Origin of the sequence: Cytobacillus solani, assembly GCF_006704205.1 — a bacterium.
Lineage (GTDB): Bacteria > Bacillota > Bacilli > Bacillales > Cytobacillaceae > Cytobacillus > Cytobacillus solani.
Map to the genome: position 1 here is coordinate 2,710,562 of NZ_CP041305.1, position 115,343 is coordinate 2,825,904.

Sequence of the window (115,343 nt, forward strand, 5' to 3'; positions counted from 1 at the left end):
TGGGCCATCCTAAATATGAAGTAACAAGCGGAAGTGTTACTTTAGATGGGGAAGATGTATTGGAAATGGAAGTTGACGAGCGTGCACGTGCTGGTCTATTTCTTGCTATGCAATACCCAAGTGAAATTACTGGTGTAACAAATGCGGATTTCTTGCGTTCAGCAATTAATAGCCGCCTTGAAGAAGGAAATGAAATTTCATTAATGAAATTTATCCGTAAGATGGATAGCAAAATGGATTTCCTTGAGATGGATCAAGATATGGCTCAACGCTATTTGAATGAAGGATTCTCAGGCGGGGAGAAGAAGCGTAATGAGATTCTTCAGCTTATGATGATCGAACCAAAGATTGCTATTCTAGATGAAATTGATTCAGGTCTTGATATTGACGCATTAAAGGTTGTTTCAAAAGGAATTAACGAAATGCGTGGAGAAGAGTTTGGCTGCTTAATTATCACTCACTATCAACGTTTATTAAACTACATTACTCCTGACCATGTACACGTAATGATGCAAGGACGCATTGTGAAGTCTGGCGGTCCTGAACTAGCACAGCGCCTAGAGTCAGAAGGATATGACTGGATTAAGAAAGAGCTCGGTATTGAAGACGAAACAGTTGGCCAAGAAGCGTAATTTGTTAGGAGGATCATTATGTCAACAGAAACAAAGTTACCGTTTGATAAGGAATATTTAAGTTCCTTTTCAAAAGAAATGGGCGAGCCGGCTTGGCTAACAGAGCTTCGTTTAAGCGCAATAGCAAATGCTGAGAATTTGCCAATGCCAAAGCCTGATAAAACTAAGATTGATAAATGGAACTTTACACAGTTCAATAAGCATATTGTTAGCAGCGAGGATTTCTCTTCATTAAATGAGCTTTCTGAAGAAGTGAAGACATTAATTGACTTAGAAGCTGCTGATCAAAACTTATATATACAACGCAATAACAGACCATCTTACTTATCCGTATCAAAAGATATTCAGTCCAAGGGAGTTATTTTTACTGATATCTTTACAGCGGCAAGAGAGCATGGAGATCTGCTTCAAAAATATTTCATGCAAGATGGTGTGAAGGTGGATGAGCATCGTTTAACTGCTCTTCACGCTGCATTAGTAAACGGTGGAATTTTCTTATATGTTCCCAAAAACGTTGAAGTAGCAGAACCCATTCAGGCTGTATTTATTCATGACAACGAAGAAGCTGCTCTTTTTAATCATGTGATTGTTGTCGCTGAAGACAATAGTTCGGTTACTTATGTTGAAAACTATGTTTCTACAATGGACACTGCAAATGGCGTATTCAATATTGTGACTGAAGTACTTGCGAAAGCAAATGCAAAAGTACAATATGGAGCGGTTGATACCCTTGCGAAGGGACTTACTGGCTATGTGAATCGCCGCGGGATAGCTGATAGAGATGCTCGCATTGAATGGGCGCTTGGCTTAATGAATGACAGCAATACCATTTATGAAAACGTAACAAACTTAATTGGTGATGGATCTTATGGGGATACAAAAACAGTTGTTGTAGGCCGTGGGGAACAAACACAAAACTTCACAACAAGCATCGTACACTTTGGTAAGAATACGGAAGGGTATATTCTTAAGCACGGTGTTATGAAGGACGCTGCTACATCTATCTTTAATGGAATTGGTAAAATCGAGCACGGCGCTTCTAAGTCAAATGCTGAACAAGAATCACGTGTTCTTATGCTTAGTGAAAAAGCACGCGGAGATGCGAATCCAATTCTATTAATTGATGAGGACGATGTAACTGCAGGCCATGCTGCCTCTGTTGGACGTGTCGACCCGCTGCAGTTGTACTACTTAATGAGCCGAGGCATTCCAAAGACAGAAGCTGAGCGACTTGTTATTCATGGATTCCTTGCTCCAGTTGTAAACGCACTTCCTATTGAAGGAGTAAAAAAACAGCTTACGTCCGTTATTGAAAGGAAAGTAAAATAATGGATATTCATGATATTCGTCAACTGTTTCCAATCCTTCATCAGGAAGTCAATGGGAAGCCGCTCGTATACCTAGACAGTGCAGCAACATCCCAAAAGCCAATTCAGGTTATTGAGGCAATAGATACGTATTATCGTGAAATAAATTCGAATGTTCACCGTGGAGTCCACACACTCGGTACAAGGGCTACGGATGGATATGAGGGTGCAAGAGAAAAGGTACGCAAATTTATTAACGCTAAGTCTACAGAAGAAATTATTTTTACTAGAGGGACAACAACGGCTTTGAATACTGTTGCGGCTAGCTACGCAAGGGCAAACCTCCATGAAGGAGATGAAATCGTCATTTCTTATATGGAGCATCACAGCAATATTATCCCTTGGCAGCAAGTAGCTAAGCAAACAGGCGCCGTTTTAAAATACTTGCCTCTACAGGAGGATGGAACAATTTCTCTTGATGATGTAAGAGAAACCGTGAATTCTGACACGAAAATTGTTTCTATTATGCAAGTATCAAATGTGCTGGGTGTTGTAAATCCTATTAAGGATATCGCAAAAATTGCCCATGAAAATGGAGCGATTATGGTCGTTGATGGTGCGCAAAGCACACCGCATTTAAAAGTAGATGTCCAAGATTTAGATTGTGATTTCTTTGCTTTTTCGGGCCATAAGATGTGCGGGCCGACTGGCATTGGCGTATTATATGGTAGGAAACAGCTTCTTGAAAATATGGAGCCGATCGAATTTGGCGGAGAAATGATTGATTTTGTAGGTTTATACGAATCTACTTGGAAGGAGCTTCCTTGGAAGTTTGAGGGGGGCACACCGATCATTGCAGGTGCTATTGGCTTAGGTGCTGCGATCGATTTCTTAGAAGAAGTTGGCTTAGATCAAATTGAAGCTCATGAACATAGACTGGCTGCATACGCGATAGAAAAAATGTCTGCTGTTGAGGGATTAACAATTTTTGGACCGAAGGAAGCAGCTAAACGTGCGGGATTAGTCACGTTTAATCTTGATGATGTCCATCCTCATGATGTAGCAACTGTATTGGATGCTGAAGGAATCGCTGTTCGTGCGGGTCATCATTGTGCACAGCCGCTAATGAAATGGTTGAAGCAATCAGCCACCGCACGGGCAAGCTTCTATCTGTACAATACAGAAGAAGAGATTGATAAGCTTGTAAGTGGGCTTCTCAAAACAAAGGAGTATTTCAGCGATGTCTTCTAACAATTTAGATACTCTCTATCGGCAAGTAATTATGGACCATTATAAAAATCCCCGCAATAAAGGGGTGCTTGAAGATGACAGCTTAACGATTAATATGAATAACCCAACATGTGGGGACCGCATTCAATTAACGTTAAAGCTTGAAGGTGACAAGGTTGTGGATGCGAAATTTGAAGGAGAAGGCTGTTCGATTTCGATGTCCTCCGCCTCCATGATGACTCAAGCGATTAAAGGAAGAAATATTGAAGATGCCTTAAAGCTTTCGGAGGTTTTTTCACTGATCATGCAGGGAAAAGACTATGAAGACGATATTGATCTTGGAGATATTGAAGCATTGCAGGGCGTTGCAAAATTCCCGGCTAGAATTAAATGTGCAACGTTAGCATGGAAGGCTATGGAAAAGGGATTAAAGGAAGAATAAAGCTTTAATTAAATGCTTTAAGCAGATCCTAGCCGATAAATTATAGTTGATTGGACCTTTAAGGACCAATCGCAAATGAATGGAGGAATACGACGATGGCAAAAAAGATGCCGGAAATTGGCGATTATAAATATGGTTTTGCCGATAAGGACGTTTCCATTTTCCGATCAAAACGCGGTTTAACGAAAGAGATTGTTGAAGAGATTTCAAAAATGAAGCAAGAGCCACAATGGATGCTTGACTTCCGTTTAAAATCATTGGAGCATTTCTACAACATGCCTATGCCGCAATGGGGCGGAGATTTAGCGTCATTAAACTTTGATGAAATCACATATTATGTAAAACCATCTGAAAAGACAGAGAAATCATGGGATGAAGTACCTGAGGAAATTAAACAAACGTTTGATAAGCTTGGGATTCCAGAAGCTGAGCAAAAGTATTTAGCTGGGGTATCCGCTCAATACGAATCAGAGGTTGTTTATCATAATATGCAGGAAGACCTTGAAGCACAAGGAATCGTATTTAAGGATACAGATTCCGCTTTACGTGAGAACGAAGAGCTTTTCCGTGAGCATTGGGCAAAAGTAATTCCGCCGACAGATAATAAATTTGCTGCACTAAACTCCGCGGTTTGGTCAGGCGGTTCATTCATCTATGTTCCAAAAGGAATTAAAGTAGAAACACCATTACAAGCATACTTCCGTATCAACTCTGAGAATATGGGCCAATTTGAGCGTACATTAATCATTGTTGATGAAGGTGCACATGTACACTATGTCGAAGGATGTACGGCTCCTGTTTACACAACAAACTCCCTTCACAGTGCAGTTGTTGAAATCATCATTAAAAAGGATGCATATTGCCGCTATACAACGATCCAAAACTGGGCAAACAACGTATACAACCTTGTTACAAAGCGTGCAGTTTGTGAAGCCAACGCAACAATGGAATGGATTGACGGAAATATTGGATCAAAATTAACAATGAAGTATCCAGCCGTTATTTTAAAAGGAGAAGGCGCTCGTGGAATGACACTTTCGATTGCGATTGCAGGTAAAGGTCAGCACCAGGATGCTGGAGCAAAAATGATTCATCTAGCACCAAATACGTCTTCTACCATTGTATCAAAATCTATTTCTAAGCACGGCGGAAAGGTAACATACCGCGGAATCGTCCAATTTGGCCGTAAAGCGGATGGTGCTCGTGCAAATATTGAGTGTGATACGTTAATCATGGATAATCAATCAACATCAGATACGATTCCATATAACGAAATCATGAACGACAACATCTCATTAGAGCATGAAGCTAAGGTTTCCAAAGTATCAGAAGAGCAATTATTCTATCTAATGAGCCGCGGAATCTCTGAACAAGAAGCAACTGAAATGATCGTAATGGGCTTCATCGAACCATTTACGAAGGAACTTCCGATGGAATATGCGGTGGAAATGAACCGTTTAATCAAGTTCGAGATGGAAGGTTCAATCGGTTAATAGATAGTTAAAAATTAAACCACTCACTATTTTGGTGAGTGGTTTAATTTTATAAAACAGTGTACAGAGATAGCAATTGGCTATATCCCATAGCCACCTTCTATGGGATACTTTTGTACTTATGACCACAGCTATTGTCCCATATCCCTTTTCTATATAAAATGTAGGAGTGTTTTCTCTTATGTTTGCACCTATAAAGGATCCTTTTACCATTGGATGAGAGTAGTTTTTACATTTAACTTACAGAAAACAATTGGAGGTGTGCTGATTGATTCTAATTGGAGTAACTGGATGGGGTGACCACGATACCCTATATACAAATCCGATTTCACCAGGTGAAAAGTTAAGGTCGTATGCGAGCCACTTTCCAACAGTCGAAGTGGATGCTTCCTTTTATGCTGTCCAGCCAAAACGGAATGCGGAAAAGTGGATGAAAGACACTCCTGACTCCTTTCAATTTATTGTGAAAGCGTATCAAGGAATGACTGGGCATGAAAGAGGAGAAATTCCATTCCAGGATAAAGGTGAAATGTTTGCTGCTTTTAAGGATTCCTTAGAGCCTTATAGGAATAAACTTACTATGGTGCTTTTTCAATTTCCGCCATGGTTTGATTGCAAAAAGCAAAATGTAGATTATTTACGTTGGTGTAAAGCACAAATGGGCGATATACCATGTGCATTAGAATTCCGGAACCAATCATGGTTCCATCCTGCATTTAAGGATAAAACCATCCACTTTATGAAAGAGGAAGGATGGATTCATAGTATTTGTGATGAGCCACAGGCAGGCACAGGCTCTATTCCGATTGTGCTGGAACCGACGCACGAAGAAAAGGTTTTAGTGAGGTTTCACGGTCGTAATATTCATGGCTGGCAAAAGAAAAATGCTGATAATTGGCGAGAGGTTAGATATTTGTATCGATACAACGAGAGTGAACTTGCTGAATGGGCAGAATGGTTAAAGGTACTAGAAAAAAAGTGCAAAACGGTATATGCAGTTTTTAACAATAATTCAGGCGGCGACGCTGCTGACAATGCGAAACAGCTCATACAAATGTTAAATATTGAGTATAATGACCTTGCCCCTAGACAATTGGAGTTATTTTAAAATTCATTACACGCATTTCCATCCACTAGCATATTTTGATAGAGAGGGAAAGGAGTGTTTGATTTATGATTGACTTGAAACCTGTTGATATAAAGGGGCATACATTCCTATGCGTCTCCGTGGAATTGCCGAAAACAAATTTACTTGTAGTAACAAATGATAAAGGATATATTATGTGTGGGGCACTTGATGTCTCATTACTTAATGAGAAATTAAAGGATCGGAAAGTAATTGCTGGCAGGGCAGTGGGAGTAAAAACCATCGAACAGCTGCTTGAAGCACCATTGGAATCCGTCACGTATGAAGCGGAGTCGTTGGGCATTCATCGAGGAATGATAGGGAAAGAGGCTTTACTAAAAATGGTATAAAGGCATGCCAATGGAGCTGTTCACAAGATTTTGTGAAATAGACTTCAATTGGCTGCCTTTTTTGTTTTCTAATTTCAATATTTTTCGACATAATTAGAGTCTTACCTGTCACTTTTTAGCGAAAAAGGTTATTATAGTTAAAGGTGATAATGAATGAGAACGACATTGGAAAAACTTCGGAAATGTTATAGGAGTAATTTATGCGATTAGTGACAACCTCATCCGTAGAAGCTGGTACAATACTTGCGAAGACCATTTATAATGAAACAGGACAAATCTTGCTTAGTGAAGGTGTTGAGCTGAAGGAGAGTATGATTCAGCGCTTAAATTCATTAGGAATTAGTTATATTTTTATAAAGGATAGTCAAACGGATGATATTGAATACAAAGGAACACTATCCGATCCTATCCGAAGAAAAGCAATTCAAACAATAAATTCGACTTTTTTGGAGATCCAAAAGGATTCAAGTATATCCAGTTCATTTGTAGTTGAAAAGGCATCAAGACGTCTATCCGAATTGATTCGGTTTCTTATGACTGAGTTAGGAAGCAATAAAGAACTATTGAACTTACTTTCAGATGCTTATACATACGATAACTATATCTTCACCCATTCGTTAAATGTCACGTTATACTCATTAGCGCTTGGATTGGAGCTGAAACTTACGCCAAAGGAATTAGAAACATTAGGTTTAGGTGCTATTTTCCATGATATTGGAAAACTGCAGGTGCCGATAGATGTTTTGTTAAAACCAGGAAGATTAACGGAAGAAGAGTATGTTGCAATTAAAGAGCATGCGGAAGCTGGTTTTCAAATTTTAAGGAAGGTACAAACCATACCTCTCTTAGTTGCGCATTGTGCTTATCAGCATCACGAGCGTATTGATGGTTCGGGCTATCCTAGAGGAATTACTGGAAAAGACATTCACTTTTTTGGAAAAATCATTGCTGTTGCTGATGTATTTGATGCAGTAACATCGAATCGTGTCTATCGGAAAGCGATGCTGCCGCATGAAGGCTTAGAAATTCTATATGCAGGTTCTGGAACCTTATTTGAACAGAAAATTGTAGAAGCCTTTCGATTAGCTGTTGCCATCTATCCGGTCGGGATAACGGTAGAGTTAAATGATGGACGAAAAGGAATTGTTACAGGGCAAAATATAGGTTTAGGGGATCGTCCGATTATAAGAATTATGGAGCATAAAGGGGAACAAGTTCCACCATATGAATTAGATTTAAAAATTGAACTAAATGTGGTCATAGCGGAATGTGACACAGCCTTTTAATGCGTACAAAAGTTTAGAAAGATTTCATTAATAAAGAGTATTTTTTATTACGAAAATAGAATGGATACCTTCATTTTTATTATAGAACTTGTCACTAATCTATTATTCTGGTATAGTAATAAACAATTGAATAAACCTTATCATATCCGATGGGGTAGAGGTGCAGAATTTAAGAGTAAGCTGTGTGAGGATGACAACAAGGATCACAGCCTAAAGGGAATTTTGCCGAAGTAAATGAATTTGTGTCAACAATCATTTGCTGGGGTTACTTTGAATAAGGGTAATACTGTCATTATGAAGGACAAGCAGGAAATCTGCTTTACTAAGCCTTCATATTGGGGAGCTACAGGTCGTGATGGAGAATCTTATTACTTATAAGAGTAATGATAGATCACCTCTATCGTTACTCTTTTTTATTTTTTCTATCATTTATTGCATTAATTGGTACGATTCTAACATCAGATAATATAACGGAGTATTCAGCGTTCTCTGCATTTATGCAAATAATCCCGATGAATCTATATGTCTGGGCTACATTAGCAATGGTGTTCATTGTCGCATTCAAAGGGTTAGAAATTGGACCAATGAAAGTGCACGAACGGCATGCTGTAAAGGAAGGGGTGGTAGCAGACCCTACAAAGCCAGCTGCCGGGGAATTGAAAGATGATCTGCCGACAAGCACGAAAGGATCTGTTGGCGACTTGCTATGGTCAATCATTGCTCTTATTGTTGGAACAGTTGGAGCTATGCTTTGGACAGGAATTGCAGGGACCGAAGGAAGCGTGACAGTCTTAACAATTTTTGAAAATACAGATGTGACAAAATCACTCATTCTTGGTGGACTATTTGGATTAATTGTTACATTAGGATTTTTTATCCGCCAAGTCTTTGTTTTAAAGGGAGTGGGTGGACAAGTATTAGGATGGGGAGTTTGGGCAGGAACGAAATCGATGCTTCCGGCTGTGTACATTCTTCTATTTGCATGGGTGATTGCTGATTTAATCGGGCGTCTAGAAACTGGTAAATATTTAGCAGGTATTGCTGAGCGTACGAATTTAAATCCTTCATTTCTTCCCTTAATCCTCCTTGATTTTATAATAATAGCTGGCAGACGTTCGAAAGCCGAGTGGCAGAATATGCAAGTAGAATAAAAGAAAAGGGCTTTCTCTTGATGAGAGGGCCTTTTTATTGTTAAAAAAATAATGATAAGATATATTTTGAATAATTATAATTTTGCTAAAATATTGCTTTGACAGATTAATCTAAAAATATTATACTGTTTTTAGATTATATCAATTAGTCAGATAATACTAGGATTCATCATTATTTTTTTATTAGAAGGAAGAACTGACTATTTGCAGGGGGTAGATGTGAAAGGCAAACTGGTAAATGGACAGACAAAAAAACCTCAATACGATCTAAATGTTCAGAACAATCAGAAATAAAAGGGGGAGTAGAGATGTTTTTTAGAAAGAAAATTACTTCAGTACTTATGGCTTCGGCCTTGGTAGCCGGAGTATTAGCTGGCTGCGGCGGGGAAAAGGCTGGTACAGAGGGTTCAAAAGACTCTGGCGGAGGCGGAGATACAATTAAAATCGGTGCAAACCTGGAGCTATCAGGAGCTGTTGCTTCTTATGGGCAGGGGATTGCCGAAGGAATTGATCTTGCTGTTGAAGAGATTAATAATAGCGGCGGTGTAGACGGCAAGAAAATAGAAATCATTAAAGTAGATAATAAATCAGATGCTGCTGAAGCGACAAACGCTGCTATTAAATTGACAAACCAAGATAAAGTAACAGCTATCATTGGCGCAGCTACTAGTGGAAATTCAGTGGCACAAGCACAAATTGCCAACGATAATAAAACCATTCTACTATCTCCATCTGGAACTAGCCCGAACGTAACAGTTGGAACGAATGGAAAAGTAAATGAATTTGTATTCCGGACTTCTTTTATTGATCCATTCCAAGGAACTGTTGCAGCTAATTTTGCAGCCGGAGATTTAAATATTAAAAATGCAGCAATCTATGCGGATAATGCAAGTGATTATGCAAAAGGTCTAGCTGCATCTTTTAAGGAAACGTTCGAGGCTGCTGGCGGAAAAGTAGTTTCTGAAGAATCTTATGTAGCAAAAGATACAGATTTCCGTTCAACATTAACTCGTATCAAGTCAGCTAACCCTGAATTTATTTTTATCCCTGGCTATTATGAAGAAGTAGGCTTGATTATTAAGCAAGCACGTGAAATGGGCATTACGGTTCCTTTTATGGGCGCTGATGGCTGGGATTCTCCAATTCTTGTTGATTTAGCTGGTGCCGAAGCGTTAAATAACACATTCCTTACAAACCATTATTCAGCACAAGATCCAGATGAAACAATTCAAAAGTTTGTAACAAGCTTCTCAAAAAAATATTCTGGAAAGTCTCCTGATGCATTTAATGCTCTTGGCTATGATTCTGTTTATTTCTTAGTAGATGCAATGAAACGTGCGGGCGATACATCTGATGCAACAAAAATTAAGGATGCTCTTGCAGAAACAAAAGATTTATCTCTTGTAACTGGTGTCGTAACTGTTGACGAATTTCACAACCCAATTAAATCAGCTACTGTTTTAGAACATAAAGATGGGAAGCAAGTCTTCAAGTCTAAAGTGAATCCGTAAGATAGGGCTGGAGAAATGGGGGGATAATGTATCCTCCCATTTCCAATTTAAAGAGAGGAATTCCTGAAGTAAGACAGTTGTCCAGCTTCAGCGCCTAGCGCCTATTGGGCTTCCCTTCCCCTCCTACGATAAGTCAACATCGAATCGCTATCGCTCTTCGTGTTTCCTTTATCTCGTCGGGGACGGTCCAGCCCATACGGCGCTAAGCAAGGCGCTTACGCTTTTCTATTAAGGAGTGAATGAATATGGAATGGATACAGCAATTAATAAATGGTATTTCACTCGGGAGTATCTATGCGCTAATCGCATTAGGGTATACGATGGTATACGGAATAATTAAATTGATTAACTTTGCTCATGGCGAGGTTTTTATGATTGGAGCATTTGTAGGGTTTTATGCAATTGCTGGATGGGGTTTAGGCTTTTTTCCAGCATTACTATTAGCGATGGCCGTCTGTGCCATATTCGGTGTGCTAATAGAGCGTATTGCATACAGAAGACTTCGGAATGCGACTCGAATAGCTGCTTTAATTACAGCAATTGGATTATCTCTCCTCATTCAATATGTCGTGATCTATTTTCGGGGGGCACAGCCAGAAGCTTATCCAGATGCGTTGTCTAACAAAACGTTTGACTTATTTGGGGTGCAAATTAGCAGCCAATCGATTTTGATTCTTTCAGTTTCAATTGTCTTAATGATTTTATTGCAATTTATTGTCCACCGGACAAAAATTGGAAAGGCCATGCGTGCGGTTTCTCATGATATGGACGCTGCTCGTTTGATGGGGATTAATGTTAACACAACCATTTCAGCTACCTTTGCTATAGGCTCTGCTTTAGCGGGAGCAGCGGGTGTATTTTTTGGTGTATATTATACGAAAATTGAACCATTAATGGGGATTATTCCAGGCTTGAAAGCATTCGTTGCAGCTGTGCTAGGGGGAATAGGAATTATTCCAGGGGCAATGGTTGGAGGTCTAGTGCTTGGGGTGGTAGAAACGATTGTTAGTGCATTAGGCTATTCACTTTGGAGAGATGCTGCAGCATTTATCATTCTTATATTAATTCTTTTATTTAGACCGTCAGGCATCTTCGGTAAAAATGCAAGAGAGAAAGTGTAGGTGAGGAAGTCTATGAAAAAGGTAAAAGGATTTTGGCTCTTTCTAATTTTATCAATTGTGCTTTATGTAACGGTTCAACTACTCATCAACGCCGGTATCTTAAATCAATTCTATTCCAATACACTCATCTTTATTGGCATTAATATCATCTTAGCAGTCAGCCTTCATCTAGTCATTGGAATTACGGGGCAATTTTCTATCGGACATGCTGGATTTTTAGCAGTAGGGGCATATATTTCCGCCATATTCACAATGAAATTACAGCTTCCGTTCCCGATTGCGATTTTGGTGGGAGGGATTATTGCTGCATTAGCTGGTCTTATTGTCGGGATTCCCAGCCTGCGTTTAAAAGGCGATTACTTAGCTATTGCCACCCTAGGTTTTGCGGAAATTATTCGGATTGTTTTCTTGAATATTGACTATGTCGGTGGAGCGGCAGGTATGCAGGTTTCTCATTTAACCAATTGGACATATACGTTCATTTGTCTATTTATTACGATTGTAGTCATTATGAACTTTACAAATTCTAGACATGGACGTGCATGTATATCTGTTAGAGAAAATGAAATTGCAGCAGATGCAATGGGCATTAATACTGTATATTATAAAGTTATTGCCTTTGCCTTAGGCTCCTTTTTTGCCGGAATTGCTGGGGGACTGTATGCGCATAACTTCTATATTATCCAGCCAACAAACTTTGGCTTCTTAAAGTCATTTGATATCTTAATTTATGTTGTACTAGGTGGCCTCGGCAGCCTTTCAGGAGCAGTAATTTCTGCTATCCTGCTTACGCTTGTTTCAACCTTTTTACAGGACTATCCTGAAACACGAATGATCATCTACAGCCTGGTGCTCGTTATCGTTATGCTTTATCGCCCACAAGGTTTGATGGGAACACGGGAGATTACAGATATTTTTGGAAAATGGAAAAGCGTAAAGAGTGTGAAAGGAGGCAGTTAGTATGGGGAGTATGCCTTTGCTACAAGTGAGAAATACCGGCATTCAGTTTGGAGGACTGAAGGCTGTTTCGAATGTGAATATGGAAATCCATCGGGGAGAGCTTATTGGGTTAATTGGACCAAATGGAGCGGGAAAAACAACATGCTTTAATTTACTGACAGGTGTATATGTACCAACTGAAGGGTCGATTGAATTTGATGGACAAAAACTGAATGGATTAGCTCCTTATCAGGTTACAAGGAAAGGAATTAGCCGTACATTTCAAAATATCCGCCTTTTCAATGAGCTATCTGTGCTTGATAATGTGAAAGTGGCTTATCATTCCTTAGCTAAGCACTCAATAATAAGTTCGATCTTACGCCTTCCTTCACACTTTTCTGGTGAAAAAGAGATGGAGGAAAAGTCGATTGAATTTCTGAAAATTTTTAACTTAGATAAATATAAAGATGAAGCAGCGAAAAATTTACCTTATGGCCAGCAGCGAAGACTGGAAATTGCGAGAGCTTTAGCAGCGGGACCACGCCTCTTATTGCTTGATGAGCCAGCTGCGGGTATGAATCCGCAAGAAACACATGAATTAATGGAATTAATTGCATTTGTTCGTAAAAAATTTGATTTAACGATTCTTTTAATTGAACATGATATGAATCTAGTTATGGGAATTTGTGAAAGAATTTATGTGTTAGACCATGGACAGCTTATAGCACAGGGAACCCCTGAAGACATTCGCAACCATCCGAAAGTTATCGAAGCGTACCTTGGAGAGGAGGTTACGAACTCCCATGCTTAAAGTGGATCAATTAGATGTTTTTTATGGCAATATTCATGCGCTGAAGGGTGTTTCTTTAGACGTACAAGAGGGGGAAATTGTGACATTAATAGGGGCGAATGGAGCAGGAAAAAGTACACTTTTGAAAACCTTGTCTGGTCTGCTTAAACCTAAGAATGGAACGATTCAATATTTAAGTAATACGATAGCAGGGAAACCTGCTCAGGAAATTGTAAAAGCTGGGATCTCTCATGTTCCTGAAGGAAGACGAGTATTTTCTAATATGACTGTTGAGGAAAATCTAGAACTAGGGGCCTTTTTAAGAAAGGACTCGAAGGAAATTCAAAAAGATATTCAAAAGGTATACACAACATTTCCTCGTTTACTTGAACGCCGTAAGCAATTATCCGGCACACTTTCTGGCGGAGAACAGCAAATGCTAGCGATGGGAAGAGCAATCATGGCAAAGCCAAAGCTCTTATTATTAGATGAACCTTCAATGGGGCTAGCGCCTCTCATGGTAAAAACTATTTTTGAAATTATTGAGGATATTAATCGTGGCGGAACAACCATCCTCCTAGTTGAACAAAATGCTCATATGGCTTTATCTGTTGCAAATCGTGCATATGTCATTGAAACGGGACGAGTAACTGTTTCTGGCACTGCTGCTGAACTCCAAGCAAGTGAAGAAATAAAAAATGCCTACCTTGGCGGACATTAAAAAGGGAGAAGCCCTTATCGGGGCTTCTCCTATTTTGCGATTATTTCTTCCGTGCTTTTAACCGTTCTTGCCTTTCCCATAAACGTAAATGTGGAAAAGGATCATAGGACCATTCTGTATAGCCATTATCTTTATACATGCCATAATGAAGATGGGGAGGAAATTTCCCTGATGTTCCAGGAGGACCATATCCCGAATTGCCGACTCCGCCAATTAACATGCCAGGTTCTACGATTTGTCCAAGCTTTAAATCTTTGGCAAATCCACTTAAATGAGCGAAATAATGATAGTTGTTATTAATATCACGAATTCCGATTCTCCAGCCTCCAAACCGGTTCCAGCCTTTCATTTCTATAATGCCATAAGCAGTTGCCCGTACTGGAACCCCATAATCAGCAAAAATATCTGTTCCTTCATGGGACCTTCTGCCGCCCCAGCCTCTTGCAGCGCCCCACGTATTTTTGTAGCTATAATTGCTTCTAAGCGGGACTGGAAACGCATGGTCATCAAGATCTAGCCGTCCGTATTGTTTATAGATTTTAGCCTTGCCAATAATCAGGCTAACTGTTTTGTCTCGCTTGTAATAATCCCATAAACCGATTTTTAAATTGTCATGATCTGTCCCATATGATAAAAGGTACTTGGCAAAAGCAAAAAGTACATCTGAATCATTAGAAAGGACAGCTTTTCCATCCCCATCTCCATCCATGCCTAACCCATTAAAGAATTGGATGGAGAGCGGATTGTCATCATTAGGATTAGGATTTAACGGTCCAGCCCACATTTCGGGTTTGAAATAAATGCCTGTAATTCCTTCAGCCTTTGGTATATCCCTTCTAGCTTGTCTTACATTCCGTTCGTATTGGTCAATTGCAGCAAGATAGTACCAAGGAATATTTGTTACGGATTCCATCCTTTTGTATAATTCCATCCGCAATTCATAGTCATTATTTTGATTTGTTTGCGCGTGCCCGGTTAAATTAGGCAAGAATAGAATGGATAAAGCAAAAATACTAATGAGAAAAAGTCGCACAATATTCCTCCCTTCTTTTTACTGCCTTCCAGAAATAGAAGTATTACATTTTTTGTATTTGGGAACTGTCTAGCTCCAGCGCCTATTGGACTTTCTTCCCCCTCCTATGATAAGTCAAGCATGAATGCGCTACCGCTCTTCGTGTTTCCTTTATCTCGTTGGGTGTGGTCCAGTCCATACGGTCCTAAGCAAGGCGCTTGCACTTTTCTTATAATGTTCTTACTTAGTTTGTGAGATTTCAAAAATTTCATCTATATCAATTATTGGTAATCCTCTTGACTTCGACTTGTCCTTGTCTTTTTCATATGATAAAGTGACATCAGGGAATTCATAGAAAGCTGAAGGTTCCTGGTTTTATTTTGATGCAATTTTTTTCATATAATGGGGTGGGAATATGAGCAAACAAGAAGAATATTTACGTAAGCCAGAATGGCTGAAAATAAAATTAAACACGAATGAAAATTATACGGGCTTAAAGAAAATGATGCGTGAAAAAGGACTGCATACTGTATGTGAGGAAGCCAAATGTCCAAATATCCATGAATGTTGGGCAGTTAGAAGAACAGCTACATTTATGATTCTTGGCGATACTTGTACAAGAGCATGCCGTTTTTGTGCTGTCAAAACGGGGTTGCCAACAGAGCTTGATTTACAGGAGCCAGAAAGAGTGGCAGACTCTGTTGCATTAATGAATTTAAAACATGCAGTTGTTACGGCTGTTGCTAGAGATGATTTAAAGGATGGCGGAGCTGCTGTCTTTGCTGAAACAGTAAGGGCAATCCGTAGAAAAAGTCCATTTACGACAATTGAAGTTCTTCCTTCAGATATGGGTGGGGTACTCGAAAATTTACAAATACTGATGGACGCACGCCCAGATATCCTAAACCATAATATTGAAACAGTTGAAAGATTGACACCAAGAGTTAGAGCACGTGCAAAATATGACCGCTCATTAGAATTTTTACGCCGTGCAAAAGAGCTGCAGCCTGATATCCCAACTAAGTCGAGCTTAATGATTGGACTTGGAGAAACGAAGGAAGAAATTATCGAAACAATGGATGCACTCCGAGCAAATCATGTTGACATTATGACAATTGGTCAGTATTTGCAGCCTTCGAAGAAGCATTTGAAGGTGCAAAAGTATTATCATCCGGATGAATTTAACGAGTTTAAGGAAATTGCATTGAGCAAAGGCTTCAGCCATTGTGAAGCAGGTCCACTCGTTCGCTCTTCCTACCATGCAGATGAACAAGTCAATGCGGCAGCCCAACGAAAACAGGCATTAGGGGAACAGGAAGTAAAAGAAGCATAAGAATATAAAAGAGTTCAGCTAATTGTCGGCTGAACTCTTTTTAAACTGGAATGACCTGATGCAAGAAGCCACAGAATGCTGAGTCCCTCTAGTTTGTACGGCGATGACCAATGCGCTTGTGCATTTCATAAGGGGGGCTAGGAGCCGCAGCTAGATTGCGGAGCCCTTCCAGTTTGTACGGCGATAATCAAGGCGCTTGTGCATTTCTATTTTCCTTGAGGTGATTTTTTCATATCTTTAATTAGCCTATCGATCCCATGATGGGCAGTTCGACTATCTGAGTCCAATGTTGAGTAGCTTTCAACAAATTGCCTTAAAGCTGTATTATCACTAACATAGATTTTATACCAGCTTGGAACTACAGACATCGCCATTTTTTTCACTTGATCTGCAGTAGCGTTTCGATCTTTTGTATCAGTGGCATAGACAATTAAAACTTCCTGGTCGGTAACAAGTGTAGAAACATCATCGACATTAGGAACCTCTGTGCAAAATTTCCCAATGGTATCTGCTGTTTTTTCACGGTCAATCATTTCATAATGATCATATGATACATTCTCTCCAAGCACGGGGCTCCGTTGATGCCTTACATAGCCAAAATCTTCACTTTTATTGGTTGACCCATTATTTCTGTTATAAATATCAGCGCGCTGATCATTCACATTGATTGTATTGCCGCTTTTTTCATAGAGCCTATCCTGTGCCATTTGATTACTATTGTTTTGACATGCAGTTAAAGCAGCAAGGGCACAAATGCTTGAAATGACTAGTGTCTTTTTTATGTGAAACACCTCCTCATTTATAGAATAGCCAAGCAATTATTTTTTTCTCTTAGTAATTGATGGGGAATCAGTTATAATTTAATTAATGATGAGCGCTTACGCTTTTCAAGTGAGGTGAAAATTTTGATTTGTATTAACAATGTTTGTTATGAAGTAATAGAAGATAATCGAGATGGATTTAATGAAGAGGCATTTCGTGGAAGATACAGCGAGATTTTGACGAGATACGATTATATCGTAGGTGATTGGGGATATGGTCAGCTGAGGCTGAGAGGCTTTTTTGATGATCAAAATCAGAAAGCAACCTTTGATACGAAAATTAGTACATTGACGGAATATTTATATGAATTCTGTAATTTTGGCTGTGCTTATTTCGTTGCGAAGAAAGTAGAAAAGTAAAAAGATGTATAGAGCAGAGACAATTGGAAATATCCTTTGTCTCTGCCTTACTTTAAATGAAAGAATATCTTTTGAGTCAGAGATGTCTAGCGCAAGCGTCCTATCGCCTATCAAACTTCAGGTCCCCTCGGCAACGATTGCGTCAGCATCGGTTCGCTTACGCTCACCGTATTTCCTTTATCGAAAGAACCGGCCCTTCTGCATTTGTACGGCGATGATCAAGGCGCTTGCGCTTTTTTTATTTCTGGTAATCTGAATAAGGTGGCTGAATACTCTTGTTAGGATCGTCATGTGGCGGGTGTGCCCCCTCCATTTGTCGGGGCATGTCTTCATGCAAAGTTTTGTTTTCGAAAGTAAATGCACTATACTTCCGTTGTTCTGGAAGCCAAGGAGTACTTTTATTTTCAACCGCTTCATATTTATTGATCGGGGAGCCGTAGGGTCCTTCTGGGTATTCTTCAGCGGTTAGGAAATTTCTCTGGGATTCTACATTTGAAAAGTCCGTATAGATTCTTTGCTTTTTATCATCCATAGAAAATCACCTCAGAAACGTATTCAATAAAATAAAGGAGAACCTTATGTAAAGGTTCTCCTTTATTATTTGTGCTACCCATTGGATTCATTCAAAAGTCTATACTAACTCCATTAGGAAGGAGCGCAATTCCTCTGCATCTTCCTCATTGAGGTTAAATGCATACTCCAAATATCCTTCTTCCTTTAAGTCATCATCACCGATGATTGCAAATCGATTTCCTTGAATATCAAGAACGATTTGTTTTCCATAATAACGATCTGATTGAATGATGGCCAAGTCAAAGCGTTGGTTTTCTCCCATAAAGCTAACAAATCTTGTTTTCGTATTTACGATATCATCATATAAAAAAAAGCGCTCAGACATAGATAAGTTCTCCTTTTTGCCTATATTCTATTACTAATAGTAACCCACCTTCCTTTTAGAATAAAGGGTATTTCCCATTTGCTAATTTTATTTCCATAAATCTTTCTAGTTACGGAAAAATAAACTACTTTTATGATAAAATAAAAACATGTAGAATACAGCACCGAAAGAGGAATGAAGCGAATGGTCCATCGATGCAATGAAAAGACAGCAACCTTTGGCAAATGGATGAAAATTTTCCTTCCATTACATAAGATGCGTGATTATCCCCCACAGTTTATTATTCGAGATCCTATTACAAGCGGGGTAAAAAGAGCTTTTAGAAGTGGCTATGAAGTGGCAATTGTTGTTTTCAATATTAATAATCTAAGGGATCTTCCAAATCACCTTGGACAACAGGGATATTTGAAATTTATTTCTTGTTTAAAGAAAACCTTTTGGGAGGTTATTAAACAAGAAATCGAGGAAGAGGATATCATTGCTCTTCATGATTATTCTAGCGATGGACTAACATTATTTTTATCGATTGATCATAACCGCTACAGTGTAACTGAAATTGACAAAAGAATGAAAAAGATTTTGCGGGAATCTGAAAAGAATATGTATGTGGAAATGCCTGCTGCTAAACCGACGATTGATACAGGTTACATGTTTATAGAAAAGAAGCATTATTCTATTCAGGAAGCGATTTTAAAGGCTCAACAGCAGGCTTTGGCAATGGCCGAGAAGCGAGTACGTTCAGAATTCAATGATATGCTGTATTCAGTTAATAAAATTATTGCTCAAAAGGATATTCGAATGCTTGCACAGCCTATCATTAATGTGGCTACAGGGGAAGTGAAGGCATGGGAAATGCTAACAAGAGGACCAAAGGGGACAGGATTAGAAAGTCCACTCCAGCTTTTTTCTGTGGCAAAACAAACTGGATTGCTGTATGACCTTGAAATGATTGTTTTTGAGAAGATTTTAGAGCAAATTAATGCAACTGGATGCACTCAGGATATTTTTATTAACTTCACACCGATTTCTCTAGGCAATGAACGGTTTATTAGAGATATTAAAAAGATGCTGGCAAAAAATAAAAATATACCTCCTAGGCAGCTTACATTAGAAATTACGGAACGGGACTCGATCGATGGGATGGAGAACTTTCTCTACAATATTAAGGTATTAAGAACATTAGGGTTCCGGATTGCTGTAGATGATACGGGTGCAGGATATGCAAGTCTTCATTCCATTAGTGAAATTATGCCGGATATTATCAAAATAGATCGTTCGGTCATACAGGATATTGATAAAAATTCGGTTAAGGAATCCATGCTGCAAGGACTGCTCTTAATAGCACGAGAGGCAGGTTCACTAGTTGTCGCTGAAGGAATTGAAAATAAAGATGAGGCATCGGTCCTTTCAAGGAATAAGGTTGACTTAGCACAAGGGTATTATTACTCTCGCCCGACAGCACTTATTCAAGGCCTCAAATCATCATAATTGAAGAAGGGTGAAACGTATGTATTTTGTTGACAGGGAAAAGATTGAAACAACACTTGTGTTTTTAGAACAGCAATTTTTCCTTTTCGAGCAAATAAAAAATTGGGATTCACCGATTGAAAAAGCAGCAATGGAGCGAGTAAGTCATTTAATGATTGAAGCCATTCTTGACGTGGGAAATTCAATGATTGATGGGTTTATTATGCGTGACCCTGGAAGTTACGAAGATATTGTTGATATTTTAGACGATGAAAAGGTTATTCATAAGGAATTGAGCGTTAGCTGTAAACAAATCATTAAGTATCGAAAAATGCTAGTACAGGATTATACCGATATTAATCATTCGGAAGTCGCTGAGGTGTTTGCAAAACAATTGCCTGTTATTAAGCAATTCCCAGCGAGTGTAAGGGCATACTTATTGAATGAATTAGGGCCGGTTTCAGCCTTTCGAAATTAAAAGAATAAGCCGAAAAGGCCGGATGTTATCCGGCCTTTTTCTAATGATTGTTATACGAATTGGTGATGATAAAGTCAGGAGTGATGGAAATGAAAAAATATAAAGGGTATTTAATTGATTTGGATGGTACGATGTATCGGGGTACAGAGCTTATCAAAGAAGCAGCAAACTTTGTAAATGAACTGATCAAGTTGGATTTGCCTTATCTCTTTGTCACGAATAATTCTTCAAGGACTCCACAGCAGGTTGCTGATAAGCTTTGTTCGTTCTCGATTCCCGCTACATCAAAGCAAATATTTACAACGAGTATGGCAACGGCGAATTACGTTTACGAACAAAAGAATGATGCCTCCGTCTATGTGATTGGGGAGGAAGGCATTCGTACAGCATTAGCAGACAAAGGATTAACATTTGCAGAAGAGAATGCTGATTATGTTGTCGTAGGGATTGATCGCTCAATTAATTATGAAAAGCTCGCTACTGCATGTTTAGCCGTTCGGAATGGGGCAGCCTTTATTTCAACAAATGGAGATATTGCTATTCCGACGGAAAGAGGTCTTTTACCTGGTAATGGTTCTTTAACGTCCGTGATAACCGTATCGACACAAACAAAACCGATATTTATTGGGAAACCCGAATCGATTATTATGGAACAAGCGTTACAGGTGCTTGGTACAAAGAAATCGGAAACGCTGATGGTGGGAGATAATTATGATACTGACATACTAGCAGGGATGAATGCAGGAATGGACACGCTGCTTGTTCATACAGGTGTCACAACGAAGGAGCTCCTTTCAAACTACGAAAAAAAGCCGACATATGTAGTCGAGTCGCTTCATCAATGGAAATTTTTATAGATAAAAACCAAATGCGTAAGCGTCATTGGAACAATCAAATTACCGATTATTCCTGTGATGAATTCATGAACGTGGACAACTCATCATAACGTTATCGACTAGATTTGTAATTGATTGTATAACGAAAAAGGATGGAGAATGATCTTCTCCATCCTTTATTTTGTCCCTTGTGCACGATGCGCTAAACGGCTGGAAGCAGCTGCAGCGATTGCCCCTACAATATCATCTAAAAAAGTATGGCACTTTCCAGAGCTTTTATCATTTAAATCCTTTAAAATACCAGGTTTTAATTTATCGATATAGCCAAAGTTTGTAAATCCGATCGATCCATATACATTCACAATAGATAGTGCTAAGATTTCATCCACCCCATATAGACCTTCATCAATTTCAATGACATGCTGCAATGGTTCAAGCAGCTTCTTTTCTTCAGCAAGCATATCAAGCTGAATGCCAGTTAGAACAGCATTTTGTACCTCCCTTTTAGAAAGGACGCGTTCAACATTCTCGATGCAAACTTCCATTTGCAAATCGGGATGATACTTCTCTTGTAGAAAATAGACTAAATCGGCAATATCTTGAATTTCTACTCCGCGGTCATGTAGCCATTTTCTCGCTGTTAGTTCAATTGGATCAACTGATTTTTCTTCATTCATCGGCTCCACCTATTTTCTATAATATTTTCCTTAAATATATACGATCTTACATGGAATTATGCTATCTTAGTCTTCTTGGAAATATCTACCCTTTCATCATATCCGAGGTTCTCCATCTTAATCAAGAAAAGATCAAGTTTTGCTTTCGTCATTCATATATATGACCTAAGATGCCTGAAAAAAGAGGTGGAGAGATGTTAAACCATATGCTTGAAAAACAATATGGAATTCAGTTTGATGAAGAAATTCGTGTTGGTAAATATCATGCATGCAGAAAACAAGGGCAAATCTATTTAATTGTCCCTGTAGAAGGATATGAGGCGGACGAATTAACCGAATTAGAAATGCTAGCTGACCACTTAGCAAGAAACGGTGAAAAATATTGCAGCACTTTTTTAAAAACAACAGAGGGACAACAAATAAGCGAGTGGGAGAATCAGAAATATTGTGTATTAAAAAATGAGCATATTCAGAATCGCAAGGTCAATCGTTTTGGAAGAAGATTAGCTAAGTTCCACTACAGGGGGCGGTCTGTTTCATTCTCAGTGAATAAATTAAGCCGAATTGGCCAGTGGAAGCAATTATGGGAAATGAGGCTGGACCAAATGGAAAAGGTTTGGAATGATATGCTCTTTCAGCAGCCTGATAATGATTTTGAACGGATGTTTTTAGAATCATTTCCTTACTATATGGGCATAGCTGAAAATTCGATTCAATACCTAGTAGATACTGAACTGGATGATGAACCTTCATTCATGGATAGCGGGACGGTCTGTCATAACCGATTCACAGATGTGACGTGGGGAAATTCCTATTATATCAAGAATCCATTTGATTGGGTTTTTGACCATTCCTCAAGAGATCTTGCTGAGTGGACGAGAGAAAAGTATTTCCATAACATCAAAACATATGAGCCAGAGATGCGAAAGTTTATTACTGATTATCAAAGCATAGCCCCATTATCTTCGTTTTCATGGCGGCTTTATTATGCACGTATCCTTTTTCCGCTTCATTACTTCTCTTGTGTTGAATCGTATTATGGAACAGAATCAGAACAAGAGAAAAAGCTCCTTGAGGAAAGTCTTCACAAGTTTCTGCAGCAATCAGATGATCATGAGCGGTTTTTAGGACGTTTTTACGAATTTGCTGAAGTCCCAGTCCAAAAGTGGAAGATCCCTTTAGTGGGTTGGCTAAAAAAGTAAGCCTGAACATTCGTGCACCTTTCTCAAAAAAGGTGTATTTTTTTCTACTTTAAATAGATTATAGTACATTTCATCAGAATAATAAGAAAAAACTATTGTAATAACTTGGAATCAGCACTATAATGTCTACTATATAAATACAAATGTACATATACAAAGAACAACGGTGGCTGAACGAGAGGGGAATTAAAATGGAAGAAATATCAATTGGATTATTAGGTTTAGGAACTGTCGGATCAGGTGTAGTGAAAATCATTGAGAATCATCAAGATAAGCTTATTCATCAAGTAGGCTGTCCCGTTAAAGTAAAAAAGATCCTTGTGAAGGATTTAAATAAAGAGCGAGCTGTTCAAGTGGAACAGGCACGATTAACTACTAATCCTGATGAAGTTTTAAATGATCCGGAAATTGATGTCATTATTGAAGTCATGGGCGGAATTGATGAAACGAAAAAGTACTTAAAACAAGCATTGCTCAATCGGAAAAATATTGTTACAGCCAATAAAGATTTAATGGCTTTACATGGTGCGGAGCTTCTAACCATTGCTTCAGAAAATGGCTGTGATCTGTTTTATGAGGCAAGTGTAGCTGGAGGAATCCCAATCTTAAGAAGCCTTGTCGATGGTCTGGCCTCTGACCGAATCACAAAGATGATGGGAATTGTAAATGGAACAACTAATTTTATCTTAACGAAGATGGCAAAGTTCGGAAGTGCCTATGAAGAAGTGCTTAAGGAAGCACAGGAGCTCGGCTATGCAGAAGCAGATCCAACAGCAGATGTTGAAGGGCTGGATGCAGCAAGAAAAATGGCGATCCTATCTACACTTGGATTTTCGATGAAAATTGATTTGGATGATGTAAAGGTAAAAGGAATTACAGGAATTACAGAAAATGATTTAGAGTATGCGAAGCAGCTTGGCTATACAATGAAGCTGATCGGTATTGCTCATAGGGAAGGAGAAAAAGTTGAGATCAGTGTTCAGCCTACTCTATTAGTAGAATCACATCCGCTCGCATCAGTCCAGGACGAATTTAATGCTGTTTATGTTTATGGGGAAGCTGTTGGGGAAACGATGTTTTACGGGCCAGGGGCAGGCAGTTTGCCGACTGCTACTGCTGTTGTTTCAGACCTTGTAGGCGTAATGAAAAATATGCGTTTAGGCGTAACTGGAAAAAGTGCGGTTATCCCTCAATATAAAAAACTGCTAAAGGAACCAGGAGAAATATATTCTAAATACTTTTTACGCCTGCATGTGAAAGATGAGGTTGGTGTTTTTGCTGATATTACTTCTATCTTCTCAGAGCACGGGGTCAGCTTCGAAAAGATCCTCCAGCTGCCTTTAAAGAAACAGGGAATTGCAGAAATTGTTCTTGTTACCCATCAAGCTTCTTTGCAAGATTACGAGGATAGTCTAGTTAAATTAAGAGATTTGCATGCCGTACAGACAATTAAAAGTTCATACCGGGTGGAAGGGAGTGCAAATGTATGAGATGGGAAGGTCTATTAAAAGCTTATAAAGAGTATTTACCAATAAATGAGCATACGCCATTACTTACATTAAATGAAGGGAATACACCTCTCATCCGGCTTAATAAGCTATCTGATGAATGGGGGATAGACCTGTATGTCAAAACGGAAGGTGCCAATCCAACTGGTTCATTTAAGGATAGAGGAATGGTTATGGCCGTCGCGAAGGCAAAGGAAGAAGGCAGTGACACCATTATTTGTGCTTCAACCGGCAATACGTCAGCGGCGGCAGCAGCTTATGCAGCAAGGGCGGGTTTAAGATGCATCATCGTTATTCCAGAGGGGAAAATAGCGATGGGGAAGCTTGCGCAGGCCGTCATCTATGGGGCTGAGATTATTTCTATAGAAGGAAACTTCGATGAGGCATTGGCAATGGTTAGAAGGATTAGTGAAGTAGAACCTATTACTCTAGTAAATTCAGTTAATCCATACCGTTTAGAGGGGCAAAAAACTGCTGCATTTGAAATTTGTGATCAATTAGGGCAGGCACCGGATATTCTTGCCCTCCCTGTCGGAAATGCAGGAAATATTAGTGCTTACTGGAAAGGATTCAAAGACTATCATGCAGTAAAAAATACAGGATTGCCGCGCATGCATGGGTTTGAGGCAGAAGGAGCAGCGGCGATTGTGCACAATCGAATCTTTGAAAATCCAGAAACAGTGGCAACAGCGATCCGAATCGGAAATCCTGCTAGCTGGCATTTAGCAACAGCTGCATTACATGAGTCCGAAGGGAAAATCGATGAAGTGTGCGATGAGGAGATCTTGTATATGTATAGAAAATTAGCCTCATCAGAAGGCCTCTTTGCTGAACCTGCTTCTTGTGCATCACTTGCAGGGATCTATAAACAGCTCCGTCACGGGGAAATCCCGCATAAATCAAGAGTTGTTGCTATTTTGACAGGAAATGGACTTAAAGATCCGAATATTGCAATGGAATGCAGTCCTGTTAAACCTGTTTGTCTGCCAAATGATGAGTTTGCAGTTTCGGAGCATATTAAGGGAGTTGTCCATGTATGAGCGAAGGTGAAATGCTCATCATTAAAGTTCCTGGAAGCTCAGCAAATTTAGGGCCGGGCTTTGATTCCATTGGTTTAGCATTGAATGTGTATTTAACATTAGAAGTAGAGAAGGCGAAAGAATGGGAGGTTGTTCCTCTTTCTGAAGAGTTGAATATTTTTCCAAAGGATGAAATGAATTATATTTTTCAAATTGCCATAGAAACTGCTGAGAAACATAATAAAAAGCTGCCAGCTTGCCGGATTAAAGTAAAAAGTGATATTCCTCTTGCAAGAGGGCTTGGTTCTAGTGCGGCCGCCATTGTCGCAGGAATTGAGTTAGCCGATGCGCTCTGTAAACTCCATCTGACTCAACAAGAAAAATTGGAATGGGCTTCTAAGATTGAAGGACATCCAGATAATGTTGGTGCCAGCCTATTAGGCGGGCTGGTTGTAGGCTGTCAGTTTGAGGATGAAGTGAGTATTGAATCCTTTCATCACCTTGAAATCGATATTGTTGCAGTGATTCCAAGGGAAGAGCTCTTAACAAAGGATTCAAGGGGGGTACTGCCACAAACCTTTTTATATGAAAATGCTGTACAAGCTGGGGCGATTGGGAATGTGATGATTGCTGCTCTGCTAAATGGCAATTATAAGCAGGTCGGAAAAATGATGAAGGCTGACCGATACCATCATCCATATCGAAAAGAAATAGTGCCGCATTTGCAAGTAATTGAAGAGCTGGCACCAGACTTCGGAGCATTCGGAGTAGCTTTAAGCGGTGCAGGACCAACGATATTATGCTTGGCGGAAAAGGGGGCAGGCATCGATTTGGCAAAGAGGCTGGCACATGCACTGCCAGAGATGGAATACCGTTATTTAAACATTGAACAAGCTGGAAGCAAGGTGTATGTTTCAAATAAAAAGCGATGTCTCAAATGACATCGCTTTTAGTATTAAAAAACTTGTTCTACTTCTGTAACGCCAGGTACTTCTTCTAAAAGAGCGCGTTCGATTCCAGCTTTTAATGTGATCGTTGAGCTTGGGCATGAGCCGCAAGCACCAAGCAGACGTAGCTTAACGATCCCATCCTCTACATCAACTAATTCACAGTCTCCTCCATCACGTAGAAGGAATGGACGCAATTTATCTAATACTTCTTGAACTTGCTCAAGCATAGCTGTTTGTTCTGCCATTTGTATCTACCCCTTTCTTATTAATTATTATAATCATTCTCACTGCAAAAATCTATTTTAAGACGCGGATTTCCACTAAATGTGAAATTACTTAGGTTTCTATTATTATAATATTGTAAAATAGGATTAAGGATACATTTTTAAATAAGGGGGAAAAGAAATGAAACGAGAGGTTGAAATAAATGTATATGGGGCTGAGCAGCTATGTCCAAGCTGTGTGAACCTTCCTTCTTCAAAAGAAACATATGAATGGCTACAAGCAGCTTTGGAAAGAAAATATCCTCACCAGCCGTTTAAGATTACGTATGTAGATATTCATAATCCGCCTGATGATAATGAGAAAAGAAGCTTTGCCGAAAGGGTTATTGAGGAGGATATGTTTTACCCTGTTGTCTTAATAGAGGATCAGTTAGTTGGTGAGGGCAACCCCAGATTGAAAACGATTTATGCGGAAATGGAAAAACATGGGTACACCGCAGAATGAAAAAATGGAGCATCCTTTATTGGGATGCTCCTTACTTAGAGAATAAGATGATTCTTTATTTAAAGAATTGTCTAGCTGCAGCCCACAGTGTACTTCGGTCTTCCTCCCTACGATAAGTCAAGTACGAATGCGCTATCGCTCTTCGTGCTTCCTATATCTCAGTCGATAGCCCTCACAGTCCATATGTCGCTAAGCAGGGGCCTTCCGCTTTTCGTTATCCTCGATGGTTTTTATACATCCATAAAATTCCGGATTTGATCATTCTGGCAACTCGGCCAGTAATTGGTCTCTCTGCAACGACACCGAATCCGTGTTTTTTTCCAAGTGAACCAAGAACCCCTTTTAACTTAATCGTTGGCATTTCTTCGGGTAATTCTTCACCTTTCCAACGTTTTAATAGAATTTGTACAATTTGCTCTGCCTGTCCTTCTGCAAGCTGGGCACTTGGAGCATGAGGAAGACTTGCACAATCGCCGACAACATAGACATGCTCATCTGTTGGAAGATTATGGTGCTTTGTCAAAACGACGCGTCCTTGTGAATCTTTTTCAACCTTCATTTCCCGAACGACTTTATTCGGCTGAATCCCTGCAGTCCAAACGATTGCATCACAGGAAATTGGCTCATCATGATTAAAAAGAGTATTTTCCTCTACACGTGTAATATTGGAGTGGCTGACAATTTCAACACTATGACTATCAAACCAATTTTCAACATACTCGCTTAGTCTCTCTGGGAAGGCAGATAAAATGTGACTTCCACGATCAAATAATTTAATTTTTAAATCTGGACGGCTTTCATGAAGCTCTGAAGCGATCTCTACTCCGCTTAATCCAGCACCGACGATTGCTACAACTGATCCTGGGGTTAAATTATTCAATGCTTGATAAGTGGCACGGGATTTTTCGATCGTTTGGATGCTGTACGTATGAACATCTGCACCTGGTACATTGTGGTATTTATCTTCACATCCAAGACCTATAATTAAATCGTCATAAGAAACAGAATTTTCTCCCTGCAATTGCACCTGTCTATTCTCAATATCTACGCCAGTAATCTCTCCAAACTTAATTGTTAATCGTGGATGTTCAGGATATGCCACACGAACATGCTGGTCTGAAATGGTCCCAGCGGCTAAGGCGTAATACTCCGTTTTTAAACAATGATATGGAACACGGTCAATAAGCGTAATGGATACATCTTCTGGAAGATGATTTGGCAAAAGTCTGGCTAACACTCTCATCCCTCCATAGCCTCCGCCAAGGATAACAAGATTCTTCATTTTACATTCCCCTTTAAGTTAACTCTAAAGTAGTGATTTTTCTGAAAAATAACTTTAAAAAATTAAAAAAACTTTCTTTAAATATAAATATCTAATACCCTTTATTCATAGAAAGTATAACGAAATTGTGACAAAATCACAACAGCTATAGGGTGAAACTTGACAAAACAAGTCAGTAAATAGTAATTGTGCTCAAGTGTTGAGGGGATATTAAAGTAAAAACAATTGCGGAAAAATATGAAAAAAGGTAGCATTATCATGACTGCAAATATGAACGGGTCCATGGAGGACTCATCAATTACTCATAGAATAAACGTTTATATAGATGGCAATTTAGGTAAGAGGTGATCGAAGTGATAAAGCCAATCATAGAGTTTTGTATCAGCAATCTGGCAAGCGGTTCACAAAAGGCTTTAGAAACCTTAGAAAAGGATTATGATCTTGATGTCATTGAGTATGGCTGTCTTGGCTATTGTGGAAAGTGTGCAAATTCTCTTTTTGCACTTGTAAACGGAGAACCAGTAACAGGTGAAACACCAGAAGAACTGGTAAAAAATATATATCAATTTATAGAGGATAATCCGATGTTTTAATGGGCATTGGTTCCCGGAATGAGTGGGATGAGTAGAAAAGAGTACTCAATAAGGTGTATTGGTTTCTGAAATGAGCTGGAAAAGAGTAAAAGAGTAGTCAATAAGGTGCATTGGTTCCCGAAATGAACGGGAAAAGAGCAAAAGAGTAGTCAATAAGGTGTATTGGTTCCTGAAATGAGCCGGAAAAGAGCAAAAGAGTTGTCAATAAGGTGCATTGGTTCCCGAAATCAGCAGAGAAAGTAAAAAGTTGTACTCAATAGGTGAATAAAACGATCTTATAACAAAAAGCCACACCGATTTCAAGTGAAATTAGGTGTGGCTTTCTTTTAACTGATGTTTTCTGTAAGTTTTGCCGATTTTTGTTCTTCACGTATATCATACCAGCGCTCTTTTGCCATATCGATAATTCCAGATTCAACTGTCCGATTTTGCTGTTCGATTACCTTTGAAAAATACTTTACTGCTTGATCAGTTTGGTGGGTTCTTCGTGCTAATTCACCAATTAAATATAGGATCCTCACTTCCGAAACTTGTGTCCCCTTAAAATCATCTTCCATATATGATTGTAAATAAGCATCCATAGCAAGCTTCATAAAACGCTTCTCTTGGTCCGTATTTTCTAAAAGACGGTATAACCATGCGAGTCTCATGTAAGTACCTGCAACGACAATTTGCTTTTCTTTTTTCAATAAACTGCAATAAATCGCTAGTTTATATGTTTTTATTGCATCGGAAACCCTTCTCTTCTGTCCAAAATCATGTGGAACCCATTGAGAGCATACCTTTGAATGAATTTCTTCAACTGCACCTTGAGGAAAATAGGGAGTGAAATCATCTGTTGAGGAAAATCCGCAATGTGGACAGACATTTACATGATATAAAATAGGATTGATCTCATCAGAGGCATAGATTGGGCAAAAATCAGTATCGTAGCTTGTCACTTTAATAAATCTTGAACGTAGTTTTTTCGTTGTAAAGGTTTTTTTGCACATTCTGCATTCACACTTTTTGTCATAGATGGGTTCAATTTGTGTCACTGAGATCGCCTCCTAGGTACAAAGATTTATTGTTTGTTAAATGGACTATCGTTCATTATTACTATAATTATACTCTATTCAGGAAGAAAAGCACGAAGTTTGTTGCTGAAAAATGATTGGTTCTCATTAGTTGAGGATGAGAGACTTAGTGTATATACTATTAATAAGATGGATTTAATTTTTATTAATAAGTGCAAGGAGGGAAATATAAAATGAGTGAAATCGTTATTTTAACAGAAGCAGCTGCTCTGCAAATAAAAGAAATGATGAAAGCGAATGAGGAGGAAAATGCTTCTTTGCGTGTTTCAGTAAAGGGCGGAGGATGCAGCGGTTTATCATATGGTATGGGATTTGCACATGAAGTAAAAGAAAACGATACCCAATTTGAACAGCATGGAATTCAAATCGTTGTAAACAAAGAGGATGCACCTATTCTGCAAGGGACGAAAATTGATTATAAAGAATCTATGATGGGCGGCGGATTTACAATTGATAATCCAAACGCGATTGCATCTTGTGGCTGCGGATCATCATTCCGTACAGCAACTGCGGCTGGAACTCCAGAAGAGTGTTAATTGGATCAAAACCTAAAGAATTGGCTGATAAATGTACAGACTGATAAATTTCACAATCATACTAACTTTCAGCATGCTAAAATGTAAAAGGTATCCAAAAGTGAAATTTTGGATACCTTTTTTCATTAATTAAACATCGATGAACTGTGCAATGGCTGGATTTTAGCCTTTGGATCGATGTAAGCCTTTGCATTATTTACAGCAGTAGGTGCTTCTCCAAAGCCGCAGGCAATAAGCTTCACTTTTCCGTCATATGTACAAATATCTCCAGCAGCATAAATGCCAGGAATGTTTGTTTCCATTTTTGAATTCACGACAATGGAATTCTTTTCGATTTCTAGTCCCCATTCTTTAATTGGGCCAAGTGAAGAAACGAAACCATAGTTGCAAATCACTGCATCTACATCCAGCGTTACTTCTTCTTTATCATTTACACCTTCAAGGACAACACCAGTTATGCCATTGTCATCCCCGATTAATTCAGCAGGAATGTACGGTGTTTTAATTTCTACTTTTGAGTTATTTAGATTTTCCACACTATGTTCATGAGCACGGAATTTATCACGTCTGTGAATGATTGTTACTTTTTCAGCAATTGGCTCTAGCATTAATGCCCAGTCAACTGCAGAATCTCCTCCGCCAAATACAACGACCTTTTTCCCTGCAAACTGGTTTAAATCGTCGATGAAATAATGAAGGTTCTTGCCCTCATATTGTACAGCACTATCAAGCTCTAGGCGACGAGGTTGGAACGCACCATTTCCAGCTGTGATGACAACTGTTTTTGTATAATGGATTTCTTTATTTGTAGTCAGTTTAAAAATACCGTCATCTTGCTTTTCAAGCTTTTCCACTGATTGTTCTAATGAAGTAGTGGGCTCGAATTTTGCCATTTGTTCCTTTAGATTATTTATTAGTTCTTGTGCACGTACCTTAGGAAAACCTGCAACATCATATATGTATTTTTCAGGATAAAGGGCTGATAATTGACCACCAAGCTGTGGCAAGCTTTCGATAATTTTTACAGAAGCTTGTCTCATTCCCCCGTAGAAAGCAGTGAATAACCCTACAGGTCCTCCACCAATAATAGTTATATCATACACTTTTTGATCTTCGTTCACTCCATATCCCCCCATTAATAAAGTACACATTCCATCATAAATAATAACATAAATTAATATAAAGCTCACTCTTTGGAAAAAATATTATGAAAAGGTTAAATACTCTAAACATATCCTTGAGGATGAAAAACTAGAAAAGGCGTGGAAACACAAGGGAAATACGTATATACTAAATACATTTTTAAGCTTTTTGGCTTGAAAATCAATTGGAAAAAGCATAATATGTAATGTGAGTATATTGTTAATATTTTATGACATTTTTTCAACATTTTTTTGTCTATTTTAGTGAATAACATCACAAACTATTATCACTAAAAGTACAGCGGTTTCTAAAAATGAACAGTAGAAAATACTAAAAAAGGTGGAAGATACACGTTGAGAAAGGCAAAGATTGTAATTTTAGGAGCAGGTTACGGTGGACTAATGACTGCAACTCGTTTACAAAAAGCAGTCGGAACAAATGAAGCTGAAATCGTATTAGTGAATAAGAATAGCTACCACTATGAAACAACTTGGTTACATGAGGCATCTGCAGGTACTTTACACCATGACCGCGTTAGATATGATATAAAAAATGTAATTGACACGAATAAGGTAGACTTTATTCAAGGCACAGCAGTTGAAATTAAGACTGAGGATAAAAAGGTCATTTTAGAAAATGGTGAAATCGATTATGACTTTTTAGTCGTAGCTTTAGGTGGAGAGTCTGAAACATTTGGCATTAAGGGATTAAAAGAATATGCTTTCTCCATTGTAAATGTAAATGCCGCTCGTCAAATTCGAGAGCATATTGAATATCAATTTGCTACTTATAATACAGAAGAAGAGAAAAAGGATGAGCGCTTAACCATTGTTGTTGGTGGCGCTGGATTTACAGGAATTGAATTCCTTGGAGAACTAGGAAACAGAATTCCAGAACTTTGCAAAGAGTACGATGTTGATTTCCAAAAGGTAAAAGTCATTTGTGTAGAAGCAGCACCAATGGTACTGCCAGGATTTGATCCGGAGCTTGTGAATTATGCGGTTGCCTATTTAGAAAAGAAGGGTGTCGAATTCCGTATTGGCACAGCGATTAAGGAAGCCACTCCAGAAGGAATCATTGTTGGAAAAGGGGAAGAGGAAGTCGAAGAAATTAAGGCAGGTACAGTTGTATGGGCTGCTGGTATTCGTGGGAATTCAATCATTGAAAAATCAGGCTTCGAGGCTATGCGTGGACGTGTAAAGGTTCATTCAGATTTACGAGCTCCTGGACATGATCATGTATTTATCATTGGCGACTCTTCCTTAGTCATTAATGAGGAAATCAATCGCCCTTATCCGCCGACTGCGCAGATTGCTATGCAGCAAGGAGAGACTTGTGCTAGAAATCTTGTTGCTTTAATTCGCAATAAATCTGATTTAGAAACGTTTAAGCCAGATATTAAAGGAACAGTATGTTCCCTTGGTGAAGATGATGCAATTGGGGTAGCGTTTGGTAAGAAAATGATTGGGACTAAAGCTTCGTTTATGAAGAAAATGATTGATAATCGTGCATTGTACATGATTGGCGGTCCTTCACTTGTATTGAAAAAAGGAAAATTTAATATTTTATAATAGAACTTTAAAAGGGTCAGGCTTCTAGCCAGACCCTTTTGTTTTTATTTTTTGATATTTCGTAAAATTTAAAGAATGAATGAGGAAATTTAAGATAATCCAGATTGTATGCGTTACCAGTGGAGATTTTTCGCGAAATTTAGAGCTTTTCAAATTCTATTATTCTTGGTATATTATCAGAAAATTCAGTTACAAAAAGGAGATGGAGAAAATGAAAACAAAGAACTATGAAAAATCAAATGGATGTACGTACTGCTCAGGAAAAGGATATTTTCAGCTTCTCCTTGGCGGTTCAGAAACTTGCACATGCTGCAGTGGATCTGGAAAGAAAAAAGAATCGTAAAATTAGTTGCTCCGCCAATGGCGGAGTTTTCTTTTCTATGGGGGAGCTCCCCCTATTTTTATTGACTCCCATTTGCACATTCAGTACACTAAATATTGATGTGTAAAGGGAGGAACAAAACGATGGAAATGACTATTTTCGTATTGCCTATTTCAATGCTGCTCTTTTTTGTCCTGTTTTTTGGGATTGGTTTTATTTTAAATATGCTATTAAGAATGTCTTGGATTATGGCTATTGTCTATCCGATTATTGCTATCTTCATTATTGATAAAGTTCGATTTATAGAATATTTTTCTAATAGTAAAGAGTCATTTGCAAGTCTAGGTTCTGAATTAACCCAGCTCGCCACTGCTGATATTCTCATTTTATTGAGTGGTCTTGCAGGTGCAATTGGAGCGGGTATTACGATAAAAATCCTCCGTAAAAAAGGATATCAAATGTTTTAAACTCAAAATCTCTGCCCATAAGGGGCTGTTGACAAAATGGGAAAAGAGCTTTGCTCCTTTCCCATTCTCTTTTTAAGAGTATATTTATTAGTTTTCTTTATAATTTTTGTCTTAATTCATTACCTTTATAATTCTTTTTAAATTTAATGCCAACGCTGAAAAAAGGCATTGTTCAGAAATTTTTTCAATGCCCCTCTTATATGTTTTATACAGGTTATGCTTAGATTTCAATGTTCCGAAGGAACCTTCACACCAAACTCTTCGGAGCTTTTGGAATGCTTTATATTCACTAGTTTTTGCCCTCTGAGTATTTGCTTCCAACAATTCATGTGCAATTGGTCGAGAAATCGTTCTTTTACTTGCTGTTTCCCCAAAACAACATTCTCGAAATGGACAGACTTTACAGTCTTTACTTTTAGCAGAATACGTTTTTAAATAATTATCAGTTTCTTTTTTTCTTAAATGGGTAAACGTAAGTGTTTTTTTATTGGGGCAAGTATACGTATCAGTGTCAATGTTATAGGTAAACTCCTTATAAGACGTTGTTTCGAAAGGTGTAGTATATCCTATGGGACTAATATAACCTGTGATTTCCAATGTTTTTAAGCCATGATGAATCTTAGTTTTATCATATCCTTTATCAGCTGCCACATTTTTAATGTTTAATTCAAATTTTTCTTGTATCACATTTAATCTATCTATAAAAGGCTCACAATCATTTATGTTACCAGCACTCGGATGAATATCAACTATGATTCCGTTTTTTGTATCAATACTTGCATGTGCTAAGTAGTGGGGACCAGATGGCTTTCCAGGGCGATTTAATAAGCCAGAGTCAGGGTCCGTTTTTATTACAGAAATCTTTTCGGTAGATGAACTCTTTGATTTTCTGCCTCGTTTCTTCTTCCCAGATTCAATTCTTTTATCCTCAAGCTCTTTTTCAATTTTTTTGGCTTCCTTTTCAAGGGTATTCAAATATTGAGAAGGTGTTTTCTCTACAACTACCTTTTCGGCCTTACCCTTTGCAGCACTAGCTTTAATATGGGTAGAATCAGTAACAATGACTTCACCAGTCACTAACCCATTCTCTATACAAAGATCTATAATATAATCAAAAATTTCTTGAAAGACAGTACTATCCTTAAATCTCCTTCGTCGATTCTGACTAAATGTGGAGTGATCAGGTACAGTGTCAGATAAATCAAGCCCTAAAAACCAGCGATAAGCAATGTTTAGATTGACTTCTTGTTCTAACACTCGTTCTGAATCAACATTATAAAGATAGCCAATGAGTAACATCTTAAATAAAAGTACAGGATCAAGTGATTTCCTGCCGAGTTTCGAATAATATTTTTCCATTTTGTTATATACAAAAGAGAAGTCTATCTTTTCATTAATTTGGCGAAGAATATGATTTGAAGGAACAAATGTATTTAAATCAATAAACTCTAGTTTACTTTGATATTCATCTTTACGACCCATCATAAAAATTCCCCCAATACAAAACCTGTATAGAATAATTAAATTCTACACAGGTATTGGTAAATCCTATTAGTTTGTCAACAGCCCCCATAAGCAGAGGTTTTTTATTTTATTTAAAATTTTGTAAATTAGTAGCTGTTTTCTTGGAAACAAAGGGTTTTTTATCAGGAAAAGGATAGATTTATTGTTCTTCTTTCCACATTATTTATTCCTTTCATGAATATTTCTTTAAATCTTGGGAAATGAATATTCTTGGGAGGAGTGAAATTATAAATGAGAAGAATAAAAAATTGGACAAGACGAATAATAATGTCAACTCTATTCATTGCGGCATTTTTAACGACTTTCCAGTCTATTTCGGGAGTGGAGGCAAGATCTCTTGTAAATTATTTAAGTAGTGAAGAGATGGGCACAAACGAACAGTCTGATCAAAATCATTTTGACCATACATTAAAAAAGGTTGGAGTAGCTTTTAAATTTTTAAAACGATTTGTGAATGGTGATTTGCAAATTTCATCGAGCAAGGAAGTGTCAGGACATTCGCCGACCTTAGAGGAAGCAATTGATTGGACGCAGTATCCAATCAAGACAGTTGTGGCAACAGGCTATACTGCTTATTATGAATCAACCGGCAAGCATCCTGGTCATCCAAGCTTTGGGATTACATATTCAGGGGTAAAGGTAAAGAGGGATTTGTATTCCACGGTTGCTGCAGATTTAAATGTTTTTCCGATTGGAACGATTCTTTTTGTACCTGGATATGGGTATGGGGTTGTTGCTGATAAAGGTGGAGCGATTAAGGGAAATAAAGTAGATCTCTATTATGAGACAGTTGAAGATGTATACAATAATTGGGGCAAAAAAACATTGGATGTCTATGTTGTCGAAATGGGTGACGGCACCTTAACAGAAGAGGAGCTTCATGCATTGAATGAGAATGAATCCATGCAAGTTTTCCGCCAGCAATATACGAAATCCGAACAGGAATAAGTGTTTCTGCTCTATATGAATGAAAATAATTTAGATGAAAAAACAGGTAACCCGGTTAAAATAGGTACCTGTTTTTTATGTTCTATCTAATGAAGTACGAAATGAAGACCTAATGTTAAAAGAATGCCTGTCAGTCCTCCGAAAAAAACTTCGATTGGTTTATGACCGAGAAGCTCCTTCAATTCTCTCCTTTTTTCCTGTTCGGCTTTCTTCTGCCAAACCTTGGCCTCTTCAATTAAACGATTGAAATCGGATACTAATTGATTTAAGACAATGGCTTGTTCCCCTGCTTGCCGGCGTACGCCCGTTGCATCAAACATCGTGATGATGGCAAAAACGGCTGACACGGCAAATAAAGCGGAATCTAGACCAGTTTCTAAAGCAACACCAGTGGAAAGAGCGGTTACGGCAGCAGAGTGAGAACTTGGCATCCCTCCAGTGCTTGTCAAGAGTGCCCAATTAAGTTTTCTGTAGGCAATGAAATGAATTGGAACTTTGACAAATTGAGCAAAGAAGATGGCTGCAATGGCAGCCCATAAGGGGAAATTCATTAATAATTCCATGTGGAAACCACCTTTATCGCAGATCATAACGAACCTTATTGAAGGCAGATTACGTTGATCCAATTAATAAAATAAGTGCTCAACTTCTATCCCGTTTGTTAAGATGATAATAATAATTTAAAGAGAGTGCAATTCTTTTTTTATAAAGTTATTGTTAACGAGTACGAGGGAGGCATTCAATTGGAGGAGTATCCGCTTGAGTATTATGAGTTTTTTGTGAAGTTTAATGAAGGGGATTACTATACTTGCCATGACCTTCTGGAAGAGATGTGGATGACCGATAAAGGGAATTTATTTTTCAAAGGATTGCTGCAAATGAGTGTAGCTATCTATCATTATGAATATGGAAATGTGAAGGGGGCGAGATTGATGATGGGAGCCGCCAATGAATATTTGCAGGCTTACCGTCCAAAGCATTGGGGGCTTGATCTGGAGCATGTATACTCATTTATTGAAAAGGCTTTAGTGATCTTTCCGGGAAAAATTGATCGAGTCCCCTTTGAGGAAGTAAATACGCTTCCGAAATTGCCAGAATTAATTTTATTTCTAGAAGATTAGCTAGTCGAAATTGTTTCCTGTTTCCTGATATAATGAAAGCAACTTTATGGGGGTGACAAAATGTTTACTGTAAAAAGAGAAATCAATTTTTCGAATGAACATGAATGTTTGATCATTGGTTTATTTGAGAAACCAAACAAATTTGATGGCGTTCTTGCACAACTAGATCAGCAATTTGAAGGACAATTAACGGAGCTCGTCAAAAGCAAGGACCTTTCAGCAAAGAAAAAAGCAGTAACAAAAGTACATACATTTGGACGTATGGGTGCGAAGAGATTATATGTTGTTGGTCTTGGCCGTGAAAAGGATTACTCCTTTGATGTGTTGCGGGAAGCACTTGGAAAGACCTTTAAGGTTGTTAAGTCTTCTACGATTCAGGAAGCTGCTGTTTATCTAGATTCTTTCCTAAATGAAAATGTGGATGCACTAGATGCAGCACATGCGGTTAGTGAGGCTTTCGCTTTATCTACCTATCGTTTCGCAGGATATAAGCAAAAATCGAATGAACCAGCAAAGAATATTGAAGATATGACTGTTTATAGTGAAGTAGCGGATGAAGAGGATGTAAAAGCTTCGTTAACAGTTGGCTATGCACATGGAAAAGGAACAAACTCAGCTCGTACACTTGTGAACCTGCCGGGAAATATGCTTACCGCTACAGACATGGCTAATTATGCGAAAGAGCTAGCATCTAAGTATGATTTCGAAGCGGAAATTCTTGAAAAAGAAGATATGCTAAAGCTAGGGATGGGCGCCTTACTTGCTGTAAACCAAGGGTCTACTGAACCGCCAAAAATGATTGTCCTGAAGTATCAAGGAAAAGAAGAATGGAAGGACGTTATTGGTTTAGTTGGCAAAGGCATTACCTTTGATACTGGCGGCTATTCTATTAAGTCAAAGGACGGCATTGTCGGAATGAAAACCGATATGGGAGGAGCCGCGGCTGTTCTTGGAGCGATGGAGATTATCGGTGAATTAAAACCTGAGCAGAATGTTGTCGCAGTTATTCCTTCTACTGACAATATGGTTAGCGGGAACGCATTTAAACCAGATGATGTGATTACATCAATGAGCGGCAAAACGATTGAAGTATTGAATACAGATGCGGAAGGACGGCTTGTGCTTGCTGATGCAGTTACATATGCGAAGCATCATGGAGCAAATTATTTAGTGGATGTAGCCACTTTAACTGGCGGGGTAATCGTGGCGCTTGGAACGGAAACGACTGGTGCGTTAACGAATAATGAGGCATTATGGGAGCAGGTCCTAGAGGCATCCTATGAGGCTGGAGAGCCAATTTGGCGTTTGCCTTTATTTGAAAAAGACAAACAAAGAGTTAGAAGCAGTAAAATCGCAGATTTAAACAATTCACCTGGCCGTGAAGGTCATGCCATCATGGGTGGCGCTTTTGTCGGTGAATTTGCAGAGGATACCCCTTGGGTACACTTGGATATTGCAGGAACATCTACAACTCGCAAGGAGCATGACCTTGGACCAGCAGGAGCAACTGGAGTAATGGTCCGTACACTCGCCTTGTTTGTAGAAAGATTTGAAACTGAATCGAATTAAGTTTAAAGCTTCGGAATAATTTTCCGAAGCTTTTTTTTGATACAAGTTGACAAAAAGCGATAGGATATGATAATTTTATACTCATATTTTAGTTCTCTACCAATTTACCAAAGTAAAGTAAGATTATGAGAGAGGGTTATCATCATGAATGCAGTCATCATAGCAGTTTTTGTTATGCTTGTATTAAGTCTTTTACGCGTAAATGTCGTTTTATCTTTAATTGCAGGAGCGCTAGTCGGTGGTTTAACTGGAGGCTTAAGTATAAATCAAACAATTGAGGTCTTCTCAAATGGGCTTGGAGGAAGTGCTGAGGTAGCATTAAGCTATGCCTTGTTAGGAGGATTTGCCATTGCTATATCAACCACAGGCCTGCCGAATTTACTAGTGGAGTGGATTCTTCAGAAGGTTGGAAGAGAAGGAGATTCCAAAGGAAAGAAACTTTCTAAAGCACTGATTGTCTTATCTATTTTAATCATGGCTTGTTTTTCCCAAAATGTGATTCCGATTCATATTGCTTTTATCCCTATTCTCATTCCGCCTTTATTAAGGGTAATGAATGAATTAGGTATTGACCGCCGCTTGATCGCTTCAGTCTTGACCTTTGGTTTAACGGCACCTTATATTTTGCTTCCAGCAGGTTTTGGACAGATTTTTCACGAAATCCTAGCAGACAACATGAAAAGCAGTGGATTGGCCGTTGACTTGAGTGATATTCCCAAAGCCATGCTGATCCCAACAGCTGGACTTGTAGTCGGACTGCTAGTTGCTATATTTATATCATACCGAAAGACAAGAAACTATCAGCAAAGTAAAATAGAGGAAATAGAAAAGGCAGGATACTCAAAAGCAGGGATTATTTTCTCTATCATTGCTATTATTGCTGCACTTCTTGTTCAAATTAAGCTCGATTCCATGATTTTTGGGGCATTAACTGGAATTCTTGTTATTTATATAAGCGGTGCGGTGAAATGGCGTGAAGCAGATCAGCTGTTAACAGAAGGGATGAAAATGATGGCCTTCATTGGTTTCGTTATGCTGTCAGCCTTTGGATTTGCTGATGTGCTTAAAGAAACTGGAGATGTAGAAAGCCTCGTAAAACAGTCTGCGGCAATTATTGGCGGAAGCAAATCACTTGCTGCGCTCCTTATGTTAATTGTCGGTCTTATTGTAACGATGGGAATTGGTTCATCCTTTTCAACGATTCCAATCATTGCAACGATTTTTGTTCCGCTTGCGCTTGAAATAGGCTTTAGTCCAATGGCTACGATTGCGTTAGTTGGAACTGCTGCAGCACTAGGAGATGCGGGTTCGCCAGCATCTGACAGTACATTAGGACCTACAGCCGGATTAAATGTAGACGGCCAGCATAATCATATTTGGGATACCTGTGTGCCAACATTCCTTCATTATAATATCCCGTTAATCCTCTTTGGATGGCTGGCCGCAATGATTCTTTAATTTTTTAACATGCAGCTCCTATAAATGGGAGCTGTATTTCTTTTTTTAAAATTTCAATGGATGAGGGATTTAGAAGCCAAATAAAGAGGTAATAAGATTTTTCCTTTTGCTTTTCTTCCTTGGTAATTCCTTATCGAAAACGAATACATGATCGGATGGGATATGCTGATTCTCCTTATTTATCCCTTCTTCAAGGCATTGTATTCTCTTATTTAACATCTCTACCTCAGCTTGCAGCTCCTCAATTTCCCGCCGATGCTGTAAAAGCTGATAGGATACAACATCATCCGCCTTTTTATTTAGTCTTTGCTCGAACTCGTTCATTCTTGCTAGAAGTTTCTCAGAAAATGGATCATTTCCGGCTGATTTTACTACACCGGTACGCGTCTTTTTTCGTTCTACCGTTACATCCTGAATCATGACCCCCTTTTTTAGCTGTTCCTGAACTTGTTTTAGCAGCTGAATATCCTCGTCTGTAAATGAATAATGCCCGAGTTCATTCCTTTCCATTTGGAGCTCCAGCTGCTTCACCCATCGTTGGATTGTGCTTGATGAAACCCCTAATAACTTTGCGACAGCACTTGTATTCATCCTGAAACCTCCTTAAGCTTCCCTTTTAATAGTGGATTCTCTGAGTTAAAAGCAGATTCCTTCCCGTATGACAAAACAAGTTTCTTTTCGGCAAAGAAAGAGGATTTATTACAAGTTTTTTCCGGCTCATTATTCAAAAAGAAAAGCCATACAAAAAAGTATGGCAAAAGGAATGAATCGGTCTTTACTATTTTTTAATCAAAGCTAAAAAAGTCTTTAAACACAATTGCTGCATATCCCAAATACCCATGAAGAGTTTGATTGGCAGTGGCAGGTATCTTAGGGGTTAACAAATAAAACATACGCATCCTCCTTTTTTAAAATGCTTTCCCCTGCTGATTCATGTCATCATCAGCAGGGGAAGTCACATGAAACCTTTCATATCATCTAATTGGAGCGGTCAGACAGCCACTTGTCTAAATAACCTGGTGCTTTGCCTTCTTTTGCAAGACTCCCGTGGCCTCCTTCGAGAATATGGAAGGATTTATCTATACTTGAAACATGGTCGACGATCGGCAGGATTTGTTCGATTGGAATCAGTCGATCATGACTAGCGCCTACTGCCATTAAATTCGCTGTAATATTTTCTAGTTTAGCTGGTTGATCTCCAATTACTAGATTCCCATTGATAAGTTTATTTTCTTTCTCAAAGTCAACTGCCATCTGCTTTAATGCTGCAGCAGATAAAGGGATGTGACTGTTGGTCCAATAATTAAAGCGACTCCATTTTAAATTTCGCTCTTCATCGTCTGCATGGCTTAAAAGAGAAAGATAAGGAGAGTAAGAGATGGGTACTGTAGCTAGCCGCATCCCCCTTTTAACATATGCGGGAGGGATAATTCCCCAAGCATCTAATATTGGATTAAGATTGATCTCTCCATTTTGGAGCATTTTTACGCCTTCACTGAAAATAGGCATGACACTAAAATCAATCGGAGCAACAGAAATAATAAGATTTTTAATTGGTTCATCGGCAATGGTTGCATAGATAGCAGCAAACGTACCGCCCATACAAAAGCCCATTAATGTGATTTCTGACGCGTTTGAATGGAGCAGTGCTCGTTGAACGCCTTTTTTTATATAGCGAAGAATGTAATCATCCACTGTCAAATCTTTATCTTCATATCCAGGTATTCCGAAATCAAGGAGATACACCTCGTACCCGCTAGAGGTAAAAGCTTCGATTAAGCTATATTTAGGACCAAGATCAAGAATAAATGGTTGATTAATAAGTGAGTAAATCAAAAAAAGCGGTACCTTATATTTTTTATTTTCTGAAGGATAATACCAAAGAGTGGCTTTGTTTTTCTTCCAGATGGCAGTTCGTGGTGTCAGTCCAACCTCAGGTTCTAAGGCAGAAATCGTTTTGATAAAGCCCGTCCATCTATTTATTTTTGGAGTACTCATATTTTTCCCTCTCCCATCTATTTGAGGAAGAAAAGGAAGGACTATTTACAATTGTGTCCTTAAATTCTTCAAAGGACCGGTTTAATTGCGTGACTTGCTCTTCTAATAAATCCAATTTCTCTTCGGCTTGGATAAATAATTTTGTTGTGTTGGCTACGTCGTTTTTTGTTGGAAAATTAAAGGGGATCGATAAGGTTTCGACTGTTTGCTGCAGCTTGCTTATGGAAGCAGCTACAAGCCGTGATTGATTATTCACTGCTTTTAGAATGGATGGTTGATTAAGTGCATCATGAATGGAGTTGTTTAGACCCAACTCTACCTTCAGACCTAATTTCTTGACAGCATTTAGTATTTCTTGCGTGTGGTTTGTAGTCATTATATACGCTCCTTTCTTAGTAACTATCGTTAAGCGGGGCGCTTCCGCTTTTTTATATTCCTGATATCAGCCCGCCATCAATGACGAGTACTTGACCAGTTATATAGTCAGAAGCATTTGAGGATAGGAAAAGGGCTGCTCCTTTAATATCCTGATCAGTGCCAAAGCGACCAGCAGGTATTCTTTTTAAGATAATATGGCTTGTTTGATCAAATGCCTTTGTTTTTTTACTAGGAAAAAATCCTGGAGCAATGGCATTCACTTGAATATTATGCTGTGCTAGCTTTATTGCTAAATCTTTCGTTAATGCATTGACAGCGCCTTTACTTGTACTATAAGCAATAGCATCTAGGAAAGCAGGATTCGTTCCTTTGATTCCAGTTATGGATGAAATATTGATAATTTTCCCATTTCCTTGCTGAGCCATTATTTTGCCCGCTGCCTGCGAAAATAGGAACATTCCTTTCAAATTCACATTCATGACTTTATCCCATTGATCAGCCGTTATTTCTAGTGTAGGAGCAATCCAAGAGGTGCCGCTATTGTTAATAAGAATATCAATCGTGCCAAAGTGCTGAACCGTTTGATCTATTACAGCTTGAATATCCGCTTGGTTTGTAATATCGCATGTTATTGCTAACGATTGTACGCCTTTTTTCACTAGCTGCTCACTAATCTTTTGACAGTCTTCTAGATTTCTAGAGCAGATGACTACATTTGCCCCTGCCTCTGCTAGTGCATTGGCCATTTGTTCCCCAAGCCCTTTTCCTCCGCCTGTTACAATGGCCGTTCTATTCTGTAAATGAAATAAATCCATTACATCCAAATGATATCCCTCCTTATAATTAGTTTTCGAGTAAATGTCTTCGTTATAGTATAGACAAGCATAAGAAGAAGGGTGTCAAAAATGAATCGTTTGCCCGGAAATACCGCGCTTTGAATGGCTTGTCAAACAATTATGTGGATTTTGAAAATAAAGAGGATTGGTGTTGATTATTCTAATTCTTATCATTATACTTAGGGTAGTTTTGATAATAAAAGAGTTGTATAGAAAGGGGAAAATACAATGATTATCGGAGTACCTAAGGAAATAAAGAATAATGAGAACCGTGTGGCAGCAACCCCTGCTAGCGTGTATACATTAGTTCGTGCAGGACATCAAGTTTTAGTAGAAACAGATGCTGGCCTTGGAAGCGGTTTCACTAATGAGGATTACAAGGAAGTTGGAGCAGAAATCGTCTCTACAGCAAAAGAGGCTTGGGCTGCAGAAATGGTTATGAAGGTAAAAGAGCCGCTTGAATCCGAATATACATATTTCCGTGAAGGCCTAGTGCTTTTCACATACTTACACTTAGCTGCAGAGCCTGAATTAGCAAAGGCTTTAGTTGAAAAGGGTGTTACGGCAATTGCATATGAAACAGTGGAAGTCAATCGTACATTGCCATTGCTTACACCTATGAGTGAAGTAGCTGGCCGTATGGCTACTCAAATTGGCGCACAATTCTTACAAAAAACAAATGGCGGCAAAGGAATTTTGCTAGCTGGTGTTCCTGGCGTTTCACGCGGCAAGGTAACGATTGTCGGAGGCGGTGTTGTTGGTATTAATGCGGCTAAAATGGCAATCGGCTTAGGAGCTGATGTGACAATTATTGATTTAAGCCCAGAACGTCTTCGCCAACTTGATGATATTTTTGGAAACAGCATTCAAACCTTAATGTCTAATCCATTCAATATTGCTGAAGCAGTGAAGGAAAGTGATCTTGTTGTTGGCGCTGTCCTTATTCCAGGAGCTAAGGCACCGAAGCTTGTTACAGAAGAAATGGTTAAAACGATGTCTCCTGGCTCTGTCGTAATTGATGTGGCTGTTGACCAAGGTGGAATTTTTGAAACAGTAGATCATATTACAACACATGATAACCCAACATATGAAAAGCATGGGGTTGTTCACTATGCAGTTGCGAACATGCCTGGTGCCGTTCCAAGAACATCTACAATTGCATTAACAAATGTAACGATTCCTTATGCATTGCAAATTGCAAATAAAGGTGTCAAGAAAGCAATTGATGAAAATCCTGCATTAAAGCTTGGTGTGAATGTTGTAAACGGCAGCATCACATATGAGGCAGTTGCAAGAGATCTTGGATATGATTATGTAACAGTGGACTTGGCATTTGAAAATGCTGCAGCAGCAAAATAATTGAAGATTCCCTTTGGCAAACTGTCAAAGGGATTTTTTGTGAGATCATCGATTGACATTTGAAACAAATATTTATATAATTTCAAAAAAATAGTTAAACATTGATGAGGAATAGTAAAATGTGCACTGTTTATTATAGAGAGGGAGCCAATTGCTGAAAGGGTCCTATAAGCAGCCATTTGAACCTGTCTCTGAGTTCTGTATCATTTAAAGATTACAGCGGGTTTACATCCCGTTATCATGTATGAGTGTAAAGCTTTGCTTTAAATTAGGGTGGTACCGCCAAGTGATTGGTCCCTATTTTATCGTAAAGCTTTTTTATTTTACGGCTGTATTAAAGCTGCATGTTGATAATTGTACTGGTTGATTGTAACGAAAGGCGCGAGACTCCTGCGGGAGATGTAGGACAGGTGAGACCCCGCAGGAGCGTATGCGACGAGGAGGCTCACCGCCTATCTCGCGGAAAGCGAGTGCCTGTAGCGAAAATCAGCAGCCATGTTTAACACAGCCTATTTTATAAGAAATTGAGGTGGATTAAGTGGGAAAAGAGTTTGTAAAAGATATTACGGCAATGGAAGTCGATTTTGCCCAGTGGTATACAGATGTTGTTACAAAAGCAGATTTGATTGATTATTCAAGTGTACGCGGTTCAATGATTATCCGCCCCTATGGATATGCTTTATGGGAAAATATCAAAAATGAGTTAGATGATCGAATCAAAGAAACAGGGCATGAAAATGTCTATATGCCACTGTTTATCCCTGAGAGTCTTCTTCAAAAGGAAAAGGATCATATCGAGGGGTTCGCTCCAGAAGTGGCATGGGTAACGCATGGCGGGGAAGAGGAATTAGCAGAACGATGGTGTGTAAGACCAACATCTGAGGTATTATTCTGTGAGCACTATAAAAACATTATTCACTCATATCGCGATTTGCCAAAACTGTACAACCAGTGGGCAAATGTGGTGAGATGGGAGAAAACGACACGTCCGTTCTTACGTACGCTAGAGTTCTTATGGCAAGAGGGGCATACGTGCCATGCGACAGATGAGGAAGCTCATGAAGAAACGGTTAGAATGCTTGATGTGTATGCGGATGTTTGTGAAAATGTGCTTGCTATCCCGGTTGTGAAAGGGCAAAAAACGGATAAAGAGAAATTTGCCGGGGCGAAATACACGTATACAATTGAAAGCCTGATGCATGATGGAAAAGCATTGCAGTCAGGTACTTCACACCATTTAGGTGATGGGTTTGCAAAGGCTTTTGGCATTCAGTTTACAGATCAAGAGGGGAAATTGCAGTATGTACAGCAAACATCATGGGGCTTTACGACACGTATTATTGGCGCAATGATTATGGTTCATGGAGATGACAGAGGACTAGTTATTCCTCCAAAGGCAGCCCCAACTCAACTGATGATTGTTCCTATTGCCCAACATAAGGAAGGGGTTCTTGATTACGCATATGGCTTGAAAGAAACATTAGCCCGTATTGCCCGTGTCGATATTGATGCAAGTGATAAAAAGCCAGGATGGAAATTTAATGAATATGAAATGAAAGGTGTTCCATTACGACTTGAAGTTGGTCCAAAGGATATGGAAAAGCAGCAAGTCGTTTTGGTAAGAAGGGATACAGGAGAAAAGATCTTTGTACCTACTGATCATTTGGAAGCAAAGATTACTGAAATTCTCGATGATATTCAGAGACAACTATTTGAAAAGGCAAAAGAACTTCGTGAAGAAAAAACGTATGTGGCCCTAAATCATGGGGAATTGAAAGAAACATTCGCGCAAAAGACAGGATTTGTTAAAGCAATGTGGTGTGGCGACAGAAGCTGTGAGGATCAGATAAAAGAAGAAACAGGTGCAACCTCAAGATGCATGCCTTTCAATCAAGAAGCTGTTTCAACAGAATGTGTATGCTGTGGAAAAGAAGCGGAGAAATTAGTTTACTGGGCTAAAGCGTATTAATAACTGGGGAACCTCTAAAGGGAAACTGCTCAATATGTATAAAAGCCCACTCAAATCGGGTAAAAAAAGCATATGAAGTAGTGTAGGAATAAATATTAGGAGGTTACCCAGATGTATAATATTAGAAGAGGCCCACATCCAGGGGATACAAGGTTCTTTTTTGCCGGTCCATTGGTTGGTGGATTATTTGGAGGGTTAATAGGTGGCTTTGCTGGAGCAGCAATCGCTAGACCTCGTCCATTTTACGGGCCTGTGCCATATTATGGACCGCCCCCATTTTATGGACCTTATCCTGCCCCCGCTCCATATGGATATGGTGGCTTCGGAAACCCATATTATTAAAAGAGGAAAGGAAAAAAGCTCTCTTACAAGCGGGAGAGCTTTTTTTGTCTTGAAAAAGTATTGTCTAGCGCAAGGGTCCTATCGCCTATCAAAATTCAGGTCTCCTCCCTACGATAAGTCAACATCGGTTAACTCCCCTTATCGTGTTTCCTTTATCGTGCCGTTGTCCCCTCCAGTTTGTAAGAACGATGATCAATGCGCTTGAGCTTTTCTTATGACCATCGTAATTTAAGTGTCAATTTACAACAGTCATTATAATCTTTACCTGAATCAAAATGTAGGTTCAGTCCGTCTGGCGTGTAAGTAACTTTTGGAATCACTTTAATTCCTGTTGATTTAATCAATTGTTCGACTTTCTCCATTTTTGATTGCTGCGCAGCAGTCATCAAATCAAATGAGAACTTTTTGGATTTAGCCATTTCTGCTAGTAAATGACTCGCTTCTTTCATAATAATTGCCATGTCCTTTGCTGAGGTCATAAACATTCCTGGATCAACATTTTGATATTGTCTATAAGTATTGTGCGGGGAATAATAATAGTTGCAATAAGGATAAAAGGGTGGATAGCTTAGTTTGCAAGGATAGAAATATCGGGGGGTCATGGTTAGCCTCCCCTTTCCGTTATAAATTCACATCATTTTCCTATTTATGAAATCAATATATGCAGATTGGGCTTTTTCTGTGTTTTTACAATCATTATCTTTTAAAGTGGTAAGAATATTCTGTTATAGTAGTAAATAAAGAGAATGGAAAGGAGAAAAGAAGCATGAATATAGAAAATACACTTATAAGTGCTCTTGGAATAGAAATTACTACCCTTGAAAAGGGAAAGGTTGTGGCAACGATGCCTGTTGATGATCGGACAAGGCAGCCCTTCGGCTTGCTGCATGGAGGAGCTTCAGTTGCTTTAGCAGAAACAGTCGCAAGCATCGGTGCTTTTGAGCTCGTGGATAAGGCAACGGAATCGGTTGCCGGACTGGAGATTAATGCCAACCATGTAAGAGGAAAGCGGGAGGGAATGGTGACTGCCACTGCAACCGTCCTTCATCAAGGAAGAACAACTATGGTATGGGATATAAAAGTAGTTGATGAAGAAGAAAAGCTAATTTGTGTTTCAAGATGTACCATGGCTGTGATTAAAAGAAAATAGGCAAAAGGGACTGATCTATGAAGATTAGTCCCTTTTATCTCTTTTCGTTCTCTATTATTGTTTTTTCTGTACTGGGGTTGTTTCTTTCAGCTTTAAGTCATCCTGTACACTCTTGTCCCAAAGCTTAACACCGGAATTATAAGCGGCACGGCTGATTAGGTGACCGGCAACTGGAGAGGTGACGAAGATAAATACAATCCCAAGAATGACCCGTGAATTCACTTGACCTTCTTCCATATAAAAGTAAAGAAACGTGCCAAGTAAAACTGCCAACACTCCTAAGGTTGCGGCCTTTGAAGCAGCATGGTTTCTCGTATACACATCAGGAAGTCTAAGTACACCAAATGCCGCAACAAGGCTTAGGAAGGCACCAATAAGTATTAATGCTACAATGATAATTTTAAAGATCTCGATCACGTTCTAGAGCAACCCCTTTTTCTAAATATTTGGAGAATGCTACTGTTCCAATAAAAGAGAGAATCCCAAGCAGTAAGATAACCTCTAGAAAAGCGTTTGTATCTAAGAAAATGGACACGAGTGCAACAATCGCAACGAGATTAATTCCTATCGCGTCAAGTGCAACAATTCGATCAGGCATGGAAGGCCCTTTAATGAGCCTGTATATTAATCCTAGAATAGCAATCGACATGCAAAGGATCGCAATTTTAACAGCTATTAAAATCATTATCGGCTCACCTCCATAATGGCTTTCTCGAATGTATTTTTGATGGAATCAATCGCTTCCTGCGCATCATCCATATCGATGGTATGGATATAAAGAATTTTATTATCTTCAGAGACATCGACTACAAGTGTCCCTGGTGTTAATGTAATTAAATTTGCCAAAATGGTAATTTCCCAATCCTTTTCCAAAACGGTTGGCAGTGCAAAAATGCCAGGTTTAATATCAAGCTTTGGTTTTAATACTAGTTTTAAAACGCTGATATTTGAAAGGATTAGCTCTTTTATGAAGAGAAGTCCTAAACTAATAATGGCAATGACTCTTCCCAAATAGAAGCGAGAGCTAAAAAACCGTCTAAAAGTGAAGAGAATAACCATACCGAATAAATATCCTTTTAAAAAGGCAACTGGCTCGTATGACAGAGTGAAAAACATCCATAGAAAACCGAGAAACACATTTAATAAAATTTGAAAGGCCATACTTACCACTCCTTTAAGACTGCATCAATATAAATACTCGGATTAGCAAGTGTTTCGGCAGCCTGTGAGATATAAGGGAAGATAAATTCAGAACCTGCCCCATACAATACCGAAATTGTCACGAGAATAACGGGTGCAATTAAGAGCTTTCGTACAGGTACCTTGTCTTCCCCTTTATAATCCTGCGGAGTTCCCCAGAAACCATTAATAAAGATCTTCATGATAGAAAATAATACGAGTAAGCTTGAGGTAAGGACGATACCAGCTCCCCAATAATGCTCGCTTTCGAATCCGCCTTTGACGATCAAGACCTTGCCAACAAACCCGCTAAACGGAGGAATTCCTGCAAGAACAAGTGCAGCAAGGAAGAATGTCCAGCCAAGTCCAGGGTATCGTTTAATCAACCCGCTAATCTTTCTTAAATCGCTCGTTCCGGTAATGGCAATAATAATGCCAATTAATAAGAAAAGACCTGCTTTGATTATCATATCGTGGATAAGATAAAATACGGAGCCAGCGATAGAATCTGGAGTCATAACAGAAACCCCGAAAAGAATCACACCAATAGCAACGATGATATTATATATGATAATTTTTTTAATATCTGAGAAAGCAATGGCCCCTATAACACCAACGATAATCGTGATAATCGTTAGAATCATTAGCAGCTGATGGGTATAGCCTGTATCATGTATGAAAAATAATGTATAGGTCCTCATAATCGCATAGACCCCGACTTTCGTCAGCAATGCACCAAACAAAGCCATAACCGGTGCTGGTGGAGCGTAGTACGATCCAGGCAGCCAGAAGTATAACGGGAATATACCTCCTTTTAATCCAAAAACGATTAAAAATAGAACAGCTATGACTGTAATGATTCCGGATTGGCCAAGCTCATTTAGACGAACTGAAATATGAGCCATATTTAACGTTCCAACAATAGAGTATAGATAAGCAACGGCAATCACAAATAAAGCAGATGAAATGACATTGACTAAAATATACTTAATTGTTTCACGCAATTGAATTTTTGTTCCTCCAAGAACAAGCAAAACATAGGAGGCCATAAGTAAAACCTCAAAGAATACAAACAGGTTAAAGATATCTCCTGTTGTAAAAGCCCCAATTACCCCAACAATTAGAAAGTTCAATGCAGGGTAATAAAAATACCTTTCCCTTTCAATGCCGATTGATCGAAAAGAATAGATGACACTTGTTAAAGCAATAATTGTTGTCGTTAAAACAAGTAGAGCTGAAATCATGTCCGAAACAAGTGTAATTCCAAAGGGAGCCTGCCAGCTAGAAACATCTAATGTTAGAATTCCATCATTTCTTACTTTTTGCACAAGCAAAAACGCAATAATAACGTTAAAGAAAGCTGAAAAAGCAGCAATCCATCGCTGTATGACAACATTCTTAGCAAAGAAGATTAAAAGGATTCCTGTAAGAAATGGAATTAGCAGCGGTAAAATCAAAAAGTTAATCATTTCCTTCATTCCCTCTCAATCTCTCTGTATTATCAGTGCCAAGCTCTTTATATGCCCGGTAGGCAAGCACTAAGAAGAAAGCAGTGACACCAAAGCTAATGACAATAGCAGTTAGGATCAATGCTTGTGGAATTGGATCCGTATAAGAACTTGCTTCCTCACCAAGTAGCGGGACAGTTCCTCGCTTTAAGCCTCCCATTGTCAAAATCAGGAGGTGTGCACCATGACTGAGTAAGCCCGTGCCAATAATGATCCGCAATAAACTTTTTGAAAGCATTAAATAGGTTGCAGACATGAATAATATGCCGATTACAAAAGCCATTACTATTTCCATTATTCATCCTCCCCAATCGTTTGAATAATGGTCATTGTTACACCGACAACAACTAAAAAAACCCCAAGATCAAATATTGTTGCTGTATGTAGAGCTGTATCGCCCAATATCGGTAAATCTACATGACCAAAGGCATGAGTAAGGAGAGGAACATTGAATAATAATGCGCCTGCTGCCGTTCCGCCCGCAAAAAGCAGTCCTGTTGCAGCCATATAGATATAATTAACAGGTAATATTAGACTAACTGTCTTCATATCAAATGCCAACATCAGTAAGATGATTGCCCCTGATGTGAGCAAGCCCCCAACAAAGCCGCCACCAGGTGTGTAATGACCAGCAAAAAAGATATGAAAAGAGAAAAGAATAATGATAAACAAGACAACTTTTGTTGTTGTTTGTAAAATAAGGTCATTTGTTTTCATTTTTCTTTTTTCCTCCCATTCGTAATTTAATCATTGCAAAAATCCCTAAAGCTGCAATCGTCAATACGGTAATTTCAAACAATGTATCAAAGCCGCGGAAGTCTACAAGAATGACGTTAACCATGTTTTTGCCTGCAGCCTCTGTATATGTGTTTTCTACATAGTATTCAGCAATTGAATCGAATACTTTATTGCTGTGTGCGGATAAAGCAATTACTGTCACAATCGCTCCAACACCAATAGAGATGATGGCATTTGTAAGTTTGAATCTATTTCTTTCTTCATTCCTATTCTTTGGCAGGTGATAGAAACATAGGAGGAATAAAGCAACCGAAATCGTTTCAATAACGAGCTGTGTGAGTGCCAAATCAGGTGCACGGAATAGTACATAAAACAATGACACTGTATAACCGACTGCCCCTAAAAGGATAATCGCGGTCATCCTTGATTTTACAAATAAGATACTTATGGAACCGATCACAACAGCCAAAGCAAGCAATACTTCATAAAAACCTATGGATGAAATATTACTCGTATCAAATGTAAATGCATTTTTTACAGCGATTGTTGTCGCTAGGATAAAAATGAAAAATGCAAAAATATAAACGAGATAAGAACGAATCGAACCATTCATATACGTTTTTGTTAATTTATTTGAAGCATGTTGGATCATCTCTAATCCACTATCATACAATCGATTAAATGTTAGCTTCTTCGGGAAGATGTTGTATACTTTTCTCCATTTTGGCAGTGTAAGGAATAGAAGAATTCCTAAAGCAATCACACCGATTGTCATGAATAATTCAGGTTTAAATCCATGCCAGAAGCTAATATGAACATCAATATCATTATTTGGCAAAATAGATTCCAGTGCCGGTGAGATGATGCTGTTTGAAAGAATGTTAGGGAAGAACCCGATAATAATCACAAGTGAGGCAAGAACGATCGGAGATATTAACATGCCCATCGGTGCTTCATGAGGTTTCTTCTCTAATTTTTCTGGCTGATATTTTCCTGTAAAAGTTTTAAATACAAGGATCATACTGTAAATAAAAGTAAATACACTAGCAATCCAAGCGATAACAGGGAAGAGCATGCCCCATGTTTCAAAGTTGAATATATTAAGCTCTGTGACACGGATCATTCCTGTAAAGAACATTTCCTTACTTAAAAATCCATTGAATGGCGGCAGCCCTGCCATTGAAAATGTTCCGATAATGGCTAATGTGAAGGTAATGGGCATAAAATTCATCAAGCCGCCAAGTTTGCGGATGTCTCTTGTTCCTGTTTCATGGTCGACAATTCCGACTACCATAAATAGACTGCCTTTGAAAGTGGCATGGTTAAATAGATGAAAGACAGCCGCTGCAGTTGCTGCACCGAAAAAACTATTGTCGATATCATCAAAATGAAGGGCAGCAGCACCGAGTCCGAGAAGGGACATAATCATCCCAAGCTGACTGACGGTTGAAAAAGCGAGAATCGCTTTTAGGTCTGTCTGTTTCACTGCATTAAAGGAACCCCAGAACAATGTGACAATCCCAAAGCCAGCAACAAGCCATAGCCAAAGTCCTTCAGAAGCAAAAACAGGTGTCATTCGAGCGACTAAATAAATACCAGCTTTAACCATTGTCGCTGAGTGCAGGTAGGCACTGACAGGTGTTGGTGCTTCCATTGCATCAGGCAGCCAGATGTGAAAAGGAAACTGAGCTGATTTTGTAAATGCGCCTAGCAATATACAAACTAATGCTGGGATAAATAATGGGCTTGTTGAAATAGCAGCTGCTTGGTCAATAATCTCGGAAATATTGAATGATCCCGTCATGATATAGAGAAGAATGATTCCTCCAAGCATAGACAAGCCGCCAAACACGGTAATAAGCATAGATTTCTGTGCACCGTATCGAGACTTTTCTCGATCATACCAAAAGCCGATTAACAAAAAGGATGAGAAGCTTGTGAATTCCCAGAATGTATACAATACGATTAAGTTATCTGATAAGACAACTCCTAGCATTGCACCCATAAATAATAGTAAGTATACATAGAAGGTATTAAGCTTTTCTTTATCCTTTGCTAAGTAATAAATTGAATACAATACCACTAAAGAGCCGATACCTGTAATCAGTAAGGCAAATAACAGACCTAATCCATCTACTTTTGCGATAAAGTCAACCCCAAGAGCAGGTATCCAAGGTACGGATTCGGTTATTGTCTGATGGGTAGAAGTGATAGATATAAACGATAGAAAATAACTGAATAGCAGGATGGGCAGTGGAAGAACGAACCAGCCCGTATGTACTTTCCTAAAGAGCTTGTACAAAATAGGAATGAAGATGGCAAGTAAAAATGGTGAAAGAATTGCCAGATGCAGCAAAGACAAATCATAACCCCCTTATAAAGTTTGCGATAATACTCCTATTATTCTTCTACATAAAAGGCAGCAGTATCACATATAGTTTGAAATTATTGTACTAGTTCCTATAGTAATAACTGAAAAACAGCTATAAATAGTAATTATGTTTAGTAGTGGGAGAAGGTTTGTGTTAAAAACTTACTATCTTGGGGTGGTTAAAGCTTGATGTCGATTAAAAACATAGAATAGGTACCATCATTTATTTATATAAAAAGGGTGACGGCATATCCTTTGTCAGGATTTTCGTCACCCTTTCATTTGCGCCTATTATCCAAACCCTGGTTATCCGAAAATAAGAATGACAATAAAATATACTACCATTGTAATTAAACCAACTGGAACGCCAAAACGAGCCCATTCCTTGCTGGTAATATTCAATTTTCCGGCAGCAATAATATTCGGGATATTTCCAGGGATAAGCATTCCACCACTAATAATTAGTCCTAACAAAATGGCTTTAATTGTCGGTGCATCCATGGATGGACTGATTTCAGCAGCAGCAAGTGTAGCATTATCCAATACTGCAGAAATCATATTAATCCAATAAAGTACATATGGGCTTAGATCAAGCAAGTATTTTTCAATAAATGGTTCAAAGCCTGATCCAAGTAACGTTAAGCCCATTACGAATAAATAAATTTTTACTGAACGAATAATAATTTCTTTATAACTTTCTTTTTGAAGACCAGCATTCAGACCGTTATCACTTTCTTTCGGGTTAACCAGGATAGCAGCAAGGATTCCGAAAATAGCAACAGCTGGAATAACATCTGAACCAATTAATTTAATTAAATAGAAGAAGTCTTCATTTAATTTACTGATTGTTATTGTTGCAAGCGGTTCGCCAATCGGTGTTAATGCAGCACCAAGCCCAATTGAGAAACAAGCTAAAACTACAAGGCGAATTTCAGACTTGCGGTCAAGACGCAACACACTAACTATTACGACAAGAACAATGGCAGCAATAATAGCTGTAATTATACTGGAGATAAGTCCAAGAATAATAACGACAAGTGCTAAAAATAATCGGAAAGGAATGGCTTTGCTTATTCCGAGTATCCCTTTTTCCATTGGCGTTTGACACCATCTAAATAATAAGCCAGCAATAAGCACAGCTAATGTGATATGTATAGGGTCTTCAAGTGCTTTTATAAATAACTCCCCGTCAAGCACTTGACTAATCATTGCAGCTGCAATACCCATTATAAATAAGAACACTTCTAAATTATGTTCTACAGCTTTAACTGTAAATGGCAAAAATAAAACTAGTGCCAATATAATAGTTAATCCTAAAATCATGATGTCCCAGGTCCTTTTCTATTTTTATTTATATTATATCATGTAAATTCGGGAAATCTTCAATGATTTTGTTTTTTCTATCATCTTCAATGCTGATTAATAAATAGGTAGAAACACGTAAATTTATAGAAAAAAATTTTTGAGATTTATCAGTTGTCAAGTTATAAAAGGATGTTTTTTGGTAAGAAAGGGTTAAAAATAGTAAATTTTTGTGAAAAATTGAAAAGTTTTTCTATAATAAAGTACGTATAATCATTCATCTTTTTATACACCCTTATCAATAGGAGGTGTGCGATGATAAAAAAGAAAATTATGATTTCTATTTTGATTTTTTCAATCCTATTCTCTTATGCTTGGGTGCTAGATCTGAATGGAAAGCGTGATTTTTACTTGTCAGAGGCTGAAGGAATAGTTGAAGTCTTTGATGGTGAGATCATTCCAATAAGAAGTGCACCTGAAGTTGAAGTGGTAGAAAAACAGAAGGTGAAGGCATTTGGACCGCGTGAATACATTAGAATACAATCATCATGATAAAAAAGGATGAGACTGCTCATCCTTTTTTAGGTGAATTTATTCTCTGTATTGTATTTATTCAACGCTTCCGTAATAATAAAAACTTGATATGACAAAATTTAAATGAGGATATAAAATGAAAAACACCTATTTTATGAGTTATTTTCCGCTGCTTTCCATCATTTTGTTTAGTCTGTCCCTGTCAATAAATATTGAGATGGTCTTGTTGGATTTTCTTAAGTCAGCAGGGATTTATGAAGGGATGCGAGAATTTTTTTCAGATGCCGGAATCAAATTTGCTCTTTTAGCACTATTAATGATCCTATTTTTTTGTCTATATGCTGCGTTAAAATTGTTAGCTGATACGATAAATGAAGTCTCTCTATTATTTTTTTCAAAGGATTCTGAAGGAGAGAGTTTGAAGAAAATTCGAGGCGGAGCAATTATTTATTTTATTGGAAGCTTCATTTCGCTATTGTTAATGAGTACTTTAATAGGAATTCTGGCTGTTTTTGCTGTAACGACAGGGGTTTATTTTTGCTATTTTGTATATAAAATAAGTTCCTCCCTCTCCGTTCTAGGATTGGTTGGAGTGATCTTTTTTCAAGTGCTCACATGGTCATCCTTAGTGATCGGTGTCATCTATTTATCATTGAAGGTCTATAACAGCGTAATAGCAAGTTTACCGATTTAAAGAGGAATCGAAAGAGGGCTCCGATTCCTTTCAAATCTACTAATCTGTCATAATATCCTTCCAAATAAGCTGCTGTGGGGCTGCAGATTGAATGGACTTCATGTTTTCCGGCTTATCCTTTCCAATCCAGACCCCTGCAGTATACTGATCGGTTAGACCAATAAACCAATAGTCTTTATAATCATTTGTTGTCCCAGTTTTTCCGCCGGCATACCCATTTGAAAGATTAATCTTCTTTGCGGTTCCAGATTGAATCGTTTTTTTCATTAATTGTCTTATTTTATCAGTCGTTGCTTTGCTCCAAACCTCCACTTGGCTGTCTTTCCAGCTATACAGTACTTTTCCATCCATGGTTGTTACTTTTTTTATCGCCCTTGGTGGCTGATAATATCCATTGTTTGCAAAAGTGGTATACGCAGCAGTGAGTTCAAGTGGTGTCACGCCAAAGGATAACCCGCCAAGAGCAGAGGATAGTATATGATCTGATGATGTCACTTTGCTAAATTGAAAGTTTGCTAGGTCCTTAAATCCATTCTCGACACCAATTGAATCCAATAGTCTAACGGCAGGTGTATTATAAGAGTAGATAAATGCTCTTTCTAAAGAGACATTTCCATACACGCCGCCTCCATAGTTCTTTGGACAATACCCATTTTTACAATAAGGACCTGCATTTACCTTTTTTTGAAGGGATGCATTTGTTCGCTCAAGATACGGGCCATATACAAGCAGCGGTTTTATCGCAGAACCTGGCTGTCTATATGCCTGGTAGCTTCTGTTAAAATTATATTTCTGATACTGTTTTCCTCCAACAAGAGCAACAACTTGGTGTTTTTCATGGTCGATAACAACAGCTGCTCCTTCTATATCATTATATGGAAGTCTATTCTTTACAGATTCCTTTGCTTTTTCCTGTATGGCAGGGTCAAGCGCTGTTTCGATAATAATTCCTGAAGCTATCACATTCTCGACACGTTTTCTAAGCTTCTCCTCGATCTTTCTCTTCTCTTGTTCAGCTGCTGATACTAGCTTTTTATTGAATCCTTCTTGCTGAGCGATTAAATCACTAAGCTCTGCTTCGACATATGTTACGTAATCTGGATATAAGTCGATCTGTTCTCTGCGATTCAGAAGGATCGGCTCATTTTTAATTTCCTCCGCTTCCGCCAAGCTAATCAATTGTTGTTGACTTAATTGATCGATTAGCCGTTCTTGGCGTTCTTTTGTTCTGTCAAAGTGTTTGAAGGGATTATACATAGATGGATTATTTGGAATCGATGCTAAAAAAGAAAGCTCAGCCTTCGAAAGCTCTTTCGTTTGTTTTTGAAAGTAAAACTGAGAGGCCGCCTCGATTCCATACACGCTATTATGGAAATAAATCGCATTAATATAGAGCTCAAGTATTTCTTCCTTCGAATAATTGCGCTCAATTTCATAGGCATATAATAGCTCACTAAGCTTCCGGTTATACGATTTTTCAGTATTTAAGTAAAGGTTCCTCGCAAGCTGCTGAGTAATGGTGCTCGCCCCTTGTTTAATATCGTTCGAATGCATATTTATGGCAAGCGCCCTTCCGATTGCTGGTAAATCAAATCCGGGATGGTCATAGAAATGCTGATCTTCTGAGACAACAAATAGCTCTTTAAGAAAAAGCGGAATGTCTGCTGAATCAAGGTTGATCCGATTATCAGGCTGAGAAATTTCAGAAATAACCGCACCATCGGAAGCTCTAATAAAGCTTGTCTGCGGCAATGTAATTTCTTTCATATGAATCTTTTTTTCCAATACTTCATGAAAGCCTTGAACTTGGTTTATTTCCGAACCAGCTACAAAAACAACCGTCATGAAGATGGATAGCAAAGCAGCGATTAAGATATATCCCGTTAACATGCGCAACTGCCTCACGTTCCTTTCATTATCACTATATATAATAATATTCGGATGGAATAGGGAAAAGGTTAATGTTTATTTTTTACGTTTGTTTCCTTTAGAAAATCTGTAGAAAAATAAAATTACACAGAAAAATTAAAATCTTCCGTGGTATAATTAATAAAATATGTTCGTAGCAATTTTTTTATGAAAGCAGGTGAGATAATGGAGGATGAGCATCGCTATTTATTTATCGATTTTGAATTTACCATGCCGGATAGAAGCAGCCGATATAAAGGATTTTATCCGGAAATCATTGAAGCAGGAGTTGTTGCTGTTAAGAATGATCAAGTAAATGAACAATTTTCATCATATATTTCTCCCATTCGTTTCCCGATATTATCTGACCGCTGTAAATCCTTTCTTCGAATATCGCAGCAACAGGTCGATCAGGGAATATCACTTTATGAATTAGTGAAAAAATTGAAGGATGTAAGCAATAATAATCCATGCACAATTATTACATGGGGAAATATGGATATGAGGGTACTGCGGAATAATTGTCAGCATGCAGGCATTCCTTTCCCGTTTAAAGGGAAGGAAATAGACTTATCGATGGAATATAAACGTTTCTTTGGAGATCAGAACCAGACGGGTCTATGGAAGGCAGTCCAAGAGTATGGAAAAGAAGGGACTGGCAAGCATCATCGTGCATTAGATGATGCGATGACAACATACAATATTTTTAGATTAGTAGAAAAGGATAAGCGATATTTAGAAAAACCTGAACCGACAACAATTGGTGATCGGGTTGACTTTTCTAAGCTTCTAAATAAATTTGCATAAAAAAGCCAAATCGCTATGTATCGATTTGGCTTTTATTCGTTGAATTTTATTTAAAATAATCCTTTTCCAATGATGCAATGTTCTTAAGGCTTTGTTCCGCCCAAGGAGATGAAACGCCTTCTAGCTCCTGTTTCATTTTTTCTAATGCTTGTCTTAATGAATCATTATAATCGGGAATTTCTTCTTCAAAATGCTTAACCATTTTCATTGGCACATTTGTTTGTTCTCTAAAGGCTAATGCTCTGCGTTCATGAAAAAATATCGCATCTCCATCCTTTGGACTATGCAGATCTCCTTGCATTGGATGTTTCGCTACCGCAAGTACTCTTACTAAATAATGCTGTGGGCGAATTTCTGTTACTTCACCAATATATGTTCCTGATTTATAGTGAGCTCTTACTCGGTCACCAACCTTAAATTCTTCCATGCTGTATCCTCCTCATTCCTTCTATTAAAGGATCCAATTATATCCTTATTATGACTTACTTTAGTGGAAAAACAAAGTGCAAACCGTTATAGTAGTGATATTAATATGATATAATAAAGTATTAAACCACTGTTTTTCGATAGAAAGGGCGAATGGAATGTTAGAATGGACTGTATTGTCTTTGTTTTTATACTTTCCTGAAGATAAGTCTGAATATCTCCCTGCTGCTATTAGTCTAGGGATATTTGCGATTGCTGCTTTTTTCACGTTTAGATTCATTGTTCGAATCTCCAAAAAAGAGGCTTTGAAGGCGAAGGAGCTAGAGGAAAGATTACAGCATCAGATAAATAATAGCGGTGAGAACAGTTAAAAACAGCTGTTCTTTTTTTTGTCTTGCTCCACCCCCCTCCCCCGGAGTTTCCGTTTTTCCTGTTTATCAAAGGATGATCTTGGAAACACTAAGGGCAAATTGTCTTATGGAGGATTTAAGCTCATGAAAAAAGCGTGGTTACTCATCCCTATTCTACTCCTTACAGGGTGTGCAGAAGAAAATATAAGAAACTTAGATGTTGAGATGTTTAATGCTGTAGGCGACTCTTTAGGCAAGATAAAGTTAGAAGAACAGGCATCAGGAGTAAAGATGAAGGTTGATTTGAAGGGGCTTTCTCCTGGGGAGCATGCCATTCATATCCATGAAACAAGAAAATGTGAGCCACCTGATTTTAAGTCAGCAGGCAACCACTTTAATCCAGAAGATAAGGAACATGGTCTTCTTCATCCAAAGGGTGCGCATGCCGGGGATCTCCCTAATCTAATTGTCGAAGATGACGGGAAAGTTAAAGCAGAACTTATGGCTCCACAAGTGACATTAAAAGAAAATAAAAAATCTTTATTAACAAAAGAGGGAACATCCATAGTTATCCATGAATCAGCCGATGACGGCATGACTCAGCCAGCAGGGGATTCAGGTGCACGTATTGCTTGCGGTTCGATTTTAAAAGATAAAGATTCAAAAGGTCAGAAAAAGGCACAGGATGATTAGAAATAACAAGTTACTAATGTTGTTTAAGCAAAGTATTGGTTGTTTACAAGCAAAGTAAAAGAGAGTTCGGTAGTCAATAAGGGTATTTACGCTCGAAACCGCAAATTCCAAAGGAATATGGTCGCCAATAAGGTTAATTGGCGACCATATTTATTTCAAATGTATATGACTCCTTATTCAAATGCTTTTTTCAGTCTTTCTAACCCTTCTAACACAACTTCTTTTGGACAAGCGATGTTCATTCGAACAAATCCTTCTCCCCCCGGACCATACTTTGTTCCCGGCTCTAATGCTAATTTTCCTTTTATTAATAACTGGTCTTTGATTTCATCATCACTTAATTGAAGTGCTTGACAGTTAAGCCAAATAAGATAGCTGCCTTCTGGCTCCATAACTGATATGCCTGGGATGTGCGCATCTATGTATTCTTTCACTGTTTTAACGTTTTCTTTTAAATAGGCTAACAGTTCTTCCAACCATTGTTCACCAGATCGGTAGGCAGCCTCCATTCCAATAATTCCAAAAGTGGATAAACTGAAAAATCCTTGCCTTTCTTGTACGTCTTTAAAGGCTTTACGAAGCTGTTTATTGGGAATAATTACAGCTGAGGCTTGGAGTCCAGCTAGATTAAATGTTTTACTAGGTGCGATACAAGTGACGGTTATTTCTTTGAATGTTTCGTCTAATGAGGCAATAGGTACGTGCTTATTCTTTAAAATTAAATCAGAATGAATTTCATCAGAAAGAATAAGACAATTGTATTGATGGCAGAGCTCGCCAACCCTTGTTAATTCTTCTTTTGTCCATACTCTGCCGCTTGGGTTATGCGGATTGCAAAGCAGAAAAAGTTTTACGCCATCCTTCAGATGATCTTCAAATACGGTAAAGTCGATTTCGTAGCGGTTATTAATTAATTTCAATGGGGTGTTCACGAGTTTTCGCTTATTTTTTTCAATCATTTCAAAGAAAGGGGTGTAGACAGGTGATTGCAGCATAACTTTATCTCCTGGTGCGGTAAAGGCTTCGATGGCGATGGAGATGGTTGGAACGACTCCAGTGCTGTAAAGAACCCAAGAATGGTTAATTTCCCAGCCGTGTCTTTTATTGAGCCATTGTTGGATCGCTTCTGTGGTGGAAGGAGGGGAAAATGTGTAGCCGTATATTCCATGATCTACTCTAGCTTGAATTGCTTCCTTCACTTCATTTGGCGGCGAAAAGTCCATATCCGCAACCCACATCGGCAATACATCATCTGCTCCAAAGATTTGCTTCGTCAATCCCCATTTAACGGAAGAAGTGTGTTCTCGATTCATTTTTTGATTAAAATCGTACATATTCATTTCGTCCCCGCCTTTTCATTTTTTTCCTCTTTACTCTATAATAAAGGATGCAATTAAAAAGTAAAATAAAAGGTGATCATGATGCAAATTCAAGATATAAACATACAGCTTGTATGCACGCTAGATGAATGGGACCCGTTTCAAATTGGGGAAGGCAATTATGATACGGAAATAGCTGATGTTGTTCAGGCTGTTCATGATTTGGATGATATGGAAAAACTTGCAAGAAAAATCCAAGCAATCTACGAATTTTCATTTGAGCAAGTGATCCCACTAAGAGCCTGTAAAGAAATAGCCGAAAAGCTAATCGTAATCAAAAATAGTGCTTCTTGCCAATTATAATAATATCGAGTAAAAATCACCCTTTCAGGAACAAATAAGGGTGATTTTTATTTATATTCATTTACGAAATTTTTTATATGAAATAGAACCTCTTCTGGTTTTTCTTCAGGAACAAGATGGCCGGTTTCTTTTAACACGATCAGTTTGGAATTTTTTAAATCCTTGTGCAGCTGCTTTCCAATGTGTAATGGAACAACTTTATCATGTTCACCCCAAATTAATAGACAAGGTGTATGAATTTCATGAAGCTTTTCATTAGGCAGATCGCCTTCACGGTCCCGAATCATTCTCGTCAAAGCATGAAAGATACGATCCTCTAGGAACGGTTCTAAATAGCCTTTTTCCATTTCCTTATCTATTTTTGAATGGTCATAAACGACATTTCTTAAGTTCTTTTCAACCCCTGATTTTTCAAGATAACGCTTAATAAATAGATGGAAAAAAGGAAGATAGCTCGACATAATAAGAGAACGCTTTGATTTTTGGAGATAAGCCGAGCTGCACAATAAGACACATTGGGCTATGAGATCAGGTCGTAAGTAAGCGATATTTAAGGCGATCTGCCCTCCCATAGAATGTCCAATAATTATAATGTCTTTCAATTGAAGGCTTTCACACAGCTTGATGATTGTCATCGAATGATTTTCGTACGAATAAATGTAGCTCGTGGACTTCCCGCTTTTACCAAATGGGGGCAGGTCAACGGAAATCACACTGAACTCAGTTTTTAAAAGTGGAATAAGGTGTCTGAAGCTAAAGGTAGAAGAAAGAAAGCCATGCAGCAAAACAACGGTCTTTTTTGAATGGGCATGAAGATAAGACTCGTAATAAATTTCATTTCCATTAAGGGTGATTAGATTGCTGTCCATCTTTCCATTCCTCCTTCTATGCTCACAAATAGTATGCTGGAAATTTTGTGTAGAAACAATAAAAAAGGGACAAACCATTTTGGATTGTCCGTTCAAAAAAGGGGGGAATACTAGAAAGCTTATAAGATAAGGATAACCAGGTTTCACTTTTTTATACATGGGTTAAATCCTTTTTTTTAAAACATAATTAAAGAATTCGCGCACAAAATAGAATAACGCCATATATAAATAACTTTTGAAAAAAAAGCCCATCTATGATATAATTTTTAATTGCGAATAAAAACGAAAAATAATATAAAATTTAGGAGTGTTTTCATGTCTGAAAAAATCGAAGTAGGAAGTGTTATTACAGGAAAGGTAACTGGAGTTCAACCTTACGGTGCGTTTGTAGCTTTAGATGAAAATACACAAGGACTTGTTCATATCTCAGAGGTAACTCATGGATTCGTAAAAGATATTAATGAATTTCTTAAAGTTGGCGATGAAGTGAATGTAAAGGTTTTATCTATAGATGAAGAAGCAGGTAAAATTGGTTTATCTATCCGTGCAACAGAGGAAGCACCTGCTGTTGAAGAAAAGGTGAAAAAGCCTCGCAAACGTCAAGCAGCACCAATTAAAGTGGAAAATGATACGGCACAAGGATTCAACACACTTAAAGATAAGCTTCAAGAGTGGATTAATCAGTCTCAGGCTTAATGAATAAATAAAATCCTCTGTCATTTGTGACAGAGGATTTTTATTTTAAGATAAGAAAATATAACTTTGGAATTAGTAAATTGTCTAGCGCAAGTGCCCTATCGCCTATCAAACCCTCCCTACGATAAGTTGACATTCATTCGCTTCTCTCATTGTGTTCCTTTATCTCAGTCGTGTCCCTTCCGATTTGTACTGCGATGATCAACGCGCTTCCGCATTTCTTTTAATTCATATTTTTTTAATCGGTACTGAAGGTTTTGTCTGCTCATGCCTAGGGATTTTGCAGCTTGGGTAATATTGTAACTGTGGAATGTTAACACCTTCTGCAAATAGTTCGATTCTATTTCCTCTAAATATTGATCTAATGGTTTTATATCGTTACGGCTTTCAATAGAAATAGGTTGATCCTTAGTATCTGCTTTAAATTGAGGTTTGTTGCGGAAATGGATTGGTAAGTGTGAATATGTAATCGTTTCTTCATAATCAATCAAGTTCATCGCTCCCTCAATCACGTGCTCAAGCTCTCGGACATTTCCAGGCCATTCATATTGATAGAAGCTATTCTGTACTTTCTCGTCAACTTCTTTGACCATCATTCCGAATAACTGATTATATTTTTCTATAAAAATCTGAACAAGGTCAGGGATATCCTTTTTTCTGTCTCGTAAGGGAGGGATAAATAGAGAAACAACACTTAGTCTGTAATATAAGTCTTTGCGGAGCCTGCCTCCTGAAATAGCGTCTATTGGATCCTCGTTGATGGTGGCGATTATTCTGACGTCAATTTTCCGATCTTTCGTGTCCCCGATTCGTCGAACTGTTTTTTCCTGTATAGAGCGAAGAAGCTTTGCCTGCAGGGCGGGATTAAGTGAGTTAATTTCATCTAACAGTAATGTCCCGCCTTCTGCTTGTTCGAATAAACCAGGCCGTTCGATGGCTCCAGTAAATGCCCCTTTTTTTGTCCCGAAGAGCAAACCCTCAATTAAGTTATCTGGAAGTGCTGCGCAATTTTGTGAAATATATGGTCTAGCAGAGCGGGTGCTGCCATTATGAATACTTTGGGCAAAAAGCTCTTTTCCGGTTCCTGTCTCTCCAATAATAAGGATGGATGAATTTGTCCTTGTTGCTCTCTTGCTTGCTTCGATTACATCTTTGATTTCATGGCTGCTCCCAATGATGCTATCAAAGGTGTAGCGTGTATCACTTTTCTTGTTCATATTTTCTCTAATCAGTTTTTCCAGCTTTGTAACATCACGAGCAATTTCAATGGCGCCAATTCGCAGTCCCTCTTCAATTATTGGAAAGGTATTATTAATTGTCGTTATTTCCTGCCCGCGGTTATTGAAATACGTTTGCTTTTCATTGATGATTGTCTCCCCTTTGGTAAGGGCTTTTAAAAGTGTACTGTGCTCATTTTGATGAAAAGAAAAGACATCTAAGAGGTCTTTATCAAGAACGTCTTCGAACTTCATCCCCTCTATTTCGGCCATTTTCTTGTTATAGATAATGGTCTTCCCGTCCTGATTGACTGCGTGAATACCAATATCGATTTCTTTAAGAATTTTATCAAACAATTTATCCTTCAAATGGTCTGAAGTGAAGTTTTTATTGCTCATGATGATCCCTCCTTCACGTTCCTTTTCTACAAGTGTATAAAGAGAATGGAAGGGGTGCAATATATTTTTGCACTAATTATTTTATTTCTGCAAATTTACTTTGCGGGTATAAAGAGAAAATACAGAGTACATAACGTTTTTTTATTTGGCACACTTCTTGCAATAATTGTTTTATTGAAAATGATAGAGGGGGATGGAAACGTGGTACAACCATACAAACATGAACCATTTACAAATTTTAAATTGGAAGAAAATCATCAAGCCTATTTAACTGGTTTAAAAACAGTTGAAAGCTATTTAGGGAAAGATTACGATCTAGTGATCGATGGAGAGCGCATCTCTACCGAAGATAAAATTGTTTCTTACAATCCTGCAAATAAAACAGAAGTGATTGGCTGTGTATCAAAAGCAAACCGTGATCTTGCTGAAAAAGCGATGCAAGCTGCAGTTGAAGCATTTAAAACGTGGAAAAAAGTAAAAGCAGAAACACGTGCGGACGTTTTATTCAAAGCGGCTGCTATCATTCGCCGCCGGAAGCATGAGTTCTCTGCCCTTTTAACAAAAGAAGCAGGAAAGCCTTGGAATGAAGCGGATGCAGATACAGCGGAAGCGATTGATTTCCTTGAATTCTATGCGCGACAAATGCTAAACATTAAAGACGGAGTGCCTGTAAACAGCCGTCCAAATGAATATAACCGTTATGACTATATTCCTTTAGGAGTAGGTATCATTATTTCTCCTTGGAACTTCCCGCTTGCGATTATGGCTGGAACAACGGTTGCCGCAATCGTAGCAGGGAATACTGTTCTTCTAAAACCAGCTTCAACAACACCAGTTGTTGCTGCGAAATTCGTTGAAGTGATGGAAGAAGCAGGTCTTCCAAAAGGCGTTCTAAACTTTGTACCTGGAAGCGGTGCAGAAGTTGGGGATTACCTAGTAGACCATAAGGATACACGTTTCATTAGCTTTACAGGATCTCGTGATGTTGGTCTTCGTATTTTCGAACGTGCATCTAAATTAAGCGAAGGCCAAGTTTGGATGAAGCGTGTCATTGCAGAAATGGGCGGAAAAGACACAATTGTTGTTGATAAGGAAGCAGATCTTGAGCTAGCTGCTACTTCGATCGTTGCTTCTGCATTTGGCTTCTCTGGGCAAAAATGCTCCGCATGCTCTCGTGCTGTAATCGTAGAAGATGTGTACGATCAAGTGTTAAATCGTGCCGTTGAATTAACAAATGAATTAACACAAGGAGATCCAACTGATTCGAATAACTACATGGCTACAGTAATAGACCAAAGTGCATATAATAAAATCATGAGCTACATCGAAATTGGCAAAAAAGAAGGAAAGTTAATGACAGGTGGAGAAGGAGACGACTCTAAAGGCTACTTCATAAAGCCAACTATTTTCGCAGACCTTGATCCAGAAGCTCGCATCATGAAAGAAGAAATCTTTGGCCCTGTCGTTGGATTTACAAAAGCGAAAGATTTCGATCATGCGATTGAAATTGCGAACAACACAGAATATGGTCTAACAGGAGCAGTTATCACAAATAATCGTAAGAATATCGAAAAAGCACGTGAAGATTTCCATGTCGGTAACCTTTACTTTAACCGTGGATGTACAGGTGCAATCGTTGGATACCAGCCATTTGGCGGCTTCAATATGTCAGGAACAGATTCAAAAGCAGGCGGGCCTGACTACATCCAGCTTCACATGCAGGCGAAAACAACTTCTGAGATGTACTAATAGATAAGGTTCCCTGAAAAGGGTACACTAATTTTGAGTGTTTATTATGTAATTAAATGACTCTTTTTGGTGATTTAGGTTACAATGAATGAGTATTTAATTGAAAATGGGGGAATGGTTCTTCATGGCTCAAACGACACAAACAAGTAGTTTAATTGAACAAACTGAAAAATATGGGGCAAACAATTATCATCCGCTGCCAATCGTTATTTCTAAGGCAGAAGGAGTTTGGGTTGAGGATCCTGAAGGCAATAAATATATGGACATGTTAAGTGCCTACTCAGCTGTAAACCAAGGGCACCGTCATCCTAAAATTATTGCTGCATTAAAGGAACAAGCAGACCGGGTGACACTTACTTCACGAGCTTTCCATAACGACCAGCTTGGTCCATGGTATGAAATGGTTTGTAAGCTGACAAATAAAGAGATGGCCCTTCCGATGAACACAGGAGCAGAAGCAGTTGAAACAGCGATTAAAGCTGCACGTCGCTGGGCATATGATGTAAAAGGAGTAGCAGAAAACCAAGCAGAGATCATTGCTTGTATCGGGAACTTCCATGGCCGTACAATGACGGCAGTCTCGCTATCTTCAGATGAAGAATACAAGCGTGGTTTTGGACCAATGCTGCCAGGAATTAAATTAATTCCTTATGGTGATTTAGAAGCATTGAAAAATGCTATTACTGAAAACACTGCTGCTTTCTTAATCGAACCGATTCAAGGAGAAGCAGGTATCGTTATTCCTCCTGAGGGCTTCTTAAAGAAAGCGTATGAGGCATGTAAAGAAAATAATGTGTTATTCATAGCTGATGAAATCCAAGCAGGTCTTGCTCGTTCAGGAAAAATGTTTGCTTGTGAATGGGAAGATGTAGATCCTGATATGTATATTTTAGGTAAGGCACTTGGCGGAGGTGTTTTCCCAATCTCATGTGTTGTTGCCAATAAAGAAGTTCTTGGCGTATTCAACCCGGGATCGCATGGCTCTACATTCGGAGGAAACCCGATGGCGTGTGCAGTTTCGATTGCGTCAATTGATGTTCTTGTGGAGGAAAAGCTTGCAGAACGTTCGCTTAAGCTTGGGGATTACTTCAAAGCAAAATTAAAAGAAATTAACAATCCTATCATAAAAGACGTTCGCGGCCGTGGTCTATTTATCGGTGTAGAACTAACAGAACCAGCACGCAAATATTGTGAAGCATTGAAAGAAGAAGGTCTATTATGTAAAGAAACTCATGATACCGTGATTCGTTTTGCTCCACCATTAGTAATTAGCGAAGAGGATTTAGATTGGGCAATTGAGCGAATTAAAAAAGTATTAAGCTAATATAGAGCAAAAAATCCTTGCACATGATGATGTGCAAGGATTTTTATTTATTCAAGGCTTTTCGACAGAACTTCTAGAATCTCTAATGATATAATAAGCCGAATAGAGGGGATAATATGATACGAAAAGGAGAGAGTAAATGTGCAAAATTTTACCTTTTGGAATCCGACCAAATTAATTTTTGGCAAAGATCAGATTGAGCAATTACATAAAGAAATTCCGCAATACGGGAATAAAGTTTTAGTTGTATATGGTGGAGGAAGCATTAAACGAAATGGTCTGTATGACAAAGTAATGGCTGAATTGAAGGGGATGGATGCAGAGGTTTTTGAACTTTCTGGGGTCGAACCAAATCCGCGAATTTCAACCGTCAGAAAGGGTGTTGAAATTTGTAAAGAACAAGGAATAGACTTCCTATTAGCTGTTGGCGGCGGAAGTGTTATTGATTGTACAAAGGCAATTGCAGCTGGAGCAAAGTATGCTGGGGATGCATGGGATTTAGTCATTAAAAAAGCTGTTGCAACAGAGGCACTGCCATTCGGAACCGTCTTAACATTGGCTGCTACTGGTTCTGAGATGAACTCAGGGTCAGTTATCACCAATTGGGAAACAAATGAAAAATATGGTTGGGGAAGCCCTGCTGTTTTTCCAAAGTTCTCGATTTTGGATCCAGTTCATACATATACTGTTCCGAAGGATCAAACGATATATGGCATTGTTGATATGATGTCACACGTTCTTGAACATTACTTCCATTTAGCAGAGAATACGGAGTTTCAGGATCGTATGTGCGAATCATTACTGATTACTGTTATGGAAACTGCACCGAAGCTTCTTTCTGACCTTGAAAATTATGAGTATCGTGCAACCATTCTATATGCAGGTACGATGGCACTAAATGGCATTTTAAACATGGGGTATCGCGGGGACTGGGCAACTCATAATATTGAGCATGCTGTTTCTGCTGTTTACGACATTCCGCATGGCGGAGGTCTAGCTATTCTGTTCCCGAATTGGATGAAGCATAATCTTCATGTAAAGCCAGAAAGATTTAAACAGCTGGCAGTCCGAGTTTTCGGGGTTGATCCTACGGGAAAATCGAATGAAGAAGCAGCTTTAGAAGGAATTGAAAAGCTTCGTGAATTCTGGACTGAAATTGGAGCACCTTCAAGGCTGGCGGACTATGGCATTGATGAAAGCAAGCTTCAGCTAATGGCAGACAAAGCTACGGTGAATGGTGAGTTTGGCAACTTTGCGAAATTAAACAATCGAGATGTTATGGAAATTTACAAGATATCCTTGTAATGAATTTTTGAGAAAATGGAGGATCATACATGTCACATATTCGTTTTGATTATTCAAATGCTCTTCGATTTTTTGGTGAACATGAGATTACATATCTACAGGATGCTGTCAAAGTTTCACATCATTCTCTTCATGAGCAAACAGGAGCTGGAAATGACTATTTAGGATGGATTGATTTACCGGTTCATTACGATAAAGAAGAATTCACTCGGATACAAAAATCAGCAGAGAAAATAAAGAGTGATTCTGATATTTTATTAGTAATTGGAATAGGCGGATCATACTTAGGTGCCCGTGCAGCAATCGAAATGCTTACCCATCATTTTTATAATGTGCTTTCAAAGGAAAAGCGGAACACTCCTCAAGTGATATTTGTCGGAAATAATATTAGTTCAAGTTATATGAAAGATGTGATTGATCTTCTTGACGGGAAGGACTTTTCAATCAATGTCATTTCAAAATCAGGTACAACTACGGAACCAGCAATTGCTTTCCGTATTTTCCGACAGCTGCTAGAAAAAAAATACGGCAAGGAAGAAGCGCGAAATCGAATATACGCAACAACGGATAAGGCAAGAGGGGCTTTAAAAACGTTAGCAATGGATGAAGGCTATGAAACGTTTGTCATTCCTGATGATGTTGGCGGGCGCTATTCTGTCTTAACTGCTGTAGGATTATTGCCGATTGCTGTAAGTGGTGCAGATATTGGGCAAATAATGGAGGGTGCAGCACAAGCGTGTGAGGAATACAGTCAATCTGAGCTTCTTGAGAATGCTGCTTATCAGTATGCAGCTGTCCGGAATATTTTGTACAACAAAGGAAAAACCATTGAAATGCTTATAAATTATGAGCCAGGTCTTCAATATTTTGCAGAATGGTGGAAGCAATTGTTTGGAGAAAGTGAAGGGAAGGACCAAAAAGGAATCTATCCGTCATCAGCAAACTTCTCAACGGATCTTCATTCAATGGGGCAATATGTCCAAGAGGGAAGACGTGATCTTTTCGAGACGGTCATTAAAGTGGAAGAACCGCGACATGAATTATTTATCGAAGAAGCTGAAAATGATTTAGATGGGTTGAACTATCTTGCTGGCAAAAGTGTGGATTTCGTCAATAACAAAGCATTTGAAGGAACAATGCTTGCTCATACAGATGGCGGTGTGCCAAATTTAATCATTACGATTCCTAAATTAGACTCATTTACGTTCGGCCATCTTGTATATTTCTTTGAAAAAGCTTGTGCAATGAGCGGATATTTATTGGGAGTGAACCCTTTTGATCAGCCTGGAGTGGAAGCGTATAAAGTTAATATGTTTGCCCTACTGGGAAAGCCGGGTTTTGAGGAGAAAAAAGCAGAATTAGAAAAACGTCTTAAATAAAAGTAAGAGTGTCATCAAATACCGATGACGCTCTTATTTAATTGTCATTCATAATAACAATAAGCTGATCCTGATGAATGATTGTAAAGGGGTGGGGAGGGTTTAATAGTGTTTCCTCTCCTCTTTTTATCCCTAGTAAAAGGATTCCTTCTTTCATAAGCAGGTGGCTTAAATCCATAAAGTTCATATTAACGACTTCAGGAACGGCTGGCTTAAAAGTTAAGTTTCGCTTATCAAGCTGGTTCAATAAATCTAAAAAGGATGTAACTAGTTGTTGAGATGAGATACTATTAATCATTACATAACTAGTAAGGATGTTCGTTTGTACAATTTCATCTGCTCCAGCTCTTTTGGCATTAGCTACCTGTTCAGATGTTAAGATTTCTACGATGCATTGAATTTTGGGGTTCAGCCCCTTTACTGCCAACAGTGTTAAAATGGACCCCATATCTGCATGCAGTTCACCTTTGTTTGGGTCTGCGGTAATAATTACCTTTACTGCATCAAATATGTTCGCCTTAATAAGAACTTCGTCTAGATTCGATCGTCCCTGAATAAAATGGACATTCATAGTGGGTAAGGGGTTCTTATCCAAGGATTCATCGATCAAAGCAATCGAGATGTTTTTATTGTTTGTGCAAAGCGTGTGTAGAATTCCGCGGGTTCGTTCATTCCAGCCGATCACAATAATATGATCTTTCCCTTTGAAATCCGCTTTTCCCTCCAAAAATTCATTTTGCTTTGTGACTGCAGCGGTTGCTAAACTGGCGAAATAAGTGGCTAAAAAACCAGCACCTGTTAAGATGAGGGCCATACCGGCTAGCCTTCCCGGCACAGATTTGGGGACAAAGTCTCCATAACCAACTGTAGAAGCGGTAATAATAGCCCACCATACCCCTTCGAAAATGGTTGGGAATTGTTCGGGCTCTAATAAATGAACGAATGATCCAAATGAAATAATTACGATAAGAGCAATAATAAGAACTCTCAAAAAAAGTGGCAGTCGCACAAAGGTATTGAAGAAATTATATGACATGTTTTACACCTCTATAATAATTAGCGTAATCCGCTATCCCTAATTATGGACGAAAGGAAAGGGTTTCATAATTGATAAGGAAAATTCATCGATAAAACAAAAATAGCTTCATTCATTCACGATTCGATTGTGAATGAATGAAGCTATTTTTTATGACATGTTTTTAGGAAAAATGCAAAAGATGAAGGTATATTAATCGATCTAGCTTTTGGCTGGATTTTAGAGTTTCAATACTATCAATTCCAGTTTTGTGAGCGGTAAGTATCATTTCCTCTCTAATTTTATTAATGCGTCGTAGTACTAATTGTTCAAGGGTAATCTTGTTCATTTAACCATTCTCCTATTAAATATCTTCTCTTACTTGTATTATAGGAGATATTTCTTATTCCGAAATAGGTTCGACAAAAGTTCTAAGAATAAGACAAAAAAGCCTATTTTTTTGGGAGAATACCTCTTAAAGGCGATCATCATCCTCCTAATTTATGAATAAAGATAAATAGACTCTGTCTATTAAATTTCCGCTCGGAAAATTATATAAGAGGGGATGTTGACTTCTTTTTGAAATTATATTAATATAATAAATCTAATGAGGTTCATAGGAACAAAGAGTTTATATTTATTTTATGATCTCCTATTAAATGTTGACAGATAACGTTTTACAAAGTATAATAGGTTCTTGTTACTGGACTTGGTTGAAATTATTTCAAAAAAGTAATTGACTACATTGAAATAGAATGATAGAATATAGTCCTACCTTAACAAATAGTTCTTTGAAAACTAAACAAAGCAAAAACGTCAACGTTAATTCTTATTTTAAAGAAAGATAAGAAACGAGCAGGTCAAGGAAACGACTGAGTGAGCACCGGATTGTACGAGGGTACATGAGGAGCGGAGCGAGGGAGTTGACGAAGAGATGCGAAGTTTATTATCTTTCGTCGAGCTAATCTTACTCTTTATTGGAGAGTTTGATCCTGGCTCAGGACGAACGCTGGCGGCGTGCCTAATACATGCAAGTCGAGCGAATCTGAGGGAGCTTGCTCCCAAAGATTAGCGGCGGACGGGTGAGTAACACGTGGGCAACCTGCCTGTAAGACTGGGATAACTTCGGGAAACCGGAGCTAATACCGGATAATCCTTTTCTACTCATGTAGAAAAGCTGAAAGATGGCTTCGGCTATCACTTACAGATGGGCCCGCGGCGCATTAGCTAGTTGGTGAGGTAACGGCTCACCAAGGCGACGATGCGTAGCCGACCTGAGAGGGTGATCGGCCACACTGGGACTGAGACACGGCCCAGACTCCTACGGGAGGCAGCAGTAGGGAATCTTCCGCAATGGACGAAAGTCTGACGGAGCAACGCCGCGTGAGTGATGAAGGTTTTCGGATCGTAAAACTCTGTTGTTAGGGAAGAACAAGTACCGTTCGAATAGGGCGGTACCTTGACGGTACCTAACCAGAAAGCCACGGCTAACTACGTGCCAGCAGCCGCGGTAATACGTAGGTGGCAAGCGTTGTCCGGAATTATTGGGCGTAAAGCGCGCGCAGGTGGTTTCTTAAGTCTGATGTGAAAGCCCCCGGCTCAACCGGGGAGGGTCATTGGAAACTGGGAGACTTGAGTGCAGAAGAGGAAAGTGGAATTCCAAGTGTAGCGGTGAAATGCGTAGAGATTTGGAGGAACACCAGTGGCGAAGGCGACTTTCTGGTCTGTAACTGACACTGAGGCGCGAAAGCGTGGGGAGCGAACAGGATTAGATACCCTGGTAGTCCACGCCGTAAACGATGAGTGCTAAGTGTTAGAGGGTTTCCGCCCTTTAGTGCTGCAGCAAACGCATTAAGCACTCCGCCTGGGGAGTACGGCCGCAAGGCTGAAACTCAAAGGAATTGACGGGGGCCCGCACAAGCGGTGGAGCATGTGGTTTAATTCGAAGCAACGCGAAGAACCTTACCAGGTCTTGACATCCTCTGACAATCCTAGAGATAGGACGTTCCCCTTCGGGGGACAGAGTGACAGGTGGTGCATGGTTGTCGTCAGCTCGTGTCGTGAGATGTTGGGTTAAGTCCCGCAACGAGCGCAACCCTTGATCTTAGTTGCCAGCATTCAGTTGGGCACTCTAAGGTGACTGCCGGTGACAAACCGGAGGAAGGTGGGGATGACGTCAAATCATCATGCCCCTTATGACCTGGGCTACACACGTGCTACAATGGATGGTACAAAGGGCTGCAAGACCGCGAGGTTTAGCCAATCCCATAAAACCATTCTCAGTTCGGATTGCAGGCTGCAACTCGCCTGCATGAAGCCGGAATCGCTAGTAATCGCGGATCAGCATGCCGCGGTGAATACGTTCCCGGGCCTTGTACACACCGCCCGTCACACCACGAGAGTTTGTAACACCCGAAGTCGGTGGGGTAACCGCAAGGAGCCAGCCGCCTAAGGTGGGACAGATGATTGGGGTGAAGTCGTAACAAGGTAGCCGTATCGGAAGGTGCGGCTGGATCACCTCCTTTCTAAGGATGAAATGAAGTCTATCTTCATTAAAAGACGTTTCTTGCTTTGTTTAGTTTTGAGAGAACTAACTCTCAAAACTTGTTCCTTGAAAACTAGATAACAAATTGACAAGACATCATAAAAGTAAGTTCTTTTTTAAACAAACTTAGGTTTTCTTTCTTATTTATAAGATTGTGAACCGTGAGGGAAATGAGAAGCGAACAGGTCGAGGAATCGAGCGAGGAAGCACCGGAACGTACGTAGTGTGTACGTGAGGATGCTGACGAACGAAGATGACGAAGAGATGTGAAGCTTATCGTTGACCGAACTAGGTTAAGTTAGAAAGGGCGCACGGTGAATGCCTAGGCACTAGGAGCCGATGAAGGACGGGACTAACACCGATATGCTTCGGGGAGCTGTAAGTAAGCTTTGATCCGGAGATTTCCGAATGGGGGAACCCTCTATCCGTAATGGGATAGAATCTTTACCTGAATACATAGGGTATTGAAGGCAGACCCGGGGAACTGAAACATCTAAGTACCCGGAGGAAGAGAAAGCAAACGCGATTCCCTGAGTAGCGGCGAGCGAAACGGGATTAGCCCAAACCAAGAGGCTTGCCTCTTGGGGTTGTAGGACACTCTATACGGAGTTACAAAGGAACGAGGTAAATGAACAGGTCTGGAAAGGCCGGCCAGAGAAGGTAAAAGCCCTGTAGTTGAAACTTCGTTCCCTCCAGAGTGGATCCTGAGTACGGCGGGACACGAGAAATCCCGTCGGAAGCAGGGAGGACCATCTCCCAAGGCTAAATACTCCCTAGTGACCGATAGTGAACCAGTACCGTGAGGGAAAGGTGAAAAGCACCCCGGAAGGGGAGTGAAAGAGATCCTGAAACCGTGTGCCTACAAGTAGTCAGAGCCCGTTTATGGGTGATGGCGTGCCTTTTGTAGAATGAACCGGCGAGTTACGATTACATGCGAGGTTAAGTTGAATAGACGGAGCCGCAGCGAAAGCGAGTCTGAATAGGGCGAATGAGTATGTGGTCGTAGACCCGAAACCAGGTGATCTACCCATGTCCAGGTTGAAGTTCAGGTAACACTGAATGGAGGACCGAACCCACGCACGTTGAAAAGTGCGGGGATGAGGTGTGGGTAGCGGAGAAATTCCAATCGAACTTGGAGATAGCTGGTTCTCTCCGAAATAGCTTTAGGGCTAGCCTCATGTAGAAAGAGTCTTGGAGGTAGAGCACTGTTTGGACTAGGGGCCCCCATCGGGTTACCGAATTCAGACAAACTCCGAATGCCAAAGACTTATCCATGGGAGTCAGACTGCGAGTGATAAGATCCGTAGTCAAGAGGGAAACAGCCCAGACCACCAGCTAAGGTCCCAAAGTATACGTTAAGTGGAAAAGGATGTGGAGTTGCTTAGACAACCAGGATGTTGGCTTAGAAGCAGCCACCATTTAAAGAGTGCGTAATAGCTCACTGGTCGAGTGACTCTGCGCCGAAAATGTACCGGGGCTAAACGTATCACCGAAGCTGTGGATGGACATCTACGATGTCCGTGGTAGGAGAGCGTTCTAAGGGCGTTGAAGCTAGACCGCAAGGACTGGTGGAGCGCTTAGAAGTGAGAATGCCGGTATGAGTAGCGAAAGATGGGTGAGAATCCCATCCACCGAATGCCTAAGGTTTCCTGAGGAAGGCTCGTCCGCTCAGGGTTAGTCGGGACCTAAGCCGAGGCTGAAAAGCGTAGGCGATGGACAACAGGTTGATATTCCTGTACCACCAAACTCCGTTTGAGCAATGGGGGGACGCAGGAGGATAGGGTAAGCGCACTGCTGGATATGTGCGTCTAAGCAGTTAGGCTGCAAGCGAGGAAAATCCCGTTTGCGTGAAGGCTGAGCTGTGACAGCGAGGGAAATATAGTACCGAAGTTCCTGATTCCACACTGCCAAGAAAAGCCTCTAGTGAGGATAAGGTGCCCGTACCGCAAACCGACACAGGTAGGCGAGGAGAGAATCCTAAGGTGAGCGAGAGAACTCTCGTTAAGGAACTCGGCAAAATGACCCCGTAACTTCGGGAGAAGGGGTGCTTTTTAGGGTGAATAGCCCTGAAAAGCCGCAGTGAATAGGCCCAGGCGACTGTTTAGCAAAAACACAGGTCTCTGCGAAGCCGCAAGGCGAAGTATAGGGGCTGACGCCTGCCCGGTGCTGGAAGGTTAAGAGGAGGGGTTAGCTTACGCGAAGCTCTGAATTGAAGCCCCAGTAAACGGCGGCCGTAACTATAACGGTCCTAAGGTAGCGAAATTCCTTGTCGGGTAAGTTCCGACCCGCACGAAAGGCGTAACGATCTGGGCACTGTCTCAACGAGAGACTCGGTGAAATTATAGTACCTGTGAAGATGCAGGTTACCCGCGACAGGACGGAAAGACCCCGTGGAGCTTTACTGTAGCCTGATATTGAATTTCGGTACAGCTTGTACAGGATAGGTAGGAGCCTTGGAAGCCGGAGCGCCAGCTTCGGTGGAGGCATCGGTGGGATACTACCCTGGCTGTATTGAAATTCTAACCCATGCCCCTGATCGGGGCAGGAGACAGTGTCAGGTGGGCAGTTTGACTGGGGCGGTCGCCTCCTAAAAAGTAACGGAGGCGCCCAAAGGTTCCCTCAGAATGGTTGGAAATCATTCGAAGAGTGTAAAGGCATAAGGGAGCTTGACTGCGAGACCTACAAGTCGAGCAGGGACGAAAGTCGGGCTTAGTGATCCGGTGGTTCCGCATGGAAGGGCCATCGCTCAACGGATAAAAGCTACCCCGGGGATAACAGGCTTATCTCCCCCAAGAGTCCACATCGACGGGGAGGTTTGGCACCTCGATGTCGGCTCATCGCATCCTGGGGCTGTAGTCGGTCCCAAGGGTTGGGCTGTTCGCCCATTAAAGCGGTACGCGAGCTGGGTTCAGAACGTCGTGAGACAGTTCGGTCCCTATCCGTCGTGGGCGCAGGAAATTTGAGAGGAGCTGTCCTTAGTACGAGAGGACCGGGATGGACGCACCGCTGGTGTACCAGTTGTTCTGCCAAGAGCATCGCTGGGTAGCTATGTGCGGAAGGGATAAGTGCTGAAAGCATCTAAGCATGAAGCCCCCCTCGAGATGAGATTTCCCATAGCGTCAAGCTAGTAAGACCCCTGAAAGATGATCAGGTTGATAGGTTTGAGGTGGAAGCGTGGTGACACGTGGAGCTGACAAATACTAATCGGTCGAGGACTTAACCAAAAACGAAAAGCGGAAGCGTCTCGCTCAGAAATGAGTGGACTGGAGACTCCGACGAAGAAGCGTTCTTTGCTTCTGTGGGAGGAGTTGAAGTACGCGAATTTCTAGACGCTGTAGCTGGACAAAAATGATGTATGTTATTTGTTATCTAGTTTTGAAGGAATAATCCTTTAACTAAAAATAGTCTGGTGGCGATAGCGAGAAGGTCACACCCGTTCCCATCCCGAACACGGTAGTTAAGCTTCTCAGCGCCAATGGTAGTTAGGGGCTGTCCCCTTGTGAGAGTAGGACGCCGCCAGGCAAAAAGGGTATGCCAAAACAATTTTGGTATACTCTTTTTTTATTATCTAACTATTGAACATTCATATATAACAAATAGATTTCTATTTTTCTACAGCATAAACTTCTGTTGTTCCTAATTGTTTTCTCTCAAAATGTTACTTCTTGCAGTACTTCTAATTTCTCACCTTTATTATGTAAATAAGAGATTGCAATAAATAATAATAAGCGCACGATATGAAAGCTGCACCAGTTCGTAATAGGTGAAAAAAGAAGATAGCTATATCGGTACAAAGGTATCCTACTGATATTTATAATTAGAAGGAATTTTAAGAATATATTTATTTCTTAAATATTATTATTAAATTATAGTATTTCCCCATTGGTAACTTGCGTCGAATATAGAAGAGGTTGGTATTGGAATTGATTTAATTATTTTTGATTAATATTTCAATATTATTTAGTGATATTTTGAATAATGCTACTATTTCCTTTTATGTTCACAAGGATAGTGGTTATATGATAACATCAAAAATGTTTTGTAAATAGTTATTGTGGGAACCATTAAAAGGAAATAAAAGCGCATATTAGTTAGATAGGAGTGAGGTACACATGAATACGATAGACCAGTTTCAATGTGAAAATATGGAACTCTTAATGGAAATATTTGATCATAAAGTTAGTTTAAAAGAAGTCTATAATCTAAAGGGACCAGCTAGTTCAGATTATATTTCTCTTTCCATCAAATTAAATCTACTTATTAAAGAATATTTTGAAGAAAAAACTTTAAATCTAATAAGTATGTCCAAGGATGAACTAATTGAAGTTTGGAAACAAAAAGGATTTAAACATCTTGATACGATTGAAGCAAGTCAAAAGCTTGATGAAATAATAATAAAATATCAAAAGCTGAAACATTTTGGGTAGAAAGTATAAAATATCCTAATATTTCCTCTCGCTATTCTGTGTTACTAGAATAGTTTTTTTTAGGATTTATGAAAGCAAAATTGTTATAAAGCAGAAAGGGGAAAAAATTCATAGGTTAAATGATATAGTCAAATTTTCGCTAGCTGATACTTATCAAAAAAATTCATCTTCCCTTCCATTTGTAGTATCATTAATTCTATGAATGAAGGGAAGTGTGGATTATGAAATTCATCAAATTCTTAGTAATAACGATTGTATTATTAGGAGCGATTGGGTATGCAGTCTATTATTTTGGAACGAATATGGCTTCAGAAAAGATAATGGAAACGGTAACGACAGAGTTAGAAAACAGCGGTGAGATGGAAGAAATAAAGAAGACAATAGAAAATGATCCAGAATTAAAAGCTTATTTAGAAGAAGCAAAAACAGCAAATACCGAGGATCTGCCATTTGCAACAAAAGAAGAAGCAACAAGAGCACTTATTAGCAAAGTTGGGATTACTGAACTTAATGATATACGTGTGAAAGTGCAAGAGGGATCCATGTCTAAGGAAGAAGTGCTTGAGAATATAGAAGGAAAGTTAACAGAAGATGAAATATTAGCATTGAAGGTTATTGCGTATAAAGAGTTGTATGGTGAATGATGGAAAGAGCCCAATTTTTAGGGCTCTTATTTTTGATTGTTTGTAATTGAAATCTAGTGCAGGGGAAATTTAAATGAGTGAGTTCACCTTATAAGCAGAAAATGTTAGTTGACTATTCATTCTTTTTAAAAAAAATGATATTTTTTTGATATAATGTCCTTTAAAGTAGTATAAATAGTTTGAAACCTGGAGACTGAGAAAGGGGCTGCATATGGAAACTTTATCATGCCAAGCGGGAATCATGTATGATTTTAATAAAACACACAAGCCTATCAAGTCTGTTGCATCTGGTACAACGATAGTCTGCCATTATATGAAGTCACTATGCTTATGAGTGCGGCTGGGCAAGTAGAAGTCTGTCAAATCGTAGACCCGTTAATGACAGCACGGTTGGTAGTTCCTAAGTGGTTGTTGCAGCAGCTAAATGTTGAAATGATTTAGTGGGACAGGAATCCTGTCCCATATTTTTTATAAAAATAAAAAACCTAAAGAAATAATAACACCGCTTACGATAAGTGTCAGGACACAGTACCCCATAATATCCTTTGCTTTTAGACCTGCAATTGCTAGTGCAGGCAAAGCCCAAAATGGCTGAATCAAGTTTGTCCAAGCATCCCCCCATGCAACGGCCATTGCTGCTTTTGGAATGGAAACATCGAGTGCAATAGCTGCATCCAGTACGACCGGTGCTTGAACTGCCCATTGGCCTCCTCCAGAAGGAATGAAAATATTAATTAAACCAGCACTTAAGAAGGTGAATAACGGAAATGTGAATTCATTAGATATCGATATGAACCCATTAGCAATAACTGCAGCTAATCCAGACGCTGTCATCATTCCGATAATACCTGCATAAAAAGGAAATTGGACAATGATCCCGCTTGCACCTTTTACTGCATTCATAACCGCTTCTAAAAAATGCTTTGGCGTCCCATGGAAAAGAATGCCTAAGAATAAGAATAAGAAATTAACAATATCAAGATTCAGTTTAAAACCGTTTTGAGCAAAATAGTAGAATAAAAACACGAGCCCAAATAGACCAATTAACAGAGAGAGTATACGGCTATTTTCTAGCCGTTCTGCAGGTGTCATGGCCCCCCTTTCAATAGCAGCAGCTTGAATATCATCTTGTAATAAGGCAGGATCTACAGTTACTGTTTCTTCCTTAGAAGGCATCATTAGCCGATTAACCAGTGGAAGAGCTAAAAATAATGCAATAACAATGGCGAGATTAAAACCGGAAAAAATCGTTTCACTAGTTGGAATAATTCCAATCAAGTCCTGTGAAAAGTGCCCTTCTGTCGCAATGGTTAAAGGAGTTGAGCCTGAAATGCCCCCATGCCAAATTACAAAACCAGAGTAAGCACTTGCAATTAAAAGCCGATAATCTACCTCTCTTACTTTTTTCGCTAATTCTTTTGCGAATAAAGCTCCAATGACAAGACCAAATCCCCAATTTATCCAGCTAGCAATAAGAGAGACAACCGTTACAATGATCACTGCCTGGCCAGGTGATTTAGCTGTAGATGCTAGTGCACCTAATCCCTTTTTAAAAATTCTGCTGCTTGCAAGCACATGCCCTGTTACTAAAACAAGAACCATTTGCATGGTAAAGACAAGCAATCCCCAAAATCCATTCCCCCAGTGCTGAATCATCTGATAAGGCCCGCTATCGGTGAATATAATGCCAAGCGTAAACACAACAAAAGTTAGAATAATGACAAATAAAAATGGATCAGGCAAGTATCGCTGCATGACACGATTGAAAAATGATACAAGAGCTTTCATTCATTTTCTCCCTTCTAGTTATTTTAAAACTATTATTTATTATTTCTATAATATTCTTTATTTTCCTTCAATTAATTCAGAATAATAACTTTTACCATCATGTAAATAAGGAAAATAAGTGAGCTTTTCCAGGGAGTTCATTAAAGCAAAACCAAGGATTCTACTAGGTATAACGGCTTATAAAACTATATACAAAGGAATTTTTTTCTAGTAAAATATGTGTGGAAAAGTATTGAAGGAGAATGAGGATGTCAATTAAAGAGTTACAGATAGAAACATTAAGAAAGAAAAATAGAATTACACTGATTATGTTAATCATTTCAGTTGTTCTAGGTGTGGTTGTTGAAGCAAGTTTAGGAAAAACACTGCAGCTTATTTTGACAATCGCTATAGGTGGAGCGGTCCTATGCTCCATTATCGCATTTTTACATCTATCCAAACGATTAACGAAACAAATCGCTTATTTAGCGATAGTTGGATTAACTATTATTCTTGGAATGATCATATTAATTAGTCCCTCTGAGAATAATCTATCACTCATTTACTATTTATTAGTATGTTCGGCCCTGTATATGAATATTGTTCTTTACCTAATGGGAACAGCTTTTGGTGTGGGATTATTGACCTTTGCCTTTGCTTTAAATGGCGAGCTCTATTCCTCTGATATTTCCACTTATTTATTGCTATTTTCTCTTGCTGTCATTGTGTTGTTTTTTCAACAAAAAATTATGGGGAAGCTTGAAGCGGATCTTGGAAAGATGCAGACATCTGCGGAAGAAAAGTTGGAAAATGAATCTAAACATCGCATAATTCTAGAGGAAAACTCACAAATCATAACTAGTAATATGCAGATGGTAGAAGAACAATCAGAATCAGAAAAACAAATGACGATAGAACTTAATGTTGCGTTGCAGGAGATTGCTTCAGGTACACAGTCGCAAGGGAACGCTATCACCAATATTATGAATTCAATTGAACGTACTGCTAAACAAGTAGATTCAATGAATGAACGTGTGCTGCAAATTAATGAATCGACTGATCAAATGACAGGTCAAATAGAAGAAGGCCGCTCACAATCTCAAATAATGAATGATCAGATGCAGGAATTTAAACGTTTTATTGAATTGATGGAGAAAGATATGAACCAATTAAGTGAAAATATTGAGTCATCCCTGAGCTCTATCCAAGCTATTCAAGGAATAACTGCACAAACGAATTTGCTTGCTTTGAACGCATCGATTGAAGCTGCCAGAGCTGGAGAAGCTGGAAAAGGTTTTTCCGTTGTAGCAGAAGAAATTCGCAAGCTTGCGGAAACCTCAGATAAAACAGCCGTTCAAATTTCGACTACTTTAAATCAAGTGCATATAAACAATCAAGAAACACAGAACCAAATGAATCTCGTATCTAGTAAAATGGATGAAAATATTCAAGGAACGGTGAAGAATCAATCGATCTTTGAATCAATTCAGTATTCCATTCAACACCTTCAACAAGAAGTTCAATCATTTAGCGGTGTTGCCAAAAATATTGATCAAGAAACAGATGCGATAGAAGTAGCAGTAAATGAATTTGCTTCTATATTAGAAGAAGCTTCCTCCTCCATGGAAGAGATTTCTGCAACTGTTCAATCCCAAACCAATAACAAAGAACAACTATCACGCTTAATTCAAGAAACGAATCTTGCTACACAAAACCTTTCGAATCTTTTAAAGTGAGCTCGGTAGTTGGCCATTAAAAAGGAGTCAAAAACCATGTCATAACGACGTGGTTTTTTGACCTTATGGATTATTAGAGGCTCGGTTCCCTGCACATTACGCCACTTTATTAGAAAACATTCCGGCACTAAAATAAGATGCAGTTATGAATAAATAGATGATAATTGTTGTTATCGTTACACTAATAGAAGTTGTAGAAATAACCCCAATTAAAATAGCAAGCAGTGCTAATAAAGCTATTAATGTCGTAAAAGGAAAAGAGCGAACAGGATAGGGAGCTTTATGTGTCTGTTTAATCCGAGATTTCAAATGTGCCATCGCAATAATGATCCAAATACATAAGACAGTATACCCTAGAGACCCCATTAAATAGTTAAAAGTCTTGCTCCCGGCAAATAGAGAAATGAGCACTCCAATATATAGCGAAGAGGTACAGGCTAAAATCGAATAAACAGGGACTTTCTTTTTAGAAACCTTTGAAAATAGTTTAGGAATATTTCCATCTACTGCTTGTGTATAAAGCACCCTTGACGATGAATATAGCCCAGAATTCATTGAAGAAATAACAGCTAACAAGATAATGGCGTTCATAATGTGATCTGCATATGGAATTCCTATCAAGTTAAACACTGTCACAAACGGGCTCTCAGGAACGTCATTCACTTGATTCCAGGGGATCAGGCTCACAATTACAAAAAACGGCAATATATAGAAAGCAATAATCCGTGTTAATGTGCCTTTCACAGCTTTCGGTATCGCCTTTTCTGGATTTTTTACTTCTGCTAAAGTAACACCTATCATTTCAGTACCGCCATATGAATAAATGACTACCAGCATGGCCATAATTAATCCTTGCATGCCATTAGGGAAAAACCCATCGTGTTTGGTCAGATTAGAAAATCCTATCGCGGCATGATCTTGAAATGGTACAAATAAAATGATTAAGCCAAATATGATAAATAATACGATTGCACTGATTTTTAATAGGGCAAGCCAGTACTCTGTTTCAGCAAATAGCTTTACTGAAAATAAGTTTACTAAGGTCACAATAGCAGAGACGATTAAAGCAAGTGTCCAAACGGGTACCCCTGGGAGCCAGTACTGTATAAATATAGCTGCTACCACTGATTCTGCTGCAATATTTAACACCCACATTTTCCAATAAATCCAGTCAAGAAAATGAGCTGCATAATTGCCTAAAAATGGTTGAATTAAATCACGAAATGTTCGGGCTTGTTTGTTTTTTATTGCCATTTCCGCAAGTCCACGCATAATAAAAAATAAGATAATTCCTCCAATAAGATAAGCAACAATTACAGCTGGGCCTGCCATATCGATGGCTGTACTGCTTCCTTTAAATAATCCTGCACCGATTGCTCCTCCCAATGCCATCATCATAATATGGCGTGATGTCATCGTTCGCTTTAAATTCTCTTGTCTGCCATCCATTCTTTCAAACCCCCTACTCTTAGTTGTAAGCATATAAAAAAGCCTATCATCTCTTAAAAGAGACGATAGGCTTTAGGCCAACCGCGGTACCACTCTTATTGACTCCTTTTATTATTGAGTCCAGCTTAGCGCAAAGTATATCTTGCGAAACCTTTTAACGCAGGTTAATCGTTAGAACCTAGATAAACATATCGTATTTCGGCTCAACCACTCCCAGGCGAGTTCAAAGTGTCATGTGACTGCGTTCCACCAACCCGCAGCTCTCTGCTCATCATGAACAATCTTCTACTATTCCTAATCATAGTGTTTGTTATTTTAATATGCGACGTTATTGGTAAAATAATATATTGCTATAATATACAAGCTGAAATACTTCATGTCAATGAATAAAATGATTTTTCTAATAAGTAGTGAGGGAAAATAACTTCTATCATTGCAGGATCTAGCCGTATGAGAATAGTACAATCTACTTTTGAGAAATTTAAATAATATCACGATATTTGAGGAGATATCCCTATTTGGAGATAAGTATGGTTTAAATAAAGAATAGATTGAATATTTGTTTATTGTTACTTTTGTATTATAAATCGGGTTTAATATATATGGTATAATTAACAATAAATGACTAGTTTTAGGAGGCGGTTAGATGGTGAATTACTTGATAGGTGATATTCTTAAATCCTTCCGTGAATACAAAAAATTATCCATTTCAGAGCTATCTGACGGTATATGTACAGAAGATGAACTTATTTCTTTTGAAAAAGATAAAGCATACCCGCGTCTGGATACTGTTTATAAATTAGCAGATAGACTAAATATGGATGTTTCATATTTTTTCAATGTAGTTTCTGAAACTAGAATAAATTATTCAACAGCAGTAATACAGCTAATAGAAAAATATAAAAGAGAACGTAATTATCATGCAATAGATAATATTGTACATCAAGAAATGGGCAATCCCTTGTTTAGCCCTCCGTTACTTGCTCAGTACATTAAATGGCATGAAGGAATTTGTGTTTTTTATATTGAAAAAGATTTAATTAAAGCAGAAAGTATTTTAAATGAAGCCATTTCAATTACAAATCCAAATAGAATTAATCTGACGGAAAGAGAAACGGAAATACTGAATAGTATCGCGATACTATATTATGAGAATAATGATTTTCACAGTGCTCTTCCGATCTATTTAGAAGCTCAAACTAATTTAGATAAACTTCCGCATATTCTTAATTCAAAGGTGAAAATAAGAGTATTATTTGGTTTATCTCAAGTATTTACTAAATTAGGGTATTATGAAGAGTCAATAAAGTATTGTCAAAAAGGAATTGACCTTTGTATAAATGAAGAGTCATTGTACTGTTTTAATGAGTTTCACTATCAAATGGGTGATAACTATATTAAATTAGGAGAAAATGAAAGTGGTAAAAAGTATCTGGAGGAATGTTTGCACTTATTAAAATTAGAAAATAAAACAAGATTATTAGAAATTATGGAGAAAGAAGTGGAAAAATTATCAATAAATTGCTAATATTAGTATTAGTAAGAAAATACAGAAAAGGGTGGTGAAATTATGAAAAAGATTTTTGTAAAGAGTCTATTAACTTTAGGAATCTTATGTGTGGGGCTTTTGGGCACAGGTGCTGCTGCTTTTGCTGATTATCCTCCACAACATAGTATTAGCTCTGTAATCAAACCTTTTGACTATCCCCCACAACATTAAACTTTGAATTAGTATGATTACCGAACAAAAAGATTCCCGCCAAACTTATTTGTTTAGTGGGAATCTTTTTTCTTTTGGTTATGATATATTTTATTGTTGATAAATAGATAAAATCACTGAAGTATAGGGATTTTAATGTGGAAAAATGAAGAAAGCTTAGATGGAGCCTTAAACTTTGTTTTAGGCTGGAAAAAACTTTCGGACAGATGTTCATATTTGTCTAGGTATGTTGTTGTAAAGGTAAATGAATGCATATTTGTGACAAAGGTTTTCGTTGGATGAGACTTATGAGTGAAATGGTTCGTGAGCTCATTCAAACAAGGAGATAATTGATATAATCCATACCCCTATCACAAGTAGAAAAAACCACCAACCCATAAATTTTAGGAACTTTTTTAGAAAAGGCTTCTCAGAAAATTTATCTGAAAAGGAACTCACTTTTAAAACTCCTTCAGGATGCTTCAGCAGCATATAAGAAAAAGTGCCGAAAATTAAAGTGAATATTATTGCGATTACAAACATTTCCATTAGAAACAAATCCCTCCTTTTAACATATTTTATTATTTTAGAAGAAAATTTTATAAATAATCTTTAAGCTTTGAATAACTTTAATTGGTGTTCAGTGTAATGTAAAGTACGATGATTAGGTAAATTTTAACGATATTTATATGACTGTCTTATACAAATATTTAACAATTTATTTCTATATTATATAGAAATATTAAGATATTAATAGTAAAATCTTCATTATATGTAAATATTAGGAGTGATTTAACTTTGAAAAAAATTGTTGGCTTATTGACAGTGCTGCTTTTGATCGTCGTTTTATTTTCGCCTTTGGAAAGTGCTCATGCTGAAAAAATAATTGTTAAATGGGGGAAAATTACGCTCAAGGAAGGGCATATAGGGAAAGTAATAATCAACAAGGATACTCCACTATATAAATTTGATAAAGAAAATAAACTAACTACTGTGCGTACCTTAAAGAAGGGCGAGGAATACGGAGTCTATTCTAAAAAAACGGATAAAACTCATGGTATCTTATATGGCCTTGGATCAAGTCAATTTGTAAAGGACTCGAAATCAATCACTTATCAAACACCCTCTAAAGAAAAGAAAGAACTAGTAGGAAAAGAAAGAATTTGGCTAAGAAACCCTGATTTTTATGAAAACAACAAAGGGGAAATTGTAGACTTGAAAAATTTACAAGAAGCCATTTTAATAAGTTCGGAAAAAAATCCTGAGCTTAGCACCTTAAATATTAAAATTAAAATCGAAGATAAATATTTTACATATCAATACGTAGACGAGACGTTTATTGAAGCAAGTTATATAACAAAGAATCCATTTAATACATTCAAATTTTCCGATACAGTGTGGAATCTTATCAAAAATGAAAAGGTACAGACAGGGATGACAATGGAACAAGTATTATTGTCCTGGGGGTACCCAGACGATGTAAATAGCTATGACTCAGATTATATTGCATTAGAACAGTGGGTGTATGGGGATATACTAGACGGTGCCGCTATTTACCTGTACTTTGATAATGGCATCGTAACATCATGGCAGGAGTTCTAATCATTATTGATCTTCTACTAGGTTGTAATTATTCATGTTAACTCTAAGATCCTTTTGGTTAAAAAGAATATTGCTTATGTGGCCGCGATGTATGCGGCTATTTTTTATTATTCTAACAGTTCCTCAGTGAGACTGATCTAACTTAAACCAACTTTTGATATAAAATCAAGTAATTATCATTCAATTCAAACATAATAGTAAGAATATCCTAGAGGAGTTTCCCTAATTTGTATCATTAATTAAATGGTAAATTATGCTATTCTGCAATTATCAAATAGAATTGGAGGTAATAGACATGAAAAAGCATATTGCTATATTGTTGATTTTATTGCTAGCAATCTCTACTCAAGCTTTTGCATCATCGCATAACTATATTCTAACAAATGATGAGAAAGTCGAAGTTATCGAAAAGACGAAAGTGACTGATGCCAATGAAGTTTCAATGGAAACAGAGTTACAACTAGCCAATCATGATTCAAGAGAAAAACTAGAACCTGAAAGATTGGAGGAAATATCAATTAGTCTTGATGATGATGATTCGTCAATTGTTGATAAACTCTGCTGGGTATGTACAAAATATGTACATAGCGAAGATCCAAAGTTCTATGTTTGTGTTGATGGATATTGGAGTAAATATTGCAGAATTCAATAAAAGGAAAAATCGGCTCAGCTTATCGCTTTGCCGATTTTTTAGATTGGCTTTGTAATATAATGATTTAATGAATGGACATACTCTAAAAATACTTTGCTTTTTTCTTTTGGAACATAATAATATTTATCTTTGTTCAGTTCTCTTAAATATACTTCTCCCTTTTCTTCCCAAACCTTAATTTTTAAAAGATCAGGTCCTTGCAGTGTAATCAACAAGTCATAAGATGGATCAGTTATAGGTTTAATCTTGCTTATTTCTGCATTTTTTAGCATTTCAAACACAATTTCACTCCAATTGTCGTCTTTTATTATAAACGTATTTTTCTGATTCTCCTCTTCACCTGGTAAAAAAGAAGTACCTAGCTTTGAAGATGCCAATCCCATTTGGACAATTTCTTTCCCTTCAATACTTGCCATTAAGCTAGTACGATTATTGAGATTTGTTGCGGTAAATATAATAAACACAAATAGAAAACAAGCGGCGAGCGAGACCATACCTGTTAAAATTTTTGGAAATACTCGTCTCTTTGTGTCAGATTCCCTGCTTATCTCGCATTTAATTTTTTGGAAAGTTTGCTGTTTTTGACGGCTTGAACGAGGAATTTCATTTAGCTCCTGAAAGGAGAGCTCACTTTCAGATAACTTCTTCATTGTTTTCCCTCCTTTTTATCAATTCCTTTTTTAAAGCAGCTATGGCTCTTGAAGTTGTTATTTTTACTCTGTTTTCATTCCAGTTTAATATTTCAGCTGTTTCTTTTATGGAAAACTCTTTTATTTTCCTAAGAATAAGCACTTCCTGATAACTTAGTTTTAAATGACGGATGGCCTCGTATAAAATGGTTATTCTTTCACCTTTCATAACAATCTCTAACGGCGTCTGTTGATTTGACTCAAATTGATACTTTTCTATTGAAAAAAAAGTTAACAAACGCTTCTTCCTTAAATAGTCAATCGTCACATTTCTGGAAATGCGGAAAAGCCATGTAAATAAATGAGATTTGCCATTAAATTGATCCAAATTTCTGTAAGCCTTAATAAAGGTATCCTGAGTTAAATCTTCAGCCACCTCTCTGTCATTTACAAGGAGGTATATATAACTGAAAATTTTATCACTATATTCTTGGTATAGTTTTTCAAAAGTATCTACAGAAATTTTTTCCATTTCACCCGCTCCCCTCAAGCATATTGTTAGACGAATAAGATTGAAAAAGGAAAACACAATATGAACAGATTTTTTTTTGAAAGCATGACCCTCGAAGTCACATAGTAAACCCTCTTAGAAAGGCAAGGAATTTTGATTCATGATGCTTGTCTTATTCTATGCCAGAGGGTAAACAAGATGATTCCACTTTTCGTATGTAATATTGTCTACCATACCAATCGGTAGAAATTTTTCCTAGTACCTTTTTTCCTTATATTCATGAAGAGAAGGTGAGTTTATTTCTATTTTCCTATACATGTTGAGAAAGTAGGAAATTGGATTCTTTTTTCATTAAAATTTGTAACTAAAACTTTAAGTCTGTTACTTTTAGTTTTCAAAGGCATTAATTTTTATTTTCAAAAAAGTTACATATCTTATTAACTATTTCAATTAAATTTTTTCTAATAAATGTTTCGATAGGTCAAAAGACTTGGTGTCTAAAGCTCCCTTTCGTAATAACCATGAGACTTTTATGAAAAAATACCTCTACATTCCTTCTTCTCATTTTTTATGATACAAAACTCAAATTATAGATTTTCTATTGGAAAGAGAGCATTTTCAGCTAAGTAGAATGATATTTAGCTGAATCTTTTAGACTAAATGTCTCTTTTACTCCTAATACATTCCTCTCATTTTAAACTGGTACACTTTTCCTTCGTGTGTATTCGACAACTTTCTTTTTTTTTATTAGCTAAAGTTTCAGTAACAAGGGGTCCTTTCCCGCAACTGGAGGTGGTTATTTTCTAACAGGAAAAAGTGTTTATTAACTGCAATTAAACAAATTGATGAGGAGGAATTTTTGTGGGAAAAAAAAGAAAAGTACGATTCCGTTTGCTGTCTATCCTGTCGGTCGCGTTTTTAATTCTCCCACTCATGTTTCCTAATATGGGGCATGCAGAAGGAAAGAGTTCACCGCACACTTCTCTAAAGAAATCATCGCTAGAATCGACCAAAAGCAAAATTAGCAGCAGATTACAAGATGAATTCGATAAACAGGATCAAGTTACATTCTTAATTAAATTTAAGGAACAATCTGATCCTGCAGCTGCGGCAAAAAAGGCTGAAAAGAATGCATTAAATCAAAATCTTACTCCTGCAAAAGCTAAATACATGAAGCGATCAGCAGTCCTTTCCGCATTAAGATCAACAGCTATTGAAACTCAAGGATCTGTAGCAGATTTCCTCCACAAGCAAGAAAAAGAAGGCAAAGCTAAAGAAATTCAATCCTTCTATATTGTCAATGCTATCGCAGTTACAGCAACAAAAGATGTTATGGAACAAGTTGCTGCCTTCCCAGAAGTAGAAAAAGTTCTTCCAAACGAAATTAGACAACTTCATATCCCAGAAAAAGTTGCAGAAAAACCATCTATGCAGCTTGGAAAGGAACCAAAAGCGAATACAAATGCAATTGAGTGGAACATCGAACGTGTTGGTGCACCAGCTGTTTGGGAAATGGGTATTGATGGTTCAGGCACAGTTGTTGCTTCCATTGATACAGGTGTACAGTGGGATCATCCAGCATTAAAAGAAAAATATCGCGGCTATAATCCAGCCAATCCAAATTCGCCTACACATGAATTTAACTGGTTCGATGCTACTGCAGGAAGAGCAGCAGCATATGATGATCAAGGTCATGGAACACATGTAACGGGTACAATGGTGGGAAGTGAACCAAATGGTGCGAATCAAATCGGGGTCGCTCCTGGTGCAAAATGGATTGCCGTTAAAGCGTTTACAGCGAGTGGCGGATCAGATAGTGATCTACTAGCTGCTGGTGAATGGATATTAGCACCAAAAGATGCTGCGGGAAATCCACATCCTGAACAAGCGCCGGATGTTGTTAATAACTCATGGGGTGGAGGTCCAGGGCTTGATGAATGGTACCGTCCAATGGTTCAGGCTTGGCGCGCAGCGGAAATCTTCCCTGAATTCTCAGCAGGAAATACTAGAGCAGGAAATCCTGGTGGACCGGGTTCTATTGCCAACCCAGCTAACTATCCAGAATCATATGCTACAGGTGCAACAGACATAAATAATGGACTAGGAAGCTTCTCGCTTCAAGGCCCATCTCCATATGGAGAAATCAAGCCTGATATTTCTGCACCAGGTGTAAATATTCGCTCATCTGTCCCTGGAAGCATCTATGAAGGCGGCTGGAATGGAACTTCTATGGCAGGACCGCATGTTTCGGCAGTTGCGGCATTGCTTCGACAAGTTGATTCAAGCCTAACAGTGGAAGAAATCGAAGAGATTTTAATGACAACAGCTACACCGTTAACGAATGGAACATATCCGACATCACCAAATAACGGTTTCGGATCAGGTCTCGTTAATGCTTTCGATGCGGTTTCCTCTGTTATTTCCGGTCTTGGAAAAATCAAAGGGCAAGTGGCAAAAGAAGGCAATGATGATGAAGCACCACAAGTGGAACATCATGCACCTCAGGAAACATACGCAGGAATGGACCTGCCTCTAGAACTGAAGGCAACTGACAATGTTAGTGTATTGAATGTTGTCCTCGAATACTTAAAATCGGATGGCAGCTGGGCGACTGTCCAAGCAAGCAGAGTTTCTGGAGATTACCAAGATGGAACATATACGGCAGCCATTCCTGGTGATGATATTGCTGTTCCTTCTGTATCATACAAATGGAAAGTCAATGATTTCGGTGGAAACGAAGTTGGAACAGATACGTACCAAGTTTCCGTTAAGCCTGGCATCACTGTGGGCTATTCTCAAGATTTTGAATCAGAACCAATTGGCTGGACATCATACGGAGTAAAAAACAGCTGGCAATGGGGAGTGCCAACTTCTGGACCAAGCAAGGCCGCATCTGGTGAAAAGGTGTTTGCTACTAACCTCGCAGGAAACTATGATGCCAGTGCAAATATGACTTTAGTTATGCCGCCAATTGATCTTCCAGAAGGTAACGCATTCTTACAATTTAAACAATGGCATAACCTCGAAAGAAACTATGATTATGGCCATGTTTTTGTCTCTACTGACATGGAAAACTGGACGCAAAAGCTTCGCGTGAATGATATCACAGCTGATTGGATTAACGGTGAAGTAGATTTAAGCGAATATGCAGGCCAAAGAATCTATGTAGGTTTTAACGTAACAACTGATGGTTCTGTAGTTAGACCAGGCTGGTACATTGATGATGTTCAGCTTGCTAACACACCGCTTCAGGCTACTAATAAAGCACAGCTTGGCACGACAAAATCAGATACTGCTAAAAATGACTCGAAAGCCACATTAAAGGATGAAAAAGTCGATCCAAACAAAATTGAACCTAAGAAGGATGCGATCGTAAAGGACGAAGGCAGCCAAAAACAGCCTGCACCGGCACTTCTTCCATTAACAGCTGAGGTAAGTATTTTAGAATCTGGCAGATCTGTGTTTACTAAACCTCAAGATGGAACATATGAATTTACACATGCATCAGGCAGTTTTACTGTTCAGGCGGAAGCATATGGCTATCGCTCACAATCTCAGACTGTAAATGTGCCGCAAGATGGTGAAGTAACTGCAAACTTTGTCCTTGAAGAAATCCCACAAGGAACTGTGACTGGAACTGTTACAAACGAAGCTACTGGGGAGCCAATTTCAAATGCAACGCTTCTTTTAGTTGAGGATGCTGCTGTTCAGCCAGTAGAAACAAATGCAAACGGTGAATATTCATTAACAGCTTATGAAGGTACGTATACATTAAAAGTGATGGCACCTTCATACTATAGTCAAGAAATCGAGGTTACGATTAGCGAAGGCACAATTGAACAAAACGTACAGTTAAAGCCATTTATCGGATACCCTGGTGAAATTGGCTATGATGACGGAACAGCCGAAAATGCCCGTGCATTCTACGATGCCGGAAATGGCTGGGCGGTTAAAATGAGTCTAGCAGCAGGACAGGAAAGTGCCATGGTTACTGGTGGATTATTTCGTTTCTGGGATACGGAATGGCCAGTTCCAGGAGGTACTGCATTCAAGGTTGAAGTCTATGATGCAAGCGGTCCAGATGGAGCCCCTGGTAAAAAACTTGCCGGACCATTTGATGCAACTGCTCTAAGAAACGGTGAATGGACACATGTGGATTTAAGCGAGCATGGAATCATGGTAAACGGTGATTTCTACATGGTTTACATTCAAAGTGCAATTAATACAAGTTCTCCTGGCTTAGCGACAGATGAAAATGGACCAAATGCGAAGCGGAGCTGGCAGCTAGTTGGTGGAGCTTGGACTCCTTCTCCAGAAGAGGAAGGGAATTATATGATCCGTTCCACAGTTAACTATGAAGTGACAGCACCAGTTATTACCTCTCCTAAAGACGGAGACTATACAAAAGAAGGTACAGTGAAGGTCGAAGGTACAACTTCACCGGCAGCAACCGTTAAGATTTTCAATAAAGGTGAAGAGATTGCCACTACTGAAGCAACAGAGGCAGGAACCTTCTCAGCAGACGTTTCATTGACAGAAGGAGAGAATATCCTTACTGCAAAAGTTACAACAGAGTTAGGATCAACCGACGCTTCTAATCCTGTAAAAATCATTTTCGACCAAACCAATCCTGAACTAGAAATTATTTCACCAGAAGATAAGTCGCAATCGAATAAGGAAACTGTCACAGTGGAAGGAACGGTTTCTGATGAGCATTTAGACTCTGTTAAAGTAAATGGGCAAGATGCGAAAATGACAGACGGAAAATTCTCTCTTCGCATCCTGTTAAATGAAGGGGAAAACATTATTACTGTTGCAGCTCAGGATAAAGCTGGAAACACAGTTGAGAAAACAGTAACCGTTCATGCTGTTTACACTGCTCCAGCAATTGAAAACCTTCTTCCAACTGAAGATAAAGAATTGAAGAAGGGTGAGTCTGTTAAAATTGAGTTTGATAGTGCACCGGGGCTAAAAGCAACCTTTGCTATTAGAATGCCTTTAACAAATGCGGGTGATATCGCAAATGCAACTGAGCTCCCTATGATGGAAACTGCTCCAGGACATTATGTAGGTTACTATACAGCCACTTCAAATGTAAAAGCGGCCGGAGCTGAAATCGAAGTGAAAGTATCTGATGACTTTGGCAACGAAACACGTAAAGTCGCTGATGGCAAGCTGTATATTAATGAGAAAAAGAAGGAAGAAGATAACAAAGATGACAACAAAGAAGAAAAAGATCCTGATAAAAATGAAGAAAAAAACGGAGATAGCCTTAATTAAGTAATCTTCGTCAGGCCCATTCATCTGTAATGGGCCTGTTTTATTGTGAAAATGAAAAAACTCTGAGATGCACTATGGCTCTAAGAGTTTTTTATGCAGCATTAAGAACTCCTGGGAAAATGAATACTATTTTTTGGAAAGCTTAGCTAGTATTAATCTGTTTTGGTTCATTAAAATGCTACTGAATACTGTTGTTGCGATTATTCCTAGCAAAGAGAAAAAAATAATAACAGCAAATTTATTTTCCATAAAAACCTCCAGTTAATTTTATTGATAATTTGCCACTAATATAAATGATTTATTCTATGCGTAATTATGTATATAAAAAAGAGCCTTTAAGGCTCAGAAGCAAACTGGATGGCAAAAAAATTTATTGTACAAGTTTATTATATGAAGTATTTTGAATAATGATTGGGACGAGAAATAATGCAAATAAATAAATTATGCAGGAACTACTACTTCTAGTCCCCGCAAAGAGGGAATTGAGAATACTTATCAAACTGGAGGTTGCGAAAATAGCAAGAGAGCGAAAGATTTGCTCTCCCTTAGACTTTACCAGAATTCCCAACAATAAGTATTAGGAGACTACAAGCATTAGGTTGATCCCAAAGAGGATGGATTTTTAACACTTTTTGCATTAAATATAGGTGATAAAAGCAATACAAGAGAAATTCTTAACAATATTGAAATAAAATCTGATTTAGCGATTGTTATTGATTTATTGGATGATGAGGATCATATTGTTGGGGAGTATTCAGTCTCAAAAGAAGATGCTATAAAAATTAATAAAAGATTAGGTCATGAACTTGATTGGAAACAAAATGATAGAAAAAGAACCCACTTAGGTTCCTTTTAAAAAAAAATTTCCTTTTCGTTAATACCCAGTATCTTGGCAGTTAATTTAATACTAATTGCTTCTAATTCTTCAGCATTAAGATCATCATTTGTACTATTCATTGAATGGGTATCCATTTTCTTTTCTGAATCAGTTTGACAGGACTCTTTATTATTATCATTGTTTTTATTCATAGAAGGCTCTGTATCAGACTTAGGTATTTTTGCATCTATATTACCTAAAGCTTTCATTATTTTTTTTTCATTACTTAATTTTATCATTAACAAAAGCATATCTTTAAAATCATTCTTCTCATCTATATTAAAGTTATTTTGTTTTTGGATATTAGTTTTCATTACAGATCGATTTAGATTAGTGGGTAAAACAGCAAAACTATTTCTTTGAATATTCATTTGATATCCCTCCCCTGTGGATTATTATAACTCATTAGTAAAATTATAACAAAAATTTATTAAGTAAACATAAGGTAGGTTTGTTTTTTAATAGACTAAATGGAAACACAATGACCAAACTCTTTATTAGCACATTTATATGATTATCAACCAAACTCTGACCATATTAATTGTTATTGACTATTTTCTGATTCCCATAATAAAAGATAGAATAGGAATGCTTATTTGATTAAAGATACACGAATGAGTTTTTTCCTGCTTTAAAAAATGGAAAAAATTTTCGTTTATACAATAATTCACCTAAAGAATAGTAGCCTTTTTCCGATAAGAAAATTATGATGACCCAATTCATTGAAGTTTAGAACAAGATAGAAAATTGAAAGAGGAGATATCAGCATGAAATCAATCAAGTTTAAGCTTATTAGCATCTCGCTATTGTTACTTGCTATACCAAGTTTAATCATTAGTTTAGTTAGCTATGAAAATTCAAAAGACAGTTTAGAAGCGTCGGGAAAAATGATTCTAAAAAATAGTGTAGAATCTGCCATACAATTAATAAATGAATTAAATGAAGAAGTTGAGCATGGGGAATTAACTTTGGAGGAAGCTCAAGAAAAGGCTAAGGAAATACTAATCGGACCGAAAAGAAGTGATGGGACTAGGGAGATTGTAAATCCAGTAGATATAGGAGAATATGGGTATTTGTATGCTATTGATATGAATGGCGTACAGGTTGCTAGTCCCTCTGTTGAAGGTCAAAACAATTGGGATAATAAAGATAAGAATGGGAAGCTATTTATTCAGGAGAAGATAAAGAAAGCTAAGTCAGGTGGTGGATTTACAACGTTTTATTTTGTGCTCCCAAATAATAAAGATCAAGTTGCTGAAAAAATATCATACTCTAAGTTGGAACCACATTGGGGATGGGCTGTTTCAGCAGGAGCATATAAGATGGACTTTAATAAACCAGCGAATGAATTATTAAATATTTTAGCAATTACACTTAGTTTAGCTTTAATAATTGGAACGATTATTGCTTTATTATTCGCTAAGCACTTGGCAACACCTCTTACAAAGCTTTCAAAAAAGGTCAACGATGTGGCAGATGGAAATTTATCTGTTTCATTAGATGAGTTGAAGCGAAAAGATGAAATAGGCTCGCTAAACAAAAGTTTTAATGAGATGGTTTTACATTTAAAAAATTTGATTGGGAATGTAGAAAATTCGATTACCGAAATTCAAGGGACCTCCTTAAATTTAACAGCAGTTGCCGAAGAAACGACAGCTTCAGGAGACGAAATTGCTAGAGCAATTGATGAAGTTTCACGAGGTTCTGTTCAGCAGGCTTCTGATGCTGATGATACGAATCAAATGACTACTAAATTTGCGAATCAAATCGTAGTTGTGCATGAAAAAAATAACCATATGTTAGAGTCCTCTCAAGATATGCAGCTTGCCAATGAAAAAGGACTAGAGAATATCCAGTTCCTTAAAGAAAAATCCGGACAAACATCAGAGTTAATCAATCATGTTCAACGTGTCATCATCAGTTTAATTAATAAAGTGAAAGAAATCGAAAATATTGTAGGAGCCATAAATGATATTTCTAACCAAACCAATTTATTAGCCCTCAATGCTAGTATTGAAGCAGCTAGAGCGGGAGAACATGGAAAAGGTTTTGCAGTTGTTGCTGAAGAAGTTAGAAAGCTGGCAGAACAAACATCAGAAGCGACGCTTAAAGTAAGAGAATCCTTGAATGGTATTGAAACTGAAACGCACTTAGTAAACGAAGAAATGGATAAAACATTATTAATCGTAAATGAACAAAATCAAGCCGTGAATAGTACGGAATCTGCATTCAATCATATCGAATCTTCCGTATATAATATTATAACTGCGATTTCTGAGACAGCATCAGGTGTAGAAGCTCTCATGGATGCAAAGGATCTGATTGCAAAATCGGTTGAAAGTATTGCAGCTATTAGTGAGGAAACCGCTGCTTCAGCAGAGCAAGTGACTTCTTCTGTTGATGAACAGCAAAAAGCCATTCAAGTAGTAACTCAGTCTGCAACAAAATTATCAGATGAAATTAATGATCTAAAGCAAGCTATAGACAAATTTGTTCTGTAAAATATACGAATGTAAATAAATATTATCGTTTTTTAATATTACAGCGTTAATAACTTATCAAAGAAAAGAAAGTGAAAAATCCTAAGCTTCATTAGGATTTTTCACTTTTTTGCATTTTCTATAAAAATCTTACTAACATGAGTATTTTCATTTAGGAACCAAAGAAATAGTTTATTAATTGCCGCGATACCATGAAGGATGTCTCCAATAGGTCACTAAAGACCAAAGACATTCTCATACTCCATTAAGAGCTCATAGACATGAATGGAATAAAGTAAGTGCAACCTATCCAGTACCACCAGCACAAATTTAGGAGATTGAAACTAGTTTTTTAATGATTCAGCTGCCGATCAAGGGATTTTTTTTATTTTTGGTTTTTATAATCATCTTGTTTTCGTTTTAATAGTCTTTTCCAGTTCCGTTAAATTAGGCTTATGTATCAGTAACAATACCCATCTATTGTACATAATCTGTTGATGAATTCTAATATTCAATGTATTCATCTGGTATACAGTTCTTTTTTCGATTTAACTTGGCTGTTCCCGTTTCAAGTTGCGGTATCCCTTATTAATTTGTTTGAGGAGGAAAAAAAATGAATAATTTCCAAAGTGAACTTCAAATGTTGAATGTTGGCGATTTCCAAGCGACTCAGGCAGTCCCTTGGGATCAAAATCAGTACTATACCGATCAGGATCGACAATTCATTGGTTTAGGATTTGGTTTTGGCCGATGCTTTAGTTGTTTTAGCTGTTTTAACTGTTTTAACTGTTTTAACTGCTTTAGTTGCTTCCGTTGCTTTAACTGCTTTAGTTGTTCTAGTTGCTCACGCTGCTCCAGATGCGGCGGGGGCCGTTGTGGTGGCGGTGGTCGCTGCGGTGGTGGCGGCAGCTAAGCCGGTTAATAGTTTAGTTTTCTATTTGAGAAGATCCCTGCATTGTTGCAGGGGTCATTCTCTATAAGTTAAGACATAACGGACAAATTGCAGTACATACGATGTTAGTGGCAGGATATTGAACATTTATGTTCACAAGCGGTAAGGAGGAGAAAGATGACAAATTTGAACCCTTCTATGCGTATGAAAGTGAAAAGGGACACGTTTTATCTCCCTGAACCAAACAGAGGTGTGTATTTTCGAAACAACTTAAGTTCATTCCGTATCGAAGGCAGTGGGATCGATCAATGGGTTGAGAAGTTGTTGCCGATGCTCAATGGGGAGTATACGTTAGAGCAGTTGACTAACGGATTGCCTGGCCCATACCGGGATCGGGTATATGAAATTGCAGAAGTGCTGTATGCGAATGGGTATGTCCGAGATTTAAGCCAGGACCTTCCGCATCAATTGTCGGATGATCATATTAAAAAGCATGCATCTCAAATTGAATTTGTGGATAATTTAGTTGGTTCTGGGGCGGCACGTTTTCAAGTTTTCCGTCAGGCCAAAGTGCTGGCAGTTGGTTCGGGTCCTATTTTAAATTCATTGGTTTCTTCGTTGATTGAATCGGGTTTGACTAAGATCCAAGTACTAATCACAGACAAGGTTCCGACCAATAGACAGAGGTTAAAAGAACTCGTGGAACATGTACGAAAAATAGACCCAGAGGTTGACTTAGAGGAAGTTCCGCGAAAGAAGGAGGGTTGGCGAGAAATAGTGAAGCCCTTTGATTCGATTTTGTATGTGAGTCAGGAGGGAGAACTAGAGGAACTTAGACATCTTCATACAGTTTGCAGGGAAGAGAAGAAAATGTTTCTTTCTGCTATATGCCTGCAGCAGGTAGGTTTAGCAGGTCCATTAGTACATCCAAATTCCGAGGTGTGTTGGGAGACAGCATGGCGCCGTTTACACCATTCTGTATTATTCAAAAATAAGCAACTCCCTCCCTTCTCTGCCATTCCGGGATCGTTGTTAGCCAATGTGATCGTATTTGAAATGTTTAAAGAGGTTACAGGAGTCATGGAATTGGAACAGAGGAATAAGATTTTTCTTCTGGATTTGGATACATTGGAGGGAAACTGGCATTCACTTTTGCCTCATCCACTGGTAACAAGCGGTAATTCTGCTGAATGGGTTGAAGATGTCGAAAGCCGGCTGCAAATAGGCTTAAAGAAAGTTGAGCCAGGTAAATTACTTCTTTATTTCAACCAATTGACGTCAGAAGAATCTGGGATCTTCCATATTTGGGAGGAGGGAGATTTAAAGCAGCTTCCGTTAGCTCAGTGCCGCGTTCAGGCAGTTGACCCGTTGTCGGAGGGTCCGGCTGAGTTGATGCAAGACATTGTCTGTTCAGGTTTGACTCATGAGGAGGCACGAAGAGAAGCAGGACTAACTGGGATTGAAATGTATATATCCCGAATGGTCAGTTTGATCGTTAATACTCTGCCAATAAATAAAAATGTTGAAGGAGGTTTAGTAGTACCGGAGGAAATGGTCGGGGTTGGAGCTGGTGAATCGTTTGTGGAAGGTGTTGGCCGTGGGTTGCAAAAGTGTTTGGCAGAGGAGCTTAGCAAGCAACAACTTAATCAGAAGTATTGTGTTTCTCGAGTACAGTTGAGTTTTATAGAAGATGAGAGATGCAGGTTCTATTTAGAGGCACTGACTACGATGCGGGGAGCGCCAATTATCGCAACAGGAAAGGAAGTATCCGGTTTTCCTGTAGTCTGGGTAGGTACGAAAGATGGATGGTATGGCAGTGCAGATTTAAATATAACAATGGCGTTACGGAAGGCATTACAGCAGGCACTTATCAAAGTGCAAAACAAAGCAGACTCCTCTAATGAACTAGCCTGTGAGGAAACGTCCGTACTTTTGGAAGAAAAGATGCCGGTTAGTCTTAGCATTCCTGCGTATGAAGAGAGGATACAAGCGGACCTCCTACAGGGAGCTATGGAAATATTGGAACGGAATGGCAAACGGGTCTTAGTATTCGAATTAGGACTTGAACCTGTTTTTAAAGAGCAACTAGACGGAGTGTTTGGTGTTTTGCTGCTAGAGGAGGAATCACATTGAGTGCCTTCGTTTTGGTTGTCGGAGAGGGGGTACTGGCGGACCTTGTAAGCGAGGAACTGTCAGCACACCAACTAGTTATTCGTAAGACCAATTTTGAGGAAGGAGTTCCAAAAATTACTGACTTCGCCCTTGTTTTGGATGATGGTTGGGAACCCTCTGTTCATCAAAAGGCGGAAGAAGTGTTACGAAAGACTGGTACTCCCTGGTTAAGAGGCTTCATTTCATTTGGAGAGGGTGTAGTTGGTCCGCTCGTACGACCAGGTGCAGCAGGTTGCTCTCAATGTGCGGACATGAGGCGTCTCATGGGAGGACGTGACCGCACAGAGATGTGGGAGGTGCAAAAGAGGCTTGCTGTGGCCGGAGGAATGGAAAGTGACCCGTGGGCTTCAAGTACCGGACTTTTGCAAATGGCTCACCTGATTGGGAGTGAGGTACAGAATATATTACAAGGTGATAAGGCTTATTCGGAAGGTAAGGTGTATCTAATTGATTTGAAAACACTGAAGAGTTCCTTGCATACTTTTCTACCCGACCCGTTGTGTTCGGTCTGTGGTCGATTACCCGACGATTCACAAACATTAGCCAAAATTTCACTGCAGCCAAGTCTGAAAATCAGCTCCAGCAGTTTCCGCTGCCGTCCATTGGATGAGATGAAAAAAGTTATTGTCAAAGACTATCTGGATAATCGTACTGGCCTTTTGAATAGTAAAATGTATGACCTAGTGACTCCATTTGCTGATGCGAGTGTCAATCTGCCTATGTTTACCGGAGACGAGGGAACAGCTGGCCGGACTCATTCATACGCAGAAAGCGTGTTGACAGCCATCTTAGAGGGATTGGAGCGGCACTGTGGTTTGGAGCCACGTGGGAAACGGACAGTAATCCATGATAGTTTTCGTAACCTGGAAAATCAAGCGCTCAATCCATTGAAGGTAGGAGTACACGCAAAGGAACAATATGAGCAGCCTGGTTATCCATTTAAATCGTTTGATCCTGCCCGTTCTATTAATTGGGTGTGGGGTTATTCGCTGTTAGAAGAGCGTCCAATTCTGGTTCCAGAGCTCCTTGCCTATTACAGTGTTGGATGCGGGTCACACGGTTTTATCTATGAAACTTCCAATGGATGTGCACTAGGAGGAAGTTTAGAGGAGGCCATTTTCTACGGAATTATGGAAGTGGTCGAGCGTGATTCATTCCTTATGACTTGGTACGCGAAGCTAAACCTTCCACGACTGGATCCTTTTACAGCTGACGACCTGGAGTTGGAATTAATGGTCGAACGGATGCGAGCAGTCGCTGGGTATGATTTGTATTTGTATAACTCCACGATGGAACACGGTATTCCAAGTATTTGGGCAATGGCTAAAAACAGAAAGGAAAAGGGATTGAATCTCATCTGTGCTGCCGGAGCTCATCTGGATCCGGTACGGGCGGTGAAAAGCGCGGTTCACGAGCTTGCTGGCATGATGCTGAACCTTGATGAAAAATTTGAGGCGAACCAGGAGGAGTATGAAAGAATGCTGCATGATTCTTCCCTAGTTCGGCAGATGGATGACCACGGAATGCTATACGGTTTGCCGCAAGCAGAAAAGCGCTTAAGCTTTTTGCTTGACGACAATGGCCCAATGCGAACTTTTAAGGAGGAGTTTATGTGGAAGTCGAATCATACGGATCTTACCGATGATTTGCAAGACATCCTTCATGTGTTCCGTCAGTTAAACCTTGATGTAATTATAATAGACCAGACGACACCGGAAACGAGACGAAACGGATTGTATTGCGTAAAAGTACTGATTCCGGGGATGCTGCCGATGACATTCGGGCACCACCTTACCCGCCTGACAGGGCTTGAAAGGGTACTCCGCGTCCCTATGGAGCTTGGGTATACGAATAAACCATTGAGACCAGAACAACTCAATCCACATCCGCATCCGTTTCCTTAAGCAGTGATTAGGAGGTAGAGAATGAGTCTGGAAAAATTTCTGCACAATCTGCATTTTGATATTGATAAAGCAAATCAGCCGAACTGGGAAGCGGATTGGGAGGATGCACCGCTTGCATATAAACTCTACAGTGGATTACCGGTTGTTCCATTGTCTGCGGAAGTACCGCTGACGCTTACGGGAGGAGAACCTCCGGCTAGACTGGATCTTAATAGAGTTGGTCATTTTCTCTGGTATGTATTCGGTTTTACTCAATTGAGCCAATCAGTCTTTCCGATGGATTCCACAGAGCAAGATTCCTACCCTTTGCAGTCGTATCGGCGGTTTGCTCCTTCTGGTGGAGCGTTGTACCCTAACGAATTGTACGTGTATTTGAAAGTAGAGGGACTCCTTGATGGAGTTTATCATTATGATGCAGCACACCATAGCCTGGTATTGCTGCGGGAAGGGAATTTTGATTCCTATATAGCAAGAGCTCTGGGCAATCGGTGTGACATCTCCTCGTGTTTTGGTATTGTCTTTGTGTCGACAAGGTTCTGGAAAAATTTCTTTAAATACAACAATTTTGCGTACCGACTCCAAGGATTGGATGCGGGTGTGCTGATTGGACAGTTAATGGAGGTAGCGAAACGGTTTGGCTTCGCCTCAGGGGTGTACTTTCAATTTCTTGATACCGCAATCAATCATCTTCTTGGATTATCCGAACAGGAGGAGAGCGTATATAGTGTAATCCCACTTTCGGTGGAAACCACTAACTGGTCTACTAACGGAAGGGGACTATACGAAAATGTTATATCGGAGGAATTGAGACAAGAGCTGCCAGCGATTCACCCAGAACATTTCGAGCGGTCACTTAGTGTCAGAGAATATCCGATGATAACTGCGATGAACGAAGCTTCTAAGCTGAATTCCACATGGGCATTTCGGGTGATGGAGGGGAGGGGAATTGCGGAACGTGTGGATCCCGCAGTGGTATTACCTCATATAGAGCCTCTGTCGTATGATCTGGCCGAGGCCTGCGGAAACCGATTTTCTCCCGACATGGATTTCGTTTTGGGAATGGTGAGTCAACAACAACTGGCCGCCCTTCTCCTAGAAGCTACAGCTTCTTTTTCATACCGAAATGATTTAGATGAAGCATATAGGAGTTCCTTCCCTCGTGTAACAATTTACAGCTGTTTATATAATGTTGAAGGTATTTCAAATGGGGCGTACTATTATGACAGTACAGAACACATGTTAAGAGAAATTTGCCCAGGAGACCATCGACTCCATTTGCAGACTGGAATGTCTCTGGATAATGTGAATTTGCTCCAAGTACCACTTTGCCTGCATGTGGCTGGTGACAAAGAATTCTATAAAAAAGAACTAGGATACAGGGGATATCGAATCCAACAGATGGAAGCAGGCATGCTCGTGCAACGATTGCTTTTGGCCGCTTCAGCTCTCGGGATGGGAGGGCACCCGCTTCTTGGATTTGACGCGAATTTAAGTGATGAACTCTATAAAATGGATCAACAAGGAAAGACCAGCCTAATCCAAATCCCAATTGGTCCCTATCGATCTCGTCCTTGGCTGAGGGGAAGTTTGCACAGCTAATTCACTTCAAACGCATCAACCCTTTTCCCGTACCATCTCAAGTTTCTCCATTAATACTAAATGTTCTAAAATAAGTCGGAAATGCGGAGTGAAAATAGCAAAAATTTTACTTCGGCGACAACTTGATAATCACAAAAAAATAGAAGAGTAAAAAAAGAAAAAACCCTTGCTTTGTAGAGTGACCCAGTAAATTGAGACAAGGAAAAAACACCCCCTGTATCGTATTTAGTTAGTAACTAATCGATACTTCTGAAGGGTGTTTTTTATATGGGAAAGAAGGTACATTATCCAATCAACACCTAAGTACGGAAATAAAAAAACAATGGTAGATGGGATCACGTATGATTCACGGGCAGAAGCCATTTATTACAACCAATTAAAGTGGAAAAAGCATGCAAAGCAAATTAAGGATTTCAAGTTGCAGCCAAGGTACCTACTTCAAGATAGTTTCAAAAAGAATGGAAAAACTTATCGGAAGATTGAGTATATTGCAGACTTTGAAGTAACTAACCTAGATGGCAGTACCCAAATAATTGATAAAAAAGGTGTAATCACAAAGGAATTCGCAATCAAGCAAAAACTTTTTGAACTAAAGTACATGGATTCAATTACTCTCTTGAAATATAAAAATGTCCAATTTGTGGAGGTGTATTTAAGATCAATAACGAACTACAGCAACATATCAGCAAGTTTACGATTGATAAGAACACAGCAGCATATCTTTTCCAGTCAAGAAGAGGTCAGGACCGCATACACAGGGTTCAGGCATGGAAGATTCTCAATGCTGCAGCTCAAGAGGTTGGTATAAGTGAGATAGGTACTCACACCCTTAGAAAGACGTTTGGATATCACTTTTACCAAAAGTACAAGGATGTCGCGGTCTTACAGCAGATATTTAACCATAGTAGTCCTGCGGTGACAATGAGGTATATCGGGATTAACCAGGACATTATGGATGAAGCTGTTGATGGGTTTAGTTTATAGATTTTGTATTATGTTTATTAACATTGAAAGTTAAAAAGCGCTAAGAAATTTAGCGCTCCAAACAAGAATCAAGGTCCACAAATTTTGTGGTTGCCAACATGACTTCCACATGCTGCTGAAGCACCAGAAGTAAAAGCAGTAGAAGATAACAATATTCCTAATGCGATAGCTATGTAAAATAGTTTTTTCTTCATAGTTTCACCCCTTTTCAATTACTAACTAATTATAACAAATGTTGGTAATAAATCAGGGTGAATATTTCGTAAAAATCAGACAATAAAGTGTATTAATCGACACAGTAGTTAGGAGGAATGAAGGTGCGTGAGATAAAATTTGATGCAATCTATAAGCCGACTGGCGAACACTTTAATCCTATTTGAATTAATTTTAATGACAATACAGTGGTAGGGAATTTTGACGGTCAACAGGGGGACTGGTGCCACTTTTCTTTAGATGGTAAATATGGCGATGTGATTTTAAGGCAGTACTCAGGCCTAAGAGACAAGAACGGCAAGGAGATTTATGAGGGGGATATAATCAAAAAGAAGTTTAAAGACAGAGAAATCGGGGAGTTCTATGCAATCGGTCAAGTGGTTTTTGGGAAATGGTATGCAGGATTTACCGTTCCATATAATTACCACGGTTATAACAAATTAGAACGATTGAGCAGCAGTGAAGATAAAGATGGTTGGGTTGTTGCTAATCGTGATATGGAAGTCATCGGAAACATTTACGAAAATCCGGAGTTAATCAACTCTTGAATTAAGATGTTTCAAAAAAAAGAAAATGCACTCTTAGTTGAATGCATTTTCTAATCTTAAGCTTTTAAGTCAATTGACTTACCTAAAGTCGGATGAGATGCTTCTAACATTTTAATTAATTCAGCACTATTTTGCTCTGTAGACTCCATGACTTTTTTTGTCAGAGCAATGCTAACATTTTGTTTAAGTGTAGCTTGATTCATTCCAATTGATAATGCTGCAATATCCAAAATATTCACCTCTTTTTAATATATCGGATAGGTTTCGAGAAATTAAATAAGCAAAGTGTTGTGCGCCCATAAGGGCAGATAAGAATTCGCTGTGTGGCAACAGCGTAGGTTAAAATTCACAATCTATACCTATCATCAATCATCTTATCCGAAAGGGAAACCAGACGGGGAGTGTAGCATGGTGAATAATGCCATAAGTTGGCGAGATTCTACGTCACGACTGAATGGCTAGATGAAATATGTAAATAAGGAAGAAAGCTATACTGCTTGAATGATAGTCTAAGGACGATGATGCTTGCGCATGAAGAATGGAATCTGAAACTTCATGAGAATATGGGGGAGGTGTTGGAACACTGCACCAAACCAAGTGAATCATATTCTTCCATCTACCATCAGTAGAAACAGACGAAAGTCACTTCCGACATTACAATAAGCTATGTTTTTATCTGTCTAAATGGGGATTACCTAAGTTGGAAAGCCTTTTGAGGCTATGATAGTTGTATCTGAATATCCAATAGGGTAACGGAGTTTCCGTAGTAGTCTGAGATAGGGAAAGCCTATTACATGGCGAAGGGAAACAGTTTGTCGAGTTTGATACGAAAATGGGTCAATGCGGGAGGCATTATGAGAAATCCGATATTAGTGTTAAACACTCTATCTTCCAAAGCGAAAATAAAAGGATATCAATTTGAACGCTTGTATAGGAATCTATACAATCCTGAATTTTTTCTCAAAGCTTATGGGAAAATATATGCCAAAACAGGGAATATGACTGCTGGTTCTGATGGAAAGACAGTTGATGGTATGAGCATTGAAAGAATTGAACGTATTATCGAGAGCCTAAGAAATCAAACCTATAGTCCAGTGCCTGCAAAACGTGTGTATATTCCCAAGAGTAACGGAGGAAAAAGACCTCTAGGAATTCCGTCTTTTGAAGATAAGCTTGTTCAAGAGGTAGTTAGAAACTTATTGGAAGAGATATATGAACCTGCTTTTTCACCCAATTCACATGGATTTAGACCAAGAAGAAGCTGTCACACAGCACTTCTACAATGTAAAAATACTTTAACACATACAAAGTGGTTTGTAGAAGGTGACATCAAAGGATTCTTTGATAATATTGACCACCATATTTTAATAAACATTCTTCGCAAAAGAATAAAGGACGAAAAGTTTATTAATCTAATATGGAAGTTCTTAAAAGCTGGCTATCTTGAGGATTGGAAATTTCACCAAACATACAGTGGAACCCCACAAGGTGGGATAATCAGCCCAATATTATCTAATATCTATTTAAACGAATTGGACATTTATATCGAGGAATATAAAGCTTCCTTCGATAAAGGAACCAAAAGAGCAGCTAATAAGGAGTACATGAAAATAAGCAAAAAAATACATGAACTCAAGAAAACACTTCACAACGAATGGCAAAATCTTACGGAAGAAAATAGGTTTAATTACAAACAGGAAATCAAAAACCTGTACAACTTACGAGGTACTATGCGGAGAACGGTTCAGAATGACCCTAATTTCCGAAGAATACAGTACGTAAGATATGCCGATGATTTCCTTATAGGAATTATAGGAAGTAAACAGGACGCCGAAAAGGTTAAGGAAGACCTAACAAGATATCTAAAGGAAAAGCTTAACTTAGAGCTATCACAAGAGAAAACCCTAATTACCCATAACAAGAAGAAAGCACGTTTCTTAGGATATGACATCATGATTTCGCAGGATGAATCCCTCAAAGGAGGTACTTTCAAGGGACAGAAAATTACTCGCAAATCTGCAAAAGGTAAATGCTATCTCAGTCTACCTAGAGAGAAATGGATTAACAAATTATTATCTCTAGGTGCGCTTAGAGTGTCCTTCGGACATATCTGGAAGCCAATACACCGTACCTACTTAAGTAATCTTGAAGATATTGAAATAATCAGTACGTACAACAGCGAACTTGAAGGACTATATAATTATTACAGAATGGCTTTCAATGTTAGCAATCTTCATAGCTATTATTATGTAATGAAATTTAGCTTTCTTAGAACAATGGCTCAGAAATATAAGTCATCGGTAGGTAAAATGGCTAGTAAATACAGAGTTCATAAGGATTTGGGTGTAAAATTTGAAACCAAACAGGGTGTTAAAATCCGACTATTTTATAGCAAAGGTTTTAAATACAACCTATCCGTTTTAAGAGAAGAAGGAATGGATTTTAGAGAGCAAACAGCTATGTACGGTGGAAGGACTAGCTTAGTAGAGCGCCTGCTTGCGAATAAATGTGAATGGTGCGGAGCTGAGAACGTACCCATCGAAGTTCACCATGTGAGGAAAATAAAAGACCTTAAAGGCAAAAAGTTATGGGAGCAAAATATGATAGCGAGAAGAAGAAAAACCATGACACTGTGTAAAGAGTGCCATGTAGACTTACACGCTGGAAGACTAGATTGACAAATGGAGAGCCGTATACATCGAGAGGTGTACGTACGGTTCGGAGGAGAGCGTTTGGAAACCTATCATAGCAATATGACAAGGCGCTGGGCGCTTATCCTACCATTAGACGAAAACTGCGAAGTGAAATGGCAGAATCAGGAAAAGGTAGTTAGTTGTACAAGTTTAACAGTTGTCCAATCCCAGCCATACTCACAAACATAATATATTTATAAGATTAAAATTTTATGAGGTGATTTTCAATGGATAATAATAACCAACCTTTTCAGGGTTGCTGTCCACTTAGTCCGGGTTCAAAACCGCCAAAGCTGCCAAGATTAATTGGTCCTCCAGGTCCACCGGGACCTCAAGGTATTCAAGGTCCTCAAGGTATTCAAGGCCCAGGAGTTACTCCTGCATTCGGTTCATTGTATGGGGATATTACAATTAGAGAAGTTATGTTTGGTGGACTAATAGAGTTTGATCCACCTGCTGGACCTAGTTTAAATACAGTGCCAGATCCCGCAACGAATACTATTGCTATCCAAATAAATGGTGTTTATGAAATTAGCGCGGACATCACTGTATTGCTAGAATCCGGAGAATCCGTTGGATTCTGGATTGAAGGCAGTTCTACAGGAATGATTGTAGGATCCAGATTCGATACCTTTATTAGCAACATACAAGGAGATATTATTATGAATACCACGATAGGAAGGACAGTTCAAACAAATTTAATTGCAGGAGAAACGGTGTTTATAAGGGCCGTATCTGAGGCTGGTAGTGCTCGATATAGATCTGCGTCGTTTACTGTAAATCGTATCGGACCATAAATATGGTCATTGAGAAAGAGATTAGTTAAACCTATAAAGAACCCAAAAATATTATTTAAAGTTTGGTTAGGGTTGTCACATTCCGAGTATTTAGCGAAACAAAATGACAGATCAGTTTATGTGAATTAATAAAACCTACGCATAAACGGAGTAAATGCGTAGGTTTAGGTGAAGTGTATTATTTTAAATTTTAGCAGCCCAAATTTCGATTTCTATCTTTATTTCTGGTAACCCTAATTTTACAATATAACCAATTGTCATTGCAGGATAATTGGTTCCAAATAATTTTTCCCACTTAGAATCAAAATATTGCCAATCAATATTTTCAGTAGCCCAAATATTAACCTTGATAATATTATCAGGAGATAAATTATCAGATTGTAATACTTTTTGTATATTTTCAAAAGTATTCCCAATTTGTTCGTTCATATCATCTGGAATTAAACCATTTTTGTCAATTCCTATTTGACCAGATGTCACATAAAGTTCTGCATTTCTTGGTATTTTGGTGATATGAGTATATTTCCCAACTGGTTCAGGAATCCCAACAGGATTGTTTCTAATAATTTTTTCAACGTTCATTTAATTACCTCACTATTTTGTATTACTGCTGTGTACCTCAAAGTCATTTTTGGACACACTTCACCCCTTAAAATGACTTCTAGAAAAAAACAGCAGTTGAGTACCCATATCCAATTGATAAAGAGCTTAGCGACTTTTTCTTCATATGATCTGGGATACTCCTTTCTTTACTTAATAAGGTAATTTATTAGAAATAAGTATAAACTATATCAGATTATTAATACAATATTTAAGTTTGTACAAGATAGGATTTGTTTTCTTCATCAGCCAACGAGCAGGATTATTAAATTGACAGAAAGAAACTTTGTGTTAAGTACGTTAAAAGAGGCATTAAATAAACGTCGACCAAAAAATGTCCTTTTGCATAGTGATCAAGGATCGGTATATACCTCCTATGCTTATCAAAATTTCGCAAAAGAAAAAGGCATTATCACAAGCATGTCTCGCAAAGGAAACTGCCATGATAACGCCGTAATCGAATCCTTTCACTCCTCGCTAAAGTCGGAAGGATTCAAAGACCATAGAAGATCTTCTAACACTAATATTAAAGTAATAGAGATTGTGAATCAATATATGTGTTACTATAACGAAAAACGAATACAGGCAAAATTAAACTACCTGGCTCCAATCGAATACGGACGACAGGTAGCATAGGTGTTTTTTTAAAGTCCCATATTCGCGGGTCAGCTCAATACACAAGGGTTTTTCGTATGTGGAACATAGGGGACTCGAACCCCTGACCTCTACGCTGTCAGCGGGATTCAAGTAAATAAACTGGGTTAAATGAGATAAATGTAGATTAATTAAGTCTTGTATATCAAGGGTTTGATGGCTACTAAAAGAAATCTAGGACAATCTAGATAAAATAAAAAAATTAAGTCTGTGCACACATTCGTGCACACTTTTCTCTTGAAGGTAATGTTGAAGAAAGGAATTATGACAGCAATCCATTTTTCTTATTGAGCTAACCATTTAAAAAGATCAACTAGAACTTTTTTGGTTGAACTAAGTGATCTTATTGTGGATTGTGGCATTGTAAAAAAGCTTGTCATAATTAAGTATGATCGTTTATAAAAAATATGGATCAAAATATTGTATTAATTATACAGAATTCACTTTTTTACTTTTGTAGATGCTCAGAATTCCCTAGCATGTTACTCAATTAAAGGGCCAGATTGTTGAATAACACCTTTAAAATGAACTGGATATTTATGTTAATATTAGTTGGGAATGTAAGAAATGAACTTAAATTAACGTGGCAGTTTAATTGAAGATGGCATTAGTAACTTATGGTAAAGTAAAGTTTGAATATTCATGAAATAGGATAAGGGAGACGAATATGAAAACAACTAATTACACCAAAATCGCTGAAAAGTATGATAAAAACCAATACAGAAGCAATGAGATTCGATTACGATTTAAAGGAATACATTGAAAACAATAGTAAATCTGAATATCATGTATTAGATTTATCCTGCGGAACAGGTCTTTTCTTGGCAAAACAAATAAATTATTTTGAAGAACTCAACATAAAGTGGTATGGACTGGACTTATCAGAACAAATGTTGAATAAGGCTAATGAAAAGGTGCAAAATGTAAAATTTGTTAAAGCTGATGTAGTGGATATGCCTTATGTTTCAGAGACTTTTGATTTTATTTCAAATAACTATGCCTTCCATCATTATAGCGATAAAGGACAAGCATTAAATGAGATTTATCGTGTTTTAAATAAAGGCGGTATCTATAAATTACATAATATCGCAATTCATAATATGCCTAAATGGTGGGTTTATCACTACTTTCCAACTGCTTATTTTGAAGATTTAAAGAGATATTGGCAGAAGGAGGTTATCTTTAGTGAGCTTAACTCAAGAGGCTTAGAAGTAATTCTAAAGGTTGAGTATAGGATGGAAAATATAAGGGTAATGGATTACCTCAGTTACGCTGAAAATAGAGTATTTCCGTACTTACTTTAATTAATGATAAGGACTATGAGGAAGGATTAGAAAGAATGAGATACGATTTAAAAAATAATCCTGCCAAAACTATTGTAAATGATTTTGCTGAAATGTTTTGTATCGCTAAAAAAATATAGTTTCCTTCTACTGCAAACGTGGAAAACGTAGTACCTTACTTGAGAAAGGAAATGGTGAATCCCGTGGGGGATCTCTTGGAGGGAGGAGTGATCTTTGCATAAGAAGATAAGCTATTCACGGAAGGAAGAATAACAATGCTTTTGAATCAAATCCTGTCACGGGAGAATAGCTTCTAGCATTAAAGCGAGTAGAAAAGAATAAAGGAAGCCATGGTGTGGATGAGATGCCCGTACAAAGCCTGTCCGTAGAGTCGAAATTCCGAAACCTGATGGCGGCGTTCGGTTACTAGGTATTCCAGCCGTGACAGACCGTTTGATACAACAAGCAATCGCCCAAGTGTTATCGAAGATATATGACCCAATGTTCCCGCACATAGTTATGGTTTTCGGCCAAATCGAAGTAGTCATGATGCGATGTGGAAAGCAAAAGAATATCAAAGAAGGTTACAGATGGGTAGTAGATATGGACCTGGAAAAGTTCTTTGACAAGGTTAACCATGACAGACTTATGAGTACATTAACGAAAAGAATCGACGATAAACCATTATGAAGCTTAGTTCTTGATATGGCTGGTCACAACCTACAAATCGAACAAACTGATGTATTTAATGCATTAGTTCATAACTGGTTAAACAGACTTGAATCGGAAGTCTACTAATTAAAGAAGGAGAATGGAAAAAGGACTGATTTCTCTTGATAAAGCCTGTTCAACGGGAAATTTTGCTTCAAATAAATTAAATCAAGTGATCGTTGAGACCCTTGATTTAATTTATACCTAACTTTCTGCCAATTCCTTCCTATTCGGAGCATGTGGTGGTTCTTCCATCCATCCCCTTTCTATTAAAATTTCGGTGCCCTCCTTCCCATACTGCAATATTTCAGGAATTAGTTTTGAATATTCAGTAGCAAGGTCTATACGTGCTGATGTAGCTAATGCATGACCAATATAGGTTATTCCTTGCGTATTGAGTATAGTTACAAGGTTCATGATGAGCTTTTCTGAAAAAGGAGATACCGTAGAAGTTGATACTTCTGAGTTAACCATTATAGTTCCAAGCAGATCTTCCTTGATTAAAGTATGGTTAAGGAAATGGATTTGCTTTTGAGCTAATTCTTTTCCTTTTATCTAAAATTTTTTTATTTGTTTATCCTTTACAACTTGAATAAATCCGGTGAGTAAGACTAAAGCAAAATAATTCCTTTCAATGTTAAAAAATATTTCAGATAGTTCAAGAACATTTAAAGGGCGTTTCTTTTCGAACCACTTGGATAAAAATGTTTCTTTCTTTTTAACGAATTCAACTTTGTCGGGATAAGGAATCATTGTTGGGCGATCGTATATCCCTTTAGAAAGCATTAGATTTACTGATGTATTATAAAGATCCAATGT

The 115,343-nt window shown here is 38.5% G+C and carries 108 protein-coding genes, 3 rRNA genes, 2 pseudogenes, 1 riboswitch and 2 other annotated features (2 of these 116 running past the window's edge); of the genes and pseudogenes, 73 read left to right on the forward strand and 40 right to left on the reverse strand.

All coding sequences use genetic code 11. The features are described from left to right. The 14 genes from sufC to FI644_RS13600 all read left to right on the forward strand — a co-directional run. Positions 1 to 632 carry the 3' portion of a Fe-S cluster assembly ATPase SufC gene (gene sufC, locus FI644_RS13535; protein ID WP_053477768.1) on the forward strand. 154 nt of this gene lie to the left of the window's left edge, so 632 of the gene's 786 nt are visible here — the last part of the coding sequence; its start codon lies off the left edge, out of view; it ends in the stop codon at positions 630 to 632. An 18-nt stretch (positions 633 to 650) separates the two neighbouring features. Further along, positions 651 to 1,961, forward strand: coding sequence for a Fe-S cluster assembly protein SufD (gene sufD, locus FI644_RS13540; RefSeq protein WP_053477769.1), 1,311 nt, complete (start codon positions 651 to 653; stop codon positions 1,959 to 1,961). Then, positions 1,961 to 3,190: a cysteine desulfurase gene (locus tag FI644_RS13545; RefSeq protein WP_053477770.1), complete on the forward strand. Its 1,230-nt coding sequence runs from the start codon at positions 1,961 to 1,963 to the stop codon at positions 3,188 to 3,190. Before sufD ends, FI644_RS13545 begins: the two co-directional genes overlap by 1 nt. Next, the gene (sufU, locus tag FI644_RS13550; RefSeq protein WP_053477771.1) at positions 3,180 to 3,611 is read left to right on the forward strand and encodes a Fe-S cluster assembly sulfur transfer protein SufU; all 432 of its coding nucleotides are present in this window, start codon (positions 3,180 to 3,182) and stop codon (positions 3,609 to 3,611) included. Before FI644_RS13545 ends, sufU begins: the two co-directional genes overlap by 11 nt. Positions 3,612 to 3,706: 95 nt before the next feature. Beyond that, positions 3,707 to 5,104 carry a Fe-S cluster assembly protein SufB gene (gene sufB, locus FI644_RS13555; RefSeq protein WP_053477772.1) on the forward strand — a complete coding sequence of 466 codons (1,398 nt, stop codon included), beginning with the start codon at positions 3,707 to 3,709 and terminating at the stop codon, positions 5,102 to 5,104. Positions 5,105 to 5,372: 268 nt separating this feature from the next. After that, entirely contained in the window at positions 5,373 to 6,212 is an 840-nt protein-coding gene (locus FI644_RS13560) for a DUF72 domain-containing protein (RefSeq protein WP_053477773.1), read from the forward strand. Positions 6,213 to 6,277: 65 nt separating this feature from the next. After that, positions 6,278 to 6,580: a YunC family protein gene (locus tag FI644_RS13565; protein WP_053477774.1), complete on the forward strand. Its 303-nt coding sequence runs from the start codon at positions 6,278 to 6,280 to the stop codon at positions 6,578 to 6,580. 200 nt (positions 6,581 to 6,780) lie between these two features. After that, positions 6,781 to 7,866 carry an HD-GYP domain-containing protein gene (locus tag FI644_RS13570; RefSeq protein WP_053477775.1) on the forward strand — a complete coding sequence of 362 codons (1,086 nt, stop codon included), beginning with the start codon at positions 6,781 to 6,783 and terminating at the stop codon, positions 7,864 to 7,866. 147 nt (positions 7,867 to 8,013) lie between these two features. Further along, positions 8,014 to 8,220: riboswitch (Lysine riboswitch) on the forward strand. Between the two features lie 29 nt (positions 8,221 to 8,249). Continuing rightward, on the forward strand, positions 8,250 to 9,017 hold the full coding sequence (locus tag FI644_RS13575) for a Na+/H+ antiporter NhaC family protein (RefSeq protein WP_142108508.1): 768 nt from the start codon (positions 8,250 to 8,252) through the stop codon (positions 9,015 to 9,017). A gap of 308 nt (positions 9,018 to 9,325) precedes the next feature. Beyond that, positions 9,326 to 10,528: an ABC transporter substrate-binding protein gene (locus FI644_RS13580; protein ID WP_053477776.1), complete on the forward strand. Its 1,203-nt coding sequence runs from the start codon at positions 9,326 to 9,328 to the stop codon at positions 10,526 to 10,528. A 245-nt stretch (positions 10,529 to 10,773) separates the two neighbouring features. Continuing rightward, positions 10,774 to 11,649: a branched-chain amino acid ABC transporter permease gene (locus FI644_RS13585; RefSeq protein ID WP_053477777.1), complete on the forward strand. Its 876-nt coding sequence runs from the start codon at positions 10,774 to 10,776 to the stop codon at positions 11,647 to 11,649. 12 nt (positions 11,650 to 11,661) lie between these two features. Beyond that, positions 11,662 to 12,609: a branched-chain amino acid ABC transporter permease gene (locus tag FI644_RS13590; RefSeq protein ID WP_053477778.1), complete on the forward strand. Its 948-nt coding sequence runs from the start codon at positions 11,662 to 11,664 to the stop codon at positions 12,607 to 12,609. 1 nt (position 12,610) lies between these two features. Further along, entirely contained in the window at positions 12,611 to 13,399 is a 789-nt protein-coding gene (locus FI644_RS13595) for an ABC transporter ATP-binding protein (RefSeq protein WP_056686142.1), read from the forward strand. Continuing rightward, a complete protein-coding gene (locus FI644_RS13600; RefSeq protein ID WP_053477780.1) occupies positions 13,392 to 14,099 on the forward strand; it encodes an ABC transporter ATP-binding protein in 708 nt (235 codons plus the stop codon). Before FI644_RS13595 ends, FI644_RS13600 begins: the two co-directional genes overlap by 8 nt. Before the next feature lie 40 nt (positions 14,100 to 14,139). Here the strand turns inward: FI644_RS13600 and FI644_RS13605 are convergent, their stop codons facing one another. After that, positions 14,140 to 15,087, reverse strand: a complete 948-nt coding sequence (locus FI644_RS13605) for a M23 family metallopeptidase (protein WP_231690147.1) — start codon at positions 15,085 to 15,087, stop codon at positions 14,140 to 14,142. Between the two features lie 439 nt (positions 15,088 to 15,526). Here FI644_RS13605 and lipA point away from each other — a divergent pair, with 439 nt between their 5' ends. Beyond that, a complete protein-coding gene (lipA, locus tag FI644_RS13610; RefSeq protein WP_053477782.1) occupies positions 15,527 to 16,444 on the forward strand; it encodes a lipoyl synthase in 918 nt (305 codons plus the stop codon). 206 nt (positions 16,445 to 16,650) lie between these two features. On the opposite strand, the gene FI644_RS13615 is transcribed toward lipA, so the two are convergent. Next, positions 16,651 to 17,235 (reverse strand): YhcN/YlaJ family sporulation lipoprotein, encoded by a 585-nt coding sequence (locus FI644_RS13615; protein WP_231690143.1) that lies wholly within the window; start codon positions 17,233 to 17,235, stop codon positions 16,651 to 16,653. Between the two features lie 114 nt (positions 17,236 to 17,349). Here FI644_RS13615 and FI644_RS13620 point away from each other — a divergent pair, with 114 nt between their 5' ends. Continuing rightward, complete coding sequence (locus tag FI644_RS13620) at positions 17,350 to 17,625, forward strand: YutD family protein (protein ID WP_053477783.1); 276 nt, start codon at positions 17,350 to 17,352, stop codon at positions 17,623 to 17,625. A gap of 238 nt (positions 17,626 to 17,863) precedes the next feature. Here the strand turns inward: FI644_RS13620 and FI644_RS13625 are convergent, their stop codons facing one another. Next, entirely contained in the window at positions 17,864 to 18,157 is a 294-nt protein-coding gene (locus FI644_RS13625; protein WP_053477784.1) for a hypothetical protein, read from the reverse strand. A gap of 99 nt (positions 18,158 to 18,256) precedes the next feature. After that, positions 18,257 to 18,523, reverse strand: coding sequence for a DUF3055 domain-containing protein (locus FI644_RS13630; protein ID WP_053477785.1), 267 nt, complete (start codon positions 18,521 to 18,523; stop codon positions 18,257 to 18,259). A gap of 174 nt (positions 18,524 to 18,697) precedes the next feature. On the opposite strand from FI644_RS13630, the gene FI644_RS13635 reads away from it, so the two are divergent. The 3 genes from FI644_RS13635 to FI644_RS13645 all read left to right on the forward strand — a co-directional run bounded on the left by FI644_RS13635 (position 18,698) and on the right by FI644_RS13645 (position 21,325). Next, positions 18,698 to 20,011: an EAL domain-containing protein gene (locus FI644_RS13635; protein WP_369692252.1), complete on the forward strand. Its 1,314-nt coding sequence runs from the start codon at positions 18,698 to 18,700 to the stop codon at positions 20,009 to 20,011. A 19-nt stretch (positions 20,012 to 20,030) separates the two neighbouring features. Beyond that, the gene (locus tag FI644_RS13640) at positions 20,031 to 20,468 is read left to right on the forward strand and encodes a DUF86 domain-containing protein (RefSeq protein WP_053477787.1); all 438 of its coding nucleotides are present in this window, start codon (positions 20,031 to 20,033) and stop codon (positions 20,466 to 20,468) included. A gap of 89 nt (positions 20,469 to 20,557) precedes the next feature. Next, positions 20,558 to 21,325, forward strand: coding sequence for a TIGR01457 family HAD-type hydrolase (locus FI644_RS13645; protein ID WP_053477788.1), 768 nt, complete (start codon positions 20,558 to 20,560; stop codon positions 21,323 to 21,325). 155 nt (positions 21,326 to 21,480) lie between these two features. On the opposite strand, the gene FI644_RS13650 is transcribed toward FI644_RS13645, so the two are convergent. Continuing rightward, positions 21,481 to 21,981: a phosphatidylglycerophosphatase A family protein gene (locus tag FI644_RS13650; RefSeq protein WP_053477789.1), complete on the reverse strand. Its 501-nt coding sequence runs from the start codon at positions 21,979 to 21,981 to the stop codon at positions 21,481 to 21,483. Positions 21,982 to 22,175: 194 nt separating this feature from the next. Here FI644_RS13650 and yutH point away from each other — a divergent pair, with 194 nt between their 5' ends. From yutH to thrB, 4 genes are all read left to right on the forward strand, one after another. Then, the gene (yutH, locus tag FI644_RS13655) at positions 22,176 to 23,183 is read left to right on the forward strand and encodes a spore coat putative kinase YutH (RefSeq protein ID WP_053477790.1); all 1,008 of its coding nucleotides are present in this window, start codon (positions 22,176 to 22,178) and stop codon (positions 23,181 to 23,183) included. Between the two features lie 191 nt (positions 23,184 to 23,374). Beyond that, a complete protein-coding gene (locus tag FI644_RS13660; protein ID WP_053477791.1) occupies positions 23,375 to 24,673 on the forward strand; it encodes a homoserine dehydrogenase in 1,299 nt (432 codons plus the stop codon). Next, entirely contained in the window at positions 24,670 to 25,731 is a 1,062-nt protein-coding gene (thrC, locus tag FI644_RS13665; RefSeq protein WP_053477792.1) for a threonine synthase, read from the forward strand. The genes FI644_RS13660 and thrC overlap by 4 nt, the downstream gene beginning before the upstream one ends. Beyond that, the gene (gene thrB / locus FI644_RS13670; RefSeq protein ID WP_053477793.1) at positions 25,728 to 26,651 is read left to right on the forward strand and encodes a homoserine kinase; all 924 of its coding nucleotides are present in this window, start codon (positions 25,728 to 25,730) and stop codon (positions 26,649 to 26,651) included. The genes thrC and thrB overlap by 4 nt, the downstream gene beginning before the upstream one ends. 14 nt (positions 26,652 to 26,665) lie before the next feature. Here the strand turns inward: thrB and FI644_RS13675 are convergent, their stop codons facing one another. Further along, positions 26,666 to 26,905 carry a NifU family protein gene (locus tag FI644_RS13675; protein ID WP_053477794.1) on the reverse strand — a complete coding sequence of 80 codons (240 nt, stop codon included), beginning with the start codon at positions 26,903 to 26,905 and terminating at the stop codon, positions 26,666 to 26,668. Positions 26,906 to 27,065: 160 nt separating this feature from the next. Between FI644_RS13675 and FI644_RS13680 the strand changes: the two genes are divergently transcribed. Further along, a complete protein-coding gene (locus FI644_RS13680; RefSeq protein WP_053477795.1) occupies positions 27,066 to 27,389 on the forward strand; it encodes a YuzD family protein in 324 nt (107 codons plus the stop codon). Positions 27,390 to 27,603: 214 nt separating this feature from the next. Here FI644_RS13680 and FI644_RS13685 read toward each other — a convergent pair whose 3' ends face one another. After that, positions 27,604 to 28,671: an NAD(P)/FAD-dependent oxidoreductase gene (locus tag FI644_RS13685; protein ID WP_053477796.1), complete on the reverse strand. Its 1,068-nt coding sequence runs from the start codon at positions 28,669 to 28,671 to the stop codon at positions 27,604 to 27,606. A 353-nt stretch (positions 28,672 to 29,024) separates the two neighbouring features. On the opposite strand from FI644_RS13685, the gene FI644_RS13690 reads away from it, so the two are divergent. Continuing rightward, positions 29,025 to 29,264: a YuzB family protein gene (locus FI644_RS13690; protein ID WP_053477797.1), complete on the forward strand. Its 240-nt coding sequence runs from the start codon at positions 29,025 to 29,027 to the stop codon at positions 29,262 to 29,264. Positions 29,265 to 29,590: 326 nt separating this feature from the next. Here the strand turns inward: FI644_RS13690 and FI644_RS13695 are convergent, their stop codons facing one another. Continuing rightward, positions 29,591 to 30,292 carry a DUF2225 domain-containing protein gene (locus FI644_RS13695; RefSeq protein WP_439952623.1) on the reverse strand — a complete coding sequence of 234 codons (702 nt, stop codon included), beginning with the start codon at positions 30,290 to 30,292 and terminating at the stop codon, positions 29,591 to 29,593. Between the two features lie 221 nt (positions 30,293 to 30,513). Between FI644_RS13695 and FI644_RS13700 the strand changes: the two genes are divergently transcribed. Then, a complete protein-coding gene (locus FI644_RS13700; protein WP_053477799.1) occupies positions 30,514 to 30,876 on the forward strand; it encodes a HesB/IscA family protein in 363 nt (120 codons plus the stop codon). Between the two features lie 125 nt (positions 30,877 to 31,001). On the opposite strand, the gene FI644_RS13705 is transcribed toward FI644_RS13700, so the two are convergent. After that, positions 31,002 to 31,997 (reverse strand): NAD(P)/FAD-dependent oxidoreductase, encoded by a 996-nt coding sequence (locus tag FI644_RS13705; RefSeq protein ID WP_053477800.1) that lies wholly within the window; start codon positions 31,995 to 31,997, stop codon positions 31,002 to 31,004. A 375-nt stretch (positions 31,998 to 32,372) separates the two neighbouring features. On the opposite strand from FI644_RS13705, the gene FI644_RS13710 reads away from it, so the two are divergent. The 3 genes from FI644_RS13710 (at position 32,373) to FI644_RS13715 (ending at position 34,379) form a co-directional block, all read left to right on the forward strand. Further along, positions 32,373 to 33,590 carry an NAD(P)/FAD-dependent oxidoreductase gene (locus FI644_RS13710; RefSeq protein ID WP_056686124.1) on the forward strand — a complete coding sequence of 406 codons (1,218 nt, stop codon included), beginning with the start codon at positions 32,373 to 32,375 and terminating at the stop codon, positions 33,588 to 33,590. Positions 33,591 to 33,801: 211 nt separating this feature from the next. Further along, positions 33,802 to 33,933, forward strand: coding sequence for a YuiA family protein (locus FI644_RS26330; protein WP_172797670.1), 132 nt, complete (start codon positions 33,802 to 33,804; stop codon positions 33,931 to 33,933). Between the two features lie 122 nt (positions 33,934 to 34,055). Continuing rightward, the gene (locus tag FI644_RS13715; RefSeq protein WP_053477803.1) at positions 34,056 to 34,379 is read left to right on the forward strand and encodes a YuiB family protein; all 324 of its coding nucleotides are present in this window, start codon (positions 34,056 to 34,058) and stop codon (positions 34,377 to 34,379) included. Positions 34,380 to 34,490: 111 nt separating this feature from the next. Here the strand turns inward: FI644_RS13715 and FI644_RS13720 are convergent, their stop codons facing one another. Further along, entirely contained in the window at positions 34,491 to 35,864 is a 1,374-nt protein-coding gene (locus FI644_RS13720; protein ID WP_142108277.1) for an IS1182 family transposase, read from the reverse strand. A gap of 270 nt (positions 35,865 to 36,134) precedes the next feature. On the opposite strand from FI644_RS13720, the gene spsC reads away from it, so the two are divergent. After that, positions 36,135 to 36,851, forward strand: a complete 717-nt coding sequence (gene spsC / locus FI644_RS13725) for a stationary phase survival protein SpsC (RefSeq protein WP_053477804.1) — start codon at positions 36,135 to 36,137, stop codon at positions 36,849 to 36,851. Positions 36,852 to 36,937: 86 nt separating this feature from the next. On the opposite strand, the gene FI644_RS13730 is transcribed toward spsC, so the two are convergent. After that, positions 36,938 to 37,414 carry a divergent PAP2 family protein gene (locus tag FI644_RS13730; protein ID WP_053477805.1) on the reverse strand — a complete coding sequence of 159 codons (477 nt, stop codon included), beginning with the start codon at positions 37,412 to 37,414 and terminating at the stop codon, positions 36,938 to 36,940. Between the two features lie 180 nt (positions 37,415 to 37,594). Between FI644_RS13730 and FI644_RS13735 the strand changes: the two genes are divergently transcribed. The 3 genes from FI644_RS13735 (at position 37,595) to FI644_RS13745 (ending at position 40,999) form a co-directional block, all read left to right on the forward strand. Next, complete coding sequence (locus tag FI644_RS13735; protein ID WP_053477806.1) at positions 37,595 to 37,972, forward strand: DUF309 domain-containing protein; 378 nt, start codon at positions 37,595 to 37,597, stop codon at positions 37,970 to 37,972. Between the two features lie 60 nt (positions 37,973 to 38,032). Next, positions 38,033 to 39,541, forward strand: coding sequence for a leucyl aminopeptidase (locus tag FI644_RS13740; protein ID WP_056686121.1), 1,509 nt, complete (start codon positions 38,033 to 38,035; stop codon positions 39,539 to 39,541). Between the two features lie 144 nt (positions 39,542 to 39,685). Then, positions 39,686 to 40,999, forward strand: a complete 1,314-nt coding sequence (locus FI644_RS13745) for a Na+/H+ antiporter family protein (protein ID WP_053477808.1) — start codon at positions 39,686 to 39,688, stop codon at positions 40,997 to 40,999. A 69-nt stretch (positions 41,000 to 41,068) separates the two neighbouring features. Here FI644_RS13745 and FI644_RS13750 read toward each other — a convergent pair whose 3' ends face one another. The 4 genes from FI644_RS13750 to FI644_RS13765 form a co-directional block, all read right to left on the reverse strand. Further along, a complete protein-coding gene (locus FI644_RS13750; RefSeq protein ID WP_053477809.1) occupies positions 41,069 to 41,590 on the reverse strand; it encodes a MerR family transcriptional regulator in 522 nt (173 codons plus the stop codon). A 387-nt stretch (positions 41,591 to 41,977) separates the two neighbouring features. Beyond that, positions 41,978 to 42,997: an alpha/beta fold hydrolase gene (locus FI644_RS13755; RefSeq protein WP_053477810.1), complete on the reverse strand. Its 1,020-nt coding sequence runs from the start codon at positions 42,995 to 42,997 to the stop codon at positions 41,978 to 41,980. Then, complete coding sequence (locus tag FI644_RS13760) at positions 42,975 to 43,373, reverse strand: hypothetical protein (protein ID WP_053477811.1); 399 nt, start codon at positions 43,371 to 43,373, stop codon at positions 42,975 to 42,977. Before FI644_RS13760 ends, FI644_RS13755 begins: the two co-directional genes overlap by 23 nt. 52 nt (positions 43,374 to 43,425) lie before the next feature. Beyond that, positions 43,426 to 44,199: a glucose 1-dehydrogenase gene (locus tag FI644_RS13765; protein ID WP_053477812.1), complete on the reverse strand. Its 774-nt coding sequence runs from the start codon at positions 44,197 to 44,199 to the stop codon at positions 43,426 to 43,428. 240 nt (positions 44,200 to 44,439) lie between these two features. Here FI644_RS13765 and ald point away from each other — a divergent pair, with 240 nt between their 5' ends. The 3 genes from ald (at position 44,440) to FI644_RS13780 (ending at position 47,881) form a co-directional block, all read left to right on the forward strand. Further along, positions 44,440 to 45,570: an alanine dehydrogenase gene (gene ald / locus FI644_RS13770; RefSeq protein ID WP_053477813.1), complete on the forward strand. Its 1,131-nt coding sequence runs from the start codon at positions 44,440 to 44,442 to the stop codon at positions 45,568 to 45,570. Between the two features lie 92 nt (positions 45,571 to 45,662). Continuing rightward, positions 45,663 to 45,872, forward strand: a binding site (T-box leader). Between the two features lie 269 nt (positions 45,873 to 46,141). Beyond that, complete coding sequence (gene proS / locus FI644_RS13775) at positions 46,142 to 47,539, forward strand: proline--tRNA ligase (protein ID WP_053477851.1); 1,398 nt, start codon at positions 46,142 to 46,144, stop codon at positions 47,537 to 47,539. A gap of 111 nt (positions 47,540 to 47,650) precedes the next feature. Then, entirely contained in the window at positions 47,651 to 47,881 is a 231-nt protein-coding gene (locus tag FI644_RS13780; protein WP_053477814.1) for a hypothetical protein, read from the forward strand. Positions 47,882 to 48,093: 212 nt separating this feature from the next. Here the strand turns inward: FI644_RS13780 and FI644_RS13785 are convergent, their stop codons facing one another. Continuing rightward, positions 48,094 to 48,360 (reverse strand): YuzC family spore coat inner layer protein, encoded by a 267-nt coding sequence (locus tag FI644_RS13785; protein ID WP_231690144.1) that lies wholly within the window; start codon positions 48,358 to 48,360, stop codon positions 48,094 to 48,096. A gap of 287 nt (positions 48,361 to 48,647) precedes the next feature. Here FI644_RS13785 and FI644_RS13790 point away from each other — a divergent pair, with 287 nt between their 5' ends. Continuing rightward, positions 48,648 to 49,031, forward strand: a complete 384-nt coding sequence (locus FI644_RS13790; RefSeq protein WP_053477816.1) for a hotdog fold thioesterase — start codon at positions 48,648 to 48,650, stop codon at positions 49,029 to 49,031. Positions 49,032 to 49,085: 54 nt separating this feature from the next. Here the strand turns inward: FI644_RS13790 and mnhG are convergent, their stop codons facing one another. The 8 genes from mnhG to FI644_RS13830 all read right to left on the reverse strand — a co-directional run bounded on the left by mnhG (position 49,086) and on the right by FI644_RS13830 (position 56,150). Continuing rightward, complete coding sequence (mnhG, locus tag FI644_RS13795; protein WP_053477817.1) at positions 49,086 to 49,448, reverse strand: monovalent cation/H(+) antiporter subunit G; 363 nt, start codon at positions 49,446 to 49,448, stop codon at positions 49,086 to 49,088. Beyond that, positions 49,432 to 49,716 carry a Na(+)/H(+) antiporter subunit F1 gene (locus FI644_RS13800; protein WP_053477818.1) on the reverse strand — a complete coding sequence of 95 codons (285 nt, stop codon included), beginning with the start codon at positions 49,714 to 49,716 and terminating at the stop codon, positions 49,432 to 49,434. Before FI644_RS13800 ends, mnhG begins: the two co-directional genes overlap by 17 nt. Next, positions 49,716 to 50,192, reverse strand: a complete 477-nt coding sequence (locus tag FI644_RS13805) for a Na+/H+ antiporter subunit E (RefSeq protein WP_053477819.1) — start codon at positions 50,190 to 50,192, stop codon at positions 49,716 to 49,718. Before FI644_RS13805 ends, FI644_RS13800 begins: the two co-directional genes overlap by 1 nt. A gap of 2 nt (positions 50,193 to 50,194) precedes the next feature. After that, positions 50,195 to 51,679 (reverse strand): Na+/H+ antiporter subunit D, encoded by a 1,485-nt coding sequence (locus tag FI644_RS13810; RefSeq protein WP_142108509.1) that lies wholly within the window; start codon positions 51,677 to 51,679, stop codon positions 50,195 to 50,197. After that, a complete protein-coding gene (locus FI644_RS13815) occupies positions 51,672 to 52,013 on the reverse strand; it encodes a Na(+)/H(+) antiporter subunit C (RefSeq protein ID WP_053477820.1) in 342 nt (113 codons plus the stop codon). Before FI644_RS13815 ends, FI644_RS13810 begins: the two co-directional genes overlap by 8 nt. Beyond that, on the reverse strand, positions 52,013 to 52,435 hold the full coding sequence (locus tag FI644_RS13820) for a Na(+)/H(+) antiporter subunit B (RefSeq protein ID WP_053477821.1): 423 nt from the start codon (positions 52,433 to 52,435) through the stop codon (positions 52,013 to 52,015). The genes FI644_RS13815 and FI644_RS13820 overlap by 1 nt, the downstream gene beginning before the upstream one ends. Continuing rightward, positions 52,422 to 54,818: a Na+/H+ antiporter subunit A gene (locus FI644_RS13825; protein ID WP_053477822.1), complete on the reverse strand. Its 2,397-nt coding sequence runs from the start codon at positions 54,816 to 54,818 to the stop codon at positions 52,422 to 52,424. Before FI644_RS13825 ends, FI644_RS13820 begins: the two co-directional genes overlap by 14 nt. A gap of 315 nt (positions 54,819 to 55,133) precedes the next feature. Next, on the reverse strand, positions 55,134 to 56,150 hold the full coding sequence (locus FI644_RS13830) for a DUF1646 family protein (RefSeq protein WP_053477823.1): 1,017 nt from the start codon (positions 56,148 to 56,150) through the stop codon (positions 55,134 to 55,136). 294 nt (positions 56,151 to 56,444) lie between these two features. On the opposite strand from FI644_RS13830, the gene FI644_RS13835 reads away from it, so the two are divergent. Further along, entirely contained in the window at positions 56,445 to 56,681 is a 237-nt protein-coding gene (locus FI644_RS13835; protein WP_053477824.1) for a hypothetical protein, read from the forward strand. A gap of 118 nt (positions 56,682 to 56,799) precedes the next feature. Then, positions 56,800 to 57,357, forward strand: coding sequence for a DUF5366 family protein (locus tag FI644_RS13840; protein ID WP_053477825.1), 558 nt, complete (start codon positions 56,800 to 56,802; stop codon positions 57,355 to 57,357). 39 nt (positions 57,358 to 57,396) lie between these two features. On the opposite strand, the gene FI644_RS13845 is transcribed toward FI644_RS13840, so the two are convergent. After that, positions 57,397 to 59,247 carry a transglycosylase domain-containing protein gene (locus tag FI644_RS13845; protein WP_231690145.1) on the reverse strand — a complete coding sequence of 617 codons (1,851 nt, stop codon included), beginning with the start codon at positions 59,245 to 59,247 and terminating at the stop codon, positions 57,397 to 57,399. A gap of 204 nt (positions 59,248 to 59,451) precedes the next feature. On the opposite strand from FI644_RS13845, the gene kapD reads away from it, so the two are divergent. Further along, complete coding sequence (gene kapD / locus FI644_RS13850; RefSeq protein ID WP_142108510.1) at positions 59,452 to 60,072, forward strand: 3'-5' exonuclease KapD; 621 nt, start codon at positions 59,452 to 59,454, stop codon at positions 60,070 to 60,072. Positions 60,073 to 60,118: 46 nt separating this feature from the next. Here kapD and kapB read toward each other — a convergent pair whose 3' ends face one another. Then, on the reverse strand, positions 60,119 to 60,499 hold the full coding sequence (gene kapB, locus FI644_RS13855; RefSeq protein WP_053477828.1) for a kinase-associated lipoprotein KapB: 381 nt from the start codon (positions 60,497 to 60,499) through the stop codon (positions 60,119 to 60,121). A 157-nt stretch (positions 60,500 to 60,656) separates the two neighbouring features. Here kapB and FI644_RS13860 point away from each other — a divergent pair, with 157 nt between their 5' ends. Together FI644_RS13860 and FI644_RS13865 are read left to right on the forward strand one after the other, a co-directional pair. After that, on the forward strand, positions 60,657 to 60,869 hold the full coding sequence (locus FI644_RS13860; protein ID WP_053477829.1) for a hypothetical protein: 213 nt from the start codon (positions 60,657 to 60,659) through the stop codon (positions 60,867 to 60,869). A 123-nt stretch (positions 60,870 to 60,992) separates the two neighbouring features. Further along, positions 60,993 to 61,541, forward strand: a complete 549-nt coding sequence (locus FI644_RS13865; protein ID WP_053477830.1) for a superoxide dismutase family protein — start codon at positions 60,993 to 60,995, stop codon at positions 61,539 to 61,541. Positions 61,542 to 61,714: 173 nt separating this feature from the next. Here FI644_RS13865 and FI644_RS13870 read toward each other — a convergent pair whose 3' ends face one another. Then, on the reverse strand, positions 61,715 to 62,881 hold the full coding sequence (locus FI644_RS13870) for a MalY/PatB family protein (protein WP_053477831.1): 1,167 nt from the start codon (positions 62,879 to 62,881) through the stop codon (positions 61,715 to 61,717). 81 nt (positions 62,882 to 62,962) lie between these two features. Between FI644_RS13870 and FI644_RS13875 the strand changes: the two genes are divergently transcribed. Next, the gene (locus FI644_RS13875) at positions 62,963 to 63,223 is read left to right on the forward strand and encodes a DUF1871 family protein (RefSeq protein WP_053477832.1); all 261 of its coding nucleotides are present in this window, start codon (positions 62,963 to 62,965) and stop codon (positions 63,221 to 63,223) included. 47 nt (positions 63,224 to 63,270) lie between these two features. On the opposite strand, the gene FI644_RS13880 is transcribed toward FI644_RS13875, so the two are convergent. Beyond that, a complete protein-coding gene (locus FI644_RS13880) occupies positions 63,271 to 64,092 on the reverse strand; it encodes an alpha/beta fold hydrolase (protein WP_053477833.1) in 822 nt (273 codons plus the stop codon). Positions 64,093 to 64,407: 315 nt separating this feature from the next. Here FI644_RS13880 and yugI point away from each other — a divergent pair, with 315 nt between their 5' ends. After that, positions 64,408 to 64,788, forward strand: coding sequence for a S1 domain-containing post-transcriptional regulator GSP13 (gene yugI, locus FI644_RS13885; protein WP_056686113.1), 381 nt, complete (start codon positions 64,408 to 64,410; stop codon positions 64,786 to 64,788). A 167-nt stretch (positions 64,789 to 64,955) separates the two neighbouring features. Here the strand turns inward: yugI and FI644_RS13890 are convergent, their stop codons facing one another. After that, on the reverse strand, positions 64,956 to 66,404 hold the full coding sequence (locus FI644_RS13890) for a sigma-54 interaction domain-containing protein (RefSeq protein ID WP_142108511.1): 1,449 nt from the start codon (positions 66,402 to 66,404) through the stop codon (positions 64,956 to 64,958). A 201-nt stretch (positions 66,405 to 66,605) separates the two neighbouring features. Between FI644_RS13890 and pruA the strand changes: the two genes are divergently transcribed. The 4 genes from pruA to FI644_RS13910 all read left to right on the forward strand — a co-directional run bounded on the left by pruA (position 66,606) and on the right by FI644_RS13910 (position 72,161). After that, on the forward strand, positions 66,606 to 68,153 hold the full coding sequence (pruA, locus tag FI644_RS13895; RefSeq protein WP_142108512.1) for an L-glutamate gamma-semialdehyde dehydrogenase: 1,548 nt from the start codon (positions 66,606 to 66,608) through the stop codon (positions 68,151 to 68,153). A 124-nt stretch (positions 68,154 to 68,277) separates the two neighbouring features. Continuing rightward, positions 68,278 to 69,477 carry an ornithine--oxo-acid transaminase gene (locus FI644_RS13900; protein WP_056686110.1) on the forward strand — a complete coding sequence of 400 codons (1,200 nt, stop codon included), beginning with the start codon at positions 68,278 to 68,280 and terminating at the stop codon, positions 69,475 to 69,477. Positions 69,478 to 69,618: 141 nt separating this feature from the next. Continuing rightward, complete coding sequence (locus tag FI644_RS13905; RefSeq protein ID WP_053477837.1) at positions 69,619 to 70,782, forward strand: iron-containing alcohol dehydrogenase; 1,164 nt, start codon at positions 69,619 to 69,621, stop codon at positions 70,780 to 70,782. Between the two features lie 29 nt (positions 70,783 to 70,811). Continuing rightward, positions 70,812 to 72,161 (forward strand): glucose-6-phosphate isomerase, encoded by a 1,350-nt coding sequence (locus FI644_RS13910; protein ID WP_056686107.1) that lies wholly within the window; start codon positions 70,812 to 70,814, stop codon positions 72,159 to 72,161. 37 nt (positions 72,162 to 72,198) lie between these two features. On the opposite strand, the gene FI644_RS13915 is transcribed toward FI644_RS13910, so the two are convergent. Beyond that, a complete protein-coding gene (locus FI644_RS13915) occupies positions 72,199 to 73,197 on the reverse strand; it encodes a potassium channel family protein (protein WP_142108513.1) in 999 nt (332 codons plus the stop codon). Positions 73,198 to 73,360: 163 nt separating this feature from the next. Then, positions 73,361 to 73,525 carry an aspartyl-phosphate phosphatase Spo0E family protein gene (locus FI644_RS13920; RefSeq protein WP_082446691.1) on the reverse strand — a complete coding sequence of 55 codons (165 nt, stop codon included), beginning with the start codon at positions 73,523 to 73,525 and terminating at the stop codon, positions 73,361 to 73,363. A gap of 625 nt (positions 73,526 to 74,150) precedes the next feature. On the opposite strand from FI644_RS13920, the gene FI644_RS13925 reads away from it, so the two are divergent. The 5 genes from FI644_RS13925 to FI644_RS13945 all read left to right on the forward strand — a co-directional run bounded on the left by FI644_RS13925 (position 74,151) and on the right by FI644_RS13945 (position 80,792). Further along, positions 74,151 to 75,701: ribosomal RNA gene (locus tag FI644_RS13925) — 16S ribosomal RNA — on the forward strand. Positions 75,702 to 76,012: 311 nt separating this feature from the next. Beyond that, positions 76,013 to 78,945: ribosomal RNA gene (locus FI644_RS13930) — 23S ribosomal RNA — on the forward strand. 181 nt (positions 78,946 to 79,126) lie between these two features. Continuing rightward, positions 79,127 to 79,243, forward strand: a 5S ribosomal RNA gene (gene rrf / locus FI644_RS13935). The 16S, 23S and 5S rRNA genes sit together here, the layout of an rRNA operon. A 590-nt stretch (positions 79,244 to 79,833) precedes the next feature. Continuing rightward, the gene (locus FI644_RS13940; protein ID WP_053474525.1) at positions 79,834 to 80,148 is read left to right on the forward strand and encodes an aspartyl-phosphate phosphatase Spo0E family protein; all 315 of its coding nucleotides are present in this window, start codon (positions 79,834 to 79,836) and stop codon (positions 80,146 to 80,148) included. Between the two features lie 221 nt (positions 80,149 to 80,369). Beyond that, positions 80,370 to 80,792, forward strand: a complete 423-nt coding sequence (locus FI644_RS13945) for a hypothetical protein (protein ID WP_082620618.1) — start codon at positions 80,370 to 80,372, stop codon at positions 80,790 to 80,792. A gap of 468 nt (positions 80,793 to 81,260) precedes the next feature. Here the strand turns inward: FI644_RS13945 and FI644_RS13955 are convergent, their stop codons facing one another. Then, positions 81,261 to 82,580 carry a short-chain fatty acid transporter gene (locus FI644_RS13955; protein WP_142108514.1) on the reverse strand — a complete coding sequence of 440 codons (1,320 nt, stop codon included), beginning with the start codon at positions 82,578 to 82,580 and terminating at the stop codon, positions 81,261 to 81,263. Positions 82,581 to 82,828: 248 nt separating this feature from the next. Here FI644_RS13955 and FI644_RS13960 point away from each other — a divergent pair, with 248 nt between their 5' ends. After that, on the forward strand, positions 82,829 to 84,295 hold the full coding sequence (locus FI644_RS13960; protein ID WP_181758121.1) for a methyl-accepting chemotaxis protein: 1,467 nt from the start codon (positions 82,829 to 82,831) through the stop codon (positions 84,293 to 84,295). Positions 84,296 to 84,391: 96 nt separating this feature from the next. On the opposite strand, the gene FI644_RS13965 is transcribed toward FI644_RS13960, so the two are convergent. Then, complete coding sequence (locus FI644_RS13965; protein ID WP_142108516.1) at positions 84,392 to 85,744, reverse strand: amino acid permease; 1,353 nt, start codon at positions 85,742 to 85,744, stop codon at positions 84,392 to 84,394. Positions 85,745 to 85,799: 55 nt separating this feature from the next. After that, positions 85,800 to 86,055: a binding site (T-box leader), on the reverse strand. A gap of 335 nt (positions 86,056 to 86,390) precedes the next feature. Between FI644_RS13965 and FI644_RS13970 the strand changes: the two genes are divergently transcribed. From FI644_RS13970 to FI644_RS13985, 4 genes are all read left to right on the forward strand, one after another. Beyond that, entirely contained in the window at positions 86,391 to 87,272 is an 882-nt protein-coding gene (locus FI644_RS13970) for a helix-turn-helix domain-containing protein (RefSeq protein ID WP_075209218.1), read from the forward strand. A gap of 42 nt (positions 87,273 to 87,314) precedes the next feature. Next, positions 87,315 to 87,464, forward strand: a complete 150-nt coding sequence (locus FI644_RS26335; RefSeq protein ID WP_156319076.1) for a hypothetical protein — start codon at positions 87,315 to 87,317, stop codon at positions 87,462 to 87,464. A 777-nt stretch (positions 87,465 to 88,241) separates the two neighbouring features. Continuing rightward, positions 88,242 to 89,045 carry a hypothetical protein gene (locus FI644_RS13980; RefSeq protein ID WP_142108518.1) on the forward strand — a complete coding sequence of 268 codons (804 nt, stop codon included), beginning with the start codon at positions 88,242 to 88,244 and terminating at the stop codon, positions 89,043 to 89,045. 295 nt (positions 89,046 to 89,340) lie between these two features. Further along, positions 89,341 to 89,697 carry a hypothetical protein gene (locus FI644_RS13985; protein WP_142108519.1) on the forward strand — a complete coding sequence of 119 codons (357 nt, stop codon included), beginning with the start codon at positions 89,341 to 89,343 and terminating at the stop codon, positions 89,695 to 89,697. A 38-nt stretch (positions 89,698 to 89,735) separates the two neighbouring features. On the opposite strand, the gene FI644_RS13990 is transcribed toward FI644_RS13985, so the two are convergent. After that, on the reverse strand, positions 89,736 to 90,347 hold the full coding sequence (locus FI644_RS13990) for a hypothetical protein (RefSeq protein ID WP_142108520.1): 612 nt from the start codon (positions 90,345 to 90,347) through the stop codon (positions 89,736 to 89,738). Then, entirely contained in the window at positions 90,331 to 90,858 is a 528-nt protein-coding gene (locus FI644_RS13995; protein ID WP_053474534.1) for an RNA polymerase sigma factor, read from the reverse strand. Before FI644_RS13995 ends, FI644_RS13990 begins: the two co-directional genes overlap by 17 nt. Before the next feature lie 840 nt (positions 90,859 to 91,698). Between FI644_RS13995 and FI644_RS14000 the strand changes: the two genes are divergently transcribed. Beyond that, positions 91,699 to 96,117, forward strand: a complete 4,419-nt coding sequence (locus FI644_RS14000) for a S8 family peptidase (RefSeq protein WP_053474535.1) — start codon at positions 91,699 to 91,701, stop codon at positions 96,115 to 96,117. Positions 96,118 to 96,969: 852 nt separating this feature from the next. On the opposite strand, the gene FI644_RS14005 is transcribed toward FI644_RS14000, so the two are convergent. Beyond that, positions 96,970 to 97,365, reverse strand: a complete 396-nt coding sequence (locus tag FI644_RS14005) for a hypothetical protein (RefSeq protein WP_053474536.1) — start codon at positions 97,363 to 97,365, stop codon at positions 96,970 to 96,972. A 396-nt stretch (positions 97,366 to 97,761) separates the two neighbouring features. Between FI644_RS14005 and FI644_RS14010 the strand changes: the two genes are divergently transcribed. The 7 genes from FI644_RS14010 (at position 97,762) to FI644_RS14040 (ending at position 107,025) form a co-directional block, all read left to right on the forward strand. Next, positions 97,762 to 99,495 carry a methyl-accepting chemotaxis protein gene (locus FI644_RS14010; protein ID WP_053474537.1) on the forward strand — a complete coding sequence of 578 codons (1,734 nt, stop codon included), beginning with the start codon at positions 97,762 to 97,764 and terminating at the stop codon, positions 99,493 to 99,495. A gap of 619 nt (positions 99,496 to 100,114) precedes the next feature. Next, positions 100,115 to 100,387, forward strand: a complete 273-nt coding sequence (locus FI644_RS14015; protein ID WP_321172043.1) for a heterocycloanthracin/sonorensin family bacteriocin — start codon at positions 100,115 to 100,117, stop codon at positions 100,385 to 100,387. A gap of 156 nt (positions 100,388 to 100,543) precedes the next feature. After that, positions 100,544 to 102,499, forward strand: coding sequence for a putative thiazole-containing bacteriocin maturation protein (locus FI644_RS14020; protein WP_142108521.1), 1,956 nt, complete (start codon positions 100,544 to 100,546; stop codon positions 102,497 to 102,499). Continuing rightward, positions 102,496 to 104,442 (forward strand): TOMM precursor leader peptide-binding protein, encoded by a 1,947-nt coding sequence (locus FI644_RS14025; RefSeq protein WP_142108522.1) that lies wholly within the window; start codon positions 102,496 to 102,498, stop codon positions 104,440 to 104,442. The genes FI644_RS14020 and FI644_RS14025 overlap by 4 nt, the downstream gene beginning before the upstream one ends. A 21-nt stretch (positions 104,443 to 104,463) precedes the next feature. Then, complete coding sequence (locus tag FI644_RS14030) at positions 104,464 to 106,041, forward strand: SagB family peptide dehydrogenase (RefSeq protein WP_142108523.1); 1,578 nt, start codon at positions 104,464 to 104,466, stop codon at positions 106,039 to 106,041. A gap of 322 nt (positions 106,042 to 106,363) precedes the next feature. Continuing rightward, positions 106,364 to 106,849: a DUF1064 domain-containing protein gene (locus FI644_RS26855; protein WP_246067084.1), complete on the forward strand. Its 486-nt coding sequence runs from the start codon at positions 106,364 to 106,366 to the stop codon at positions 106,847 to 106,849. Then, on the forward strand, positions 106,738 to 107,025 hold the full coding sequence (locus tag FI644_RS14040) for a tyrosine-type recombinase/integrase (RefSeq protein ID WP_246067085.1): 288 nt from the start codon (positions 106,738 to 106,740) through the stop codon (positions 107,023 to 107,025). Before FI644_RS26855 ends, FI644_RS14040 begins: the two co-directional genes overlap by 112 nt. Positions 107,026 to 107,093: 68 nt before the next feature. On the opposite strand, the gene FI644_RS27145 is transcribed toward FI644_RS14040, so the two are convergent. Next, entirely contained in the window at positions 107,094 to 107,219 is a 126-nt protein-coding gene (locus FI644_RS27145; RefSeq protein ID WP_256376260.1) for a hypothetical protein, read from the reverse strand. Positions 107,220 to 107,495: 276 nt separating this feature from the next. On the opposite strand from FI644_RS27145, the gene FI644_RS14045 reads away from it, so the two are divergent. Beyond that, on the forward strand, positions 107,496 to 107,786 hold the full coding sequence (locus FI644_RS14045) for a YopX family protein (RefSeq protein WP_172797668.1): 291 nt from the start codon (positions 107,496 to 107,498) through the stop codon (positions 107,784 to 107,786). A gap of 56 nt (positions 107,787 to 107,842) precedes the next feature. Here the strand turns inward: FI644_RS14045 and FI644_RS14050 are convergent, their stop codons facing one another. Beyond that, positions 107,843 to 108,016 carry a YjfB family protein gene (locus FI644_RS14050; protein WP_075209214.1) on the reverse strand — a complete coding sequence of 58 codons (174 nt, stop codon included), beginning with the start codon at positions 108,014 to 108,016 and terminating at the stop codon, positions 107,843 to 107,845. Between the two features lie 624 nt (positions 108,017 to 108,640). Here FI644_RS14050 and FI644_RS14055 point away from each other — a divergent pair. Both FI644_RS14055 and FI644_RS14060 read left to right on the forward strand, forming a co-directional pair. Then, entirely contained in the window at positions 108,641 to 110,464 is a 1,824-nt protein-coding gene (locus tag FI644_RS14055; protein ID WP_142108524.1) for a reverse transcriptase domain-containing protein, read from the forward strand. Between the two features lie 242 nt (positions 110,465 to 110,706). After that, positions 110,707 to 111,276: a hypothetical protein gene (locus FI644_RS14060; RefSeq protein ID WP_053474544.1), complete on the forward strand. Its 570-nt coding sequence runs from the start codon at positions 110,707 to 110,709 to the stop codon at positions 111,274 to 111,276. A gap of 183 nt (positions 111,277 to 111,459) precedes the next feature. Here FI644_RS14060 and FI644_RS14065 read toward each other — a convergent pair whose 3' ends face one another. Further along, on the reverse strand, positions 111,460 to 111,858 hold the full coding sequence (locus FI644_RS14065; RefSeq protein ID WP_053474545.1) for a RidA family protein: 399 nt from the start codon (positions 111,856 to 111,858) through the stop codon (positions 111,460 to 111,462). 288 nt (positions 111,859 to 112,146) lie between these two features. Here FI644_RS14065 and FI644_RS14070 point away from each other — a divergent pair, with 288 nt between their 5' ends. From FI644_RS14070 to FI644_RS26865, 4 genes and pseudogenes are all read left to right on the forward strand, one after another. Beyond that, positions 112,147 to 112,512: a DDE-type integrase/transposase/recombinase gene (locus FI644_RS14070; protein ID WP_053474546.1), complete on the forward strand. Its 366-nt coding sequence runs from the start codon at positions 112,147 to 112,149 to the stop codon at positions 112,510 to 112,512. A 722-nt stretch (positions 112,513 to 113,234) separates the two neighbouring features. Then, positions 113,235 to 113,834: a class I SAM-dependent methyltransferase gene (locus FI644_RS14075; RefSeq protein WP_231690013.1), complete on the forward strand. Its 600-nt coding sequence runs from the start codon at positions 113,235 to 113,237 to the stop codon at positions 113,832 to 113,834. 420 nt (positions 113,835 to 114,254) lie between these two features. Next, positions 114,255 to 114,503 (forward strand): reverse transcriptase domain-containing protein, encoded by a 249-nt coding sequence (locus FI644_RS26860; protein WP_053474547.1) that lies wholly within the window; start codon positions 114,255 to 114,257, stop codon positions 114,501 to 114,503. 6 nt (positions 114,504 to 114,509) lie between these two features. Further along, positions 114,510 to 114,611, forward strand: a pseudogene (locus tag FI644_RS26865) (alpha/beta fold hydrolase); the annotation flags it as partial. Positions 114,612 to 114,728: 117 nt separating this feature from the next. Here the strand turns inward: FI644_RS26865 and FI644_RS14085 are convergent. Beyond that, a pseudogene (locus FI644_RS14085) lies at positions 114,729 to 115,343 on the reverse strand (DUF3231 family protein); it runs 393 nt beyond the window's last position.

Coding starts and splice junctions, on each gene's coding strand:
- sufD (WP_053477769.1), top strand. CDS start 651: ATGTCAACAGAAACAAAGTTACCGTTTGATAAGGAATATTTAAGTTCC.
- FI644_RS13545 (WP_053477770.1), top strand. CDS start 1,961: ATGGATATTCATGATATTCGTCAACTGTTTCCAATCCTTCATCAGGAA.
- sufU (WP_053477771.1), top strand. CDS start 3,180: ATGTCTTCTAACAATTTAGATACTCTCTATCGGCAAGTAATTATGGAC.
- sufB (WP_053477772.1), top strand. CDS start 3,707: ATGGCAAAAAAGATGCCGGAAATTGGCGATTATAAATATGGTTTTGCC.
- FI644_RS13565 (WP_053477774.1), top strand. CDS start 6,278: ATGATTGACTTGAAACCTGTTGATATAAAGGGGCATACATTCCTATGC.
- FI644_RS13570 (WP_053477775.1), top strand. CDS start 6,781: ATGCGATTAGTGACAACCTCATCCGTAGAAGCTGGTACAATACTTGCG.
- FI644_RS13575 (WP_142108508.1), top strand. CDS start 8,250: ATGATAGATCACCTCTATCGTTACTCTTTTTTATTTTTTCTATCATTT.
- FI644_RS13580 (WP_053477776.1), top strand. CDS start 9,326: ATGTTTTTTAGAAAGAAAATTACTTCAGTACTTATGGCTTCGGCCTTG.
- FI644_RS13585 (WP_053477777.1), top strand. CDS start 10,774: ATGGAATGGATACAGCAATTAATAAATGGTATTTCACTCGGGAGTATC.
- FI644_RS13590 (WP_053477778.1), top strand. CDS start 11,662: ATGAAAAAGGTAAAAGGATTTTGGCTCTTTCTAATTTTATCAATTGTG.
- FI644_RS13595 (WP_056686142.1), top strand. CDS start 12,611: ATGGGGAGTATGCCTTTGCTACAAGTGAGAAATACCGGCATTCAGTTT.
- FI644_RS13600 (WP_053477780.1), top strand. CDS start 13,392: ATGCTTAAAGTGGATCAATTAGATGTTTTTTATGGCAATATTCATGCG.
- lipA (WP_053477782.1), top strand. CDS start 15,527: ATGAGCAAACAAGAAGAATATTTACGTAAGCCAGAATGGCTGAAAATA.
- FI644_RS13625 (WP_053477784.1), bottom strand. CDS start 18,157: ATGGATGATAAAAAGCAAAGAATCTATACGGACTTTTCAAATGTAGAA.
- FI644_RS13630 (WP_053477785.1), bottom strand. CDS start 18,523: ATGTCTGAGCGCTTTTTTTTATATGATGATATCGTAAATACGAAAACA.
- FI644_RS13635 (WP_369692252.1), top strand. CDS start 18,698: ATGAAGCGAATGGTCCATCGATGCAATGAAAAGACAGCAACCTTTGGC.
- FI644_RS13640 (WP_053477787.1), top strand. CDS start 20,031: ATGTATTTTGTTGACAGGGAAAAGATTGAAACAACACTTGTGTTTTTA.
- FI644_RS13645 (WP_053477788.1), top strand. CDS start 20,558: ATGAAAAAATATAAAGGGTATTTAATTGATTTGGATGGTACGATGTAT.
- FI644_RS13650 (WP_053477789.1), bottom strand. CDS start 21,981: ATGAATGAAGAAAAATCAGTTGATCCAATTGAACTAACAGCGAGAAAA.
- yutH (WP_053477790.1), top strand. CDS start 22,176: ATGTTAAACCATATGCTTGAAAAACAATATGGAATTCAGTTTGATGAA.
- FI644_RS13660 (WP_053477791.1), top strand. CDS start 23,375: ATGGAAGAAATATCAATTGGATTATTAGGTTTAGGAACTGTCGGATCA.
- thrC (WP_053477792.1), top strand. CDS start 24,670: ATGAGATGGGAAGGTCTATTAAAAGCTTATAAAGAGTATTTACCAATA.
- thrB (WP_053477793.1), top strand. CDS start 25,728: ATGAGCGAAGGTGAAATGCTCATCATTAAAGTTCCTGGAAGCTCAGCA.
- FI644_RS13675 (WP_053477794.1), bottom strand. CDS start 26,905: ATGGCAGAACAAACAGCTATGCTTGAGCAAGTTCAAGAAGTATTAGAT.
- FI644_RS13680 (WP_053477795.1), top strand. CDS start 27,066: ATGAAACGAGAGGTTGAAATAAATGTATATGGGGCTGAGCAGCTATGT.
- FI644_RS13685 (WP_053477796.1), bottom strand. CDS start 28,671: ATGAAGAATCTTGTTATCCTTGGCGGAGGCTATGGAGGGATGAGAGTG.
- FI644_RS13700 (WP_053477799.1), top strand. CDS start 30,514: ATGAGTGAAATCGTTATTTTAACAGAAGCAGCTGCTCTGCAAATAAAA.
- FI644_RS26330 (WP_172797670.1), top strand. CDS start 33,802: ATGAAAACAAAGAACTATGAAAAATCAAATGGATGTACGTACTGCTCA.
- FI644_RS13715 (WP_053477803.1), top strand. CDS start 34,056: ATGGAAATGACTATTTTCGTATTGCCTATTTCAATGCTGCTCTTTTTT.
- FI644_RS13720 (WP_142108277.1), bottom strand. CDS start 35,864: ATGATGGGTCGTAAAGATGAATATCAAAGTAAACTAGAGTTTATTGAT.
- spsC (WP_053477804.1), top strand. CDS start 36,135: ATGAGAAGAATAAAAAATTGGACAAGACGAATAATAATGTCAACTCTA.
- FI644_RS13730 (WP_053477805.1), bottom strand. CDS start 37,414: ATGGAATTATTAATGAATTTCCCCTTATGGGCTGCCATTGCAGCCATC.
- FI644_RS13740 (WP_056686121.1), top strand. CDS start 38,033: ATGTTTACTGTAAAAAGAGAAATCAATTTTTCGAATGAACATGAATGT.
- FI644_RS13745 (WP_053477808.1), top strand. CDS start 39,686: ATGAATGCAGTCATCATAGCAGTTTTTGTTATGCTTGTATTAAGTCTT.
- FI644_RS13750 (WP_053477809.1), bottom strand. CDS start 41,590: ATGAATACAAGTGCTGTCGCAAAGTTATTAGGGGTTTCATCAAGCACA.
- FI644_RS13755 (WP_053477810.1), bottom strand. CDS start 42,997: ATGAGTACTCCAAAAATAAATAGATGGACGGGCTTTATCAAAACGATT.
- FI644_RS13760 (WP_053477811.1), bottom strand. CDS start 43,373: ATGACTACAAACCACACGCAAGAAATACTAAATGCTGTCAAGAAATTA.
- ald (WP_053477813.1), top strand. CDS start 44,440: ATGATTATCGGAGTACCTAAGGAAATAAAGAATAATGAGAACCGTGTG.
- proS (WP_053477851.1), top strand. CDS start 46,142: ATGGAAGTCGATTTTGCCCAGTGGTATACAGATGTTGTTACAAAAGCA.
- FI644_RS13780 (WP_053477814.1), top strand. CDS start 47,651: ATGTATAATATTAGAAGAGGCCCACATCCAGGGGATACAAGGTTCTTT.
- FI644_RS13785 (WP_231690144.1), bottom strand. CDS start 48,360: ATGACCTCAGCAAAGGACATGGCAATTATTATGAAAGAAGCGAGTCAT.
- FI644_RS13790 (WP_053477816.1), top strand. CDS start 48,648: ATGAATATAGAAAATACACTTATAAGTGCTCTTGGAATAGAAATTACT.
- FI644_RS13800 (WP_053477818.1), bottom strand. CDS start 49,716: ATGATTTTAATAGCTGTTAAAATTGCGATCCTTTGCATGTCGATTGCT.
- FI644_RS13805 (WP_053477819.1), bottom strand. CDS start 50,192: ATGGCCTTTCAAATTTTATTAAATGTGTTTCTCGGTTTTCTATGGATG.
- FI644_RS13810 (WP_142108509.1), bottom strand. CDS start 51,679: ATGATTAACTTTTTGATTTTACCGCTGCTAATTCCATTTCTTACAGGA.
- FI644_RS13815 (WP_053477820.1), bottom strand. CDS start 52,013: ATGGAAATAGTAATGGCTTTTGTAATCGGCATATTATTCATGTCTGCA.
- FI644_RS13820 (WP_053477821.1), bottom strand. CDS start 52,435: ATGAAAACAAATGACCTTATTTTACAAACAACAACAAAAGTTGTCTTG.
- FI644_RS13830 (WP_053477823.1), bottom strand. CDS start 56,150: ATGATTTTAGGATTAACTATTATATTGGCACTAGTTTTATTTTTGCCA.
- FI644_RS13835 (WP_053477824.1), top strand. CDS start 56,445: ATGATAAAAAAGAAAATTATGATTTCTATTTTGATTTTTTCAATCCTA.
- FI644_RS13840 (WP_053477825.1), top strand. CDS start 56,800: ATGAAAAACACCTATTTTATGAGTTATTTTCCGCTGCTTTCCATCATT.
- FI644_RS13845 (WP_231690145.1), bottom strand. CDS start 59,247: ATGTTAACGGGATATATCTTAATCGCTGCTTTGCTATCCATCTTCATG.
- kapD (WP_142108510.1), top strand. CDS start 59,452: ATGGAGGATGAGCATCGCTATTTATTTATCGATTTTGAATTTACCATG.
- kapB (WP_053477828.1), bottom strand. CDS start 60,499: ATGGAAGAATTTAAGGTTGGTGACCGAGTAAGAGCTCACTATAAATCA.
- FI644_RS13860 (WP_053477829.1), top strand. CDS start 60,657: ATGTTAGAATGGACTGTATTGTCTTTGTTTTTATACTTTCCTGAAGAT.
- FI644_RS13865 (WP_053477830.1), top strand. CDS start 60,993: ATGAAAAAAGCGTGGTTACTCATCCCTATTCTACTCCTTACAGGGTGT.
- FI644_RS13870 (WP_053477831.1), bottom strand. CDS start 62,881: ATGAATATGTACGATTTTAATCAAAAAATGAATCGAGAACACACTTCT.
- FI644_RS13875 (WP_053477832.1), top strand. CDS start 62,963: ATGCAAATTCAAGATATAAACATACAGCTTGTATGCACGCTAGATGAA.
- FI644_RS13880 (WP_053477833.1), bottom strand. CDS start 64,092: ATGGACAGCAATCTAATCACCCTTAATGGAAATGAAATTTATTACGAG.
- yugI (WP_056686113.1), top strand. CDS start 64,408: ATGTCTGAAAAAATCGAAGTAGGAAGTGTTATTACAGGAAAGGTAACT.
- FI644_RS13890 (WP_142108511.1), bottom strand. CDS start 66,404: ATGAGCAATAAAAACTTCACTTCAGACCATTTGAAGGATAAATTGTTT.
- FI644_RS13900 (WP_056686110.1), top strand. CDS start 68,278: ATGGCTCAAACGACACAAACAAGTAGTTTAATTGAACAAACTGAAAAA.
- FI644_RS13910 (WP_056686107.1), top strand. CDS start 70,812: ATGTCACATATTCGTTTTGATTATTCAAATGCTCTTCGATTTTTTGGT.
- FI644_RS13915 (WP_142108513.1), bottom strand. CDS start 73,197: ATGTCATATAATTTCTTCAATACCTTTGTGCGACTGCCACTTTTTTTG.
- FI644_RS13920 (WP_082446691.1), bottom strand. CDS start 73,525: ATGAACAAGATTACCCTTGAACAATTAGTACTACGACGCATTAATAAA.
- FI644_RS13940 (WP_053474525.1), top strand. CDS start 79,834: ATGAATACGATAGACCAGTTTCAATGTGAAAATATGGAACTCTTAATG.
- FI644_RS13945 (WP_082620618.1), top strand. CDS start 80,370: ATGAAATTCATCAAATTCTTAGTAATAACGATTGTATTATTAGGAGCG.
- FI644_RS13955 (WP_142108514.1), bottom strand. CDS start 82,580: ATGAAAGCTCTTGTATCATTTTTCAATCGTGTCATGCAGCGATACTTG.
- FI644_RS13960 (WP_181758121.1), top strand. CDS start 82,829: ATGTCAATTAAAGAGTTACAGATAGAAACATTAAGAAAGAAAAATAGA.
- FI644_RS13965 (WP_142108516.1), bottom strand. CDS start 85,744: ATGGATGGCAGACAAGAGAATTTAAAGCGAACGATGACATCACGCCAT.
- FI644_RS13970 (WP_075209218.1), top strand. CDS start 86,391: ATGGTGAATTACTTGATAGGTGATATTCTTAAATCCTTCCGTGAATAC.
- FI644_RS26335 (WP_156319076.1), top strand. CDS start 87,315: ATGAAAAAGATTTTTGTAAAGAGTCTATTAACTTTAGGAATCTTATGT.
- FI644_RS13985 (WP_142108519.1), top strand. CDS start 89,341: ATGAAAAAGCATATTGCTATATTGTTGATTTTATTGCTAGCAATCTCT.
- FI644_RS13990 (WP_142108520.1), bottom strand. CDS start 90,347: ATGAAGAAGTTATCTGAAAGTGAGCTCTCCTTTCAGGAGCTAAATGAA.
- FI644_RS13995 (WP_053474534.1), bottom strand. CDS start 90,858: ATGGAAAAAATTTCTGTAGATACTTTTGAAAAACTATACCAAGAATAT.
- FI644_RS14005 (WP_053474536.1), bottom strand. CDS start 97,365: ATGAATATTCAAAGAAATAGTTTTGCTGTTTTACCCACTAATCTAAAT.
- FI644_RS14010 (WP_053474537.1), top strand. CDS start 97,762: ATGAAATCAATCAAGTTTAAGCTTATTAGCATCTCGCTATTGTTACTT.
- FI644_RS14015 (WP_321172043.1), top strand. CDS start 100,115: ATGTTGAATGTTGGCGATTTCCAAGCGACTCAGGCAGTCCCTTGGGAT.
- FI644_RS14020 (WP_142108521.1), top strand. CDS start 100,544: ATGACAAATTTGAACCCTTCTATGCGTATGAAAGTGAAAAGGGACACG.
- FI644_RS14030 (WP_142108523.1), top strand. CDS start 104,464: ATGAGTCTGGAAAAATTTCTGCACAATCTGCATTTTGATATTGATAAA.
- FI644_RS26855 (WP_246067084.1), top strand. CDS start 106,364: ATGGTAGATGGGATCACGTATGATTCACGGGCAGAAGCCATTTATTAC.
- FI644_RS27145 (WP_256376260.1), bottom strand. CDS start 107,219: ATGAAGAAAAAACTATTTTACATAGCTATCGCATTAGGAATATTGTTA.
- FI644_RS14055 (WP_142108524.1), top strand. CDS start 108,641: ATGAGAAATCCGATATTAGTGTTAAACACTCTATCTTCCAAAGCGAAA.
- FI644_RS14060 (WP_053474544.1), top strand. CDS start 110,707: ATGGATAATAATAACCAACCTTTTCAGGGTTGCTGTCCACTTAGTCCG.
- FI644_RS14065 (WP_053474545.1), bottom strand. CDS start 111,858: ATGAACGTTGAAAAAATTATTAGAAACAATCCTGTTGGGATTCCTGAA.
- FI644_RS14075 (WP_231690013.1), top strand. CDS start 113,235: ATGATAAAAACCAATACAGAAGCAATGAGATTCGATTACGATTTAAAG.